The following is an 84,366-nucleotide window of genomic DNA, read 5'->3' as shown; positions in this document are numbered from 1 at the left end:
GAGTTGTTCGGCGACCACCGACGCCTTGATCGCGCGCTGGCCGGGCAGCGACGCGTGCGACAGGTCGCAGCAGCCTGCCCCGCCGGGTCCGGAGATCGGGCAGAGCGGGTCGACGCGTTCCGGGGAGGGATCGACGATCTCGAGCGCGTCCGCGCGGCAGAACGACCCGCCGCGGTCCTCGGTGACCCGGGCCCGCACCAGTTCGCCGGGCAGCCCGTGCCGGACGAATACCACCCGCCCCTCGTGCCTCGCCACGCAAAACCCACCGTGCCCGGGGTTGCCGAGCCGAACCGCAAGCGTCCGGCCGAACCAACTCTCGCTCACTGCTTCCCCTTCTCGTCCGGGGCGTCGAACCCGCGCCGGGTGCCGCCGGGCACGGTGGGCACGGTGTAGCGCTTGACCCGTTCCGACGAGGTCAGCTGCCACGGAACGGACGTCACCATCACCCCGGGCTGGAACAGCAACCGGCTCTTGAGCCGCAGCGCGCTCTGGTTGTGCAGGATCTGCTCCCACCAGTGCCCGACCACGTACTCGGGGATGAACACGGTGACGACGTCCCGCGGCGAGTCGCGGCGCACCCGCCGCACATAGTCGAGCACCGGCTTGGTGATCTCCCGGTAGGGCGACTCGATCACCTTGAGCGGCACCGTGATGTCGCTCTTCTCCCACTCCCGGACCAGGGCCCGGGTGTCGGGTTCGTCGACGTTCACGGTGACCGCCTCGAGGGTGTCGGGGCGGGTCGCGCGGGCGTAGGCCAGTGCCCGCATCGTCGGCATGTGCATCTTGGACACCAGAACGATCGAGTGGGTGCGGCTGGGCAGCACCCCGTCCCACTCCTGATCCTCCAGCTCCGCGGCGACGCTGTCGTAGTGCCGCCGGATGGACTTCATCAGCACGAAGATCGCGACCATCGCGACGATCGCGATCCAGGCGCCCGCAGCGAACTTGGTGATCAGGACGATCACCAGGACCGCACCCGTCATCGCGAGGCCGATCGAGTTGATCACCCTGGACCGCTGCATGTGTCGCCGCTGCTCGGGATCGGACTCGGTCCGCAGGTGCCGCGTCCAGTGCCGGATCATGCCGGTCTGGCTGAGCACGAACGAGACGAACACGCCGACGATGTACAGCTGGATCAGCTTGGTGACCTCGGCACCGAACACCACGACGAAGGCGATCGCAGCGCCGGAGAGGAACAGGATGCCGTTGCTGAACGCGAGCCGGTCGCCACGGGTGTGCAGCTGCCGCGGCAGATACCGGTCCTGGGCGAGAATCGACCCGAGGACCGGGAATCCGTTGAACGCGGTGTTGGCGGCGAGCACCAGGATCAGCGCGGTGACGATGGCGATGAAGAAGAATCCGATCGGGAAGCCGGAGAACACCGCCTCGGCGATCTGCGCGATCAGGGTCTTCTGGTGGTATCCCTCTGGGGCGCCGACCAGCTGGGTTGCCGGGTCGTGCGCGTACACGATGCCGATCTTCTGGGCGAGCACGATGATGCCCATCAACAGCACGATCGCGAACGTCCCGAGCAGCAGCAGGGTGGTGGCCGCGTTGCGGGACTTCGGCTTCCGGAACGCCGGGACACCGTTGCTGATCGCCTCCACACCGGTGAGCGCCGCGCACCCCGAGGAGAAGGCGCGGGCGATCAGGAAGGCGAACGCGATGCCGTACAGGTGCGAGTCCTCCGCGACCAGCTCGAAACCGGACGACTCGGCCTGGATCTCCTCGCCGAGCACGTAGGTGCGGAACAGCCCCCACCCGAGCATGCCGCACATGCCGACGATGAACGCATAGGTCGGGATCGCGAACGCGGTTCCGGACTCGCGAATACCGCGCAGGTTCACCGCGGTGAGCACAGCGATCGCGACGACCGCGAACAGCACCTTGTGCTCGGCGACGAACGGCACCGCCGAGCCGATGTTCGACGCCGCGGACGAGATGGACACCGCGACCGTGAGCACGTAGTCGACCATCAGCGCGCTGCCGACGGTCAGCCCGGCGTTCGGGCCGAGGTTGACGGTCGCGACCTCATAGTCGCCGCCACCCGACGGGTAGGCGTGCACGTTCTGCCGGTAGCTCGCGACGACCACCGCCATGACGGCGCAGACCGCGAGCCCGACCCACGGCGTGTACGCGTAGGCGGCGATCCCGGCGACGGACAGCACCAGGAAGATCTCCTCCGGCGCGTACGCGACCGAGGACATCGCGTCGGACGCGAAGACCGGCAGCGCGATCCGCTTGGGCAGCAGGGTGTGTCCCAGCTTGTCGCTTCGGAACGGCCTACCCACCAACAGCCGCTTCGCAGCGGTCGAGAGCTTTGACACCGCCAAAGCGTAAGCCGTCCGATTCGATCCGGCGGCATCCGCACCGATACGTCCGGTTTCGGCCCGGCAGCGGGCGGGCCGTGCGCACCACGGCGGGCCGACCGGTACCGTTCGGGTTCACGGGCAGCGAGCCGACCGACGGCCCGCGTACGGCCTCGGGGAGTCAGCGGAGGGTGAGCGGTGTACGTAGTCGTGATGGGGTGCGGCCGGGTCGGATCCGCCCTCGCGGCCGGGCTGAACCGGATCGGCCACGAGGTCGCGATCATCGACCGGGATCCGGAGTCGTTCCGGCGCCTCGACCCCGAGTTCACCGGACAGCGGGTGGTCGGCATGGGTTTCGACCGCGACGTCCTCGTCAAGGCGGGCATCGAACGGGCGGAGGCGTTCGCCGCGGTCTCCTCCGGCGACAATTCGAACATCATCTCCGCGCGGGTCGCGCGGGAGACGTTCGGGGTCGGCCGGGTGGTGGCGCGGATCTATGACGCGAAGCGCGCCGCCGTCTACGAGCGGCTCGGCATCCCGACCGTCGCGACGGTGCCGTGGACGACGGACCGGTTCCTGCACCAGTTGACGAAGGAGTCGCACACCACCAAGTGGCGCGATCCATCGGGGACCGTCGCGGTCGCCGAACTCGACCTGCACGAGGACTGGGTCGGGCACCGGGTCACCGAACTAGAGGAGTTCACCGGGTCGCGGGTCGCGTTCCTGATCCGGTTCGGCAGCGGGGTCCTTCCCGGCCCGAAGACCGTGATCCAGGCCGAGGACCAGGTGTACGTCGCCGCGGTGTCGGGCACGGTCGCCGAGGCCGTAGCGCTGGCCGCGACCGCGCCGCCTGCCGACAACTGACCGACCGCCAGCCCACCCGATCGGAAGTGAACCGATGAGAGTCGCAATTGCCGGAGCCGGAGCAGTCGGCCGGTCGATCGCCCGCGAGTTGGTCCGCAGCGACCACCACGTGATGCTGCTCGAACGCAAGCTCGAGCACGTCGAGCCCGAGGTCATCCCGGAGGCGCACTGGGTGCACGCGGACGCGTGCGAGCTCGGACTGCTCGAGACCGCGCAGCTGGAGACGTACGACGTGGTGATCGCGGCGACCGGCGACGACAAGGCGAATATCGTCGTCAGCCTGCTCGCGAAGACGGAGTTCGCGGTCAGTCGGGTGGTGGCCCGGGTCAACGATCCGCGCAACGAATGGTTGTTCGACGACTCGTGGGGAGTCGACGTTGCGGTGTCGACGCCGCGGATGCTGGCGTCGCTGGTCGAGGAGGCCGTCTCGGTCGGCGACCTGGTCCGGCTGATGACGTTCCGGCAGGGTCAGGCGAACCTGGTGGAGATCACGCTGCCCGCCGACACCCCGCTCGCGGGCAAGCCGGTGCGCCGGATGCTGTTGCCTCGGGATGCGGTGCTGGTCACCATCATCCGCGGCGGGCGGGTGATCGCGCCGCAGCCCGACGACCCGATCGAGGGCGGTGACGAGCTGGTGTTCGTCGCGTCGGTGGAGGTCGAGGACGAGCTGCGGGAGGCGGTGGGCCTGGACCACTGACCGGCGGACGCGGTGCGCGCGGCGGCCACCGCAGGGGAATGCACATCGGCACCGCCACAACGACGGCAATTGTCCGATTAATCCGGGCCGCGACCCGCCCAATAAATCACGAATTCATATCGCCGGAATTGAAATACATCACCATTCGACAACAATTCCGACGGGGCGCAGCGCGGGCTTTCTCATGGCCTCGCCTGGCGGTCGGCGGGCGGGGCGTCGGCGGGGTCCGCTCCCCCGCCGGCCAGACTCTCGGCGTCCCGTTCGTCGGCGTCCAACCCGGCCGCGTCCACCGCGCGATCCGCTCGGCGCACCGCCCAGACGGTCACCACCAGCACCAGCGCGGTCAACGGCCAGCCCATCCCGATCCGGGCCACCGCCAGCCAGCCGGTGTGATCGGTGTCGTACAACTGGGACTGCACCAGGTACCGCGCGCCGAAGACCACGGCCCAGGCCACGGTCGCGACGTCGTAGGCCCGCGTCGCCACCCGCGACCGTCGCCAACTGTTGCCGTGCCCGTTGAGGAATCCCCACACCACGCCCACCAGCGGCCAGCGCACCAGGATCGACACCAGGAAGACACCCGCGTACAGCAGCGAGGTGTAGATGCCGAAGAGGAAGTATCCCTTCGCGTCCCCGGTCCGGTGCGCGATGAACGCACAGATTCCGACACCGACGAAGCCGGAGATCGCCGGCTGCACGGTCCCCCGCACCACCAGTCGCCACACCAGGATCGCCGCGGCGACGCCGAGCGCGGCCCAGATGGCCGGGGTCAGCCCGAACAGGCCGTTCACGGGAACGAACACCAGGATCGGCAGGGTCGAGTAGATCAACCCGCTGATGCCGCCGAGCTGTTCGAGGATGGTGGGCTGCTGCCTGTCGGTCACCCCACGAGGGTGCCACATCGGCTCCCCTGCCTGCACCGCCCGGCGCCCGCCGTCGGCCCCGCGCGGACGGCCCTACGAATCGCCGAGGAGCTCGTAGTACGGGTTGTAGATGGTCTTCTGGCCGTTGCGCTCCCCGAGCCTGCCCCGGACCAGCAGCTTCTTCCCGGTCTCGATCCCGGGGATCCGGCGGCGGCCGATCCACACCAGGGTCACCGGATCGGTGCCGTCGAACAGTTCCGCCTGCACGGTGGCGCTGGTGGACTTCGAACAGGACTCCACGCTGCGCAGCCTGCCCTGCATCGTCACCTCCTCGCCGTGCCGACAGTCGCTGGCGCACTGGGCGCCCGATGCCTGCGAGGACTCCGCCATCTCCTCGGCGTCGAGTTCGTCGATGTCCTCGGTCAGGCGGCGGGTCAGTCGCCTGATGTATCCGTTGGCCGCGAGTGCCATTGCGCGCTCCTTCGAGCTTGCCAAGAACGTGGTGCGGGTGCGGGGCCGTCCCGGTCGGCGTTCGCCGCCCTCGGCCACGCGTCGGTGGTCTCCGTGTCCGCCACTGTAGACCCTGATCCGGGCGGGTCAACCAGACCGGTTGGGATCGGCGACCGGGCACCGTGCACTATCGACGCATGGCACCGCTGACACTGCCGCCCGTCGCCGTGGCACTCCCCGGGACCGGGTCCGACGCCGACTTTGCCGCCCGCGCGTTCACCGCCGCGTTGTCGCAGGCAGGGGTCCGGGTCATCGCGGTCGACCCCGACCCGCGCCGGGTGGTCGACAGCTACTGGGACGCGCTGAATGCCGCGGCGGCCCGGCACCACCGGATCCTGGCCGCAGGCATCTCGATCGGCGCCGCGGTCGCGCTGGACTGGGCGGCGCAGCACCCGGGCAGCGCGGCGGGGGTCCTCGCCGCGCTGCCCGCGTGGACCGGCGACCCCCGCGACGCCCCCGCCGCGGCGAGCGCCGCGTTCACCGCGCAGCGACTGCGCGCCGACGGGCTCGAGGCCGTCATCGAGGAGATGGTCGCCAGCTCCCCAGGCTGGCTCGGCATCGAACTCGCCCGCTCGTGGCGATCCCAGTGGCCGCACCTGCCGCGTGCCCTCGACGAGGCGGCCCGGTACGACGCGCTCACCGAGGACCGGCTCGCCGGGACACCCGTCCCCGTCGGCATCTGCGCGGCCGTCGACGACGCCGTGCATCCGATCGCCGTGGCACGGCAGTGGGTCGGGGTGCTCCCGCACGCCGCGCTCGAGACCGTCACCCTCGACGACGTCGGCGCCGACCCTGCCGCGCTCGGACGCGGTTGCCTGGCGGCACTCGCACGGCAGCCGAGTCAGCCGCAGACGGTGTAGACCACCGCCTGCCTCGACTCAGTTGCGCTCGATCTGCTGCATCGCGGAGCCGGAGCCGCCGGGACGCTGCTCCGGAGGGGTCCGATCCCGCTCCTGCTGCGCCAGGGCCGCCGCCGTTGCCGCCTGCTGTTGCGCGGCGAGCGCCTGCTGCTGGGCCTGCTCCTGCTGAGCCTGCGCCTGTTGCTGCGCCAGGACCTGCTGCTGCTGCGCGGCGACGAGCTGGTCGGCCAGTGCCTGCGGGAGGACCACCGGCAGCGGGGTCCGCACCGGATGGGGCTCGTCGCCCCGCCGCACCACCGTTTCGCGCAGCACCTCGCGGGCCACCCCGGCGAGCGGGGAGTCCGACCCGGCGGAGCCGGTCGGCCCGGCCGCGACACAGCGGATCATCCAGCGGTAGCCGTCGATGCCGATGAACCGCAGGTCCGCATTCGGGGTGATCGCGTGGATCTCCCGCCCCCACGGGCCGCCCTGCACGGTGACCTGCGCGTTGTCGGTCCGCAGCGACTCGGTGAGGTCGGCGGTCACCTCACGCCATTGCCCCGGCGACTTCGGCGCGGCGTACGCGGCGACCGTGATCCGGCCGTGCTGCGTCACCAGGTGCACCGCCTGCGGTGTGCCGTCGGGGGCCATCTCGACCTGGATCTGCCCGCCCTCCGGCACCGGCACCAGCACCGAACCGAGGTCGAGTCGCCCCTCGGCGGGGTCGCCGTCCAGGTCGAGGACGTCGTACGGTCCACGCTCCTCGGTCCCGAGGGCCGGGAACTCGTCGGTGATCTCGGTGGCGCTGACGTCGTCCACGTCCGCCCGGCCCCGCACGGACGGGTTGCCCTCGGCAGCCTCGACGTCCTTCTTCTTCCGCCCGAACATCATCGTGCCTCCTCCCTGACCGGTTCGGCAGCCGCGTGCAGCAGCGCGTGGCCACCGCTGGAACCGTGGCCGCCGGTGCCCCGGCTGGTGTCGTCGAGCGCGTCAACCTCCACGAACGTCACCAGTTCGACGCGCTGCACCAGCAGTTGCGCGATCCGGTCGCCGCGCCGGATGTCGATCGGGGTGTGGATGTCGTGATTGATCAGGCACACCTTGATCTCCCCGCGGTACCCGGCGTCCACGGTGCCGGGGGTATTCACCACGGACAGCCCGGACCTGGCCGCGAGGCCGGACCGCGGATGGATCAGCCCCACGGTCCCGATCGGCAGCGCGACGGCGATCCCGGTGCCCACCAGGGCACGCTCACCGGGTGCGAGGGTGACGTCGACGGACGAGCAGAGGTCGACGCCCGCGTCGCCGTCGTGCGCACGTCGCGGGAGTGGTAGCTCGGGATCGAGGCGTAGCAGCTCGATGGCAGGAAGATCGCTCACGTGCACCGAGACTACTCTGGATGCGTGCCTGCGAACCCCCAACCTGGGAACCCCCAACCGACGTCCGGCCCGACCCCGGCCACCGACCGCTCGAGCTACTCGGAGCGACTCTGGGTCCCACCGTGGTGGTGGGTCGCGGGGCTCGCGGTCGCCGGGCTGCTTGCCGCCGAGGTGAACATGGCCCAACCGGGCATCCCGGCGTGGCTGCCGTACGCGCTGCTGCTTCCGTTCCCGGTGTGGGGCCTGCTGTGGCTGAGCCGGATGCGGGTCGACGTCGTCGCGGGTGCGCACGGCGACGCGGGTGAGCTGCGGGTCGGGCGCGCGCACCTGCCGGTCGACGTGATCGCCCGGGTCGCCGTGGTGCCCCCGTCGGCGAAGTCGGCCGCGCTGGGCCGCCAGCTCGATCCCGCCGCGTTCGTGCAGAACCGGACCTGGATCAAGACCATGCTGCTGATCGTCCTCGACGATCCGGACGACCCGACCCCGTACTGGCTGGTCAGCACCCGCCGGCCGCACGAGCTGGCGGCGGCGCTTGGCTGGAACACCGGGGCCGCGTAGCACCCCCGCACCCGGACGACGAACGCCCGCGTCCCACCCCGAGTGCTCGGGTGGGACGCGGGCGTTGCTCGTTCGGGTGCGGGGTCAGCGCGCGGTCCGGGCTCGCGCGTCACCGCGGGCCGACCCCATCGGGCCGGGCCGAGAGCGGGACGTGCGGCCGTCGCGGTGCACCGTCAGGCGGCGCAGTCCATGCAGATCATCTCGCCGTTGGCCTCGCTGGCCAGTCGGCTCCTGTGATGCACCAAGAAACAGCTGGAGCAGGTGAACTCGTCCGCCTGCTTCGGCACCACACGAACCGACAGTTCCTCGCCGGACAGGTCGGCACCCGGCAGTTCGAAGGACTCCGCCGTATCCGACTCGTCGACGTCGACGACCGCGGACTGGGCCTCGTTTCGCCGCGCCTTCAACTCCTCCAGCGAGTCCTCCGACACCTCATCGGATTCCGAACGCCTCGGTGCGTCGTAGTCGGTTGCCATCTCGTCTTCCCCTCGTCCTCTCTCGTCATCTGTCCCCGTCCCCACGCCCGGTGGGCGTGCCACCTGTCGCAGCCTCGCTGCACAACGCATCAGGACGACGAAATGTGCCCGGAAGTTAGCAAGAGAAAATATGATTCGACTCACATTCTTCTCAAATCTGCACACTTCCGCGACCACCGTCCTGTCACGATCAGGCGGCCAGACAATAGCCGAACTCGGCGGAAATGTCGCGGTCCATTTCGCCGTGGCCCGAAAACCGTCCGGCACACGACACAAACACCTCGATCCGCCTGGGCATTCCGGACCGGGACGATGTCCGTCACACCGCAGCCCCGGCGGGCACCGACCGACCCGGCACGCACGCCGCGCCGCCTCCGGTGTCGCGACGCGACCCGACCCTTCACTACGCTGTGCGCACGCAGCAGCACCCGAACAGCGAGAGGTCAGGACGCAACGTGGTTTCACTGATCACCGAGGGCAGTTCCACCGGCCCGAACGGCAAGCCCTATCCGTACCGACGGGCCCTGCCGGTGATCGCGCTGATCGCGGTACTCGCGGTGCTCGGCGCGCTGTTGTGGTTCCGGATCCTCACCAAGCCGACCGAGCTGTCCGCCCCGGTGGTCTGCAACCCGCCGTCCGTGTCCGGCCCGGTCGACCCGGACGCGCCTGCACCGCAGCCGCTCGGCGACCAGGTCCCGGCGTCCACTCTCCTCGACGTCGAACCGGCCCCGCTGTCCGCCACCCGGGTCCGCGTGTTCAACGCGAACGGTGAGCGCGGTCAGGCCGCCGACGTCGCGTCCCAGCTGAGCGACTACGGCTTCGCCGCGGCCCCGGACATCCAGTCCGGCAACGACCCGGTGTACGTCGACCAGAACATGCAGTGCCAGGGCCAGATCCGGTTCGGGACGAGCGGCCTCGCCGCGGCCAGCTCGCTGTGGCTCGCGATGCCGTGCGCGGAACTGATCCAGGACGGCCGCACCGACGACATCGTCGACCTCGCCCTCGGCACCTACTTCCGCAACCTGCAGCCCAATACCGACGCCGAAGAGGTGCTCTCCGCACTCAAGACCACCGCCCCCGACGGTGCGGGCGCGGTGGACATCGACCTGCTCAAGGCCGCCCGCACCGTTCACTGCTGACCGCACGCCCCCGACACGGAGGGCGGGGCGCGCTCACACCGGAATCGGGTCGAGCGCCCCCACCTCCGCGAACAGCTCGTCGAGGGCACCGGCGACCCCCGGCGCGGCGGCCACCGTGATCGCGCCCTCGTCGCTGGTGGACTCCGCCGACGGCAGCCGAACGACCGCGCCTGCCTCCTCCGCGACCAGCGACCCGGCCGCCCAGTCCCATGGGCTGAGCCCGTGCTCGTAGTGGGCGTCGACCCGGCCGGCAGCGACCATGCACAGGTCCAGCGCGGCGGACCCGATGCGGCGGATGTCGCGCACCCGGGGCAGCAGCGCGGCGACCAGCTCGCCCTGCCGCCGCCTGCGCTGCGCCACGTACCCGAATCCGGTGGCCAACAACGACATCGACACCTCCGTCGCCTCGGTGCAGCGCAGCGTGTGCACCGCGCCGTGCGCCTCATGCAGCGTCGCACCCTGCCCGCGCGCGGCGGAGTAGACCGCGCCCGAGGCGACGTCCACGACCGCGCCTGCGACCGAGACCCCGTCGATCTGGGCCGCAACCGAGATCGCGAACGCCGGGATCCCGTACAGGAAGTTCACCGTTCCGTCGATGGGGTCGACGACCCACCGAACCCCGTCCGGGCCGCCGTCCCGGCCACCCTCCTCGCCCAGCACGGCGTCGCCGGGGCGGAGTTCGGCGAGTTGCGCCCGGATCAGGTCCTCGGTCTCGGTGTCCACCACCGTCACCGGGTCGGTGGGGGTGCTCTTCGCCGCAACGGCGTCGGCGCCGGGGACCGCGGCGTGGCCGACCGCCGCGAACACCTCGGGTCGCCGCGCGGCGACATGGGCTGCGGCGGCCACGGCGACCCGGACCGCGACGGCGCGCAGTGCCGCCGGGCCGTCGGGCGCCGCGCCCGCCCCGCTGTCGACGGGGCGGCGGGCGGCGGGGTGATCCTCGAAAAACGGCACACCCCATGGTGCCTCACCGGTTCCCGTCACGGCGCAACCACAGCCACTATCGTTGCCGCCATGACGGATGCGACGCAGCAGACGATCCGTGGCTTCGGCGTCGATGTCGGAGGCAGCGGCATCAAGGGCGGTGTGGTCGACCTGGACACCGGCGACCTGATCGGCGACCGGATCAAGATCCTCACCCCGCACCCCGCGACCCCGACGGCGGTCGCCGCGACGGTCGCGGAGATCGTCGCCCGCGCCGGGTGGACCGGACCGGTCGGGATCACGCTCCCCGCCGTCGTCACCAACGGCATCTGCCGCACCGCGGCGAACATCGACCACGCGTGGATCGGCACCGATGCCCGCGCCCTGTTCACCGCGGCCCTCGGCGGGGCGCCGGTCGCGGTCCTCAACGACGCCGACGCGGCGGGCATCGCCGAGGACCGCTACGGGGCGGGCCGGGACGTCGACGGCGTGGTCGTGCTGCTCACGTTCGGTACCGGGATCGGGTCCGCGATTCTCAACCACGGCGTGCTGCTGCCGAACACCGAGTTCGGACACATGGAGGTGGACGGGAAGGAGGCCGAGCACCGCGCGTCGTCCGCGGTCAAGGAGCTTCGGGACCTGTCGTACAAGGAGTGGGCGAAGGAGGTCTCCCGGGTCCTCGTCCGGTACGAAGCGCTGCTGTGGCCCGACCTGTTCATCGCGGGCGGCGGCATCAGCCGCAAGGGCGAGAAGTGGATCCCGCACCTGACCAACGACACCCCCGTCGTCGCGGCATCGCTGCTGAACACGGCGGGTATCGTCGGTGCGGCGCTGACCGCGGCAACCAGCATCGGGGCGTAACCCTCCCGGAGGATAGTTACAATGGTGAGGCCGACGTCCAAGCCGGCCGACATCAACTGACCTCTCCGCCGGAAATCCTCTGGCGTGACGCCGCACGACTCCGTCACGAAAGGGCGTACGTGGCCGCCACCGAAACCAGTCCGACCTCCGACTCCGCGACCGAAGCGGAGGTCACCGGTACCGCTCCCGCGAAGAAGGCGGCCGCGAAGAAGGCCCCCGCGAAGAAGGCCCCCGCCAAGAAGGCCCCCGCCAAGAAGGCCGCAGCAAAGAAGGCCCCCGCCAAGAAGGCCGCGGCGAAGAAGGCCGCCACCAAGAAGGCGGGCGACCCGAACGCGGCGGACGAGGGCCACGACGACGGCGACCTCGAGCTCGAGGGCCCCCAGGGCGAGCTGACCGAGGAGGTCGTCGAGGACATCACCGTCGAGGACGACGAGACCACCGAGGAGCCGTCCGAGAAGGACAAGGCGTCCGGCGACTTCGTGTGGGACGAGGAGGAGTCCGAGGCGCTCCGGCAGGCCCGCAAGGACGCCGAGCTGACCGCGTCCGCCGATTCGGTGCGCGCGTACCTCAAGCAGATCGGCAAGGTCGCCCTCCTCAACGCCGAGGAGGAGGTCGAGCTCGCCAAGCGCATCGAGGCCGGCCTGTACGCAACGCAGCTGATGGCCGAGCACGCCGAGAAGGGCGAGAAGCTCCCCGCCGCGCAGCGCCGCGACATGAACTGGATCTGCCGCGACGGCAACCGCGCCAAGAACCACCTGCTCGAGGCCAACCTGCGACTGGTCGTCTCGCTCGCGAAGCGGTACACGGGCCGCGGGATGGCGTTCCTCGACCTGATCCAGGAGGGCAACCTCGGTCTGATCCGCGCGGTCGAGAAGTTCGACTACACCAAGGGCTACAAGTTCTCCACGTACGCCACCTGGTGGATCCGGCAGGCGATCACCCGCGCGATGGCCGACCAGGCCCGCACCATCCGCATCCCCGTCCACATGGTCGAGGTCATCAACAAGCTGGGGCGGATCCAGCGCGAGCTGCTGCAGGACCTGGGCCGCGAGCCCACCCCGGAGGAGCTCGCGAAGGAAATGGACATCACGCCGGAGAAGGTGCTGGAGATCCAGCAGTACGCGCGTGAGCCCATCTCGCTGGACCAGACCATCGGCGACGAGGGCGACAGCCAGCTCGGCGACTTCATCGAGGACTCCGAGGCCGTCGTCGCGGTCGACGCGGTGTCGTTCACGCTGCTGCAGGATCAGCTGCAGTCGGTCCTGGACACGCTGTCCGAGCGTGAGGCGGGCGTCGTGCGACTGCGCTTCGGCCTGACCGACGGGCAGCCGAGGACGCTCGACGAGATCGGTCAGGTCTACGGCGTCACCCGTGAGCGGATCCGGCAGATCGAGTCGAAGACGATGTCGAAGCTGCGGCACCCGTCGCGCTCGCAGGTGCTGCGCGACTACCTCGACTAGATTTCGTCGGTGACGGCCGTCGGCTCCCCCGCCGACGGCCGTTCGCGCAGCCGGGGCACCAGCAGCCGCGCGACGGGTTCGACGACCCGCGCGGCGACCGGCCCCAGGATCGCCATCAGCAGCACGTACGCGGTCGCGAGGGCGGCGAGTTCGCCCTCGACGGCGCCCGCGGACACGGCGAGACCCGCGATCACGATCGAGAACTCACCGCGCGCGACGAGGGCGGCACCGGCCCGCGCCTGGCCCATCCGGGCCACCCCCTGCCTGCGGCTCGCCCAGATTCCGGTGAGCACCTTCGTCGCGGTGGTGACGACAGCGAGGACGACCGCCCAGCCGAGGACCGGCGGGACCGTGGACGGATCGGTGTTCAGCCCGAACACCACGAAGAACATCGCGGCGAACAGGTCCCGCAGCGGCTCCAGCACCTGCGCGGCGTTGCGCGCCGTCGACCCGGAGATCGCGATGCCGAGCAGGAACGCGCCGACCGCGGCGGACACCTGCAGCGCGGACGCGATCCCGGCCACCAGCAGCGCAGCCCCGAGCAGCTTGAGCAGGAAGACCTCGCGGTCCTTGGCATCCACGATCTTCGACACCACGTGGCCGTGCCGCAGCGCGACGAGCAGCACCACCGCGAGCACCAGCAGGGCGATCCCCATCGCCTTGACACCGCCGAGCAGCCCAACCCCGGCCAGGGTTGCGGTGAGGATCGGCAGGTAGACCGCCATCGTCAGGTCCTCGAACACCAGGATCGACAGCACCACCGGGGTTTCCCGATTGCCGAGCCTGCCGAGGTCGGTGAGGACCTTCGCCACGATCCCCGACGACGAGATGTAGGTGACGCCCGCCATCACCAGCGCGCCGATCGGACCCCAGCCGAGCAGCAGGGCGACGACGACACCCGGCGTGCAGTTCAGGACGAGGTCGACGACACCGGCCATCCACGACTTCCGCAGACCGGTGACGAGCTCCGACGCCGTGTACTCGAGGCCGAGCAGCAGCAACAGCAGCACCACCCCGATCTCGCTCGCCAGGTGCCCGAACTCCCCGATGTCGCCGAGGGAGATGAACCCGCCGTTGCCGAAACACAGCCCGCCGATCAGGTACAGCGGGACCGGGGACATCCCGATTCGGCCGGCCAGCCGCCCGAGGACGCCCAGCGCGAAGAAGACCGCACCCAGCTCGACCAGCGCGAGCGCGGTGTTATCCACGGATCATCCGTGGTGCAGGATCTTGGCCGCGGCGTCCAGTCCGTCGGTGGTGCCGACGGCGACGAGGAGGTCACCCTCGGTGAGGTTGAAGTCCGGGTTCGGCGACGGATACACCTGCCCTGCGCGCATCACCGCCACCACCGACACGCCGGTGCGGGTGCGCATCCCGGTCTCGCCGAGGGTGCGCCCGTCGAACGGCGATTCCTCGCTGATCGGCAGCTGCCGGGTCGTGATCCCGGGGAGGTCGCGGTGCTCCTCGGTCAGCTGCGACACGAGCTGCGGCGCCCCGAGCAGATTCGCCAGCACCGCGGCCTCGTCCTCGGTCAGCCGCACCGAGGCCTGGCAGGAGTCGGGGTCGTCCTTCTTCGAGACGATCAGGTCGGTGCCGCCGTCGCGCAGCGTCACCACACCGACGCGCCGACCCGTGGCGAGCTCGAAGTCCTTGCGGATCCCGATCCCGGGCAGCGGGGTCACTTCCACGTTCATGACTCAACGGTAGCGCCGCGGGCGCGGTCAGGTGCGCAGGTCGCGGTGTCCCGGTCGCGGCGTGCGGTCGGCAGCAGGAAACATCCCGTCCGGCCCGGGCAAGTAGGGCACGACCGCGGTAACGGCGGCGGCGGGCAGGGGGCCGTACAGGTGCGGAAACCGCATCGACGCCGGGTCGGTCGGCACGCCCGGCTCCCACCGCAGCTCGGCGCCGAGCCGGGCCGCGTCGAGGTACAGCAGCACGATGTCGTCGCGGCCGAGGAACAGACGGTTCGCGGGCAGCTGCACCTGTTCGGTGGTGGACAGGTGCACGAACCCGTCGGAGCCGACGCTGTCCGGGATGCGTCGCCCGCTGTCCCGGCATCGCGCCCAGTCGTCGGCGGTGCACATGTGCACGAGGGTCGGATCGGTCACGGAACGAACCGTATCCCCGAGGCGGTCCGTGACCTGTGTCACCGCCCGACCGGTGTCTGCTGTTAGTGAAACCACAAAGAAACACCGTCGGGAACATCGAACGAACGCCGAACGTCTGACAGAGTGATGCCACCGCGTCACCCGACGCGGCGGACCAGCCCCCAAGGTCCCGGGTCGCACCGGGAGCCAGTACGGAGGAGTCATGCCCGGAACCCTGACCAGCCCCCCGTTGACCGCAGCCGACCGGTGCGACCGGTGTGGTGCCGGAGCCCGCGTCCGCGCGGTGCTCGCCTCTGGTGGAGAGCTCCTCTTCTGCCAGCATCACGCCAACGAGCACGAGGATCGACTCCGCGCGATGAACGCCACCATCGTCACCGGCGCCATCGACGAAGCAGCGATCTAGGCCGTCAGAACCGGGCGGCCTGACCCTCACAGACCCCCATTCGACACCGAAGGGCCCGCATCCACCGGATGCGGGCCCTTCGGCGTGCGGTCACCACCACAGCGGGCGGTGCACGTCACCACCACCGCGGGCGGTGCAATTCACCACCACCGCGGGCGGTGCAATTCACCACCGCCGGAGGGTGGCGATGCGGTCGGTGAGTTGCTCGACGGTCGCAATGGCCGTCGGCGGCCCGCCGCACACGCGGCGCAGTTCGCCGTGGATCCAGCCGTGCGGTTTGCCGGTGCGGTGATGGGTCATCGCGACGAGGCTGTTGAGTTCCTTGCGCAGCTCCGCCAGCTTCGCCGCGGACCCCACCCGGTCGGTCACCGCGGGCGGCGGGACCGGGGCGGCCGGTTCGGCGGGCTTCTTGTCCAGCTGGCTGGCCTGCCGCTCGCGGAGCAGTGCCCGCATCTGCTCGGCGTCGAGCAGACCCGGGAGCCCCAGATAGTCGGCCTCCTCGTCGCTGCCCGCGAAGGTCGCGGTGCCGAACGAGGAGCCGTCGTAGATGACCTGGTCGAGTTCGGCATCGGCGCCGAGGGAGGTGAACGCCTTCTCCTCCTCCCCGAGCTCGTCCTTCTGCTTGTTCGCGTCGGTGATCAGGTCGTCGTCGAGGCCGTCCTTCTCGCGGTGCGGTTTGCCGAGGACGTGGTCGCGTTGCACCTCGAGCTGGCTGGCCAGGTCGAGCAGGACGGGCACCGACGGGACGAAGACGCTGGCCGTCTCCCCCTTCCGCCGGGAGCGCACGAACCGGCCGATGGCCTGCGCGAAGAACAGCGGGGTCGACGCGCTGGTCGCGTACACCCCGACCGCCAGCCGCGGCACGTCGACGCCCTCGGACACCATCCGCACCGCGACCATCCACGGTTCGGTATTGCCGCTGAACTCGGCGATCCGCTTCGAGGCGGTGGGGTCGTCGGAGAGGACGACGGTCGGCGCCTGCCCGGTGAGGGCCTCGAGGATCTTCGCGTATGCGCGGGCGACGGTCTGGTCGGTCGCGATCACCAGGCCGCCCGCGTCGGGCATGCCGCCGGACCGCAGCTGCTGCAGGCGCGTGTTCGCCGCGGTGAGGACCGCGGGAATCCAGTCACCTGCCGGGTCCAGCGCGGTTCGCCAGGCCCGGGCGGTCTGTTCGGCGGACAGCGGTTCCCCGAGCCGGGCGGCGAACTCCTCGCCCGCATTGTTGCGCCAGCGGGCCTCACCGGAGTAGGCGAGGAACACGACCGGGCGGACGACGCCGTCGGCGAGGGCGTCGGAGTAGCCGTACGCGTGGTCGGCCTTCGACCGCATCAGGCCCTCGCGGTCCGGCTCGTATTGGACGAACGGGATCGCGGAGTCGTCGCTGCGGAACGGGGTGCCGGTGAGGGCGAGCCGACGCGTTGCCGGCTCGTACGCCTCCCGGATCGCGTCGCCCCAGCTCTTCGCGTCGCCGCCGTGGTGGATCTCGTCGAGGATCACCAGGGTGCGCCGGTTCTCGGTCCGCACCCGGTGCTTCGTCGGATGCGACGCGACCTGCGCATAGGTGACGACGACGCCGTGATAGTCGGCGGAGGTCTGACCGGTCGAGTTGGAGAAGTTCGCGTCGAGCGCGATGCCCACGCGGGCCGCGGATTCCGCCCACTGGTGCTTGAGGTGTTCGGTTGGCGCGACGACGGTGATCTGGTCGACGGTACGGTCACCGAGCAATTCGGCGGCAACCCGGAGGGCGAACGTCGTCTTACCGGCGCCCGGTGTCGCGACCGCGAGGAAGTCCCGCGGCGTCGTCGCCAGGTACTTCGTCAGGGCGCGCCGCTGCCAGGCGCGGAGCGTCGAGGTGGGCGCGGGGGCCGGTGTTTCGGTGTCACCTGTGAGCACTGAATTACCCGAAAGCACTGTCGCGTCCGCTCCTTCTCGACTGCGGGTCGATCTCGACCGTGAGGACTGCCGGACGAGCCTAACCCCGACCGCCGACGTTCTCCGCATCCAATGGCGCACACCACCAAAGGTGTCGCGGCGCCGACAGCGACCGACCGGGAAGTGTCCGACACGACCACCACCGGTGCGGCCCGGGACCCGGTCGTCAGGGATGCTGGACACATCATGAGCGAACCGATCGGCGACCAGCACCCTGGTGGGGGTCCCGCGGCGCCGACCGACCTACCGACGCATCACGCGGACCCGAGGCCGGACCGGCATCCGCTGCGAAAGACCTGGCAGGTGATCTCCCGGACCGCGGTCAAGGCGTGGGGGGATTCGATCTTCGGGAAGGCCGCGACGGCCGCGTTCTGGCAGACCCTGTCGCTGCCGCCGCTGCTGCTGGGGCTGCTCGGCAGCATCGGCTACGTCGGCGGCTGGTTCGGCCCGGACATCCAGCGGATCATCGAGTCGAAGATCATCACGTTCAGCCACACCGCGTTCAGCGAGAACGTCGTCGACCAGTTGATCTCCCCCACCGTGTCGGATGTGCTCGGGCGCGGTCGGCCGGAGATCATCTCGGCCGGCTTCCTGCTGTCGCTGTGGGCCGGCTCGTCGGCGATCTCCACGTTCGTCGACTCGATCGTCGAGGCGCACGGGCAGAAGGATGCCCGGCACCCGGTGTGGCAGCGGATCTTCGCCCTGCTGCTCTACGTGATGTTCCTGGTGGTGGCGGTGTTCGTGCTGCCGCTGGTGGCGCTGGGCCCGACGTTGATCGGTCAGGTGCTGCCCGAATCCTGGTACGACGTCGGGTCCAGCCTGGTCGACAGCTTCTACTACCCGGCGGTGGGCCTGCTGCTGATCGCCGGGCTGACCACGCTGTACAAGGTGGCGTTGCCGAAGACGTTGCCGTGGCATCGGCTGCTCGGCGGGTCGCTGCTCGCGGGGGTGTTCTTCATGGCCGCGAGCGTGGTGCTGCGTCGCTACCTCACCTGGGTGACGGGCACCGGGTACACCTACGGTGCGCTCGCCGCCCCGATCGCCTTCCTGCTGTTCACGTTCTTCCTCGGGTTCGCGGTGGTGCTTGGCGCCCAGTTCAACGCGACGATCCAGGAGTTTTGGCCCGCGCGCGCGACCCGGATCGAGCAGGTGCGGGAGTGGCTGGCCGCGCAGGCAGCGGCCGACGCGGGTGGGCCGGTGACGAGCCTGACCCGCCGACTGACGACCACGCCGATCCGCGCCGTCGGGACCGCCCGCGGCAAGCACGAGGAACCGGATCCCGAGGACCACCCGGATGCCTGCCCGCTGCCCCGGGAGTGACCGGCGGCGGGAGCTCGGCTCAGGGCACGACCAGGATCCGTCCGCGCGCCGCCCCTGACTCGAGCGCGCGGTGCGCGGCGGCCGCGTCCTCAAGGCGGTAGGTGGCCCCGACCCGTCCCCGGAGGCGGCCCGGCAGTAGACCGTTGACGGTCCGTGCGGCCGCGGCGAGGTCGTCGACGGACGCGTTGCTGATCGCGAAGCCACACACGGCCGCGTCGGCGGTGTACAACGGCCCGACCGGCAGCACCGGTGCGGCATCGAGGCCTGCAGCGACCACGATCCGGCCACCATGCCGGAGTAGGGGAAGCCATGCGCCAAGGTCGTACTCGCCGCTGGTGTCCCACCACACGTCGACTCCGTCCGGGGCGGCGGCCCTGATCCGGTCCACCGCGCCCTCCGTGTGCTGATCGATCACCGTCTCCGCCCCGCAGGCCCGGCACCACTCGGCGTCGCCGACCGCCGCGGTGGCCAGCACTCGGGCGCCGACCGCGGCGGCCACCTGCACCGCCGCGCTGCCGACCGCGCCGCTGGCGTGCCCGACCAGGACCGTCTCCCCCGGCTGGACCCGCGCCGTGCGCAGCAGCCCCAGGTGCGCGGTGGCCCCGGCATGCAGCACGGGCGCCGCGGCCAGCGGGTCGACCCGGTCGGGAAGCCGGTACAGCCGGTCGGCCTGCACCGACACATACTCCGAGAACGTCCCCTGCCTGCCCCCGTAGCCGAGGCTGTTGCACCAGACCCGGTCCCCGACGCGGTGCTCGGTGACGCCCGCTCCCGCCTCGACGACGGTCCCGACCAGGTCGCGGCCGATGACGAACGGCAGCGGGATCGGGGTCCGGTAGGCACCGGACCTGACGAACAGGTCGACATGGTTGACCGCGGTGGCCGTCAGTCGGACCAGCACCTCGGTACCGCCTGGCCGTGGGACCGGCAGCTGCCCGACCTCGATCCGCTCGACTCCCCCGCGGTGCCGGATGAACGCCGCGCGCATCGTCCGCGGCGCACTGCCCCGGTGGTCGGCGCCGTCGGGCGTGGGATCGGCCGCGAGCGGGCCGAGCCCTGCTGCCTCCACGTAGCGTCGCCCGAACGAGGCGACGAGGTCGGATTCACGGGCACCGCCCCAGGTGTAGGCGGGCGACCGGATCGGGGCCGCGCGGCGCACGGTGATCAGGGCCGCCTCGTTGGCCGGGTACCCGGGTCCGTTCAGCGCGAGGAGCCAGTCGTGCAGCCACTCGTACACGGGATGGCCGGGTGCGACGATCGCGGCCTCGCCCGCGAATCGGTAGCCCCGGCGTTTGAATACGTCGACGGCGTTGACCTCGACCCGCGGATCCCGGCGCAGATTGGCCATCGTGTGCGGGGAGGCGATGTCCATGAACGCCAGGTGGTCGTCGTCGTACACCCGGACCGACCCCTTCGGGGACAGGTTCGGGGCGCCGTCCGGGGACACCGTCGCGACGAACGACAGCATCGCCGACTCGACGATTCCGCGCATGTCCGCATCGATGACGCCCACCGGTCGCCTCCCGCGCCCCGCTTCGGTGGCCCGCCGGGGTTTACTCCCCCGGCCGGAGCCCGTCGTAGATCTTCTTGCAGTCGGGGCACACCGGCGATCCCGGCTTCGCGGACTTCGTCACGGGGAACACCTCACCGCAGAGCGCGACGACATGGGTGCCCATGACGGCGCTCTCGGCGATCTTGTTCTTCTTGACGTAGTGGAAGTACTTGGGGACGTCGTCATCGGTGGACTCGTCGGTCGTGGTGTCGGGACGTTCCTTGGTCACAGTGCTCACCGGTCCATGATGACGCATTCGGCGAAGGTCGGCGAGGATGCACCCGAACCCCGGTGGTGCATCTCGGCCCGCGGAGTGGGACGCTGGAGCCATGCCTTCGAGTTCGGACAACCTCCCACCCGCCGAGGGCGACGAGAGTTCGCGCAATCCGATCCTGATCACCGACGCGGCGACGTCGTTCGACGAGCAGCAGCGGGCCCGGATCCGCAAGTACACGATCATGATGGGGATCCGGATCCCGGCGCTGGTGCTGGCGGCAATCGCGTACAGCGCGTGGGGCAACGGGTGGATCAGCCTGCTGATCATCGGCGCGTCGATCCCGCTGCCGTGGATCGCGGTCCTGATGGCGAACGATCGCCCGCCGCGGCGCGCCGACGAGCCGCGCCGGTTCGACCACCGGCCGACGCCGGGCCCGGCGATCGAGTCGGCACCCCACCGCACCATCGAGGGGTGAGAGTGACTGGGAGAATGGCCGCGTGAACCGCGACCTCCTCTCCCTGTGCGGCCCGCTGCGCGAGGCCCTGCACCGCACCGACTACACCGCCGACGCCCTGCTCGATGCACTGGGGGCGGACGCGCATGCCGCGCTCAGCCGGTACGAGCCGGTGCCGGTCCGCCGCGCCACCCGGGATGCGGGCGAGCTTGGCGTACTGACTCGACTGTTCCTGCTCGGCGATGACTGCGCCGCGGCCGAGGTCGCGGCGGTGCTCGCGCCCGTCGATCTCGACCATGCGGTCGCCGCGGGGCTGCTCGAACGGGACGGCGACCTGGTCCGGGCCGCGTTGGACCTGCGGCCGATGGACCTCGGCCACGGCAACCGCTGGGTGCTCGCCGACCTGGACGGGAGCATGCGGCCACGCACGACGGCGCCGGATCACGTGCTCGGGGTCGGGCACGCGTCACTGTCGCTGCTGCGCGGCACCCCGACGGCGGCGACGGGGTCGGTGCTCGACGTCGGCACCGGCTGCGGGATCCAGGCGCTGCACGCCGCCGAGTACGCCGGTTCGGTGACGGCGACCGACATCAATGTGCGGGCCCTCGACCTGGCGGCCGCGACGTTCGCGCTCAATGGGGTCCAGGCGGAGTTGCTGCCGGGATCATGGTTCGAGCCGGTCGCCGGCCGCGCCTTCGATCGGGTGGTGGCGAATCCGCCGTTCGTGGTGGGGCGGGCCAGGGTCGAGCACACCTACCGGGATTCGGGGTTGGACCTGGACGGGGCGAGCGAGCTGATGATCTCGCGGGCGAGCGAGCACCTGAACCCGGGCGGGACCGCGGCGATGCTCGCGTCGTGGGTGCACGTGGCAGGCCAGGACTGGCGGTCCCGGGTGGCGTCGTGGCTGCCCGCGCACGGCGTGGACGCCTGGATCGTGCAGCGCGACGTCGCCGACCCGGCGCTGTACGTCGGCACCTGGATGCGGGACGCCGGGCTGGACCCGCGGGATCCGGCGACGGCCGCGCAGGCCGAGTCGTGGCTGGCGCACTTCGCGGACAGCGACGTTGAGGGGATCGGATTCGGGTTCGTGTACCTGCGGCGGACCGACGCCCCGTCGGACGTGCTTGCGGAGGATCTGCGGCACGGCTACAGCGATCCGCTGGGCGACGAGGCGCTCGGCTATCTCGATCGGGTGGCGTGGCTGCGGGAGCGGGACGTGCTCGAGGAACGCTTCGCGGTGGCACCCGCGACGGCGCTGGAGCGGGTGTACCTGCCGGGCGAGGAGGGCTGGCGGCAGGTCGTGGCGCGGGTGCATCGAGGGGACGGCCCCGCGTGGCAGCACGAGGTGGACGACCTGGCCGCGGCGCTGCTCGGCGGAATGCGCGGGGACGGGTTGGCGTTGGGCGAACTGGTGGATCTGCTCGCCGCGGCACACGACGAGCCCGCGGAACCGCTGGCGGACGCCGCCGTCGCGCTGCTGCACGGCCTGGTGCGGCACGGTCTGGTGCTCCCCGCCTGACGCACCGTTCCCGGTCGCCGTTCTTCTCAGCTACTTCTCAGGCGCGAGGCGGGAAATACGCAGGTCAGCGCCGATGTGACCGGGACCGCTCGGGAACTTTGCCTGCCGGTGGGGCGTTGAACATCGTGAGAGACCACCGATGAGGAGGCAGGTCATGACGAGCCCCACCACCCGCCGAGCGCGCCCGACCCCCGAGGATCTGGACGCCCAGTCCCCGGCCGCGGACCTGGTCCGCGTCTACCTGAACGGGATCGGACGCACCGCGTTGCTGACCGCAGCGGACGAGGTCGAGCTGGCGAAGCGGATCGAGGCGGGACTGTACGCGGCGCACGTGCTCAACACGGGCAAGCGGCTGACGGCGGCGAAGAAGCGGGACCTGGCCAGCATCGTCCGGGACGGGGAGCGGGCCCGCAGCCATCTGCTTGAGGCGAACCTGCGGCTGGTCGTCTCGCTGGCGAAGCGGTACACCGGCCGCGGCATGCCGCTGCTCGACCTGATCCAGGAGGGCAACCTCGGCCTGATCCGCGCGATGGAGAAGTTCGACTACGCGAAGGGTTTCAAGTTCTCCACGTATGCGACGTGGTGGATCCGGCAGGCCATCACCCGCGGCATGGCGGACCAGTCCCGAACCATCCGGCTGCCCGTGCACCTGGTCGAGCAGGTGAACAAGCTGGCCCGGATCAAGCGGGAACTCCATCAGCAGCTCGGCAGGGAGGCCACCGACGACGAGCTGTCGGAGGAGTCGGGCATCCCGGTCGCGAAGATTGCCGATCTGCTCGACCACAGCCGGGATCCGGTCAGCCTGGACATGCCGGTCGGCACCGATGAGGAGGCCCCGCTCGGCGACTTCATCGAGGACTCGGAGGCGACGTCCGCGGAGAACGCGGTGATCGCGGGGCTGCTGCACAGCGACGTCCGCAGCGTGCTCGGCACCCTGGACGAGCGGGAACAGCAGGTGATCCGGCTCCGCTACGGCCTGGACGACGGGCAGCCGCGGACCCTGGATCAGATCGGCAAGATCTTCGGCCTTTCCCGGGAGCGGGTCCGGCAGATCGAACGCGAGGTGATGGGCAAGCTGCGTCAGGGTGAGCGCGCCGACCGCCTGCGGGCCTACGCCAGCTGACGCTCCCCCCCCCCCCCGACCCGCGCCGGCCGGTCCCGACCCCCTCCCCCCTCGGGTGTCACGGACCGGTCGGCGCGCCCATGACCGCCCCGCCCGCTCGGATCAGCGCAGCCTGCGGGGCCCCAGGTCGACCCTGGTGCTCGGTTCGGGACCGATCCGGACCCGGGAGTCGGTGATCTCGGCGCCGGTGGCGCTGGCCAGGACCGGTTCGCACACCAGCTCGCGGACCTCGGGGAGGTCGTCGCCGAGCGCGGAGATGCGCTGCAGCAGGTCCACCAGCGCCGCCCGATTGACTCCCGGCCCGCCCCGGTAGCCGGCCAGCAGCGGCGCCGCCTTCGGCGCGTCGATCAGTTCCCCCGCCTCCTCCTCGGTCAACGGCAGCACCCGGTAGGCCCGGTCGCCGAGCAGGTCGGAGATCACCCCGGCAAGGCCGAACGAGATCAGTGACCCGAACGACGGGTCGTCCTGCACCCCGATCGCGCAGCCGAACCCCTTTGTCGCCATCTTCTGCACGTACAGCAGCGGGTCGCCGGAGGCGGCGGCAAGGTCCCGGTAGGCGCGGCGCACCCCGTCCGGGGTGTCGAGGTCGAGCCGCACCCCACCGAGGTCGGGGCGGTGCCGCCACTGCTCGCGGGTCGCCTTCACCGCCACCGGGTAGCCGAGCTCGGCGGCCGCCGCGACGGCCTGGTCCTCGCTGGAGGCGGCGGCGAACTGCGCGATCGCGACGCCGTAGCAGGCGAGCAGTTCCGCGGCCTCGAAGTCGGTGAGCCAGCGGCCGTCGGGGCCGCTGCCCTCGACCCAGGTGTGCACGAGGTCGGCGGCGCGGGCGGCGTCGATGCCGTCGGGGCGCACCACCTGCGAGGTCGGCTTGTCCCGCCACTGCGCGTACCGCCACGCCCGGGCCAGCGCCAGCGCGGCCCGCTCGGGCCCCGGATAGGACGGGACGGATCCGCGCACCGGGTGCCCCGCGGGTCCGGGCACCGCGAGCACGTCCGGGATGCCTTCGACGGCGAGGAAGGTGGTGACGATCGGCTTGCCGCTGTCGCTGGCGGCGTCCCGCAGCGCCTTCGCGTACGGCTCCGGGTCCATCGCGACGGGCGGAACGAACACCGCGATCACCGAGTCCACCGCGGGATTCTCGATCGCGGCCCGCACCGCGCCCGCGAACTGGTCCGGGGTGGCCTGCGGCCCGAGGTCGACCGGGTCGGCCGCCTCGAGTCCCTCGGACCGGGCGGCGTCGACGGCGAGCAACCCGAGTGCCGACGAGTTGCCGACCACCGCCAGCCGCGGCCCCGAGGGCAGCGGCTGGTAGCCGAACAACACGGCGCAGTCGAAGAGTTGGGCGATCGATCCGACCTGGACCACGCCTGCCTGTGCGAACAGGTCGGAGACGATGGAGTCGTCGATCTCGACGGAGGTCGCCTTGAGCGCGGTCGGGACGGCGTGCCGCCCGGACTTGACCGCGACGACCGGCTTGTTGCGGGCCACCCGCCGCGCGATGCGGGAGAACTTGCGCGGGTTGCCGAACGACTCCAGGTACAGCAGCACCACCTCGGTGTCGGGGTCGCTGTCCCAGTACTGCAGCAGGTCGTTGCCGGAGACGTCGGCGCGGTTGCCCGCCGAGACGAATGTCGACAGCCCGAGTTTCCTGCGTGCGGCCTCGTCGAGGATCGCGATGCCGAGGGCGCCGGACTGGCAGAAGAAGCCGACCTTCCCGCCGTGCGGAAGGACCGGGGCCAGGGTCGCGTTCAACTGGACCGCGGTGTGGGTGTTCGCGACGCCGAGCGCGTTCGGGCCGACCAGGCGCATGCCGTGGGCGCGGGCCGCGTGCACGAGTCGGCGTTCGGAGTCGTAGCCGTCCGAACCGGTCTCGCTGAACCCGGAGGAGACGACGACCAGCGCCTTGACGCCCTTGGCGAGGCAGTCGTCGAGGACCGCGTCGATCGCCTCGGCGGGCACCGCGACGACCGCGAGGTCCACGTCGTCGGGGATGTCGCGGACCGAGGGATAGGCCCGGACCCCGCGCACCGACCGGTGTTCGGCGTTGACCGGGTACACCGGACCGGCGAAGCCGGCCTCGAGGAGGTTGCGGAGCACCGCATTGCCCACCTTGGCGTCGTCGGTGGACGCACCGATCACCGCAACCGACTGGGGGCTGAGCAGGTTGCGGACGCTGCGCGCCTCGGCGGCGCGTTCGCGGGCGTTGCGCACCGTCAGCAGCGCCTCGGTGGGGTCGATGGCGAACTCGAGGCGCAGCACCCCGCCCTCGAAGCTGCGGCTGACCTGGTACCCGGCCTCCCGGAACACGCTGACCATGTTGCGGTTCTCGGCGAGCACCTCGGCAACGAACATCGTCAGGTGGTTCTCGGCGGCCGCGCCAGCGAGGTGCTCGAGCAGGATCGGGCCGAGGCCGCGGCCCTGGTGTTCGTCGGCGACGACGAATGCGACCTCGGCGGAGAGTCCGTCGCCGACGTCGAGCAGGCGCTCGTACCGCCCGACCGCGATGATGTCGTCGCCGAGGATCGCGACGAACGCGACCCGGTTGTGGTGGTCGACGGTGGTGAAGCGCACGAGGTCGCGCTGGGACATCGTCGGGTAGGGCCCGAAGTAGCGCAGGTACCGGGTCCGTTCGGACAGCTTGGCGTGGAACGCGATGAGCCGGTCGGCGTCGGCGGGGGTGATCGGCCGCAGGTGCACGGCGCCGCCGTCGGTCGCGAGCACATCCGCGATCCAGTGCGCGGGGAACGCCGGGCGCTGGGTCCGGTCGGGAAGGGGCTGGTCAGTCACGAGGGTCCTCCGGGTCCAGGCCGAGCAGCGGGAAACTCGCCCTGCGGGTGGCGATGATCGCGGCGTCGACCCGGACCAGCGCCCGGTCGACGGTGTCGTTGCCGGTCTCGGGTGTCCCGCCCGGCCCGTCCCACGACAGGTGGCCCGCGTCGCCGCCGTCGCTCATCGTGGTCGGCACCTCGACGGACGGGGCAAGCGCGGCGACCCGGTCCCGCCACGGCCCCGGCACGGCGGTCGCCGGGTCGAGGTCGCGGCCGAGCGCGGTGGCGATCAGGTGGGTCCAGGCGCGGGGCACGACCCGCACCAGCCCGTAGCCGCCGCCGCCGACCGCGATCCAGCGTCCGTCCGCGTACCGGTCGGCCAGGTCGCGCATGGCGCGGAACGCGGCGCGCTGCCCGTCGACGGTGAGCGAGAGGTCCGCGAGCGGGTCCTCACGATGGTTGTCGACGCCGCACTGGCTGATCACGATCTGCGGCTGGAACGCGGCGACGACGCCGGGAACCACGGCGTGGAATGCCCTCAGCCACACCGCATCCACCGTCCCGGGCAGGACCGGAATGTTGACCGAGGTGCCCTCCCCCGCACCGGAGCCGACCTCGCTGGACCAGCCGGTGTTGGGCCACAGGGTGGCCGGGTGCTGGTGAATGGACACCGTCAGCACCCGCGGATCACCGAGAAACGCGTGCTGCACGCCGTCGCCGTGGTGGGCATCGACATCGAGGTACGCGATCCGGTCGAATCCGTTGTCCAGCAACCAGGAGATGGCGATCGCCGCGTCGTTGTACACGCAGAAGCCGGAGGCCCAGTCCGCCATCGCGTGGTGCATCCCGCCACCGATGCTCACCGCGCGCCGGGTTCGCCCGGCCGCGACCTCGCGGGCCGCGGCGAGGGTGCCGCCCGCGAGGATCGCGCTGGCCTCGTGCATGTGCGGGAAGATCGGGTTGTCCTCGCTGCCCAGCCCGTGCGGCGCTGCCTCCCCGTCGGCGCGGGCGTCGGCGAGCCCCTGCACCGGTCCCGCGCCCGCCGCCTTCACCGCCGCGATGTAACCGGGGGTGTGGATCCGCAGGAGGTCCGCGTCGGTCGCGGGGTGGGGTGCGACGATCTCGGCACCCTCGATCAGGCCAAGCCCGCGCGCGAGTGACATCGTCAGGTCCAGCCGCGTCGGGTTCATCGGATGGTCCGCGCTCCACCGATAGTCGAGATAGTCGGGGCTCCACACGACGACGCCGTCGGCACCGGTGCCCGTCAGGGGGGAAGGGGGCGAGTCGGCCATGCCGTCACGCTACTGTCGCCGGGCGGGAAGGCGCGAGCGGCGCACGGCGTTGTACGGCAGGTGCAGCGTGTGGTGTCAGTCGCAGCCGCGGCGCGTGAGGCACTGATTCGTCGGATCACCCCGGTAGAATTGCCGGGAACGAAGGGGCGTGAGCGTGAAGGATCTGGTCGACACAACGGAGATGTACCTCCGGACGATCTACGACCTTGAAGAGGAAGGCGTCGTGCCGTTGCGGGCACGCATCGCCGAGCGGCTTGAGCAGAGCGGGCCGACGGTCAGCCAGACGGTGGCGCGGATGGAGCGCGACGGGCTGCTGCTGGTTGCCGGCGACCGGCACCTGGAGCTGACCGAGAAGGGCCGTGATCTCGCGATCGCGGTGATGCGCAAGCATCGTCTCGCGGAACGGTTGCTGGTCGACGTGATCGGACTCGAGTGGGATCAGGTGCACGCCGAGGCGTGCCGCTGGGAGCACGTGATGAGCGAGGAGGTCGAGCGCAGGCTGGTGAAGGTGCTCAACAACCCGACCACGTCGCCGTACGGCAACCCGATCCCGGGTCTCGCTCAGCTCGGCCTCGACGCCGAGGTGGGTGCCGAGTCGTTGATCCGGTTGACCGAGGTTCCCACCGGGCAGCCCACCGCGGTGGTGGTCCGCAGGCTCGCCGAGCACGTGCAGTCGGACCCCGAGATCATCTCGCAGCTGCGCGATGCCGGTGTGGTGCCGAACGCCCGGGTGACGGTCGAGACCCATCCGGACTCGGTGACGATCACCGTTCCCGGACACGAGGGTGTCGACCTGCCCGCGGAGATGGCGCACGCCGTCCAGGTCAAGCAGGTCTGATCGCGTGCGACTTCTGGTCACCGGCGGTGCCGGTTACGTGGGCAGTGTGTGCGCAACGGTGTTGCTCGAACGCGGTCACGACGTGGTGGTGATCGACGACCTGTCGACCGGCAACGCGGATGCGGTGCCCGCTGGCGCGGTGTTCGTCGAGGGCGACGTCGCCGCGGTGGCGGGCCGGGTCCTCGGCGAGGGCCCGGGTTTCGACGGGGTCCTGCACTTCGCGGCGCAGTCGCTGGTCGGTGAGTCGGTGCTCGAGCCGGCGAAGTACTGGCAGGGCAACGTCGTGACCACCCTCGCGCTGCTGGAGGCGATGCGCACGTCCGGCACTCCGCGGCTGGTGTTCTCGTCGACGGCCGCCACGTACGGCGAACCCGATCGCACGCCCATCACCGAGGACGATCCGACGCGGCCGACCAACCCGTACGGGGCAACGAAGCTGGCGATCGACCATGCCATCACCTCGTACGCCGCCGCGTACGGTCTGGCGGCGACCAGCCTGCGCTACTTCAATGTCGCGGGCGCCTACCGCGGCGCTGGCGAGAACCGCGTCGTGGAAACGCATCTCATCCCGCTGGTGCTCCAGGTCGCGCTCGGGCAGCGAGACAAGATCTCGGTGTTCGGCACCGACTGGCCGACGCCGGACGGCACCGCGGTCCGGGACTACATCCACGTTCTCGACCTTGCCGAAGCGCACCTGCTGGCCCTCGACAACGCCGTCGCCGGAACGCATTCGGTCTACAACCTCGGTAGCGGTGCGGGTTTCAGTGTTCGCGAAGTGATTTCGGCATGCCGCCGGGTGACCGGGCTGCCGATCTCCGCGGAGGACGCGCCGCGACGCGCGGGCGACCCCGCGGTCCTCGTCGCGTCGAGCGAGAAGGCGATCGCCGACCTCGGCTGGCGGCCGAAGCACACCGATCTCGACGAGATCGTCTCGGACGCCTGGACGTACCTGCAGGATCTCGGGGACCGCTCGCACGCCGCCCAGCGCGGGTAGCCACCGAAGGCGGGCATTCGCCGACGCCGCTGCGGCACGGCATGCGATGCTCCACAGCATTCCCGTAGCCGGGCGTCGGCCCCGCCTACCCGCGTGCCAGCAAAGGACCGTGTCCGTGGCGAAATCCACTCGTGCGCTCGGGGGATCGACGGTGCGTGCACTGTTGATCCCCCTTGCGGCACTGCTTCTCCTCACCGCTCCCCCCGCCGCGGCGGCCCCCGGTTCCACCGCGCCGGACCTTGGCAGCGCGTCGGGATCGGTCGCGCCCGGCGATCTGGCGAGCGCGGACAACCCCGACTGGATGAGTCTGCTGCCCGACGACGTCGGGCTGTCCGAACTGTCCCTGCCCGGCACGCACGACACGATGGCGCACCGCGGGTCGATCTTCGCGCAGACGCAAGACGCCGACCTCCCGACCCAGTTGCGGGCGGGGGTCCGGGTCCTCGATGTCCGGACCCGGCACTTCCGGGACGCCTTCCCGATCCACCACGGCATCGAGTACCTCGACAGCACCTTCACCGACGTCGTCGTTCAGGTCACCGACTTCCTCCGCAGCCATCCGACCGAGGCGGTGGTCATGCGTCTCAAGGAGGAGTACACGGCCGCCGAGAACACCCGCACCTATGAGGACACCCTGCGGTGGTACATCGACGCCGACCCCGCAACCCGGGACCGGTTGCAGCAGCACCTGTGGCGGCCACCCGCGGGCGGGGGCGACTCCATCCCGACCCTCGGTGCGGCCCGCGGGAAGGTGGTGCTGCTCCAGAACTTCGCGGCGGCGGCGACGTACGGTCCGCGGTGGGGCGGTGACGCGATGGACATCCAGGACAGCTACGAGCTCACCGGCCTCGACGACCTCGACCGCAAGTGGGACCTGATCCGCACCCAGTTCGACCGGGCCGCGGCCGGTCCCGGCGAGACGTTCTTCGTGAATCACCTCAGCGCCACCGGCGTTCCCGCCGCGCTGGTGACGGGCACCGTGCCGGTGACCGTCGCGCGCGGGGTGCCCGGCGTGACCGGGATCCTCGACCGCACCGAGGACCACCTCGCCGAGCACCCGACCGGACGCACGGGCGTCGTGATGGCAGACTTCCCGACCGCCGACCTGGTCGACGCGCTGGTCGACCGCAACTTCCGCTGACCGCACCCGGTCACGCGCGCTCCCGTTCGACCGGGGGCAGGGCGACGCCGAGGTCCGCGGCGGCCCGGTGTCCGGTTCCGGCAAGGTCGGCGATCTTGCCGGGGCGGATGCCGGTGGCGAGCGCGTGATCGAGGAGCCCCGCCAGTCGATGGTCGGGGTTCGCGGCGAGCGCCGCGGCCAACGCGACCCCGGCCAGCGGGCCGTTGCCGCGGACGTAGCTGCTGAACCCGAGCAGTGCCGCTGGCTCGGCCCGTGCGGGTCCGGGCAGGGCCCGCGCCAACACGATCCAGGTCTGGTCGGCGGCATCGGCCTCCGCGGTGACCGCCAACCCCAGCAGCGAGTCGCGGACGGCGGGGCGCTCCAGCACGACCGAGAGCGCGACGATCTCGTCGTCGGTGAGATACCCGGTCGACGCGACGGTGGCGATCCGGGTGAGCGCGAACTCGAGCGCCGCCCGGTCGCGTCGCGGGACGGCCCGGGAGGCGGGGTGGCGGGCGACGGCGAGCAGTCGCGCCATCCGCAGCCGGTCCCGCCGGGGCAGCGGATGCAGGATCCGCGCCAGCTCGGCCCGCGACGCGAGGATCGGGCGCCCCCGCAGCACCTGCTCGGCGGCCACCGTCGACGCGGTCGGATCGGGCAGTCGCCCGCACCGCGGATCGCCGAGGATCCCCCACCACGGTCGCCCCGCCTCGATCGAGGGCGTCGCGTGCACCGCGGTCAGCATCACCCCGGCCGCGATGAGCGCGGCCGCCGCACCGTCGACGAGGCCGGCGACGGCCGGGCCGAGCGTCCCGGGTTCGCGGTCGTCGACGACGACGGCGACCGCCATGCTCGCGTCGGACCGCGCGCACACCCGTGCGATCAGTTCGAGTCCGGCGCGGTCACCGGCGGTGACGTCCCCGGCCGGAAGGTCCTGCCGCATCACGGTCTGCACCGCCGTCGGGGTACCGCCGAGGCTGATCACCACGATGGACCGGTGCGGCCGGAAGCCGAGCATCGCGGGGATCGCGGCGATCAGGTCGCCGGGTTCGCTGATCCGCAGCCGCGGTTCGTCGTCGGGTGCGGGATTCGGTTGCCTGCGTGTCATGCCTGCACGGTCCCCGACCGGGGCGACCACCACCGGGCCACGGACGTCGAATCCGCCTGCCCTGTGGACGAATTCCCGCGTCTTCCACAGCTGATGCCGCCGGGGTTTACTTTGCCGCCGCGGTGACCTTCTGGACGGTCTCGGTGAACAGCTGGTCCAGCGTCACCGAGTCGGGTGTGCCTGCGCCGAAGGACATGTGTGTCGCGGAGATGCGCACGTCGTCGACCTGGGCGAACAGCTTGAGCATCGACTGGGTGACGGTGCGGTCGGGGGTGCCGGAGGTAACCGTCTGCCGCAGCGCCAGCGTGTCGTCCGCGTTGAGCGGGGGCGCGGGCAGCACCGTGGTGGCGACCGTCGCCGTCGCGCCGCTCTTCGTCGTGGTCAGCTCCAGGCATTGGTCGATCTCGTTCGCCCGCACCGACAGCGGGGTGTCGACCCGGGTCAGTTCCACGGAGACGGTCGCCCGCGCGTCGTTGTCGGTGCCCACGATCAGGGCGGTGGCGTCCGGACCGAAGTTCTGCGGCGGGGGCTTGCACCCGGCCGGGTCAACCTTGGCGCCCGCCGGAATCCCGTCCAGGTCGGCGGCGGCCTGCTCCACCGCCTGCTCCGGCAGCACCAGGGCCTGGTAGGGCGCCGGGAAGTCGTCCGGGGCGGGCAGCATCGACGCCAGCGGCGCCTCGACCCGGTCCGCGGTGCCCGCCGCGGGAGTTGCCGCTCCCCCGACCGGTTCGGCGACACCCGAGACGTGCGAGGAGCATCCGGCGACCACCAGGGTGGCGGCGGCCGCTCCGGCCATCAGCATTCGGCGAGTCAACGACGGTCCTCTCGGGTTGCGGGCGGATGCGTCAACTCTGCCAGGTCGGGACCGCGGGGACGACCCGAGCGCGGCGCGGCGCGTCCCCGCACCGGCGACACGGGAATGATGTGTCCGCGCGTCACGTTGACTGATGCAATCGGGCGTGGGACCGGGGTGATCGCCCCGGCCGGCCGGTGAGGGACACTGGTCGGCAACGTAAACGCGAAGGGGTTTGACGATGGACGAGCAGTCGGGCATGTACGAGCTGGAGTTCCCGGCCCCGGTGGTGTCCGCGCACGACGGCAGCGGCCCGGTGCTGGTGCACGGCCTGGAGGGCTACTCCGACGCAGGTCATGCCGTGAAGCTCGCGACGACGCACCTGCGGGAGAGCCTGGAAACCGAACTGGTCGCGTCGTTCGCGGTGGACGAGCTGATCGACTACCGGTCCCGGCGACCCACGATGACGTTCACGGCGAATCACTTCACCGACTACGACGCCCCCGAGCTCAACCTGTACGCGGTCCGGGACACCGAGGGCACCCCGTTTCTGCTGCTGTCCGGGTTGGAACCGGACCTGAAGTGGAATCGGTTCACCACCGCCGTCCGGCTGCTCGCCGAGCAGCTCGGCGTCCGCCGCACGATCGGGCTCAACGCGATCCCGATGGCGGTGCCGCACACCCGGCCGATGGGAGTGACCGCGCACTCGGCGAACCCGGATCTGGTCGGCGAGAACGAGGGCTGGCCCGGCGATCTGCGCATCCCGGGCAGCGCGTCCTCGCTGTTGGAGCTGCGGATGTCCCAGCACGGGCACGAGTCGATGGGCTACTCCGTGCACGTGCCGCACTACCTGGCACAGGCCGACTACCCGGCGGCGGCGGAGACGCTGCTCGAACGCGTCGGCGAGGCGGGCGGGCTGGTGCTGCCGCTGGCCGCGCTCGGCGAGGCAGCGGCCCGCGTCCGGGAACAGGTCGACGCCCAGGTGAACGGGAACGAGGAGGTCGAGTCGGTGGTGCGGGCGCTCGAGCGCCAGTACGACAGCTATGTGACCGCGCAGGAACAGCAGTCGAGCCTGCTGGCGACGGAGAGTGAGCTGCCGAGTGGGGACGAGCTTGGCGCCGAGTTTGAGCGCTTCCTCGCCGAGCTCGACGCCGACGGTGACGCCCCCGACCAGGGCGGCGAGCCCGGCGAGCGCAACATGTGAATCCGTTTTACAGTTATCCGGCGCGCACAGGAGTTCATCTATACGATCGTCCAGATCATCGACTGGGTAGGTCGGCCAACGAAATACCGGCCGACGGACGACAGGAGCGAGACATGGGCGGAGACCGCACCCGCGCACTGCGCACGGTTCCGGACACCGAACCGCGGCTGTCGTTCCGGACCGTGCACGGGTATCGACGCGCGTTCCGGATCGCGGGCAGCGGACCTGCCCTGCTCCTCATTCACGGGATCGGCGACAACTCCGCGACGTGGAACGAGGTCATCCCGCACCTGGCGAAGAACTTCACGGTGATCGCGCCGGATCTGCTCGGGCACGGCCGCTCCGACAAGCCCCGTGCCGACTACTCCATCGCGGCATACGCGAACGGCATCCGGGACCTGCAGACCGTCCTCGGATTTGACCGAGCAACGGTGGTCGGGCATTCCCTCGGCGGCGGGGTGGCGCTGCAGTTCGCGTACCAATTCCCGCAGATGGTCGAGCGTCTGGTCGTCGTCGCCCCCGGCGGTGTCACCAAGGACGTCAACCCGGCGCTGCGGTTCGCGTCGCTGCCGATCGCGAACGAGGCGATGCGCCTGCTTCAGGTCCCCGGTGCGCTCACCCTGATCGGGGCGCTCGGGCAGATCGCCGACCAGCTCTACCGCGGCCCGTTCCGCAGCGTCGCCCTCTTCCACGACGCCCCCGACCTGGTGCGGGTGCTGCGTTCCCTGCCCGATCCCACCGCGAGGGACGCCTTCCTGCGGACCCTGCGCGCCGTCGTGGACTGGCGCGGGCAGGTGGTGACGATGCTGGACCGGTGCTACCTGACCGCGGACCTCCCGGTGCAGATCATCTGGGGTGACCGGGACGCCGTCATCCCCGTGAGCCACGCGCACCTCGCGCACGCCGCGCTGCCGCACTCGCGGTTGGAGATCTTCCCCGACAGCGGCCACTTCCCGTTCCACGACGACCCGATCCGCTTCCTGCAGGTGGTGGAGGACTTCGTCGCAACAACCCGTCCGCTGGAGTTCGACCGCGACCGATGGCGGCAGACGCTCCTCGACGGCGTCGGCGAATCGAGCATCGCCGGGTCCAGCGCGGCCAGGGAGGCGGTCCTCGACGCGATGGGGGCGGACGAGCGCAGCGCGACCTGACCGGTCCCTACGCGGAAGGGAGCGACCATGCTGTCCTGGATCGGACTCGCGCTCGCCTGGGTCGGAGCGCTGGGCATCCTCGGGATCGGCATCGCCTATCTCGCCAAGAACGCGGGCAACGCCGCCGGATTCGGCCTTCCCACCAGCCTCGCACCCGAGGCCCGCGGCTGGTGGCAGGTGAAGGGCATTCGGGACGCCACCACCGGAATCCTGGGGATCGTCTTCATTCTCGCCGCCCGCGACCAGCTTGCACTCCTACTCCTGGTGCTGGCCCTGATCCCGCTCGGGGACATGGTCATCGTGCTCGCCAACGGGGGAAACCGGAAGTCCGCGTACGGAATCCACGGGGCAACCGCGGTCGCGATGCTGGTTGCCGCCGGACTGCTCACCGTCTGACCCCTCAAGCGAGGAACGAGGCGAGCGTCGAGTACGCAGCCAGGGCCCCTCCGGCGACCGATAGCCTGTACCGGTGCTCCTTTCCGATCTGATCCCCGACTCCCCCGACGCCGACTCGCTCTTCGATGCCTTCGCGGGGTGGGCGTCCGGGCGCGGGCTGACGCTCTACCCGGCGCAGGAGGAGTCGCTGATCGAGATCGTGTCCGGCGCGAACGTCATCCTGTCCACCCCGACCGGGTCCGGGAAGTCGATGGTCGCGATCGGAGCGCACTTCGCGGCCCTCGCGGACGGCCGCCGCACCTTCTACACCGCGCCGATCAAGGCCCTGGTCAGTGAGAAGTTCTTCGCGTTGTGCGAGGTGTTCGGCGCCGAGAACGTCGGCATGATGACCGGCGACGCGTCGGTGAACTCGCAGGCACCGATCGTGTGCGCGACCGCGGAGATCGTCGCGAACCTGGCGTTGCGGCAGGGCGCCGACTCGGACATCGGCCAGGTGGTGATGGACGAGTTCCACTACTACTCGGAGCCGGACCGCGGCTGGGCATGGCAGGTTCCGCTGATCGAACTGCCGAACGCGCAGTTCCTGCTGATGTCCGCGACCCTCGGCGATGTTTCCTTCTTCCGTGACGACCTGACCCGCCGCACCGGGCGGCCGACGACCGTGGTCGGGGGCACGCAGCGGCCGGTGCCGCTGACGTTCTCGTACGCGAAGTCGCCGATCGGCGAGACCATCGAGGAACTCGTCACCACCCACCAAGCGCCGGTGTACGTGGTGCATTTCACCCAGGCCGCCGCGCTGGAACGCGCGCAGGCGTTGACGAGCGTCAACATGTGCTCGAAGGAGGAGAAGGCCGCGATCGCCGAGGCGATTGGCGCGTTCCGGTTCACCACCGGTTTCGGCAGGACGCTGTCGCGGCTGGTGCGGCACGGCATCGGCGTCCATCACGCGGGCATGCTGCCGAAGTACCGGCGCCTGGTCGAACGGCTCGCGCAGGACGGACTGCTCAAGGTCATCTGCGGCACCGACACCCTCGGCGTGGGCATCAACGTCCCGATCCGCACCGTGCTGATGACCGGACTCACGAAGTACGACGGCACCCGCACCCGACACCTGCGGGCCCGCGAGTTCCACCAGATCGCCGGGCGCGCAGGCCGGGCCGGGTTCGACACGATGGGCACCGTGGTGGTGCAGGCACCCGAGCACGAGATCGAGAACCACCGCCTGGTCCTCAAGGCGGGCGACGATCCGAAGAAGCTCAAGAAGATTCAGCGCAAGAAGCCGCCGGAGGGGTTTGTGTCGTGGGGTGAACCGACGTTCGAGCGGCTCGTCGCGGCTGCCCCCGAACAGCTCGTCTCCCGGTTCCGGGTGTCGAATTCGATGCTGCTCAACGTGATCGCCCGGCCCGGCAACTGCTTCACCGCGATGCGGCATCTGCTCGAGGACAGTCACGAGGCGCGGCCGAAGCAGTTGGGGCACATTCGGCGGGCCATCGCCCTGTACCGGGGGCTGCTGCAGGCCGGGATCGTCGAGCAGCTCGACACGCCGGACGAGAACGGCTCGTGGGCCCGCCTGACCGTCGACCTGCAGCGGGACTTCGCCCTGAACCAGCCGCTGTCCCCGTTCGCGCTGGCCGCGATCGACCTGCTCGACTCCGGCGCGGTCACCTATGCGTTGGACGTGGTGTCGGTGATCGAATCGACGCTCGACGATCCGCGGCAGATCCTGATGGCGCAGCAGCATTCCGCCCGCGGCGAGGCCGTGCAGCAGATGAAGGCCGACGGCATCGAGTACGAGGAGCGGATGGAGCTCCTCGAGGACGTCACCTGGCCGAAGCCGCTCGAGGAACTGCTCTACCCCGCCTTCGAGACCTACCGCGGCGGGCATCCGTGGGTGTCGGAGTTCGCGCTGTCCCCGAAGTCAGTGGTGCGGGACATGATCGAGAAGGCGATGACGTTCGCGGACCTGGTCGGCCACTACGGGCTGGCCCGGTCCGAGGGGCTGGTGCTCCGGTACCTCGCCGACGCCTACCGCGCGCTGCGGCAGACGGTGCCGGAGTCGGCGCGCACCGAGGAGTTCGACGACCTCGTCGAGTGGCTCGGCGAGCTGATCCGGCAGGTGGACTCGTCGCTGCTCGACGAGTGGGAGCAGCTGACGAACCCGGGCGTCGAATCCGACGACCAGCAGGTCGCGTTCGGCGCCGACATCCCGCGCCCGGTCACGGCGAATGTCCGCGCGTTCACCGTGATGGTCCGCAACGCGATGTTCAAACGGATCGAACTGGCGTCGCGCCGCCGGTGGGAGGTGTTGGCGGAGTTGGGTGACGGGCTCGACGCCGACGACTGGGCCGACCTGATGGAGCTGTACTTCGACGAGTACGCCGAGATCGGCACCGGCCCCGACGCCCGCGGCCCGCAGCTGTTCACCGTCACCCGCGAGGCGGACCTGTGGCGGGTGCGTCAGACCATCGCCGACCCGAACGGCGACCACGGCTGGGCGCTGCTCGCCGAGGTGAACCTCGCCGAGTCCGACGCCGCAGGCGAGGTGGTGTTCGACGAGTTCGAGGTGGTCGAGGGGTAGCAGGCGAGCGGCGCGACCGCGTCAGTTCGGCCCGTAACTGTCCTGCCTGGGCCCGTAGCTGTCCTGCTTCGGGCCGTAGTCGCTGCGGTCCGGTCCGTAGCTGTCCTGCTTCGGGCCGTAGTCGCTGCGATCGGGTCCGATCTGATTGGTGGTCGGCGCGGGCGGCGGAACCTCGGTGGTCTCCGGGACCGGCTCCGGGGCTGGCGCCTCCGGGACCGCGGCGACGGCGGGCTGCGGTGGCTCCCACTGCTCCGCGGTCGGTTCCGGTTCGGCCTGTTGCGTCGGCGCCGCCGCCGGTTCCGGGGTCGGACCGATCCCGGCCAGGCCCCCGGCGATCACCAGATCCGCGACGAAGTCGGCGGGGGTTCCGGTGCCCTGCACGACGGCGGAGTCGCCTGCCTCGAGATCGGTGACGGCGTCGCCGCGCAGCGTCACCACGCGGGTGCCCGGCGTGGTCCGGACGTTGACCCGGGTGCCGTCGGCGGTCCGCAGCACGAACGACGTCCCGCTGACGGTGTCGAGCGTGCCGGACGACGCGAGGAACTGCCCCGGACCTGGCACCGGCGCGGGAGTCGTCGTCGGAGCGGCCGCCGCGGCGGCGGGCGCGGGCGCGGATCCCGACCCGCCGGACCCGACGAGGTAGCCGGCGAACGCACCGACGACCAGCGCGGCCACCGAGGCGCCAGCGAGCACCGCCGCGCGCCGCCGTGACCCGCTGCCCGGTTCCGGCGCCGCGGTCGCCGACGCAGCCGGGGCCGGGGCAGCCGGGATCGGGGCAGCCTGCGCCTGGGTGGTCGGCAGGTCACTCGTCGGCACGTAGTTGGTCGGCACGTCGCTCGTCGGCGCGTAGCTGGTCGGCACGTCGCTCGTCGGCACATGGCTCGTCGGCATCTGGCTCGTCGGCACCGGCTGCGCGGCATCCACGCGCGGAATCACCTCGGTTGGATCCGAACTCATGTCATGCGGGTTCGACACGGGTGGAGCTCCTCATCACTGGTGACGGTCTCACTTCGGACGTGACCGGGTGCTCCCGGGCACGGACGGCTACATCGGCCCCCTGCCGGGGCGTGTTACTCGCCGAAAGGTCAGTCCTGCGGGTGCAGGATCGGCTTCGCGCGCCGCTGCTGACGGTTCGACGCCTCCCGCTGCGCCGCCTGCTGCTCGCGAATCCGCTTGTCCTCCTTGCGGACCTCGACGAGGTTGGCGCGCTCGGCGACCAGCCAGTCCGGCTGGTCGGCCAGCAGCGCGTCGATCTGCTCGGTGGTCAACGCCTCGGCGACGCCGCCGCGCGTGAGTCCGGCGATCGTGACACCGAGCTTCGCGGCGACGACATTCTTCGGGTGCGGGCCGTCGGCACGCAGGTCCTGCAGCCACTGCGGCGGGTTCGCCCGCAGGTCTGCGAGCTCCTCGCGGGAGACGACGCCGTCACGGAACTCGGCGGGGGTCGCCTCGAGGTACACGTCCAGCTTCTTCGCGGCTGTCGCCGGCTTCATCGTCTGGGGTGTCTTCTGCGCACTCATGGGTCAAGGGTATCGACCGGTAATCTGGCGGAATGACCGAGCCCGCCCCCTCCGCCCCGTTCCGGCTCGCGTACGTGCCCGGCGTCACCCCCGCCAAGTGGGTGCGGATCTGGGGCGAACGCATGCCGGACGTCCGCCTCGAACTGGTCGCGGCGACCGAGTCCGCCGCCCCGACGCTGCTCCGGGACGGTGGCGCGGACGCGGCCCTGGTGCGGTTGCCGATCGACAGCGGCGAGCTCAGCGTGATCGCGCTGTACGAGGAGACACCGGTCGTGGTGGTGCCGAAGGACCACGTGGTCACCGCCGCCGACGCGGTGTCGACCGCGGACCTGACCGATGAGATCGTGCTGCATCCGCTCGACGACATGCTCGAGTGGGCGGTGCGGCCGGGGACGGCGGCCGGGCACCGTCCCGACACCATCGCCGATGCGGTCGAACTGGTCGCGGCCGGTGTCGGCGTGCTGGTGGTGCCGCAGTCCCTGGCGCGGCTGCACCATCGCAAGGATCTGACGTACCGGACGGTCACCGACGCGCCGGTCTCCCCCGTCGCGCTGGCCTGGCCCGCCGCCCGGACGACGGACCTGGTCGAGGAGTTCGTCGGCATCGTCCGCGGCCGCAGCGTCAACAGCTCGCGTGGCCGCGGCGCACCCGAGCCGGCACCGAAGCGCACCGCGTCGCAGAAGTCCGCGGCCAAGCAGGCCGCCCGGGTCGCGGCGGGCAAAGTCCCGCCGCAGAAGCCGAAGCCGAAGCAGAAGCCGAAGCGCGGCAGGCGCTGACGCGCCCGTGAGTCCTTCTGGCCCACACCGGGACCGAAAAGACTCACGGGCGCCGCAGGCGCCTACACGGACAGGATCATCGCGATGCCCTGGCCGCCGCCGCCGCAGAGGGCCGCGGCGCCGACACCGCCCCCGGCGGCCTTGAGCGAATGCGCCAGCGACAGCGCGATCCGGGCACCGGACATGCCGACCGGGTGCCCGACCGCGATCGCGCCGCCGTGGATGTTCACCTTGTCGGCGTCGACACCGAGCTGACGGATCGACGCGATCGACACACCGGCGAACGCCTCGTTGATCTCCAGCAGGTCGAGGTCCGCGACCGTGGTCTCGCCGTCCCGCTTGAGCGCGGCCTCGATCGCGTTCGCCGGCTGGTGCAGCAGCGAGGTGTCCGGTCCTGCGACCAGTGCGTGCGCCCGGATCTCGGCGAGCCATTCGATGCCGCGGGCCTCGGCGACGTCCTTGCGCATGACCACGACGGCGGCGGCGCCGTCGGACAGCTGCGACGACGCGCCCGCGGTGATGGTGCCGTCCTTCGCGAACGCCGGGCGCAGCTTGCCGAGGGACTCGACGGTGGTCGCCTCGCGGATGCCCTCGTCGGCGGACACGGTGACGGTGCCCTTGCGGGAGGCGATCTCCACCGGCGCAATCTCGGCGGCGAACGCGCCGGAGGCGGTGGCCTCGGCGGCGAGGCGGTGTGAGCGGGCCGCGAACTCGTCCTGCTCGGCGCGGGTGATGTTCTCCGACGCCTGGTAGCTCTCGGTGGAGGCGCCCATCGAGACCCCGTCGAACGCGCACACGAGCGCGTCGCGGTCGAGGGCGTCCTCAAAGCCGGTGGAACCGTACTTCAGGCCCTGACGGGCGCCGCGCACCAGGTAGGGGGCGTTGGTCATCGATTCCATGCCGCCGGCGACGACGACGTCCGCGGCGCCGGTCGCGATCAGCCGGTCGGCCTGCATGATGGCCTCAAGCCCGGACAGGCACAGGTTGTTCACGGTGGTGGCGGGCACGGTCATCGGCAGGCCCGCGGCGACCGCCGCCTGCCGCGCCGGGTTGGGGCCGACACCGGCCTGCACGACGGTGCCCATGACCACGGCGTCGACGCCGTCGGTTCCGACGCCCGCACGCTCGATCGCGGCGGCGATCGCTCGGCCGCCGAGGTCCGCCGCCGTCAGCGACGCCAACGCGCCGGACAGCTTGCCGATCGGGGTCCGCGCCCCCGCAACGATGACACTGGTGCTCACGCCTGTTCTCTCCTTCGTCGCTCCCTCGAAGCCGTCGCCGACCCGAGCGCCGCACGTCACGCGCGTGCTTCGTCCATCCTTCCATCCGCGTCGCACCCGCGGGCGCCTGCCACCGCCCGTCGATCACGGTCCGCGGCGGGGGCGCCGTCAGAAGCGGATCCCGGCGGGCGCGATCGAGGTGATCAGGTCCGCGAGCCGCTCGTATGCCTCGACCCGACTGCTCGACGCCCGGAACACCAGGCCGACGGTGCGGCCGGGGGCGGGGGCGGCGAATCGCGCGGTCGCGAGGCCGCCGCGGGCGGCCTCGACCGCCACCGCCGACGCGGGCACCAGGGTGACACCGAGACCGCCCGCCACGCACTGCACGACGGTGGTCAGCGAGGTGGCGCGGGTGTCCCCCGCGATCGGGTGGGCGTCCACCGAGCGGCACAGGTCGAGGGTCTGATCGCGCAGGCAGTGGCCCTCGTCGAGCAGCAGCAGGGGCAACTCGTCGAGCGCCCCCGGTGCCAGGTCGGCGCGCCCGGCCAGCTCGTGCCCCGGCGGCACCACCAACACGAATTCCTCGGTGTACAGCGGCATCTCGGCCATCCCGGACGCCTCCGACGGTAGTGCGAGGACGGCGACGTCGAGGTCACCGGAGCGGAGGGCGTCGAGAAGGCGGGCGGTCTGGTCCTCGACCACCTGCGGGGTGACCGCGGGCAGTTCGGCACGCAGCGCGGGCAGCAGGGCGGGCAGCACGTAGGGGGCGATCGTCGGAATCAGCCCGATCCGCAACGGTCCGGACAACGCGTGACCGACCCCGGCTGCCGTCGCGACGAATCCGTCGGCGGCGTCCAGGATCTGCTTGGCCTGCGCGAGCAGGGTCTCCCCCGCGGGGGTGACCAGGACCCGGCGGGTGCTGCGTTCGATGAGCTGCACACCGAGACCGTTCTCGAGCGCCGCCAGCGCCTGCGAGAGTGTGGGCTGACTCACACCGAGTCGGGTTGCGGCGGTGCCGAAGTGGCGACATTCGGCGACCGCGACGAAGGCACGCAGCTGCGACAGTGTCGGTTGATAAGTCTGATCGGGCACGCCTATCAGTGTAGTGACTTCTATCGCCTTTACCTTTTGAAGGGTTTCGGGCAGACTGGAGTCACCCCAGAAAGACGCGCTCGATCGCGGACGAAATCCAGCACAGGAGGACAGAACACACATGGCTCTGCTGACCATCGGCGACCAGTTCCCGGCGTACAACCTCAAGGCCGTCATCGGCGGCGACCTGTCCAAGGTCGACGCGCAGCAGCCCGACGACTACTTCACCCAGATCACGAGCGACGACTACGCGGGCAAGTGGCGGATCGTCTTCTTCTGGCCGAAGGACTTCACCTTCGTCTGCCCCACCGAGATCGCCGCCTTCGGCAAGCTCAACGAGGAGTTCGCGGACCGCGACGCGCAGGTGCTCGGCGCCTCCGTCGACAACGAGTTCGTGCACTTCCAGTGGCGCGCACAGCACGAGGACCTCAAGACCCTCCCCTTCCCGATGCTCTCGGATCTCAAGCGTGAGCTGGCCGAGGCCACCGGCGTCCTGAACGCCGACGGCGTCGCGGACCGCGCCACCTTCATCATCGACCCGAACAACGAGATCCAGTTTGTGTCCGTGACCGCCGGGTCCGTCGGCCGCAACGTCGACGAGGTCCTGCGCGTCCTCGACGCCCTGCAGTCCGACGAGCTGTGCGCCTGCAACTGGAAGAAGGGCGACCCGACCATCGACGCCGGCGCCCTGATGACCGAGGGCGTCTGACCATGAGCATCGAGAACCTGAAGAACTCCCTCCCCGAGTACGCCAAGGATCTCAAGCTCAACCTGGGCTCGCTCGCACGCTCGACCGAGCTCACCGAGCAGCAGCTGTGGGGCACGTTCCTCGCGGCGGCCGCGGCAACCAAGTCGGCGACCGTGTTGCGTGAGGTCGCCGAGGAGGCCGCCGACGTGCTGTCGGCGGAGGCGTACAACGCCGCGCTCGGTGCCGCGTCGATCATGGGCATGAACAACGTCGCCTACCGGGCCAAGGGCTACCTGGGCGACGACTACGCCCAGGTGCGGATGGGTCTGCGGATGAACATCATCGGCAACCCCGGTGTCGACAAGGTCGACTTCGAGCTGTGGAGCCTCGCGGTCTCCACGATCAACGGTTGCGAGCACTGCACCGTTGCGCACGACGCCGTCGTGCGCAAGGAGGGGCTGACCAAGGAGCAGGTCTTCGAGGCCGTCAAGGTCGCCGCGACCCTCCAGGGTGTCGCGCAGGCCGTCGCGGTCTCCGAGTCCCTGGCCGGGACGACCGCCTAGTCTCCCCCGCACCACGAAAGGTGCCCTTCGCGTGGACCGTTACGCGAAGGGCACCTTTCGTCGTCCCATCCGGCGGTATCGTTTGACAATGAGCATTCAGGTAGATGTGGTCCGGGTGTTCACCGATCCCGATGGGCGCCACGGGAATCCGCTCGGTATCGTCGACGCGGCCGCGGTACCGCCACCGGACAGACAGCGGGTGGCCGCCGACCTCGGGTTCAGCGAGACGATCTTCGTCGATCTGCCCGACCCGACAGCCACCTCCGCGACCGCCCAGATCTTCACCCCGGCAGCCGAAATCCCCTTCGCGGGTCACCCGACCGTAGGGCTGTCGTGGTGGCTGCGCGAACGCGGACTCCCGGTGGACACCCTCGAGGTGCGGGCCGGGCCGGTCGCCACCCGCACCGCCGACGGGTACACGTGGGTGCGGGCGAAGCCCGACTGGGCACCGGAGTTCACCCTGCACTGCCAGCCGGACAGCGCCGCCGTCCACGCCGTCGCCGCATCGAGCTTCGGCGACGGCCACCACTACGTCTGGGCGTGGGCGGGCGAGGGCGCGATCCACGCGCGCATGTTCGCCCCCGCGCTCGGCGTTCCCGAGGACGAGGCCACCGGCGCCGCCGCGGTCCGCATCACCGAGCACCTGCGGAGGGGCCTGCACATCACGCAGGGGCGGGGGTCGAAGATCGTCACCCGGCGCAGCCCGGACGGCTGGATCGAGGTCGGCGGCCGGGTGCAGCGCGACCGCCCGGTGACCGTGTGAACGGTCGCCGGGCGGTCGATGCTCGGTGGGCGGTCGCGCCGCCCCGCCGGATCAGGACAGCGTGAGGGTCTGCCCCGGGAAGATCAGGTCGAGGTTCTGCACCTGCTCGGCGAAGACCGACAGGTCGACCCCGTGCTCGGCGGCGATCTGCGAGAGGGTGTCACCGACCTGGACGACGTAGGTCGACGCCCCGAGCGTCTGCACCGGCGCGGACTCGGCGATCTGCGCCGCGACCTGCTGAACCGGGCTCGGGGCGGGCGTCTCCTGGACCGGGGCCTCCTGGACGGGCTCGGCGACGTCCGAGACACCCGTGGTCAGGTACTGGCCGCACACCGGCCAGGCGCCGACGCCCTGCCCGGCGAGCACGTTCTCCGCGACGCGGATCTGCTCGGCCTTGCTGGCGTTGTTGGCACTGCCCGCGCCGCCGTAGGCGTTCCAGGTGCTCTGCGAGAACTGCAGGCCGCCGTAGTAGCCGTTGCCGGTGTCGATCGACCAGTTGCCGCCGCTCTCGCACTGCGCGACGCCGTCCCAGTTGTGGGTGGCTGCCGAGGCGGTGCCCGCGCTCAGCGCCATCGGAACGGCGGCGAGGGCGGCGGTGGCGGCGACGGCGCCGAGGGCGCGCTTGGGGGTGAAGCGAGTCATTCGGGTGAATCCTCTCCTTGCCGCCGGGGTCCGGACTCGCGCGCCGTCATCGGCGCCCCGCGAGTGTGTGTCCGGCCCGCTCCTGTCCCGGGGAAGTTGGTGGCGTCCGACCCGCGGGACAGGATCTGGCGGTAGCGGGTCGGCGGTAGCCCGGTTGATTCGAGCTGAGATGACCGTAGGCGACGATCACAAGAAGGTCACGGCCCGCGTGTTGCCGCCACATCTGACACAATTGCTGCTATAGAACGCGTTCCCCGCAGGGCATCGTGCAGATTTCAACCAGAACCAACCGGTCGGTCCACCCGCGGAGTGTGGCGACCGACACGCACAGAAAGTGACCCGCGTCACTCAAAATGTCCGATTCGCGACCCGGGTCAGGGCGTGCGCGCCGCCCCCGCGGCCAGATCCGCCGCGCTGAGGGACACCGCGATCTCGTCGCCCAGCCGCACCCCGTCGGCGAGGGGCAGCCGATCCCCGCTCCAGAACTTCCCGGGGTCGTACCAGTTGGTCCGCCGCCGATCGGTGAGCAGACCCATCGACTCGTAGGTCTGCGCGACGACCTCCGCGCAGTACGCGCTCTCGATCCCGGCCGCCGCTCGCTGACCGGCACGGCGGGTCGGCCTGCGGAGCGCAGGCAGGCGGCCCCCGACCCACCGGGACGCCAGCCGCGCCGTCGACGGGAAGGACGCCCCGTTCAGTCGGGCGATCGTCCGCAGGAGCTCGTTCTCCTGCTCCCGCGTCACCGGGGTCTCCAGCTGACGCAGCCACCCCCGCTGCCCGTACCGCGCGCCCCACACCTGCACCGCGGCGCGCAGGTCGTGCAGTTGCACCCCACGCTGGTACCGGCCCGTCCACATGTCCTGCAGCGAATGCCCCAACTCGGCGTGCCACATCAGTGGCGGCAGGTCATCGAGGACGACGGACATCCCGACATGATTGACCGGGCTGTTTGTCAGCGTCTGGATGGCGCGGTCCGCGCCGGCGCGGCCCCGAAAGATCCAGATGTCCCCGGTGCGGGTGGCGTCGACCGCCACGTCGAGGCTGACCTGCGATTCGTGCATCCGCCGACTCATCCCCCTAGGTTAGAGCGATGAACCCGCGCCACCTGTGGAAGCTCATCGGCCTCGCCGGTGTGGTCGGCGTCGCGGCGACCGGCGCCCTCACCGTCCGCGCCGAACGCAAGCGCCGCGCCTACACCCCCGACGAGGTGCGGGCCCGGCTACACACCCGGTTCGCGCAGGCCGCCGGGGACGCCGACCGGCGCCCGAAGGTTGAGCTCGCCCCCGTCAAATCCACTCTCCGCCAACGCCTGAGGCGCCTGCGGCGCCTGCGGCGCCTGTGAGTACTTCTGGCCCCCAGACGGACCAGAAGTACTCACAGGCGGCGGAGCCGCCTACCTCAGGGCGGAGCGGACGCCGGCCGCCATTTCCGCGACCTGCTCGTCGGTCATCACGAACGACGGGGAGAACTGCATGGCACCGACCCCGGCGGCGCGCCCGGAGATGCCGTGCTCGCGGAGCGTCTTCACGAACGGCAACGCCTCCGCCGGGTCCGCGAGCTGAACTGCGGCGACGGCACCGAGCCCGCTGCGCACCTCCTGCACCCGCGGATGGTCGGCGAGCGGCGCGAGGTGCTCGTGCAGCGAGACCTCCAGCCGCTTCGACTCGGCGAGCAGGTTCTCCCGCTCGATGATCTCCAGGTTCGCCAGCGCCGCGGCGGCCGCCCCCGCGTGCCCGCCGTAGGTGTAGCCGTGCCGCCACCACACCCCGCCCGCGAAGAACGGCTCGGCGACGCGGGGCGCAACGAAGACCGCCCCCATCGGCACGTACCCGGACGTCAAGCCCTTCGCGGTGGTGATCAGGTCCGGCTGCAGGTCGAACCGGGTGGACGCAAACCAGGATCCGCCGATCCGGCCGAAGCCGGTGACCACCTCGTCGACGACGAACAGAATGTCGTGGTCGCGGCAGATCTCCCGCACCTCGGCGAGGTAGCCGTCCGGCGGCAGATAGATGCCGCCCGCACCGATGATCGGCTCACAGAAGAAGGCCGCGATCGTGTCCTCGCCCTCCCGCTCGATCAGCTCAAGCAGACTCTTCGCGTCGTCCCAGCCGACGGTGCGGGCGTCGGGCATCAGCTCGCCGTAGTTCTCGCGGTTGACCGGGATGCCGGCCAGCGCGGTCCCCGCGACGTGCATGCCGTGGTAGGCCTTCTGCCTGCCGACGACGATCCGCTTGCCGGGCCTGCCCAGCTCGTGCCAGTAGCGGCGGGCGAGCTTCGCCGCGGTGTCCACCGAATCGGATCCGCCCGAGGTGAAGAAGACCTTGCTGCCGGGCACCGGGGCGATCTCGGCGAGCTTGTCCGCAAGGGCGATCGTCGTCTCCGGCGCGAAGTCGCCGAAGTTCGAAAAGTGCGCCACCGTCGACAACTGTGCCGCGACCGCGTCCGCAATCTCGGTGCGCCCGTGTCCGACGTTGGTGAACCACAGGCCCGCCGTCGCATCGAGGTACCGGTTGCCCTCGGCGTCCCAGATGTACGCGCCCTCACCACGACTGACCACGAAGGCCCCGTCCCGGTGCACCGCCCCCATGTCCGCGAACCCATGCCACAGCGAACCGCTCGTACTCATTGCTCGACCTTCCTGTCGACTCCCGCGTCGGATGCCGGGACCGTTCGATCACCGTATCGCCAGCGGGCGCCGAGCCGCCCGGCGACGTTGACGGCAAGGCTGATGAGCAGGAACGCCACCACCAGGACGACCAGTCCGATCGCCATCTGCAGCGGGCCCTGCTGGCGCGGGTCGATGAACGGGTACGGATACCAGGCCACGATCGGGCCGCGGATCAGCGTGTACACCCCGTAGAGGACCGGGAACCACACCCACGTCATCGCCGTCGCGTCGCTGATCCGCCTGCGCGCCGGAAACACCACCCAGTCGAGGAGGATCACCAGGGGCATGACCCGGTGCACGACGTCGTTCGTCCACTGCCCCTGGCCACCGACGTCGACGTTCGCCAGCAGCACCGCGTACACGATGCCGGTGATGACCATGTAGACGGTGACGGCGCCGCGGAATGACTGCCAGCGTTCGCCCTGCGGGTCGATCACCGCGCCGACCGCAAGGACGACCACGGCCAACACGTTGCTCAGGACGGTGAAGTAGCTGAAGTAGCTGACCAGGTCGAAATCGGGTTCGCCCGCCTCGTGGATCGGCAGCCACGCGAGGGCCACCGCGCCGAGCACGGCGAGGGCGACGCGCAGGACTCGGACCGCGGGAGGCGTGTGGGGGCAGGCAGGCCGCGGCGTCGAGCTGGCCGTGCCGTGACTTGCGGTCGTCATGCCGACTCCGTGGTTTCGTTGCTCCCGATCTCGTCCGAGGTCGACCGAGGCACGTCGTCACCGGTGCGCCAGCGCCCGGCCAGGCGCCCGGACACGTTGACCGCCAACGCCATCAGCACGAACGCCAGCAGCAACACCACCAGCCCCACCGCCATCTGCAGGTAGCCCTGCGCGCGCGGGTCGATGAATGGGTACGGGTACCAGTCCACGAACGGACCCCGGACCAGGGTGTACACGCCGTAGACCAGGGGGAACCACAGCCAGGTCAGTGCCTGCCTGTCGGAGATCCGCCCTCGCGGTGGGTTGAGCACCCAGTCCAACAGCAACACCAGCGGAAGGTACCGGTGCATCGTGTCGTTGATCCACTTGTCGTTCAAGGTGACGTCGATGTTCGACAGCAGTACCGCGTAGATGATTCCGGTGATGACCATGTACAGGGTCGCGGCGCCGCGGAAGAGCTGCCACCGTGTCGACTGCGGGTCGACCAGGCCGCCGACGAGCAGGGCGATCACCCCGAGCACGTTGCTCAGCACGGTGAAGTAGCTGAAGTAGTTCGCCACCGAGAACGCGGCATCACCCACGTTGCGGAGCGGAATCCAGGCCAGCGCGACAACGCCGAGAACTGCGAACGCGAGCCGCAGGACGCGGACGTAGGGACGCGTGTGGGGGTAGGCCGACTGCGCGGCGACGTCGCTCACCGGCAGATCGTCGCACGCCGGGCGGGCGCGGCGGGGTGCGACGCGCATGCGCCGGACCGATCCGGCGGCGCGGCCTTCGATAGGCTGTGCGCAGCATGTCCACCACACCACCCGCCGCGCAGCCAGGCCTCGACCGGCGCGAGATCACGCGACTCCTCCCCGACCTCACCCTCCGCGACGAGCACCGGTTGCGGCGCAAACTCGACCGTGCCCGCAGCCCGGAGGCCCTCGCAGCGCTCGGCCGGGAGGTCGGCCAGGCGCAGGCCCGGATCGCGACCCGCCGGTCCCGGGTGCCCGCGACGACCTACCCGGAGGCGCTGCCGGTCAGTGCCCGCCGCGACGACATCGCCGCCGCGATCCAGGCCCACCAGGTGGTGATCGTCGCCGGTGAGACCGGCTCCGGCAAGACCACCCAGATCCCGAAGATCTGCCTCGACCTCGGCCGCGGCATCCGCGGCCTGATCGGCCACACCCAGCCGCGCAGGCTCGCCGCCCGCACCGTCGCCGAACGGATCGCCGAGGAGCTCGAGTCCGACCTCGGCGACGCCGTCGGCTACACCGTGCGGTTCACCGATCAGGTCTCCGACGGCACGCTGATCAAGCTGATGACCGACGGCATCCTGCTCGCCGAGATCCAACGCGACCGGCTGCTGCGCCGCTACGACACGCTGATCATCGATGAGGCGCACGAACGCAGCCTCAACATCGACTTCATCCTCGGCTACCTCAAGCAGCTGCTCCCCCGCAGGCCCGACCTGAAGATCATCATCACCTCCGCGACGATCGACCCCGAACGGTTCGCCGAGCACTTCGCGGTCGACGGGGTGCCCGCCCCGATCGTCGAGGTCTCGGGCCGCACGTTCCCCGTCGAGATGCGGTACCGCCCGTTGACCGTCCACGTTGGCGAGCAGACCATCGATCGGGACCCGGTGGACGCGGTCGGCGAGGCCGTCGAGGAACTGCTGGCCGAGGGCGACGGCGACATCCTGGTGTTCCTGTCCGGCGAGCGGGAGATCCGGGACACCGCGGACGCGTTGCGGGACCGCAGGATCCGCGGCCTCGACATCCTGCCGCTGTACGCGCGACTGTCCGCGGCCGAGCAGCATCGGGTCTTCGAACGGCACACCGGCCGGCGGGTGGTGTTGTCCACCAACGTCGCCGAGACCTCGCTGACCGTCCCCGGCATCCGGTACGTCATCGACCCCGGCACCGCCCGCATCTCCAGGTATTCGGTCCGCACCAAGGTGCAGCGGCTGCCGATCGAGGAGATTTCGCAGGCCTCCGCACGACAGCGCGCGGGACGGTGCGGCCGCGTCGCCGACGGCATCTGCATCCGGCTGTACTCGGAGGAGGACTTCGACGCGCGGCCGGAGTTCACCGAGCCGGAGATCCTGCGCACCAACCTGGCGTCGGTGGTGTTGCAGATGACGGCGCTCGGACTCGGCGACATCGAGGCGTTCCCGTTCGTCGAGAAGCCCGACCCGCGGGCGGTGCGCGACGGCATCGCGCTGCTCGAGGAGCTCGGCGCGCTGGTTCCGGCCCGCAAGGACGCCGCAGCCGAGCTCACCCCGATTGGTCGGGAACTCGCGCAGATCCCGGTCGACCCGCGGATGGCACGGATGCTCGCGCAGGCCAACCACACCGGCTGCCTCCGCGAGATGCTCGTGATCGTCTCCGCGCTGTCCATTCAGGACATCCGGGAACGTCCCGCCGAACACCAGCAGGCCGCCGACGAGAAGCACGCCCGGTTCGCCGTCACCGGTTCCGACTTCCTCGCATACACCACGCTCTGGGAATACCTCCGTACCCAACGGAAGGAACTGTCGTCGAGCCAGTTCCGGAAGATGTGCAAGAACGAGTACCTGCACTGGCTGCGCATCCGAGAATGGCAGGACCTGCACGGGCAGCTGTCGCAGATCACCCGTTCGCTCGGCTGGTCGGTCGCCGACACCGAGTCGTCCCCGGATGCGGTGCACCAGGCGCTGCTCGCCGGGCTGCTCTCCCACATCGGGTTGCGCGAGGGCGACAAGCGGGACTTCCTTGGCGCCAGGGGCGCCCGGTTCGCGATCTTCCCCGGCTCGTCGCTGTTCAAGAAGCCCCCGCGCTGGGTGATGGCCGCCGAACTCGTCGAGACGTCCCGGCTGTGGGGCCGGATGGCGGCGGGCATCGAGCCGGAGTGGGCCGAGAAGCTGGCCCCGCACCTGGTCAAGCGCACCTACTCGGAGCCGCACTGGTCCACCAAGCGGGCCTGTGCGATGGCGTACGAGCGGGTCACGCTGTACGGCATCCCGCTGGTCGCGAAGCGCGCGGTCACCTACTCGTCGATCGACCCCGAGGCGTCACGGGAGCTGTTCCTCCGGCACGCCCTGGTCCAGGGCGAGTGGCAGACCCAGCACACGTTCTTCCACGCCAACCGGGCATTGCTCGACGACGTCGAGGAGATGGAGACCCGGGCAAGGCGACGGGACATCCTCGTCGACGACGAGGCGCTGTACGAGTTCTACGACCAGCGTGTCGGCCAGGAAGCGGTGTCCGCCAGGCACTTCGACACCTGGTGGAAGAAGGCGCGGCGCTCCGACCCGGACATGCTGACCTTCACGGCAGCGCACGTCGTCAACCCGGAGGCGACCGCCGTGCTCGGCGGCGACTACCCGAACACCTGGCGGCAGGGCGACATCTCCTTCCCGCTGACCTATCAGTTCGAGCCGGGAACCGAGGACGACGGTGTCACGGCCCGCATCCCGGTGGCCCTGCTCGCGCAGGTGCGCGGCGTCGGCTTCGAATGGCTCGTCCCCGGAATGCGGGAGGAGTTGGTCACCGCCCTGATCAAGACGCTACCGAAGACGTTGCGCCGCACCGTTGTTCCCGCCCCCGACTATGCGCGGGCCGCGTTGTCGGCGGTCAAGCCGCGGACCGAGCCGCTGCCGGTCGCGATCGCGCGGGAGCTGACCCGGATGGCGGGCACCCCGATCGCCCCGACCGACTTCGACCTGACCGCGGTCCCCGATCACCTGCGGATGACGTTCGCCGCGGTCGACCCCGCTGGCGCGGTGCTCGGCCGCAGCAAGAGTCTTGACGACCTGCGCGCCGGGCAGGCACCGCGGGTCGCGGCGGCGGTGTCGAAGGCCGCGTCCACCACCGAGCGGGCGGCCGCGGCGGTGTGGACGTCGGAGACCCTCGGCACCGTGCCCGCCACGGTCACCCGGAATCTCGGCGGGCAGAAGGTCGTCGGCTATCCGGCGCTGGTCCCCGAGCCCGGCGGTGTCGCGGTGCGCGTCCTTGCCACGCCGGCCGAGCAGCGGCGCGCGATGCGCGAGGGCACCCGGACGCTGCTGCTTGCCGCGGTTCCGACACCGACAAAGGCCGCGATCGGCGGCCTCGGAACCCGGGATCGGTTGGCGCTGAGCCAGAATCCGCACGGCGGCGTGGACGCGCTCGTCGAGGATGCACGCACCTGCGCCGTCGACGCCCTGATCGATCGACACGGCGGCCCACCGCGCACCCCCGACGGCTTCGACGCCCTCGCCGCGGCGGTGCGGGCCGAACTGCCCCGCGAGGTGGCGGTGCTGGTGCGCCTCGTCGTCCCGGCCCTGGCGCGCGCCCAGCAGCTGCGGGTGCTGCTCGACGGCGCCAGCGGCGACGCCGCCGATGATGTCCGCGAGCAGCTCGACTCCCTGGTGTATCCGGGTTTCGTCGCCGACACCGGCGCGGCCCGTCTCCGCGAGCTGCCCCGCTACCTGGACGCGGCGATCCAGCGACTGGAGGCGTTGCCTGCGTCGGCGGTCCGCGACCGCCAGAACCTCGCCGTGGTGGACGGCGTGTTCGACGCGTACGGCACACTGCTGGCGCGCCTGGATCCGCGGCGACACCACGACCCCGACGTCGACGCGATCCGCTGGATGATCGAGGAGCTACGGGTCGGGCTGTTCGCGCAGTCGCTCGGCACCCCGTACCCGGTGTCGGACAAGCGAATCCGCAAGGCCATCGCGGCGATCGCCCGGTAACACCCCGGCCAGCTGCCGCGACACCCCGTGGGGCGGGGGACGAACCCCATCCGGTCCACCAAGTACGAGGAGACACCGTGGAAGACGACGGACGGATCTGGCGCGCGGCGTTCAACTACGGCCCCGGCCGCCGGGAAAGAGCCTTCCTCCAGGGAAGTTCGGAATCCCGGCCGCAGGCGATCGTCGACGCCCTGACCGCGATCAGGGACTTCGTCGCCGCTCACTCCGGCCCGGTCGACGACCGCGCCACCATCCACGTGGTGCAGTACCGGGCAGACACCGAACTGGGAAGGGTGCTCGGCGCCACCGACCCCGATCTTCCGGTGGAGGAGCTCGTCGCCCGGACCGAGGCGGCCATCGCCGCCTACGCCAGGGAGCAGGACGAGATGATGCGGCGCACCGAGGAATCCGCAGCGCTCCTCGGCGACGCCCCGACGCTGAGCCCAACGCCGCCCGGGTCCGTTCGCGCACAGTGGGATCGCGTCTCCTCGTGGCTCGACCGCAACCTGCCCGCCGCCACCCCCGCGGGTCTCACCGCCACGCCGGAGGCCGTCGCGGCGGCGGTGACCCGGACCGGCGTCGCGTGGCCCGACGAGTTGATCGACTTCGTCACCGCGGCGCGACAGGACCACCCGCACCGACTGTTTCCCTCGCATGCTGTCCTCTCCCTCGACCAGATGCTCGACGACCACGCGATGATGGTGGACATCTGGTCCGAGATCGATGCCGACGAGGACGGATCCGAACCCGGCGACGGGCAGGTGGTGTCGGAGCAGGCGGGGACACCGGCCTTCACGTTCATTCGCGAGTACGTCCCGTTCGCCGGGCTCGACGGGTACTACCTCGTCGTCGACACCCGGCCCGGACCGATGCACGGTTGCGTGCTCGAGTTCTCCCGCGACGGCGCCGACGAGGTGGGCCCGCGATGGAAGTCGGTGAGCGCCATGCTGACCGATCTCGCCGACAGCCTCGAGAGTGGCGGCGTGTTCGACCGGCTGTGGTACCCGCGGATCACGGACGGCGACCTGGTCTGGGAGCTGCGCGACTGAGGGGACCGGAGCCTACGCCGGAGCGTCGCTGTCCGCCTCCGCCGCTGCCTCCTCGCGATGCACCCGGAGGTCCTTGATCTCCCGCTCGAAATCCTCTGCGGAGGAGAAGGACCGGTACACCGAGGCGAACCGGAGGTAGGCCACCTCGTCCAGGTCCCGCAGCGGGCCGAGGATCGCGAGCCCGATTTCGTTGCTCGGGATCTCGGCTGACCCGCTGGCCCGGACGGTCTCCTCGACCTTCTGCGCCAGCTGGTACAGCGCGTCGTCCGCGACATCGCGACCCTGACAGGCGCGACGGACACCGCGGACGACCTTCTCGCGGCTGAACGGCTCCGTCACGCCGCTGCGCTTGACGACCGACATGACCGCGGTCTCGACGGTGGTGAAGCGGCGGCCGCATTCGGGGCAGGATCGACGACGGCGAATCGCCTGACCCTCGTCCGCCTCCCGCGAATCGACGACGCGCGAATCGGGATGCCGGCAGAACGGGCAATGCATGGCGAATCCTTCGTCTGGACCGTGCCTGCGGACGCACGAACCGCGAAACCCGAGGTCGTCATGCATCCCGAGCGGTCCGAGCTCGTGCGATCCACTGGATGTGGTGGAACCAACAAGGATCGACAATACCGTCGGCTCGGCCATGACCGTTCACTTCCCCCGCGTCAGCCCGCGGACACCGGCACGATCAGCGCCTGCCCCGGATGCACTCCGGTGCCGTCGAGTGCATTCAATTCCACGATCCGTTCCACCGCCCGCTCGACCGGCACCCCCGGAGCCGACCGTTCGGCGACCTCCCCGAGCGACTCCCCAGCCCGCACCTGCACCACACCGGTCCGGTCCGGCACCGCGTCACCGGACTGCCACTGTGCGAGCGCACCGAACGCGACGATCGCGAGGGCGGTGGCCAGGGCGACGACCACGACGGTGCCCCACCCGGTGTCGCCGCCGAGCCGGGTGTGCGCCGCCCGCGAGACGCCGGTGCCGGCCGGGCCGTACGACAGCGGGCGGCCGCCGGGCCGGCGGGATGTCCCGTACCGGCGTGCGGCGCGGCGCGGCGCCCTCGGCGGACGGGCGGGGCGCACGGTCAACGCTGGGCCGCCCGCGGTTCGAATCCCCGCTGCCCTGCTCCCGGCTGCCCTGTTCCCGCCGACCCCGAGTCGGTTACCCGCCCCCTCGCCGTCCGCACCGCCGTCGACATCCATCGCCACGCTCATGAGAACCACCGCTTTCTACCTGGTCGTACAGGGTATTCGGACTAGTTCGCACGCTCCTCGCGATCGGCCGGGTTCGTCGTCCGCCGGAAGCGGACTGTCGGGGAGCCCGCCAATTCGAGCCCGCCAATTCGAGGGAGCCCGCCGATTCGATCACCCGTTCGAGGGAACGCATGTTCGATTTCTACCACGCATCGCCAGCAATGTCTCGCATTGATGCGAGAAATGTCGAACAAACGTTTGATGCCCACGGCTTTTGGGTCTAGATTCGTGTCAGAAGCCACAACACACCCAGGCGTCCCACCCGACCCGCCTGCCGCATCACCCGCACCGAGACCCACACCGCTCCCACTCCAAGGAGGCCCTCCATGAAGGACGACAGCTCCCGCGCAGGTACGGCGGCCGCCCCCGGCCTGCCCGACCTGACGGCGGGGCTCACCGACCGGCAGCGTCGCGTACTGGAGGTGATCCGCGCGTCCGTCAGCGAACGCGGGTATCCCCCCAGCATCCGGGAGATCGGTGACGCGGTCGGGTTGACATCGACGTCCTCGGTGGCCCACCAGCTGCGCACCCTCGAACGGAAGGGATTCCTGCGCCGCGATCCGAACCGCCCCCGCGCCGTGGACGTTCGGGGCCTCAACGAGCCGGTACCGGCCACCGACCCACAGGCCGGGTTCGAGCAGGCCGCGGCCGGCGACGCGACCGACGCTGGGGCACCGAAGCCGGCCCTGGTGCCGGTGCTCGGCCGGATCGCCGCGGGCGGCCCCATTCTCGCGGAGGAGGCCGTCGAGGATGTCTTCCCGCTGCCCCGCGAGCTGGTCGGTCAGGGCTCGCTGTTCCTGCTCAAGGTCGTCGGTGAGTCGATGATCGATGCCGCGATCTGCGACGGCGACTGGGTGGTCGTGCGGCAGCAGTCGGTCGCGGACAACGGCGACATCGTTGCCGCGATGATCGACGGGGAGGCCACGGTGAAGACCTTCAAGCGGACCAGGGGCGAGGTGTGGCTGATGCCGCACAACGAGCACTTCGAGCCGATTCCGGGCAACGACGCGCAGATCCTCGGCAAGGTCGTCACGGTGATGCGCAAGGTCTAGCGGACGGACATGCCGACGGGGCCGTGACGTTCAGTCGTCACGGCCCCGTCGGCACCCCTCGGCCGGGTAGACCCGGGCAGCGCAATCCCTAGAGGTTCAGTCCCCTGCCGATGATCTCCTTCATGATCTCGGTGGTGCCACCGTAAATCCGCTGCACCCGAGAATCCAGGTACGCCTTCGCGATCGGGTACTCGCGCATGTAGCCGTAGCCGCCGTGCAACTGCAGGCACCGGTCGACGAGCTCGACCTGCTTCTCGGTGGTCCACCACTTGGCCATCGCGGCCTCCTGGACGGTCAGCTTGCCCTCGTTGAGCAGCTCGATGGACCGGTCGACGAACACCCTCGCGATCTGGGTTTCGGTGGCGAGTTCGGCAAGCACGAACCGGCTGTTCTGGAAGCTGCCGATCGACTTGCCGAACGCCTTGCGGTCCCGGCAGTACTGGATCGTCGACTCCAGGACCGACTCCATGGCCGCGACCGCGACCACCGCGATCGACAGCCGTTCCTGCGGAAGGTTCTTCATCAGGTAGATGAAGCCCATCCCCTCCTCACCGAGCAGGTTCGTCGCCGGGACCCGCACGTCGGTGAAGCTCAGCTCGGCGGTGTCCTGCGCCTTGAGACCGATCTTGTCGAGGTTGCGTCCCCGCTCGAAGCCCGCCATGCCGCGCTCGACGACGAGAAGCGAGAAGCCCTGCGCACCCTTGTCGGGGTCGGTCTGCGCAACGACGATGACGAGGTCCGCGTTGATGCCGTTGGTGATGAACGTCTTGGAGCCGTTGAGGATCCAGTGGTCCCCGTCGCGAACCGCGCGGGTCTTGATGCCCTGCAAATCCGACCCGGTGCCCGGCTCGGTCATCGCGATCGCGGTGATGATCTCGCCGGAACAGAATCCGGGCAGCCAGCGCTGCTTCTGCTCCTCGGTGGCGAGGTCGATCAGGTACGGCGCAACGACGTCGTTGTGCAGCATGAAGCCGGGGCCACCGAACCCACCGCGGGTGGTCTCCTCGGTGACGATCGTGTTGTAGCGGAAGTCCTTGACTCCCCCGCCGCCGTACTCCTCGGGCACCGCCATGCCGAGGAAGCCCTGCGCGCCCGCCTTCTTCCAGACCTCGCGGTCGACGATGTTGTCCTCCTCCCACTGGTCGTGGAAGGGAGCGACCTCCTGGTCGAGGAACTTCCGGTAGGACTCACGGAAGAGTTCGTGCTCGGGCTCGAAGAGAGTGCGTTCCATTCGCCCAGGCTAGGCCCGGCCGACGGCCCGGTCGATGACCCGAACGAGCACAAACTGTGACCGGCGCGACACCGTCACGCCGGTCGGAGGCTCAGCTGCCGGCGCCCGACTCGGGGGTGCGGCCGTCGAACAGGTCCCGCACGAACGGGACCGTGTCCACCAGCGAGGCGGCCATGGTTCCGCTGTGGTCGGTCGGGTAGGTCCTGAAGGTCACCGGCTCCCCGTTGCGGGCGAGCGTCCCGCCGAGCAGCAGCGTCGACGGCATGATGATGTCCGTGTCCTTGAGGCCCTGACCGATGAAGAACGGCTTGTCGTAACCGGTTTCGGGAATGCCCATGTAGTCGGTCAGCACACCGTGCACGTTCGGGATCGACGACAGCGGCTTCGCGAACACCGTGCCGAGGACCAGGCCGGCCACCTCGTCCTTGAGGTCGCCATAGCAGAGGGTCTCGGCCTTCCCCAACAGGCCGAGACCCGTCTCGTTCAGCAGGCCGGGGACGCCGAGTTCCGGATGCGCGGCATTCAGGCCCGCGAGAATGTACAGGGCGTAGACGGTCAGACCGGCGGGCAGCGCGACCGGCGGGAAGCCCGGACCGGCCTGCGCAACAATGTTTTCGATGTATGCCGGGACCCCGGTGCCGACCGCGCCGCGGTAGTCGAGGGTCGGGCCGCCCAGCTCGGTGGCGTAGCGCGCCGTGGTGATGGCGGCGCCGCCCCCCTGCGACTGGCCGATCGCCACCCAGGCGTTCGACAGGTCGGGTTCGACGCTGCGCCCGGCCTTCACCATGTCCACCACGCTGTGCGCCTCGGCCCGGCCGTCCAGGTACGGCATCACCCCGGGCGTGCCGAGTCCGGCGTAGTCGCTCGCGACGATGGCGTAGCCCTGATCGAGCCAGGTACCGAGGTACGCGAAGTCGCGGTCGCGGGCGCCGGGCCCGACCACCGACGGCGCACAGTCGTCACCGAGACCGACGGTGCCGTGCGCCCACGACAGCACCGGCCAGCCGCCGTCCGGGGGCGTCCCCTCCGGCACGAACACGGTGCCGGTGCTCAGCGCAGGCTGCCCGTTCGCGAGGCTGGTCCAGTAGGTGAGGCGTTCCGCCCGCGCCGTGCCCGGGTACCAGAGATCCTGCGGCAGTGGCTCGCTCGCGACGACGGTGCCCGCGGCCGGGGTGGCGGCCGTCGCCGTGGCTCCGACGGCGAGGACGCCAGCGGCAAGGGCGGCGCCGAGCCCAACGGCAGCGAGTCGAGTAGTCAAGCGATGTGCGCTCACGTGTGTGTTCCTTCGCGTCGGCGGCCCTTCCGGCGCGCGAGGGTCGCGCGGCCACGCACCGGACGCACGGTCGCGTCGCGCTCCTGAGCCGACACGGACACTAGACACGGCCGTGCGGCTCGGTCAACGGCACTCCCACCCGCGGCCGCACCGTGCCGGGCGGTGCCCGGTCCGACCGTCACCCCGCCGCCCAGGCCAGCAGCTCGCCCACCGGCCACGTGTTGACCACCCGGTCGGCGGGCACCCCGCACGCCTGCGCCCGTTCACATCCGTAGCCCTGAAAGTCGAGCTGACCGGGCGCGTGGGCGTCGGTGTCGATCGCAAACACGCAGCCCCGGTCGAGTGCGGTCCGGATCAGCCGCGACGGCGGGTCACGGCGTTCGGGTCTGCTGTTGATTTCGACCGCGGTCCCGAACCGGCGGCACGCCTCGAACACCACCTCGGCATTGAACGTGGACTCGCGGCGGGTGCCGCGGCCACCCTCGACCAGCCGGCCGGTGCAGTGCCCGAGCACGTCGACCAGGGGATTCGCGACCGCGCGCACCATCCTCCGCGTCATCGCGTCGTGGTCCATCGCCAGCTTCGAGTGCACGCTCGCGACCACCACGTCGAGCTCGGCGAGCAGCTCGGGATCCTGATCGAGGCTGCCGTCGTCGAGGATGTCGACCTCGATGCCGGTCAGGACCCGGAACGGTGCCAGGTCCGCGTTGAGTTCGGCGACCACATCGAGCTGCCTGCGCAACCGATCCGCGCTCAACCCGTTCGCCACCGTCAGCCGCGGCGAATGGTCGGTCAGCGCGCAGTACTCGTGCCCGATCAGCGCGGCACGGCGCATCATCTCGGCGATCGGGCTGCCGCCGTCGGACCAGTCCGAGTGCGTGTGCAGGTCCCCACGCAGCGCGGCGAGCAGTTCGCCTCCCCCCTCCCCGATCCGTCCGGCCGCCGCCTTGACCTCGATCAGGTAGTCGGGGACCCGCCCGGACCAGGCCTGGCCGATCACGGTCGCCGTCTTCGGCCCGATCCCGGTCAGCGCCGTCCACGTCTCGGTGCGGCCGAGCCGGTCCCGCTGCTCCGGGGTCAACGCGTCCACGACGTCCGCCGCGCGCCGATACGCGCGGACCCGATGCGTCTCGGCCCGCCCGCGCTCGAGCCAGAAGGCGATCTCCCGCAATGCCTCGACCGGGTCCATGCCCTCCATCGTGGGCCATCGACCGCCGTTCCTCCACCGAGAACGAGCCGAGCGAACGGCACATTCGGTCGATCTGGTCGAGTGAACGCTTCCGTTCAGTCGATCAGATCGAGCAGATGGTCCGTTCGGTCAGCGCCGGCGCGACCGGAACCGTACGACCGCGGCGCCGGCCGCGGCGATGACCACCGCGCCCACCCCGACCAGCGCGGCCGCGACCGCAGCCGATCCGGTACGTCCGGCGAGCGGTTCGTCGACGGGGGTGGGATCCGGCAGCGGGACCAGCGCGGCGGCGCCCCGCAGGACCTGAATCGGGGGCATCGGGCCGTCCGCGGCCTCCGACCCGCTCACCAGGTCGCCGTCCGGGGTGAACGCGATGGCCTCGCCCTGCGGCTGATGCGGCATCGGCACCCGGACCGGTGTCGCACCGGTCAACGCCGCGACGACATCACCGTCCGCCGCCGGATACAGGTAGAGGTCGGTGTACGTGCGGACCGCCACCACCCGGCCGTCACCGCTGACCGCGCCCCCGGTCACCAGGACCGACGACGCGACGGGCAGCGGGCCGCCCGGGGTGTCGGTGGGCGCGACGGTGAGCTGGCCGACACGACGAAGCGGTGTCGGTCCGGCCGGGAGCTCGTCGAGGGGAAGGTCGGTGGTGTAGATCCCCGACGGCGCGAGCACCTCCTTCGTCACGATCACCGGGCGGCCGTCCCGCCCGACGAGGAAGGCCTCGGCGTCGTGCGCACCGTCCGGGTAGCCGAGCAGGTGGGTCGAGCCGGACCCGGTGCCGGGATCCAGGACGGTCAGCGCCACCGACGACCGGACCCGGGCGTTGTCGCCGGTGTCCGACAGCCACAGCCGACCGTCGACCAGCGCCAGGTCCTCGACATCGGTGGGGGTCGCGGGCACCGGCAGCGCCCCGGTCACCGCACAGTCGGGGCCGAGAACCCAGAGCGTCCGGTCGGTGCCGCTGTCCCCGATCGCGAACATCCGGTCACCGTCCGACGCCAGACCGGACAGCTCGGCGAGCCCGGGATCCGTTGGCGTGCACAGGGTCTCCAGCGGCGCATCGACCACGGCCGCACCGCTCGAGGGTGCGGCCGATGGGCCGCCCTGCGCGAGAGCGGGGACGGCCGACACCCCGGCCATCCCGCACACCGCGGCGGCGACCACGGCCAGTCGGGTCCGCACGGCAGCGCTCATTCCTGGCATGGTCGGGCTGCTCCTCGGCGTCAGACGGCGCTGCGCCGGAACCCGTCCAGGGCGGAGGCCAGCGCCTGCGGCACCTTCGCCCGGACCAGGGTGCCCTCCGCTTCGTGCGCCGACTCGAGAATCCGCCCGTCCGCATGAATCCGGGCCACCAGGTCGCCGCGGGTGTACGGCAGCAGGACCTCGACCTCCACCTCGGGTGGGCTGACCATCTCGGCGAGGGTGGCCCGCAGATCCGCGATGCCCTCGCCGGTCCGTGCCGAGACGAACCTCGCGCCCGTCAGCAGACCCCGAAGTTGGGTGAGGGTGATCGGGTCCGCGGCGTCGATCTTGTTGACCACCAGGAGTTCCGGCGGGGCCGGGGCGTCCGATTCGCGCAGGACGTCGGTGATCACCTCCCGCACCGCCTTGATCTGGTCGGTGGGCAGCGGGTCGGAGCCGTCGACGACATGCAGCAGCAGATCCGCGTCGGCGACCTCCTCGAGCGTGGACCGGAAGGCCTCGACCAGCTGGGTGGGCAGGTGCCGCACGAACCCGACGGTGTCGGTGAGCACGTACTGGCGGCCGTCGGCGAATTCGGCCTTCCTGGTGGTCGGGTCCAGGGTCGCGAACAGCGCGTCCTGCACCAGAACCCCGGCGCCGGTGAGCGCATTGAGGAGGCTGGACTTGCCCGCGTTGGTGTAGCCGACGATCGCGACCGACGGGACGTCGCTGCGCAGCCGCCGGGTGCGTTTGGTGTCGCGGGCCGCCTTCATCCCCTTGATCTCGCGGCGCAGCTTCGCCATCCGTTCCCGGATCCGGCGGCGGTCGGTCTCGATCTTCGTCTCACCGGGACCTCGCAGACCGACACCGCCGTTGCTGCCTGCCCGGCCGCCCGCCTGCCGTGACATCGATTCACCCCAGCCGCGCAGGCGCGGGAGCATGTACTCCATCTGCGCCAGCGCGACCTGCGCCTTGCCTTCGCTGGAGGTGGCGTGTTGGGCAAAGATGTCCAGGATCAGCGCGGTGCGGTCGATCACCTTGACCTTGACGACCTTCTCCAGCGCCGTCAGCTGGGCGGGGGTCAGCTCGCCGTCGCAGATCACCGTGTCCGCGCCGGTCGCGAGGACCACCTCCCGCAGTTCCTCGGCCTTGCCGGAACCGATGTAGGTGGCGGCGTCCGGCTTGTCGCGGCGCTGCACGAGGCCCTCAAGGACCTCCGAGCCCGCGGTCTCGGCGAGCGCGGCCAGTTCGGTCATGCTGGCGTCGGCCTGGTCGGCGGTGCCGGAGGTCCACACCCCGACCAGCACGACCCGCTCGAGCCGGAGCTGCCGGTACTCGACCTCGGTGATGTCGGTCAGTTCGGTGGACAGGCCCGTGACGCGGCGCAGGGCGCTGCGTTCGTCGAGCTGCATCTCGCCGACCGACGGGTCGTGGTGGCCGTTGATCGGGTGATCGCGGTGGTCGGTGCGGGGGGTCATGTCGTCTGAGTTCGTCATACACCCCAATCGTCCCACGCCCGACGACCGCGACGCATCCGGATTACAGCGACGACCACCAGGTCTCGTCGATGCTGCCGGATGCCACCAGGACGGACGGCCCGCGCAGGGTCGCCTTGCCCGCGTCGATGTCGACGACGACCTCCCCGCCGGGGACCCGGACCCGCACCTCCCCGTCGGATCGGCCGGCGGCCCGCAGCGCGGCCATCGCCGCGGCGACGGTGCCGGTGCCGCAGGACCGGGTCTCCCCCACCCCGCGTTCGTGCACGCGCATGTCGACGGCGCCGTCGGCGAGCGGGGTGAGGATCTCGACATTCACCCCGTCGGCAAAGAACGCGGCATCGAACTGCGGCGGCGCGGTCAGGTCGAGCGCGGCAAGCGACTCCGCGGTCAGGTCCTTCACCACGCACGCCAGGTGCGGGTTGCCGACGTCGATGCCGAGCCCGGTGAACTCGGTGCCGTCGACGGTCGCCGTCGAGGGTCCCAGTTCCCGGACCAGACCCATGTCGACGGTCACCTGGGCGGTCGCCCCCGCGAGGCGGTGCACCACCACCGGGCGTGCCCCGGCCCGGGATCCGACGACGAACTCGTCGGCAAGTTCGAGGCCCGACGCCCGCAGGAAATGCGCGAAGACCCGGACCCCGTTGCCGCACATCTCGGCGATCGATCCGTCCGCGTTCCGGTAATCCATGAACCAGTCGTCGACCCCGACGCCCTTCGGCAGGGCGTCGAGCACGCCCGCCTCCTTGAGCACCCCGGCGCGCGCGACGCGCAGCACCCCGTCGGCGCCGAGTCCCCGGCGCCGGTCGCACAGCGCCGACACCCGGGCCGGGCCAAGGTCGATCGTCGCCTCCAGGTCGGGCAGCAGCACGAAATCGTTCTCGGTGCCGTGCCCCTTGCTGAACTGCATGGCGGTGGTCGGGGCGACCGCGGTCATCGATGCGGCGGCGCCGAACAGGCTCATCCGGGCGGCCAGGTGGTCGGCGATGTTCATCGGATGCCCTCCCGGTCGTGACGGGCCGCACCGCGACCGCTCGCGGCAGCGGTTCGCTGCCGCGTGATCTCGTACAGACACACCGCGCCGGCCGACGGCGCGCCAAGCGAACTCGCGGCACCGCCGATCGGGATGCTGGCGGTGACGTCGCAGGCGCCGCGCCAGGCCGCGCTCATGCCACGGGTCTCGTTGCCGATCACCAGGATCGTTCCACCTCTCAGGTCGTGGTCGGCGATCGTGACACCGCCGTGCTCGTCGGTGCCCACGATCTGCAACTCCATCTTCTGGCGGTCACGGAACGCGACCACCTCGTCAGGATCTGCGGCGGTGTACACCGGCATCGCGAACAGCGAACCGGTGGACGCGCGCACACTCTGCGGATCGAACGGGTCCGCGGCGTGCCCGGTGACCACCACCGCGTCCGCCCCGAACGCGTCGGCGCTGCGGATCAGGGTACCCAGGTTGCCCGGTGACGACGGCCGGTCGAACACCACGATCAGCGGGGCCCGCTCGGACCGGGTCACGGTCAGCGTCGACACCGGGCGGGTCCGGGTCTTCCCGACCGCGATCAGCTCCGGCGCCGACTCGGCCCGCTCCCCCAACTCGGCGAGCAGCTCCCCCGCGACCCCGACCGAGTCCCCGGCCCATCCGGCGAGGACGCCCCTGGCCCATTCCGACAGCGGCGGCCCGTCCACCCGGTACAGCAGCGTCTCGATCGGCCAGTCGTTGTCGAGGGCGAGGGTCAGCGGACGGACGCCCTGGATCAGGAATCGGCCCGCCTTCGTCCGCTTCGCGCGGGTGGTCAGGTACGACTGCCACTGTTGGAAGCTGGCGTTGCGCACCGTCACCTTGCGCATCCCGGTCGCGTCGCGGGCTCCGCTGCGCGGCGGTCCCCCCGCCGCCCGGGGGGTGGTCTTCTTCGTCACTGCATCTCCGTCTGCTTCTCGACAATCGTCAGGGCCGCATCGATCAGGTCGGGTCGGGCCGCGTCGAGCCACTGCACCCGGCGATCCCGTCGGAACCAGGACCGCTGCCTGCGCACGTACCGCCGGGTTCCGATCAGGGTCCGCTCGCGGGCCTCGTCGAGGTCGTACTCGCCGTCCACCGCGGCGAGCACCTGCGCGTACCCGATCGCGCGGCGCGCGGTGACCCCGACCCGGAGCCCTCCCGCCACCAACTCCGCCACCTCGTCCACGAGACCGGACGCGAACATCGCCCTGGTCCGCTGGTCGATCCGCTCGTCCAGTTCGGCGGTGTCGCGGTCGACGCCGAGGACGACCGTCCCCCACCGCGGCTCACCGATCGTCGGCGCGGACGCCGCGAACGGCCGCCCGGTCAGTTCGACCACCTCCAGCGCGCGGACCATGCGGCGGCCGTCGGTCGGCAGGATCGTGGCGGCGGCAGCCGGGTCGACGCGGGTCAGCTCCGCGTGCACACCGGCGACCCCCTGCTCCGCGAGCACCGCCTCCCACCGGGCCCGCACCCGCGGATCCGTCGCCGGGAACTCCCAGTCGTCGAGCAGCGACTGCACATACATCATCGACCCGCCGACGATCACCGGCACGGCCCCCCGCGCGGCGATCGCCTCCACGTCGGCCCGCGCGGCCAGCTGGTATCGGGCCACCGTCGCGGTCTCGGTGACGTCGAGGACGTCGAGCTGATGGTGCGGGATGCCCCGCCGCTCCGCGACCGGCAGCTTCGCGGTGCCAATGTCCATCCCGCGGTACTGCTGCATCGCGTCGATGTTCACGATCTCGCCGCCGAGCCGCTCGGCCAGCGCGAGCCCGAGGTCGGACTTGCCGGTCGCGGTCGGGCCGAGCACCGCGATCGGGCGCACGCTTCCCGTCACGGCAGCCACATCCCCACGTGATAGCCGACCCCGTAGGGGGCGCCCTGGTAGTCGGTGCGGCACCGGGCGGGTGGGCCACCGAACAGCGCGGCCAGCGCCTGCCACGCCGGGCGGCCCGCGATCCCGAGGCCGGTGCAGATGACCGGGTCCAGTGCGGCGAGATGGTCGACGTCGCCGGAGCGGAGCGCGCGGTCGAGGTCGGCCTGCGCTGCGGGGGCACGGTCGTCGAAGGAGCCGGGCGCCTTCGCGGTCAACGTTGCCGCACCGTCGGCGACCACCAGCACGCCCCGCGGCCGGGGATCCGCGTCCAGCCGGGCCCGCAACCGGCGGCCAAAGTCGACGCAGGACGCCGGTGGGGTGTCCGCGCTGAGGACGACCGTGTCGAACTCCGCGTCGGGTGCCGCCCTGCCGCGCAGCCATCCCGCCGTCAGCGTCGCGAGGGGCAGGGTCGGGTCCGCGACGCCATGCTCGCCTGCCGCCCCCGACGCCACCCGCACGTCAGCGCCGTAGCCGCGAAAGGTTCCCCGCACCCCCGCCGCGACCTCGGTGTCCGTGTCCCCGACCCCGATCACCGTCCACACCGCCGCCAGTCTCCCCAGCTCGCCAGCGACGGCGATGCTCGCGGCCCGGAGGTCGGCGGTCTCCGCGGCCGCCGCGCCCGCCAGTTCGGGAAGCAGCAGGGGCGGCGAGGAAACCAGTGCGGCGGCGGTGAACACACCGCCCAAGGTAGTCGCCCCGTGTCGACGGTCCGCGACCAGATCGACCCCGCACCGCCGCACAATCCCGACTCTCGCGGTCCGAACTGTTTCAATGGTCGTAGACACCTCGTTCCGGGTTGAATGGAACCAGCGCGCACCGACGAGCGGATCGGCGTGCGACGAGCGAGGCAGCGGCAGCCGTGACGCGCGGCAGAGATGAGGAGTCATGACCGACACCAGCGCACCCAAGCCCGGCGCCCCGAAGCCGGGCACGCCCAAGCCGGGCGCCCCGAAGCCGGGCACGCCCAAGCCCGGTGCGGCCAAACCCGGTCCCGCGAACATCGCTGCCCACGCCGCCGTGCACGCCCCGGCCGCAACACCCCCGAGCGACCCGAGCCGATTCGGGCGGGTCGACGAGGACGGCACCGCGTGGGTCACCACCGCCGACGGCGAACGCCAGATCGGGTCCTGGCAGGCAGGCGACGCCGCCGAGGGGCTGGCCCACTTCGGCCGCCGGTACGACGACCTGGCCACCGAGGTCGGACTGCTCGAGGCCCGCCTGACCTCCGGCACCGGCGACGCCCGCCGCACCCGGACCGCCGCCGTCGCCCTGGCGGAGACCCTGCCGACCGCCGCCGTCATCGGGGACATCGACGCCCTCGCGACCCGCCTCGACGCCGTCATCGCCGGATCGCAGGAGGCCGCCGAGGCGGAGAAGGCCGAACGCGATCGCGATCGCGAGGAGCACACCCACCGGAAGGAGGAGTTGGCCGCCGAGGCGGAACGCATCGGCGCCGAGTCCACCCAGTGGAAGGCCGCGGGCGACCGACTCCGCGAGATCCTCGACGAGTGGAAGTCGATCCGCGGTGTCGACCGCAAACTCGACGATGCCCTGTGGAAGCGGTACTCGAAGGCACGGGAGGCGTTCAACCGGCGCCGCGGGGCCCACTTCGCCGAACTCGACCGCGAACGCGCCGCCGCCAAGACCCGCAAGGAGGAACTCTGCCAGCGCGCCGAGGACCTGCAGGAGTCGACCGACTGGGGCCCGACGGCGGCCGCCTTCCGTGACCTGCTCGCCGAATGGAAGGCATCCGGACGCGCCCCGCGGGAGGCCGACGACGCGTTGTGGAAGCGGTTCAAGGCCGCGCAGGACGTGTTCTTCGGCAATCGCAACGCCGCCGCGTCCGAGCGGGACACCGAGTTCGAAGGCAACGCGGCCGCGAAGGAGGACCTGCTCAAGGGCGTGCACATCGATCCGAGTAAGGGCCTCGACGCCGCCCGCTCCGCGCTCCGGGACCTGCAGGAGAAGTGGGACGAGATCGGCAAGGTCCCCCGCGAGAAGATGCACGACCTCGAAGGTCGACTGCACGCCATCGAGAAGACGGTCCGCGACGCCGCCGACTCCCAGTGGCGGCGCACCGACCCCGAGGCGATGGCCCGCGCCGCCCAGTTCCGGGAGCGGGTCGCCCAGTTCGAGGAGCAGGCAGCGAAGGCGACGGCCGCAGGCAAGGCCAAGGACGCGGAGAAGGCCCTCGCCCAGGCCAAGCAGTGGCGCGAATGGGCCGACGCCGCCGAGGGCGCCGTCAGCGACCGATAGACGGCACCGCCGTCAGCGACCGATAGACGGCACCGCCGTCAGCGACCGATAGACGGCGCCTGCCAATAGGTCACGCGTCCGGCCGACGACTCCCCGTCGTCGGCCGGACCGAATGACTGACGCGCGCCGCGCCGTGTCGGGTCGCCGCTCCCGCTCGGGGTCAGCGATCGCCCCACAGCAGTTGGTCGCCGCGCTCCGCGGTCTGCCGCCTGCGCTCCTCCTCTGCGGCCAGCTGGATCGCGGTGCGCTGCCACACCACGTGCACCCAGTGGAACGTCAGCACCATGATCAGGATCCAGCCGAGGATCAGCCCGATCCCGGGACCGGCGCCGGGTGAGTTCGCGTCCAGGGTCTGCCTGGACCAGATCGCCAACATCCCGAACACGCTCGCGACGGCAGATCCGGCGACCGCGACCCAGGCCAGCGCCCAGCGGCGGGTGGCCAGTGCGAGCATCGCGAACACCACGCCGAACACCAGCGTCAACCACACGAAGACCCGCGACGGCAGCGCAATGTCCTCGGCGAGGGCCACCTCGTTCCCCGCGAGGACGTCCCATCCCTTCGCGGCACCGGTGTGCGGGAGCGCGAACGTACCCGCGAGCAGCAGGACGCCGACGGCGACGACCAGGGCCCGCATGCCGGGGTCGATCTCGCGGGCCACCTTCCTCTCGGCGGCGTCGATGTCCTTCCGGAACTGTTCGCTGGGGTCGGCGGGCTGGTTGTCGCTCATGCTCCACATCCGGTCACGGTCGGCAGCGGTGCGGGCGCACCGATCTGCGGGAGCCCCAATCCGATACCGATCGGCGGGGTCTTGGGGGTGATGCCACGTTCGTGCGAGTCGCCGGCACGGGTGCGCCGATGGGTGAGGACGGCGTCGTCGGCGACCAGGTGATGGGGTGCGGCCCCGGTGACGGCGACCGTGACGACGTCACCGGGACGGATTCCGCCGTCGAGGTTGCCGTCCGGCCGGAAGTGCACCAGCCTGCCGTCGCGGGCGCGGCCGCTCATCCGCTGTGTCTCGGCGTTCTTGCGGCCCTCGCCTGCAGCCACGAGCAGCTCGACCTCGGTGCCGACCAGTTTGCGGTTCTCCTCGAGCGTGATCTGCTCCTGCAGTGCGATCAACCGGTCGTAGCGTTCCTGCACGACCGCCTTCGGCAGCTGCCCGTCCATCTCGGCGGCCGGGGTGCCGGGCCGCTTCGAGTACTGGAACGTGAATGCGCTGGTGAACCGCGCCTGCCGGACGACGTCGAGGGTGGCCTGGAAGTCCTCCTCCGTCTCACCGGGGAACCCGACGATGATGTCGGTGGTGATCGCGGCGTGCGGCATCGCGGCCCGCACCTTCTCGATGATGCCGAGGAACTTGGCGGCGCGGTACGAGCGGCGCATCGCCTTGAGGACGCGATCCGACCCGGACTGCAGCGGCATGTGCAGCTGCGGGCACACGTTCGGGGTCGCCGCCATCGCCTCGATCACGTCGTCGGTGAACTCGGCCGGGTGCGGGGAGGTGAACCGGACCCGCTCGAGACCGTCGATCTCGCCGCAGGCGCGCAGCAGCTTCGCGAACGCGCCCCGATCCCGGGGGATCTCCAGGTCGGCGAAGGAGACGCCGTACGCATTGACGTTCTGGCCGAGCAGGGTGACCTCGAGGACGCCCTCGTTCACCAGCGCCTGCACCTCGGCGAGAATGTCGCCGGGGCGGCGGTCCACCTCCTTGCCGCGCAGCGCGGGCACGATGCAGAAGGTGCAGGTGTTGTTGCAGCCGACGGAGATCGACACCCAGCCGGAGTAGGCGGAGTCCCGCTTGGCGGGCAGCGTGGACGGGAACGCCTCGAGCGAGTCGATGATCTCGACCTGCGCCTCGTCGTTGTGGCGGGCGCGTTCCAGCAGCACCGGCAGCGACCCGATATTGTGGGTGCCGAACACCACATCCACCCAGGGCGCCTTCTTGACCACGGTGTCGCGGTCCTTCTGCGCGAGGCAGCCGCCGACCGCGATCTGCATGCCCGGGTGCGCGTCCTTCGTCGGGCGCAGGTGGCCGAGGGTGCCGTACAGCTTGTTGTCGGCGTTCTCGCGGACCGCGCACGTGTTGAACACGAGCAGGTCGGGGTCCGAGCCGGGCGCGGCCTTGGTGTACCCGGCGTCCTCGAGCAGACCGGACAGCCGCTCCGAGTCGTGCACGTTCATCTGGCAGCCGAAGGTGCGGACCTCATAGCTGCGCGATGCGGGGGTGTCTTGGTCGATCGTGTCCACCAGTCCAGGGTACGGGCCCGCGCGGGCCGCACCGAACGGCACCGTCAGGCCGACCCGGCTCCGCCCTGCCGCATCGTCGGCGCCGCCGCAACGCCGGTGCGGACGGCCTCCGCGGCCAGGCTCGGGGCGTGCGTCATTCGCCGGTGCATGGCCACCGCGATCCGCTCGCCCTGCTGCTTCGCCCGGTCCGCGATCGGCCCGGTGAACGCCTCGTCGACGGACTCGTGCCACAACTGGAGCCAACGGTCGAAGTGCTCGGCCCCGAACGGGTGCCGGTCATGCGCGTTCTGATGGATCCGGAACAGGCTGCCCCGGTAGGTGCCCGCCGCGAACAGCAGCGTCTCCCAGAAATCGCACATCACCGGCAGATGCGACTCAAGCCCCTGCTCCCGCACCTCGGTGAATGGTTCCGCGAGCAACTCGTCGACGAGGGCACGGCCGTAGAATCGGCGCAGCAGGGTGCCGATGTCGGCTCGGTCAGCGATGTCCGCGCGCACGGCACTCCCCCTTCACGATGCTGGCCGCCGTCACCGTGCCCGCTCGTCAGAACGGATTCCACCAGCGGATGAACATTATGTACAGATTCGTGGGGAAGGAGAACTCCCAGTCCGATCCCATGTACGGCAGGTTCGGCAGATTTCCCTGTATCGGTGCCCCCTCACGCGCGACTGCGCTCGACCTCTGACGCCGACGTCCGGTACCGGACACCGGCGTGGGACTCGGCGCGCATCCGGTCGGACATGTGCGGGTAGTGCAACTCGAACGCGGGCCGCTCCGAGCGGATCCGGGGCAGCTCGGTGAAGTTGTGCCGCGGCGGCGGGCAGGTCGTCGCCCATTCGAGGGAGTTGCCGTAGCCCCACGGGTCGTCGACCGTGACGACCTCGCCATAGCGGTAGCTCTTGAACACGTTCCACAGGAAGGGCAGCGTCGAGGCGCCGAGCACGAACGCGCCGAGCGTCGAGATCGTGTTCAGTGTCGTGAAGCCGTCCGACGGCAGGTAGTCCGCGTAGCGACGCGGCATGCCCTCATTGCCGAGCCAGTGCTGCACCAGAAAGGTGGCGTGGAAGCCGAGGAAGGTCAGCCAGAAGTGCCACTTGCCGAGGCGCTCGTCGAGCATCCGGCCGGTCATCTTCGGGAACCAGAAGTAGATGCCCGCGTAGGTGGCGAACACGATGGTGCCGAACAGCACGTAGTGGAAGTGCGCGACCACGAAGTACGAGTCGGTGACGTGGAAGTCGAGCGGCGGGCTGGCGAGCAGGACCCCGGACAGGCCGCCGAACAGGAACGTGACGATGAAGCCGACGGAGAACAGCATCGGCGATTCGAACGTCAACTGCCCCTTCCACATGGTGCCGATCCAGTTGAAGAACTTCACGCCGGTCGGGATCGCGATCAGGAACGTCATGAACGAGAAGAACGGCAGCAGCACCGCGCCGGTGGCATACATGTGGTGCGCCCACACCGCCATCGACAGTGCCGCGATCGACATCGTCGCGAACACCATCCCGGTGTACCCGAACAGCGGTTTGCGGCTGAACACCGGGATCACCTCGGTGATGATCCCAAAGAACGGCAGCGCAACGATGTACACCTCGGGATGCCCGAAGAACCAGAACAGGTGCTGCCACAGCAGGTTCCCGCCATTAGCCGGATCGAACAGGTGGGCACCGAGATGCCGGTCCACGAACACCCCGAGCAACGCCGCGGTCAGGATCGGGAACGCGAGCAACACCAGGATCATCGTGATGAGGATGTTCCAGGTGAAGATCGGCAACCGGAACATCGTCATGCCGGGGGCGCGCAGGCAGACCACGGTGGTGATCATGTTGACGCCGCCGAGAATGGTGCCAACACCCGCGACCGCGAGACCCATGATCCACAGGTCCGCGCCGACACCGGGCGAGTGCACCGCGTCGGTCAGCGGGCTGTATGCGGTCCAGCCGAAGTCCGCGGCGCCGCCGGGAGTCACGAAGCCGGCCATCACGACCAACGCGCCGAACAGGTACAGCCAGTAACTCAGCGCGTTCAGTCGCGGGAACGCGACGTCGGGGGCGCCGATCTGCAGCGGCAGGATGTAGTTCGCGAAACCGAACACGATCGGCGTCGCATACAGCAGCAGCATCACCGTGCCGTGCATCGTGAACAGCTGGTTGAACTGCTCGTTCGACAGGAACTGCATGCCGGGCAAGGCCAACTCGGTGCGCATCAGCAGCGCCATCAGGCCGCCGGCGAGGAAGAAGGCGAACGACGTCACCAGGTACATGACGCCGAGCATCTTCGGGTCGGTGGTGGTGATCATCCGGTAGACATAGGACCCCTTGGGCCCCAGGCGGGCCGGGAACGGCCGGGACGCCGCGACACCCGGCGTCGGGGACACCGCGGTCATCGCCGCCGCCCCGCCCGGCGGAGTCGATCGGAACTCGGGTACGCGTACGTCATGAAGCCCCCTCGGCAGGCCGTGGTCGTACCGATCCAGTAAACACCCGTCCGGCGATCCCCACCCGGCTTCGGGGCCGGATTTCGCGCAGCCGCACCAATCCGTTGCCTTGGTAAAGGTTCCGTTACGTCGACGGGCCGACGTCACGCAAACACCCGGATTCCGCCTGCCCAGCACCTAGGGTCGACGACTATGACGAACGCGGGTGAATCGGGCGCGGGCGCACCCACCGCCACCGCACGGGCCATGATCTCGATGTCCGGGGTGCAGAAGCACTTCGGTGATCTGCACGTGCTGCGCGATATCGACCTCGAGGTCCCCACCGGGCAGGTGGTGATCGTGGTCGGGCCGTCCGGCTCCGGGAAGTCGACCCTGTGCCGCACGATCAACCGCCTCGAACCCGTCGACGAGGGGGTCATCGCCGTCGACGGTCGCGAACTGCCCGAGGAGGGCAAGGCGCTTGCCGCGCTGCGCGCCGACGTCGGGATGGTCTTCCAGTCGTTCAACCTGTTCGCGCACAAGACGATCCTCGAGAACGTCATGCTCGCCCCGGTCAAGGTCCGGAAGATGAGCAAGTCCGATGCGCGGGCCAGGGCCGTCGAACTGCTCGACCGGGTCGGCATCGGCAACCAGGCCGACAAGTACCCGGCCCAGCTGTCGGGTGGCCAACAGCAACGGGTGGCGATCGCCAGGGCCCTGGCGATGAACCCGAAGGTGATGCTGTTCGACGAACCGACCTCGGCGTTGGATCCCGAGATGGTCAGCGAGGTCCTCGACGTGATGACCAGCCTCGCGAAGGAGGGCATGACGATGCTCGTCGTCACCCACGAGATGGGCTTCGCCCGCAAGGCGGGCGACCGGGTGCTGTTCATGGCGGACGGCCAGATCGTGGAGGACACCGACCCGGACACGTTCTTCACCGCACCGTCATCGGCCCGCGCCAAGGACTTCCTCGGCAAGATCCTCGGTCACTGACAGCACGGACCGAGCACCCGACCGCACTTCCCGTTGCCCGACCCGAAGGAGAGGAACACATGAGGATCACCCGTGCGCTGCGAGTCGGGGTCGGCGTGCTCGCCGTCGCCGCCGTCGCGACCGCCTGCGGCGGCGACGAGCAGAGGAGCGCCGTGCAGAGCGCCGAGTCCGGCACGCTCACGGTCGGCATCAAGTTCGACCAGCCCGGCCTCGGCCTGCGCAACCCGGACGGCACGTTCAGCGGCTTCGACGTCGACGTCGCCACCTATGTTGCCGGCAAGCTCGGTGTGCAGCCGTCCGGGATCACGTTCAAGGAGTCCCCGTCCGCGCAGCGGGAGACGCTGATCCAGAACGGCGAGGTCGACTACGTGGTCGCGACCTACTCGATCACCGACGCCCGCAAGGAGAAGGTCGACTTCGCCGGGCCCTACCTGACCACCGGGCAGTCCCTGCTGGTGCGCGCCGACAACACCGACATCACCGGGCCCGACTCGCTCAACGGCGGCAAGAAGCTGTGCTCGGTCACCGGCTCCACCCCGGCGCAGAACGTCAAGGACACCTACGCCAACGAGGTGCAGTTGCAGGAGTTCGACACGTACTCGGCGTGCGTGGAGGCCCTGCGCAACGGCGCCGTCGACGCGGTGACCACCGACGCGATCATTCTCGCCGGCTACGCCGCCCAGTACCCGGGCCAGCTGAAGGTGGTCGGTGACACCTTCACCACCGAGAACTACGGCATCGGCCTTGCCAAGGGCGACGACGAGACCCGCGCCAGGATCAACGACGCGATCGAGGCGATGATCGCGGACGGATCGTGGCAGGCGGCGCTGGAAAAGAACGTCGGCCCGTCCGGATACCCGATCCCCGCGCCCCCGACCGTCGACCGCTACTAGGAGGCGCTCCGCGCCCGTGCGTGAGTTTCACCCCGATGGGGGTAAAAATCACGCACGGTGCGCGGGGACGGAGAAGGAACGTCCGTGAACCTGCTCACCAAGTACGGGGATCAGCTGATCTCCGCGTTCTGGACGACGATCGAATTGACCGTGCTCGCCGCGATCGGCGCCCTCGTCATCGGCACCGTGCTGGCCGCGATGCGGGTGTCGCCGGTGCCGGTGGCGCGGTGGCTCGGGGCCGCGTACGTGACCGTGTTCCGGAACACCCCGCTGACGCTGATCGTCATCTTCTGCTCGTTCGGCCTCTATCAGACGATGGGTGTTCGACTCTCGCCGGAGAACTCACCGACCTTCCTGGTGGACAACAACTTCCGGCTCGCGGTGCTCGGCCTGAGCGTCTACACCGCCGCCTTCGTGTGCGAGTCGCTGCGCGCCGGCATCAACACCGTCCACGTCGGGCAGGCCGAGGCGGGCCGCTCCCTCGGTCTCACGTTCGGGCAGAACCTGCGGCTGATCGTGCTGCCGCAGGCGTTCCGGGCGGTGATCGCACCGCTCGGCAGCGTGCTGATCGCCCTGACCAAGAACACCACGATCGCCTCGGTGATCGGCGTCGCGGAGGCCTCGCTGCTGATGAAGACGATGATCGAGAACGAGGCCGCGATCTTCGTCGTCGGCGGCATCTTCGCGCTCGGCTTTGTGATCCTGACGCTGCCGATGGGTCTGCTGTTCGGGTATCTCGGCAAGCGGTTGGAGGTGGCCCGATGAGCACCGGGGCAACGGTCCTCTACGACGCGCCGGGTCCCCGGGCCCGCAGGCTCCACCGCCTCGGGTCGGTCGTTGCCGCCGCGGTGCTCGTCGCCGTCGGATACCTCGTGTACCGCGCCCTCGACGGGAAGGGGCAGTTGACGGCGGAGAAGTGGGAGCCGTTCCTCGAGTCCTCGTCGTGGACGACGTACCTCGTCCCCGGCATCCGCGGCACCCTGATCGCGGCGGCGGTGTCGATCGTGCTGGCGCTGCTGCTCGGCGTCCTGCTCGGCGTCGGGCGACTGTCGGAACATCGGGCGGTCCGCGTGGTCTCCGGGGTGATCGTGGAAGTGTTCCGGGCAATCCCGGTGCTGATCCTGATGATCTTCGCGTACCAGGTGTTCGCCGACTACCAGGTGTTCAAGTCGACCTACCTGGCGCTGGCCGCGGTCATCACCGGCCTGACCCTCTACAACGGGTCGGTGATCGCGGAGATCGTGCGCGCGGGCATCGCCTCGCTCCCGAAGGGGCAGTCGGAGGCCGCGCGGGCGCTGGGCATGCGCAAGAGCCTGATCATGCGGAGCATCCTGCTGCCGCAGGCGATCGCGGCGATGCTGCCCGCGATCATCTCGCAGATGGTGGTTGCGCTGAAGGATTCCGCGCTCGGCTACCTCATCGGGTACGTCGAGGTGGTCCGGTCCGGCCAGCAGCTCGGCGCGTTCTACGGCAACTACCTGCCCGCACTGCTGGTGGTCGCGGCGATCATGATCGTGCTGAACTCGGCGCTGTCCGCACTGGCGACGTACGTCGAGAGGCGGTTGCGCAGCGGACGGAAGGGGCGCCCGGCGGCCACGCCTGCGGTACCGCCCGCCGCGCCGGGCATGGACCTGACCGCAAAGGTGTGATGACCGGGGAAGGTGCGGCGCGGCCGGTCCCGCCGCGGTGGTGGCGGGCGACCGTCGCCGCGGTGTCGGTGCTCGTCGCGACGGCCTGCGCGGTGATCCTGTGGGCGTTCGTGCCGCCGGTCGTCTACTTCCCGTTCGTGGCGCTGGCCGGGTGGGCGTTGATGATCCTGGGTGCGGTCTGGCTGGCGCTCACCCTGGTCCGGTTCTGACCCGGCGGACGGGGACGGCCCGCCGGGCCCGCGCGGCGTGGACCGTCACCCGGCGTCGAGACCCTCGTCATCCGAACCGGCCCGCGCGAGTTCGGTCTTCACCACGTCGAAGCACATGCCCTGCGGATAGCCGCGGCGGGCGAGCATCGACACCAGCCGCCGGACGAGTCGGTCGCGGTCGCTGCTGCGACCGCCCGGTCCGTCGACCTCGAAGTCGAGGGATGCGGTGCGCAGCTTGCGCCGCACCAGTTCGGTGGCCCGTTTACGTTCGTCGTCGACGTCGATGCGGTCGAGCGCGGTCGCCGCGATGTCCGGCGCGACCCCCTTGGTGCGCAACTCCATCGCCAGCGCCCGCTTGCCCTTGCCGGAATAGGTGTGCCGGGAGTGCACCCACTGCGCCGCGAACGCGGCGTCGTCGACGAGACCCACCTCGGTGAGCCGGTCGAGCACCCCGACGATCACGTCGGGGTGGTAGCCCTTGTCGGTGAGCTTGGTGGCCAGTTCCGTGCGGCTGCGCGCGCGGTCGGTCAGGAGGCGCAGGCACAGGTCCTTCGCCTGCGCCTCCTGCTCGGCAGGACTGCGGGAGCCCACGTCGGCGGCGGCGCGTCTCGCCGCGCCGGCACCGGATCGTCGCGACTCATCGGCCCGGCGACGGGACGCCCGCGGGCGGTCGTCCTGTTCCATGGGCGGTGTCCTAGAAGTCGGCGGGTGCGTCGCCCGCGTCCTCGGCGGTCACGTCGGCGCCGATGCCCAGCTTCTCCTTGATCTTCTTCTCGATCTCGTCGCGGATGTCGGTGTTCTCCAGCAGGAACTTGCGGGCGTTTTCCTTGCCCTGCCCCAGCTGGTCACCCTCGTAGGTGAACCACGACCCCGACTTGCGGATGAAGCCGTGCTCGACACCCATGTCGATCAGCGAGCCCTCCTTGGAGATGCCCTGGCCGTAGAGGATGTCGAACTCGGCCTGCTTGAACGGCGGCGAGACCTTGTTCTTGACGACCTTGACGCGGGTGCGGTTGCCGACCGCGTCGCCGCCGTCCTTGAGGGTCTCGATACGGCGCACGTCCAGTCGCACCGACGAGTAGAACTTGAGCGCCTTGCCGCCGGTGGTGGTCTCCGGCGAACCGAACATCACACCGATCTTCTCGCGCAGCTGGTTGATGAAGATGGCGGTGGTGCCCGAGTTGTTCAGGGCACCCGTCATCTTCCGCAGCGCCTGGCTCATCAGTCGGGCCTGCAGACCGACGTGACTGTCGCCCATCTCGCCCTCGATCTCGGCGCGGGGCACCAGCGCGGCCACCGAGTCGACGACGATGATGTCGAGGGCGCCGGAGCGGATCAGCATGTCCGCGATCTCCAGCGCCTGCTCACCGGTGTCCGGCTGCGAGACCAGCAGGGCGTCGGTGTCGACGCCGAGCTTGCGGGCGTACTCGGGGTCGAGCGCGTGCTCGGCGTCGATGAACGCCGCGACACCGCCTGCGGCCTGCGCGTTCGCCACCGCGTGCAGCGCGACGGTCGTCTTACCCGAGGACTCCGGGCCGTAGATCTCGACGACGCGCCCGCGCGGCAGGCCGCCGATCCCGAGCGCGACGTCGAGGGCGATGGACCCGGTGGGGATCACCGAGATGGGCTGGCGCGCCTCCTCACCGAGACGCATCACCGAGCCCTTGCCGAAGTTCTTGTCGATCTGCGCCAGTGCGAGCTCGAGCGCCTTGTCGCGATCGTGTGCCTGTGGTGCCATCGGTTCTCCTTAGTCAGGAACTCGTGTGTCGTCAGGAGCTCGCGTGTCGAGCGGCCCGATTTCCGGGCGGCCCGATGTTCGAGCGGGGTCTCACTGTGTTGTGGTCACCGTAGACGGGGACACCGACAAACTCTGCCGACGCGACCTGACGAGCACACCCCCAGCATAGGGGAACACCTGTTCGAGTCAATGGCCCGGGATGGGCGTGTCGGCGCCAACGCCGCAACTACCAGCGGCTTCGTGGCACCTCGAACTCGACGCAGAGCGCACGCCACACCTCACGCGGTTCCCGACCGGCCTCGATGGCCTGCGCGGCGGTCCTGCCACCCAGGCTGAGCAGCACGTGGTCCACCAGCAGGGATTCGCCGTAGAGTCGGCCGAACTCGCCGTGTACCAGTTCATTGAACTCGGTCAGTCGCACGGACCAACGGTAACGCGTGCCGCCGTCCGGCCATCAGGCCCGCCCGCCCGCCGCGCGATCATGGCAGGGTCGATCCAGCGGCGGCGGCCGCCCGGCACACCGCGACCGGGTCGGCAACCTCGCCCGCGGTCGCCGCGGCCGCGGCCGCCGCCGCCGCGAACGACGGGTCGTCCAGCATCCTCAGCACCGCCCCGCGCAGGGCATCGCCCGACAGCGGCCGCACCACCAGGGCGCTGCCCTGCCTGGCCGCACGGTTCGCCAGCTCCCACTGGTCCCCGCCGCCGGGAACGGTCACCGCGGGCACCCCGGCGAGGAGCGTCTTGGCGAGCATGCCGTGACCGCCGCCGCAGACCACCACCGACGCGTCGGCCAGCAGCGCGTCCTGACGCCCCAGCCCAGCGCTGGCCCAGGACGGCAGGTCCGCAGGAGGGGTGTCGAGCATGGAGGCGACCACCCGCACCCCGGTGCCGTCGAGCGCCGCCAGCGCGGTCTCGAGCATGCCCTCGGCTCCGGTGTGCGCGGTCGACGGCGCGATCATCACCAACGGCCCGTCGCCGGGCGGCGGGGCGAGGAGGTCCGCGGTCGGCTCCCACAGCAGCGGCCCGACCACCTGCGCGTTGTCTGGCCAGTCCGGCCGGGGCACCTCCAGGGCGGGCAGGGTCGCGATCAGCCGCGCGACCGGCCCCGGATCCTCGGCGGGCAGACCGACGCCGACCCTCGCCTCGGAGCGCTGCCGCAGACCCTGCTTGATCGACCGGCCGGTCGCCGCCCGCATCAGCCGGTCGCGGGCCCGACCACGCAGCCCCTCCCCCGGCGCCAGGCCACTGCCGATCGGCGGCAGGCCCGTCGACGGCGCGTACAGCGGATGCGGTGACAACTCCACCCACGGCACGTCGAGCCGTTCGGCGGCCATCCCGCCGCCCGCGGTGAGGATGTCGGAGACCACCAGTTCGGGCAGCATCGCGCTCAGCTCGGGCAGGATCTCGGTGGAGATGTACGCCGCCCGGGTATGGATCCGCGCCCCCGCGTCGAGGTCGTCGTCCTCCGGCCGCGGCGCGAGACCCTTGAGCCTGCGCGCCGAGATCCCCGCCGCGCGCGCGGTGTCCAGCCAGCGATCACCGGTGAACAGCACCGGATCATCGCCCGCGGCAATCAGTTTCAGGCACAGGGCGATGGCGGGGATGGCATGACCGGGATCGGGTCCGGCGACGACGGCGACGCGCATCCGACCAGGGTGCCATAGGCCCCGCTCAGCCCATGACGAGTGGGCCGACTGTGGCAGGCGATTCGGCGGCGGCACCCGCCTCGTCGTCGCCGACGCTAGATCTCCATGCCCGCGTCGGCGCCCATCTGCATGGTGGTGTTCGCCCCGTCGAGGCTCTCGCGGATGATGTCGGCGTGCCCGGCGTGCTGGGCCGTCTCCCGCAGGATGTGCATGAGGATTTTCAGCCCACTCCACCATTGACGCTGCGGCGCCCACGGCGCGGTCGGCAGCGGGACCGGCTCGGTGAGGTCGAGGTCGCGGACCGCGGCCTCGGTCTCACGGGCCACCACGACATAGTCCGCGAGCAGCGCCTCAAGGGTCTCGTCCGACCCGACCGTCCACGACTGCATCGCGGAGTCCATGTCGAACTCGGCGGCCTCGTCCCGCTCGACCAGGGTCCGAATCCAGCCGCGCTCGGTGCCGGTGACGTGCTTGAGCAGGGCGATCAGCGTCAACTCGCTGGCCGTTGACCGGGTGCGGGCCCCCGCGTCGTCGAGGCCCCGGAAGGTGATCAGGAAGGTGCTGCGCTGCTCGGCGAGCAGGTCGAGGATGTCGGTCGTGGCAGTGCTCTGCGGATCGGTGGTCATGGTGTGCGTCGCTCCCGAACGTCGGTACAGCCGTGTCGAACCGGACGCCCCACCGTACGACCTCGCACCGACAATGTTCAGCCGAGCGCGGCCACCGCCGCGTTCCGTGCGCGGTCCCGGTCGGCGGGGACCAGACCGATCCGGGTTCGGCGGTCAAGGAGGTCGTCGACGTCCAGCGCCCCTTCGCTGCGGACCGCGAACACCAACTCGGCGTGGCTGACGTCGATCCCGTCGGCCACCCGATCGAGGGGCCCGGCCGCGGCGACGCTGCCCGCCTCGGCTCCGTACCGGTCGATCAGCGACGCGGGCAACCCGGTCGGTGCCGCACCCGCACCGACCACCGGCAGATTCCTCGTGACACACGCCCCGGCCGCGAGGCCCCCGGCCAGGATCGCGGCATCGACCGCGTCCTGCGCCATCTTCCGATAGGTGGTCAGCTTCCCGCCGACGACACTGATCACCCCGGCGCCCGAGGTGAGGACCGCGTGGTTGCGGGACAGGTCCGCGGTCGCACCGTCCCCGGTGTCGAGCAGGGGCCGCAGGCCCGCGTAGCTGGCGAGCACGTCGCTGCGGGTCAGGTCGCCCCCCAGCGCAGTGTTGACGGTGGTCAACAGGAAGTCGATCTCGGGCTCGGTGGCCACCGGGACGTCGGGGATCTCCCCCGATGCCGCCTCGTCGGTCAGCCCGAGGTAGACCCGACCCAGCTGCGCGGGCAACGCGAACACGAAGCGGTTCGTCTCGCCGGGAATGGGGACGGTGAGCGCCGCCGTCGGGTTCCCGAGTCGCTCCGCGGAGAGCACCAGGTGGGTGCCGCGGCTGGGTTTGAGCGCGATGTCGGGGTCGACCTGCCCGGCCCACACCCCGGCGGCATTGACGACCGCGCGGGCCCGCACCGTGAGCTCCTCCCCGGTCAGCTCGTCCCGGAGCCGCGCACGATCACCGGTGACGTCGTACGCCCCGACCCGGGTAAGGATCTTCGCGCCGTGCCCGGCCGCCGTGCGGGCGATCGCGACGACCAGTCGCGCGTCGTCGACGAGCTGGCCGTCGTACGCGAGCAGGCCGCCGCGCAGGCCGTCCCGGCGCACCGCTGGCGCGAGGGCGATCGCCGCGGCCGACCCGACGCGCCGGGAGCGCGGCAGCACCGACGCGGGGGTGCCGGCGGTCGCCCGCAGCGCATCGCCGGCGAGGAATCCGGCCCGCACCAGCGCCTTCTCGAATCGCCCGACGGACGGCAGCAGCGGCACCAGCTGCGGCAGCGCCCGGATCAGGTGCGGCGCAGTCCGGGTCATCAGGATGCCGCGTTCGACGGCGCTCTCCCTGGCGATGCCAACGTTCCCGCTCGCGAGGTACCGGAGTCCGCCGTGCGCGAGCTTCGAACTCCATCGACTGGTCCCGAAGGCCAGGTCACGGCGTTCGACGAGGACGGTCCGCAGTCCGCGGGACGCGGCGTCCAGCGCGACCCCGACCCCGGTGATCCCGCCGCCGATCACCAGCAGGTCGATCGGATCCCCGTCACCGAGCTCGGACAGTTCCCGCGCTCGGCGGTCGGCATTGAGGGCGGTCGGGGCGTTGAGGTGCACGGTGAACTCCTGATCCGGGATGTCAGACGGACGGTGCGGTCAGATAGGCGTCGACGGCGACGGTCAGCTCCCCGATCAGCGCGTCGGGCGGGAGCAGGTCGGCGACCATTCCGGCGGACTGGACCGCCGACTGCGTCATCAACAGCAGCATCGTCGCGAGGGCGACGGGGTCGCCTGCCCGGACCGAGCCGTCCGCCTGGCCGGCAACGAGCGCGGGGACGAGATGGTCGATGATCGCGCGCTGGCTGGTGCCGAGCCGCTCGACAATGTAGGTGATGAGCAGTTCGGGGTCGGATCGGAGGATCTTCACAAACAGGGGGTGATGCCGCACCGCGTCCGCCATCTGCGCGACCGCGGCAACGAGTTGGGCGCGCATCGGGCCAGCACCGGACGGTGCCGGGACCGCGAGCCCGATCTCGCGGGTGAGCAGATCCCCCACCACTGCGCGGGTGTCGGGCCAGCGCCGGTAGACGGTCGGCCTGCTCACGCCGGCCCGCCGGGCGATCTCCGCGAGCGTGGTGCGCCGCAGGCCGAACTCGAGGACGCAGGTCCGGGCCGCGTCGAGGATCTGGTCGTCGACGCACCGGGCCGCCGCGGTGTCACTGCTCACGCGTTCACATTTCCCCGGTCGAGATCAGCGTTACGAATAGACATTGTGTGTAACACTGTAACGCATGATCGACTTCACAGCACCCGAGCACCCGGCGACCGAGGCCCCCGTCATGGAGTGGGACGCCTGGGGAGTCGGCGAGTTCCGCAAGCAACTCTCCCCGCAGGTCCTGTCCCTGCTCGGGGCGGCGCTCGGGGTCGACGCGGCGCAGGCCGCCGCCCCCGCCGAGTCCGACGTCGTGCTGCGGCCCAGCTCCCTCACCGACGCGCACCGCCGCGCGCTCAAGGACCTGCTCGGATCCGACAACGTCCGCGCCGACTCCGCGATCCGGCTCCGCCACGCGGGCGGAAAGTCCACACCCGACCTGTTGCGCCGCAAGGACACCGCGGCGCAGGACGCCCCGGACGCGGTGGTCCTGCCCGCCTCCCACGAGAACGTCCTCGCCCTCCTGCAGTGGTGTGCCAGGAACACGGTCGCGGTGGTCCCGTTCGGCGGCGGCACCAGCGTCGTCGGCGGACTCGACCCGGTCCGCGGCGGCTTCGACACGGTGATCGCGGTGGATCTGCGGCGCCTGAACGCGCTCGTCGACCTCGATCCGGTGTCCGGGATCGCGACCCTGCAGGCGGGTGTGACCGGACCGCAGGCGGAGGAACTGCTCGGGGTGCACGGCTTTTCGCTCGGCCACTTCCCGCAGAGCTTCCAGTTCGCGACGATCGGCGGATTCGCCGCGACCCGCTCGTCCGGGCAGGCGTCCGCGGGCTACGGCCGGTTCGACGACATGGTGCAGCACCTGCGGGTTGCGACCCCGGCAGGCACCCTCAGCCTCGGCCGCGGCCCGGCGTCGGCCGCGGGACCGGACCTGCGCGAGCTGCTCGTCGGCTCGGAGGGCACCTTCGGCGTCATCACGGAGGTCACCGTCCGGGTGCACCCGGTGCCCGCGACCACCGCCTACCGCGCCTGGTCGTTCCCCGACTTCGAGACCGGCGCGCACGCACTGCGGACGGTGGTCCAGACCGGCGCCGCACCGACGGTGATGCGCCTGTCGGATGAGGCGGAGACCGGCATCAACCTGGCGCTGGCCGGGGACATCGGTGGCGAGAGCCCCACGTCGGGATGCCTGGCCATCACCACGTTCGAGGGCACCGAGGCGCACGTGCGGGCCCGCTCCGAGGAGGCGGGCGCCCTGCTCGCCGCCGCAGGCGGAACCGACCTCGGCGACGGGCCCGCCCGATCCTGGGAGCACGGCCGCTTCTCCGCCCCCTACCAGCGCGATGCACTGCTGAACGCGGGCGCGGTCGTCGAGACCCTGGAGACGGCGACCACCTGGTCCAACCTGGCGACCCTCCGCGACGCCGTCACCACCGCCCTCACCGAATCCCTCACCGCGCAGGGCACCGCGCCCCTCGTGATGTGCCACATCTCGCACACCTACCCGACCGGCGCGTCGCTGTACTTCACGGTCGTGTGCGCGCAGGCCGCGGATCCGCTGATCCAGTGGTCCGCGGCCAAGCGCGCCGCGGGCGATGCCATCGTCGCGGCGGGCGGAACGATCACCCACCATCACGCCGTCGGCCGGGATCACCGCCCGTGGATGGCGGACGAGGTCGGCGAGCTCGGTGCGAGCGTCCTGCAGGCGGTCAAGGACGCGCTCGACCCCGTCGGCATCCTCAACCCCGGCAAGCTGATCCCATGAGATCGGTGACGGTGCTGACGAACCCGCACGCCGGCGGCGGACACCCGCACGAGGTGGCCGCGGCCGCGACGGCGCGCCTGCGCGAGCGGGGCATCGACATCACCGCGATCGAGGGCGGCTCCCCTGCCGAGGCCCTG

The 84,366-nt window shown here is 70.8% G+C and carries 84 protein-coding genes (1 of these 84 running past the window's edge); 35 read left to right on the top strand and 49 right to left on the bottom strand.

Annotated features, from left to right (window positions below; translation table 11 throughout):
- On the bottom strand, nt 1-324 hold a 324-nt coding region (locus ACFWPA_RS10620), incomplete at its 3' end, for a TRAM domain-containing protein (RefSeq protein WP_378570107.1).
- Entirely contained in the window at nt 321-2,327 is a 2,007-nt protein-coding gene (locus ACFWPA_RS10615) for an APC family permease (RefSeq protein WP_378508731.1), read from the bottom strand. The genes ACFWPA_RS10620 and ACFWPA_RS10615, both read right to left, overlap by 4 nt.
- A gap of 180 nt (nt 2,328-2,507) precedes the next feature.
- Between ACFWPA_RS10615 and ACFWPA_RS10610 the strand changes: the two genes are divergently transcribed.
- Nucleotides 2,508-3,173: a potassium channel family protein gene (locus ACFWPA_RS10610; protein WP_378508732.1), complete on the top strand. Its 666-nt coding sequence runs from the start codon at nt 2,508-2,510 to the stop codon at nt 3,171-3,173.
- Between the two features lie 34 nt (nt 3,174-3,207).
- Nucleotides 3,208-3,870 (top strand): potassium channel family protein, encoded by a 663-nt coding sequence (locus tag ACFWPA_RS10605; RefSeq protein WP_378508733.1) that lies wholly within the window; start codon nt 3,208-3,210, stop codon nt 3,868-3,870.
- Nucleotides 3,871-4,052: 182 nt separating this feature from the next.
- On the opposite strand, the gene ACFWPA_RS10600 is transcribed toward ACFWPA_RS10605, so the two are convergent.
- Both ACFWPA_RS10600 and ACFWPA_RS10595 read right to left on the bottom strand, forming a co-directional pair.
- Nucleotides 4,053-4,754, bottom strand: a complete 702-nt coding sequence (locus tag ACFWPA_RS10600) for a DUF3159 domain-containing protein (RefSeq protein ID WP_378570106.1) — start codon at nt 4,752-4,754, stop codon at nt 4,053-4,055.
- A 72-nt stretch (nt 4,755-4,826) separates the two neighbouring features.
- Entirely contained in the window at nt 4,827-5,204 is a 378-nt protein-coding gene (locus tag ACFWPA_RS10595) for an OB-fold nucleic acid binding domain-containing protein (protein WP_378508735.1), read from the bottom strand.
- Between the two features lie 176 nt (nt 5,205-5,380).
- Between ACFWPA_RS10595 and ACFWPA_RS10590 the strand changes: the two genes are divergently transcribed.
- On the top strand, nt 5,381-6,103 hold the full coding sequence (locus ACFWPA_RS10590; RefSeq protein WP_378508736.1) for an alpha/beta fold hydrolase: 723 nt from the start codon (nt 5,381-5,383) through the stop codon (nt 6,101-6,103).
- An 18-nt stretch (nt 6,104-6,121) separates the two neighbouring features.
- Here ACFWPA_RS10590 and ACFWPA_RS10585 read toward each other — a convergent pair whose 3' ends face one another.
- Both ACFWPA_RS10585 and dut read right to left on the bottom strand, forming a co-directional pair.
- On the bottom strand, nt 6,122-6,970 hold the full coding sequence (locus tag ACFWPA_RS10585) for a DUF3710 domain-containing protein (protein WP_378508850.1): 849 nt from the start codon (nt 6,968-6,970) through the stop codon (nt 6,122-6,124).
- Nucleotides 6,970-7,467: a dUTP diphosphatase gene (gene dut, locus ACFWPA_RS10580; protein WP_378508737.1), complete on the bottom strand. Its 498-nt coding sequence runs from the start codon at nt 7,465-7,467 to the stop codon at nt 6,970-6,972. The genes ACFWPA_RS10585 and dut overlap by 1 nt, the downstream gene beginning before the upstream one ends.
- 18 nt (nt 7,468-7,485) lie before the next feature.
- Between dut and ACFWPA_RS10575 the strand changes: the two genes are divergently transcribed.
- Nucleotides 7,486-8,019 carry a DUF3093 domain-containing protein gene (locus ACFWPA_RS10575; RefSeq protein ID WP_378508738.1) on the top strand — a complete coding sequence of 178 codons (534 nt, stop codon included), beginning with the start codon at nt 7,486-7,488 and terminating at the stop codon, nt 8,017-8,019.
- A 173-nt stretch (nt 8,020-8,192) separates the two neighbouring features.
- Here ACFWPA_RS10575 and ACFWPA_RS10570 read toward each other — a convergent pair whose 3' ends face one another.
- On the bottom strand, nt 8,193-8,495 hold the full coding sequence (locus ACFWPA_RS10570) for a DUF4193 domain-containing protein (RefSeq protein ID WP_378508739.1): 303 nt from the start codon (nt 8,493-8,495) through the stop codon (nt 8,193-8,195).
- A 455-nt stretch (nt 8,496-8,950) separates the two neighbouring features.
- Between ACFWPA_RS10570 and cei the strand changes: the two genes are divergently transcribed.
- Nucleotides 8,951-9,634 (top strand): envelope integrity protein Cei, encoded by a 684-nt coding sequence (gene cei / locus ACFWPA_RS10565; RefSeq protein ID WP_378508740.1) that lies wholly within the window; start codon nt 8,951-8,953, stop codon nt 9,632-9,634.
- Nucleotides 9,635-9,667: 33 nt separating this feature from the next.
- Here the strand turns inward: cei and ACFWPA_RS10560 are convergent, their stop codons facing one another.
- Nucleotides 9,668-10,588 carry an inositol monophosphatase family protein gene (locus ACFWPA_RS10560; protein WP_378508851.1) on the bottom strand — a complete coding sequence of 307 codons (921 nt, stop codon included), beginning with the start codon at nt 10,586-10,588 and terminating at the stop codon, nt 9,668-9,670.
- 60 nt (nt 10,589-10,648) lie between these two features.
- Between ACFWPA_RS10560 and ppgK the strand changes: the two genes are divergently transcribed.
- Nucleotides 10,649-11,419 carry a polyphosphate--glucose phosphotransferase gene (ppgK, locus tag ACFWPA_RS10555; RefSeq protein ID WP_378508741.1) on the top strand — a complete coding sequence of 257 codons (771 nt, stop codon included), beginning with the start codon at nt 10,649-10,651 and terminating at the stop codon, nt 11,417-11,419.
- Between the two features lie 119 nt (nt 11,420-11,538).
- Nucleotides 11,539-12,879: an RNA polymerase sigma factor gene (locus ACFWPA_RS10550; protein WP_378508742.1), complete on the top strand. Its 1,341-nt coding sequence runs from the start codon at nt 11,539-11,541 to the stop codon at nt 12,877-12,879.
- Here ACFWPA_RS10550 and ACFWPA_RS10545 read toward each other — a convergent pair.
- Genes ACFWPA_RS10545 through ACFWPA_RS10535 form a run of 3 tightly spaced genes read right to left on the bottom strand, consistent with a single transcriptional unit; the run spans nt 12,876 to nt 14,963 of the window.
- Nucleotides 12,876-14,087, bottom strand: a complete 1,212-nt coding sequence (locus ACFWPA_RS10545) for a cation:proton antiporter (protein ID WP_378508743.1) — start codon at nt 14,085-14,087, stop codon at nt 12,876-12,878. The genes ACFWPA_RS10550 and ACFWPA_RS10545 overlap by 4 nt on opposite strands.
- Before the next feature lie 3 nt (nt 14,088-14,090).
- The gene (locus ACFWPA_RS10540) at nt 14,091-14,573 is read right to left on the bottom strand and encodes a cation:proton antiporter regulatory subunit (protein ID WP_378508744.1); all 483 of its coding nucleotides are present in this window, start codon (nt 14,571-14,573) and stop codon (nt 14,091-14,093) included.
- Nucleotides 14,574-14,600: 27 nt separating this feature from the next.
- Nucleotides 14,601-14,963 carry a DUF952 domain-containing protein gene (locus tag ACFWPA_RS10535; protein ID WP_378508852.1) on the bottom strand — a complete coding sequence of 121 codons (363 nt, stop codon included), beginning with the start codon at nt 14,961-14,963 and terminating at the stop codon, nt 14,601-14,603.
- 226 nt (nt 14,964-15,189) lie between these two features.
- On the opposite strand from ACFWPA_RS10535, the gene ACFWPA_RS10530 reads away from it, so the two are divergent.
- Nucleotides 15,190-15,390, top strand: a complete 201-nt coding sequence (locus tag ACFWPA_RS10530) for a hypothetical protein (protein WP_378508745.1) — start codon at nt 15,190-15,192, stop codon at nt 15,388-15,390.
- 165 nt (nt 15,391-15,555) lie between these two features.
- On the opposite strand, the gene ACFWPA_RS10525 is transcribed toward ACFWPA_RS10530, so the two are convergent.
- Nucleotides 15,556-17,391, bottom strand: coding sequence for a DEAD/DEAH box helicase (locus ACFWPA_RS10525; protein WP_378508746.1), 1,836 nt, complete (start codon nt 17,389-17,391; stop codon nt 15,556-15,558).
- 234 nt (nt 17,392-17,625) lie between these two features.
- On the opposite strand from ACFWPA_RS10525, the gene ACFWPA_RS10520 reads away from it, so the two are divergent.
- Entirely contained in the window at nt 17,626-18,642 is a 1,017-nt protein-coding gene (locus tag ACFWPA_RS10520) for a YihY/virulence factor BrkB family protein (protein WP_378508853.1), read from the top strand.
- 19 nt (nt 18,643-18,661) lie between these two features.
- Here ACFWPA_RS10520 and ACFWPA_RS10515 read toward each other — a convergent pair whose 3' ends face one another.
- The gene (locus tag ACFWPA_RS10515; RefSeq protein WP_378508747.1) at nt 18,662-20,155 is read right to left on the bottom strand and encodes an alcohol dehydrogenase catalytic domain-containing protein; all 1,494 of its coding nucleotides are present in this window, start codon (nt 20,153-20,155) and stop codon (nt 18,662-18,664) included.
- Between the two features lie 40 nt (nt 20,156-20,195).
- On the bottom strand, nt 20,196-20,432 hold the full coding sequence (locus tag ACFWPA_RS10510) for a DUF3039 domain-containing protein (RefSeq protein WP_378508748.1): 237 nt from the start codon (nt 20,430-20,432) through the stop codon (nt 20,196-20,198).
- Nucleotides 20,433-20,523: 91 nt separating this feature from the next.
- Here ACFWPA_RS10510 and ACFWPA_RS10505 point away from each other — a divergent pair, with 91 nt between their 5' ends.
- The 3 genes from ACFWPA_RS10505 to ACFWPA_RS10495 all read left to right on the top strand — a co-directional run bounded on the left by ACFWPA_RS10505 (nt 20,524) and on the right by ACFWPA_RS10495 (nt 23,507).
- Nucleotides 20,524-20,886 carry a DUF3099 domain-containing protein gene (locus ACFWPA_RS10505; RefSeq protein ID WP_378508749.1) on the top strand — a complete coding sequence of 121 codons (363 nt, stop codon included), beginning with the start codon at nt 20,524-20,526 and terminating at the stop codon, nt 20,884-20,886.
- 22 nt (nt 20,887-20,908) lie between these two features.
- A complete protein-coding gene (locus ACFWPA_RS10500; protein WP_378508750.1) occupies nt 20,909-22,384 on the top strand; it encodes a methyltransferase in 1,476 nt (491 codons plus the stop codon).
- A 154-nt stretch (nt 22,385-22,538) separates the two neighbouring features.
- Nucleotides 22,539-23,507, top strand: a complete 969-nt coding sequence (locus tag ACFWPA_RS10495) for a sigma-70 family RNA polymerase sigma factor (protein ID WP_378508751.1) — start codon at nt 22,539-22,541, stop codon at nt 23,505-23,507.
- A gap of 102 nt (nt 23,508-23,609) precedes the next feature.
- Here the strand turns inward: ACFWPA_RS10495 and ACFWPA_RS10490 are convergent, their stop codons facing one another.
- Both ACFWPA_RS10490 and ACFWPA_RS10485 read right to left on the bottom strand, forming a co-directional pair.
- On the bottom strand, nt 23,610-26,294 hold the full coding sequence (locus ACFWPA_RS10490; RefSeq protein ID WP_378508752.1) for a GNAT family N-acetyltransferase: 2,685 nt from the start codon (nt 26,292-26,294) through the stop codon (nt 23,610-23,612).
- A complete protein-coding gene (locus ACFWPA_RS10485; protein ID WP_378508753.1) occupies nt 26,287-27,567 on the bottom strand; it encodes an acetoin utilization protein AcuC in 1,281 nt (426 codons plus the stop codon). The genes ACFWPA_RS10490 and ACFWPA_RS10485 overlap by 8 nt, the downstream gene beginning before the upstream one ends.
- 154 nt (nt 27,568-27,721) lie before the next feature.
- On the opposite strand from ACFWPA_RS10485, the gene ACFWPA_RS10480 reads away from it, so the two are divergent.
- From ACFWPA_RS10480 to ACFWPA_RS10470, 3 genes are all read left to right on the top strand, one after another.
- Entirely contained in the window at nt 27,722-28,405 is a 684-nt protein-coding gene (locus tag ACFWPA_RS10480; protein WP_378508854.1) for an iron dependent repressor, metal binding and dimerization domain protein, read from the top strand.
- Nucleotides 28,406-28,409: 4 nt separating this feature from the next.
- Nucleotides 28,410-29,399 carry a UDP-glucose 4-epimerase GalE gene (gene galE / locus ACFWPA_RS10475; RefSeq protein WP_378508754.1) on the top strand — a complete coding sequence of 330 codons (990 nt, stop codon included), beginning with the start codon at nt 28,410-28,412 and terminating at the stop codon, nt 29,397-29,399.
- 115 nt (nt 29,400-29,514) lie between these two features.
- A complete protein-coding gene (locus ACFWPA_RS10470) occupies nt 29,515-30,540 on the top strand; it encodes a phosphatidylinositol-specific phospholipase C (RefSeq protein ID WP_378508755.1) in 1,026 nt (341 codons plus the stop codon).
- A 10-nt stretch (nt 30,541-30,550) separates the two neighbouring features.
- Here ACFWPA_RS10470 and ACFWPA_RS10465 read toward each other — a convergent pair whose 3' ends face one another.
- Both ACFWPA_RS10465 and ACFWPA_RS10460 read right to left on the bottom strand, forming a co-directional pair.
- Complete coding sequence (locus ACFWPA_RS10465) at nt 30,551-31,627, bottom strand: DUF4192 domain-containing protein (RefSeq protein WP_378508756.1); 1,077 nt, start codon at nt 31,625-31,627, stop codon at nt 30,551-30,553.
- Between the two features lie 106 nt (nt 31,628-31,733).
- Entirely contained in the window at nt 31,734-32,429 is a 696-nt protein-coding gene (locus ACFWPA_RS10460; RefSeq protein ID WP_378508855.1) for a sensor domain-containing protein, read from the bottom strand.
- A 232-nt stretch (nt 32,430-32,661) separates the two neighbouring features.
- Here ACFWPA_RS10460 and ACFWPA_RS10455 point away from each other — a divergent pair, with 232 nt between their 5' ends.
- The 4 genes from ACFWPA_RS10455 (at nt 32,662) to ACFWPA_RS10440 (ending at nt 37,749) form a co-directional block, all read left to right on the top strand.
- On the top strand, nt 32,662-33,624 hold the full coding sequence (locus ACFWPA_RS10455) for a PAC2 family protein (RefSeq protein ID WP_378508757.1): 963 nt from the start codon (nt 32,662-32,664) through the stop codon (nt 33,622-33,624).
- 113 nt (nt 33,625-33,737) lie between these two features.
- A complete protein-coding gene (locus ACFWPA_RS10450) occupies nt 33,738-34,775 on the top strand; it encodes an alpha/beta fold hydrolase (RefSeq protein ID WP_378508758.1) in 1,038 nt (345 codons plus the stop codon).
- A gap of 27 nt (nt 34,776-34,802) precedes the next feature.
- Nucleotides 34,803-35,171, top strand: coding sequence for a DUF4267 domain-containing protein (locus ACFWPA_RS10445; RefSeq protein ID WP_378508759.1), 369 nt, complete (start codon nt 34,803-34,805; stop codon nt 35,169-35,171).
- A 73-nt stretch (nt 35,172-35,244) separates the two neighbouring features.
- A complete protein-coding gene (locus tag ACFWPA_RS10440; RefSeq protein ID WP_378508760.1) occupies nt 35,245-37,749 on the top strand; it encodes a DEAD/DEAH box helicase in 2,505 nt (834 codons plus the stop codon).
- Between the two features lie 21 nt (nt 37,750-37,770).
- Here the strand turns inward: ACFWPA_RS10440 and ACFWPA_RS10435 are convergent, their stop codons facing one another.
- On the bottom strand, nt 37,771-38,706 hold the full coding sequence (locus tag ACFWPA_RS10435; protein ID WP_378508761.1) for a hypothetical protein: 936 nt from the start codon (nt 38,704-38,706) through the stop codon (nt 37,771-37,773).
- Between the two features lie 128 nt (nt 38,707-38,834).
- Nucleotides 38,835-39,269: a DUF5997 family protein gene (locus ACFWPA_RS10430; RefSeq protein WP_378508762.1), complete on the bottom strand. Its 435-nt coding sequence runs from the start codon at nt 39,267-39,269 to the stop codon at nt 38,835-38,837.
- A 32-nt stretch (nt 39,270-39,301) separates the two neighbouring features.
- Here ACFWPA_RS10430 and ACFWPA_RS10425 point away from each other — a divergent pair, with 32 nt between their 5' ends.
- Nucleotides 39,302-40,045, top strand: a complete 744-nt coding sequence (locus tag ACFWPA_RS10425) for a LysR substrate-binding domain-containing protein (RefSeq protein WP_378508763.1) — start codon at nt 39,302-39,304, stop codon at nt 40,043-40,045.
- 62 nt (nt 40,046-40,107) lie between these two features.
- On the opposite strand, the gene ACFWPA_RS10420 is transcribed toward ACFWPA_RS10425, so the two are convergent.
- Entirely contained in the window at nt 40,108-41,286 is a 1,179-nt protein-coding gene (locus tag ACFWPA_RS10420; protein ID WP_378508764.1) for an acetyl-CoA C-acyltransferase, read from the bottom strand.
- Between the two features lie 147 nt (nt 41,287-41,433).
- Nucleotides 41,434-42,357: a LysR substrate-binding domain-containing protein gene (locus ACFWPA_RS10415; protein ID WP_378508765.1), complete on the bottom strand. Its 924-nt coding sequence runs from the start codon at nt 42,355-42,357 to the stop codon at nt 41,434-41,436.
- Nucleotides 42,358-42,478: 121 nt separating this feature from the next.
- Here ACFWPA_RS10415 and ACFWPA_RS10410 point away from each other — a divergent pair, with 121 nt between their 5' ends.
- The 3 genes from ACFWPA_RS10410 (at nt 42,479) to ACFWPA_RS10400 (ending at nt 44,371) form a co-directional block, all read left to right on the top strand.
- Entirely contained in the window at nt 42,479-43,066 is a 588-nt protein-coding gene (locus tag ACFWPA_RS10410) for a peroxiredoxin (protein ID WP_378508766.1), read from the top strand.
- 2 nt (nt 43,067-43,068) lie between these two features.
- Complete coding sequence (locus ACFWPA_RS10405; protein ID WP_378508767.1) at nt 43,069-43,608, top strand: carboxymuconolactone decarboxylase family protein; 540 nt, start codon at nt 43,069-43,071, stop codon at nt 43,606-43,608.
- An 88-nt stretch (nt 43,609-43,696) separates the two neighbouring features.
- The gene (locus ACFWPA_RS10400) at nt 43,697-44,371 is read left to right on the top strand and encodes a PhzF family phenazine biosynthesis protein (protein WP_378508768.1); all 675 of its coding nucleotides are present in this window, start codon (nt 43,697-43,699) and stop codon (nt 44,369-44,371) included.
- A gap of 51 nt (nt 44,372-44,422) precedes the next feature.
- Here the strand turns inward: ACFWPA_RS10400 and ACFWPA_RS10395 are convergent, their stop codons facing one another.
- Nucleotides 44,423-45,013: a transglycosylase family protein gene (locus tag ACFWPA_RS10395; protein WP_378508769.1), complete on the bottom strand. Its 591-nt coding sequence runs from the start codon at nt 45,011-45,013 to the stop codon at nt 44,423-44,425.
- Nucleotides 45,014-45,387: 374 nt separating this feature from the next.
- The gene (locus ACFWPA_RS10390) at nt 45,388-46,086 is read right to left on the bottom strand and encodes a hypothetical protein (protein WP_378508770.1); all 699 of its coding nucleotides are present in this window, start codon (nt 46,084-46,086) and stop codon (nt 45,388-45,390) included.
- Between the two features lie 17 nt (nt 46,087-46,103).
- On the opposite strand from ACFWPA_RS10390, the gene ACFWPA_RS10385 reads away from it, so the two are divergent.
- The gene (locus ACFWPA_RS10385; protein ID WP_378508771.1) at nt 46,104-46,355 is read left to right on the top strand and encodes a hypothetical protein; all 252 of its coding nucleotides are present in this window, start codon (nt 46,104-46,106) and stop codon (nt 46,353-46,355) included.
- Between the two features lie 51 nt (nt 46,356-46,406).
- Here the strand turns inward: ACFWPA_RS10385 and ACFWPA_RS10380 are convergent, their stop codons facing one another.
- The 3 genes from ACFWPA_RS10380 to ACFWPA_RS10370 are packed head-to-tail and all read right to left on the bottom strand — an operon-like array spanning nt 46,407 to nt 49,047.
- Nucleotides 46,407-47,639, bottom strand: a complete 1,233-nt coding sequence (locus ACFWPA_RS10380) for an aspartate aminotransferase family protein (protein WP_378570105.1) — start codon at nt 47,637-47,639, stop codon at nt 46,407-46,409.
- Nucleotides 47,636-48,349, bottom strand: coding sequence for a Pr6Pr family membrane protein (locus tag ACFWPA_RS10375; RefSeq protein WP_378508773.1), 714 nt, complete (start codon nt 48,347-48,349; stop codon nt 47,636-47,638). Before ACFWPA_RS10375 ends, ACFWPA_RS10380 begins: the two co-directional genes overlap by 4 nt.
- Nucleotides 48,346-49,047, bottom strand: a complete 702-nt coding sequence (locus tag ACFWPA_RS10370; RefSeq protein ID WP_378508774.1) for a Pr6Pr family membrane protein — start codon at nt 49,045-49,047, stop codon at nt 48,346-48,348. The genes ACFWPA_RS10375 and ACFWPA_RS10370 overlap by 4 nt, the downstream gene beginning before the upstream one ends.
- A 95-nt stretch (nt 49,048-49,142) precedes the next feature.
- Here ACFWPA_RS10370 and hrpA point away from each other — a divergent pair, with 95 nt between their 5' ends.
- Complete coding sequence (gene hrpA / locus ACFWPA_RS10365) at nt 49,143-53,051, top strand: ATP-dependent RNA helicase HrpA (protein WP_378570104.1); 3,909 nt, start codon at nt 49,143-49,145, stop codon at nt 53,049-53,051.
- A 77-nt stretch (nt 53,052-53,128) separates the two neighbouring features.
- Nucleotides 53,129-54,100, top strand: a complete 972-nt coding sequence (locus ACFWPA_RS10360) for an SMI1/KNR4 family protein (protein WP_378570103.1) — start codon at nt 53,129-53,131, stop codon at nt 54,098-54,100.
- A gap of 12 nt (nt 54,101-54,112) precedes the next feature.
- Here ACFWPA_RS10360 and nrdR read toward each other — a convergent pair whose 3' ends face one another.
- Nucleotides 54,113-54,598 carry a transcriptional regulator NrdR gene (gene nrdR, locus ACFWPA_RS10355; RefSeq protein WP_378508777.1) on the bottom strand — a complete coding sequence of 162 codons (486 nt, stop codon included), beginning with the start codon at nt 54,596-54,598 and terminating at the stop codon, nt 54,113-54,115.
- Nucleotides 54,599-54,762: 164 nt separating this feature from the next.
- Nucleotides 54,763-55,314 carry a LysM peptidoglycan-binding domain-containing protein gene (locus ACFWPA_RS10350; protein WP_378570102.1) on the bottom strand — a complete coding sequence of 184 codons (552 nt, stop codon included), beginning with the start codon at nt 55,312-55,314 and terminating at the stop codon, nt 54,763-54,765.
- Nucleotides 55,315-55,679: 365 nt separating this feature from the next.
- Between ACFWPA_RS10350 and lexA the strand changes: the two genes are divergently transcribed.
- Nucleotides 55,680-56,405, top strand: a complete 726-nt coding sequence (gene lexA, locus ACFWPA_RS10345; protein WP_378508779.1) for a transcriptional repressor LexA — start codon at nt 55,680-55,682, stop codon at nt 56,403-56,405.
- A gap of 88 nt (nt 56,406-56,493) precedes the next feature.
- On the opposite strand, the gene ACFWPA_RS10340 is transcribed toward lexA, so the two are convergent.
- The 9 genes from ACFWPA_RS10340 to ACFWPA_RS10300 form a co-directional block, all read right to left on the bottom strand.
- Complete coding sequence (locus ACFWPA_RS10340) at nt 56,494-57,636, bottom strand: acyl-CoA dehydrogenase family protein (protein WP_378508780.1); 1,143 nt, start codon at nt 57,634-57,636, stop codon at nt 56,494-56,496.
- Nucleotides 57,637-57,727: 91 nt separating this feature from the next.
- On the bottom strand, nt 57,728-58,909 hold the full coding sequence (locus ACFWPA_RS10335; RefSeq protein ID WP_378508781.1) for a lipase family protein: 1,182 nt from the start codon (nt 58,907-58,909) through the stop codon (nt 57,728-57,730).
- 178 nt (nt 58,910-59,087) lie between these two features.
- Nucleotides 59,088-60,098 (bottom strand): PHP domain-containing protein, encoded by a 1,011-nt coding sequence (locus tag ACFWPA_RS10330; RefSeq protein WP_378508782.1) that lies wholly within the window; start codon nt 60,096-60,098, stop codon nt 59,088-59,090.
- Nucleotides 60,099-60,227: 129 nt separating this feature from the next.
- Nucleotides 60,228-61,301: a hypothetical protein gene (locus ACFWPA_RS10325; RefSeq protein WP_378508783.1), complete on the bottom strand. Its 1,074-nt coding sequence runs from the start codon at nt 61,299-61,301 to the stop codon at nt 60,228-60,230.
- A 29-nt stretch (nt 61,302-61,330) separates the two neighbouring features.
- On the bottom strand, nt 61,331-62,767 hold the full coding sequence (hflX, locus tag ACFWPA_RS10320) for a GTPase HflX (RefSeq protein WP_378508856.1): 1,437 nt from the start codon (nt 62,765-62,767) through the stop codon (nt 61,331-61,333).
- 61 nt (nt 62,768-62,828) lie between these two features.
- On the bottom strand, nt 62,829-63,695 hold the full coding sequence (gene dapF / locus ACFWPA_RS10315) for a diaminopimelate epimerase (protein WP_378508857.1): 867 nt from the start codon (nt 63,693-63,695) through the stop codon (nt 62,829-62,831).
- A gap of 80 nt (nt 63,696-63,775) precedes the next feature.
- On the bottom strand, nt 63,776-64,636 hold the full coding sequence (locus tag ACFWPA_RS10310) for a TrmH family RNA methyltransferase (protein ID WP_378508858.1): 861 nt from the start codon (nt 64,634-64,636) through the stop codon (nt 63,776-63,778).
- Between the two features lie 65 nt (nt 64,637-64,701).
- The gene (miaA, locus tag ACFWPA_RS10305; protein WP_378508784.1) at nt 64,702-65,637 is read right to left on the bottom strand and encodes a tRNA (adenosine(37)-N6)-dimethylallyltransferase MiaA; all 936 of its coding nucleotides are present in this window, start codon (nt 65,635-65,637) and stop codon (nt 64,702-64,704) included.
- Nucleotides 65,625-66,344, bottom strand: coding sequence for a hypothetical protein (locus tag ACFWPA_RS10300; protein WP_378508785.1), 720 nt, complete (start codon nt 66,342-66,344; stop codon nt 65,625-65,627). The genes miaA and ACFWPA_RS10300 overlap by 13 nt, the downstream gene beginning before the upstream one ends.
- A 208-nt stretch (nt 66,345-66,552) precedes the next feature.
- Between ACFWPA_RS10300 and ACFWPA_RS10295 the strand changes: the two genes are divergently transcribed.
- Nucleotides 66,553-67,923 carry a DUF349 domain-containing protein gene (locus tag ACFWPA_RS10295; protein ID WP_378570101.1) on the top strand — a complete coding sequence of 457 codons (1,371 nt, stop codon included), beginning with the start codon at nt 66,553-66,555 and terminating at the stop codon, nt 67,921-67,923.
- A gap of 160 nt (nt 67,924-68,083) precedes the next feature.
- On the opposite strand, the gene ACFWPA_RS10290 is transcribed toward ACFWPA_RS10295, so the two are convergent.
- The 4 genes from ACFWPA_RS10290 to ctaD form a co-directional block, all read right to left on the bottom strand.
- Complete coding sequence (locus tag ACFWPA_RS10290; protein ID WP_378508787.1) at nt 68,084-68,653, bottom strand: hypothetical protein; 570 nt, start codon at nt 68,651-68,653, stop codon at nt 68,084-68,086.
- Nucleotides 68,650-70,173: a tRNA (N6-isopentenyl adenosine(37)-C2)-methylthiotransferase MiaB gene (gene miaB, locus ACFWPA_RS10285; protein WP_378508788.1), complete on the bottom strand. Its 1,524-nt coding sequence runs from the start codon at nt 70,171-70,173 to the stop codon at nt 68,650-68,652. The genes ACFWPA_RS10290 and miaB overlap by 4 nt, the downstream gene beginning before the upstream one ends.
- Before the next feature lie 44 nt (nt 70,174-70,217).
- Entirely contained in the window at nt 70,218-70,670 is a 453-nt protein-coding gene (locus ACFWPA_RS10280; RefSeq protein ID WP_378508789.1) for a group III truncated hemoglobin, read from the bottom strand.
- Between the two features lie 161 nt (nt 70,671-70,831).
- Nucleotides 70,832-72,559 carry a cytochrome c oxidase subunit I gene (gene ctaD, locus ACFWPA_RS10275; RefSeq protein WP_378570100.1) on the bottom strand — a complete coding sequence of 576 codons (1,728 nt, stop codon included), beginning with the start codon at nt 72,557-72,559 and terminating at the stop codon, nt 70,832-70,834.
- A 297-nt stretch (nt 72,560-72,856) separates the two neighbouring features.
- Here ctaD and gluA point away from each other — a divergent pair, with 297 nt between their 5' ends.
- The 5 genes from gluA to ACFWPA_RS10250 all read left to right on the top strand — a co-directional run bounded on the left by gluA (nt 72,857) and on the right by ACFWPA_RS10250 (nt 76,336).
- Nucleotides 72,857-73,585, top strand: coding sequence for a glutamate ABC transporter ATP-binding protein GluA (gluA, locus tag ACFWPA_RS10270; RefSeq protein ID WP_378508859.1), 729 nt, complete (start codon nt 72,857-72,859; stop codon nt 73,583-73,585).
- A 59-nt stretch (nt 73,586-73,644) separates the two neighbouring features.
- A complete protein-coding gene (locus ACFWPA_RS10265) occupies nt 73,645-74,478 on the top strand; it encodes a glutamate ABC transporter substrate-binding protein (RefSeq protein ID WP_378508791.1) in 834 nt (277 codons plus the stop codon).
- 84 nt (nt 74,479-74,562) lie between these two features.
- Nucleotides 74,563-75,243 carry an amino acid ABC transporter permease gene (locus ACFWPA_RS10260; RefSeq protein WP_378508792.1) on the top strand — a complete coding sequence of 227 codons (681 nt, stop codon included), beginning with the start codon at nt 74,563-74,565 and terminating at the stop codon, nt 75,241-75,243.
- The gene (locus ACFWPA_RS10255) at nt 75,240-76,127 is read left to right on the top strand and encodes an amino acid ABC transporter permease (protein WP_378508793.1); all 888 of its coding nucleotides are present in this window, start codon (nt 75,240-75,242) and stop codon (nt 76,125-76,127) included. The genes ACFWPA_RS10260 and ACFWPA_RS10255 overlap by 4 nt, the downstream gene beginning before the upstream one ends.
- Nucleotides 76,127-76,336: a hypothetical protein gene (locus ACFWPA_RS10250; RefSeq protein ID WP_378508794.1), complete on the top strand. Its 210-nt coding sequence runs from the start codon at nt 76,127-76,129 to the stop codon at nt 76,334-76,336. Before ACFWPA_RS10255 ends, ACFWPA_RS10250 begins: the two co-directional genes overlap by 1 nt.
- A gap of 45 nt (nt 76,337-76,381) precedes the next feature.
- On the opposite strand, the gene recX is transcribed toward ACFWPA_RS10250, so the two are convergent.
- From recX to ACFWPA_RS10215, 7 genes are all read right to left on the bottom strand, one after another.
- A complete protein-coding gene (gene recX, locus ACFWPA_RS10245) occupies nt 76,382-77,020 on the bottom strand; it encodes a recombination regulator RecX (RefSeq protein ID WP_378508795.1) in 639 nt (212 codons plus the stop codon).
- Between the two features lie 10 nt (nt 77,021-77,030).
- Nucleotides 77,031-78,074, bottom strand: a complete 1,044-nt coding sequence (gene recA, locus ACFWPA_RS10240; protein WP_378508796.1) for a recombinase RecA — start codon at nt 78,072-78,074, stop codon at nt 77,031-77,033.
- A gap of 226 nt (nt 78,075-78,300) precedes the next feature.
- Nucleotides 78,301-78,495, bottom strand: a complete 195-nt coding sequence (locus ACFWPA_RS10235; RefSeq protein ID WP_378508797.1) for a DUF3046 domain-containing protein — start codon at nt 78,493-78,495, stop codon at nt 78,301-78,303.
- Nucleotides 78,496-78,553: 58 nt separating this feature from the next.
- Nucleotides 78,554-79,720, bottom strand: a complete 1,167-nt coding sequence (locus ACFWPA_RS10230; RefSeq protein ID WP_378508798.1) for a glycosyltransferase — start codon at nt 79,718-79,720, stop codon at nt 78,554-78,556.
- Between the two features lie 95 nt (nt 79,721-79,815).
- The gene (locus ACFWPA_RS10225) at nt 79,816-80,346 is read right to left on the bottom strand and encodes a DinB family protein (RefSeq protein ID WP_378508799.1); all 531 of its coding nucleotides are present in this window, start codon (nt 80,344-80,346) and stop codon (nt 79,816-79,818) included.
- A 77-nt stretch (nt 80,347-80,423) separates the two neighbouring features.
- Nucleotides 80,424-81,926, bottom strand: a complete 1,503-nt coding sequence (locus ACFWPA_RS10220; RefSeq protein ID WP_378508800.1) for a glycerol-3-phosphate dehydrogenase/oxidase — start codon at nt 81,924-81,926, stop codon at nt 80,424-80,426.
- A 22-nt stretch (nt 81,927-81,948) separates the two neighbouring features.
- Nucleotides 81,949-82,536: a TetR/AcrR family transcriptional regulator gene (locus ACFWPA_RS10215; protein WP_378508801.1), complete on the bottom strand. Its 588-nt coding sequence runs from the start codon at nt 82,534-82,536 to the stop codon at nt 81,949-81,951.
- Nucleotides 82,537-82,600: 64 nt separating this feature from the next.
- Between ACFWPA_RS10215 and ACFWPA_RS10210 the strand changes: the two genes are divergently transcribed.
- Both ACFWPA_RS10210 and ACFWPA_RS10205 read left to right on the top strand, forming a co-directional pair.
- On the top strand, nt 82,601-84,229 hold the full coding sequence (locus tag ACFWPA_RS10210) for an FAD-binding oxidoreductase (protein WP_378508802.1): 1,629 nt from the start codon (nt 82,601-82,603) through the stop codon (nt 84,227-84,229).
- Nucleotides 84,226-84,366, top strand: the start of a protein-coding gene (locus tag ACFWPA_RS10205) for a diacylglycerol kinase (RefSeq protein ID WP_378508803.1). It continues 756 nt past the right edge of the window; only the first 141 of its 897 coding nucleotides appear in the window; its start codon is at nt 84,226-84,228; its stop codon lies off the right edge, out of view. Before ACFWPA_RS10210 ends, ACFWPA_RS10205 begins: the two co-directional genes overlap by 4 nt.

Origin of the sequence: Rhodococcus sp. NPDC058505 (assembly GCF_042720095.1) — a bacterium.
Lineage (GTDB): Bacteria > Actinomycetota > Actinomycetes > Mycobacteriales > Mycobacteriaceae > Rhodococcus_G.
Note: the sequence above shows the minus strand (reverse complement) of the source record. Positions and strands in the feature narration are given on the sequence as shown.

Coding starts and splice junctions, on each gene's coding strand:
- ACFWPA_RS10605 (WP_378508733.1), top strand. CDS start 3,208: ATGAGAGTCGCAATTGCCGGAGCCGGAGCAGTCGGCCGGTCGATCGCC.
- ACFWPA_RS10595 (WP_378508735.1), bottom strand. CDS start 5,204: ATGGCACTCGCGGCCAACGGATACATCAGGCGACTGACCCGCCGCCTG.
- ACFWPA_RS10590 (WP_378508736.1), top strand. CDS start 5,381: ATGGCACCGCTGACACTGCCGCCCGTCGCCGTGGCACTCCCCGGGACC.
- ACFWPA_RS10585 (WP_378508850.1), bottom strand. CDS start 6,970: ATGTTCGGGCGGAAGAAGAAGGACGTCGAGGCTGCCGAGGGCAACCCG.
- ACFWPA_RS10570 (WP_378508739.1), bottom strand. CDS start 8,495: ATGGCAACCGACTACGACGCACCGAGGCGTTCGGAATCCGATGAGGTG.
- ppgK (WP_378508741.1), top strand. CDS start 10,649: ATGACGGATGCGACGCAGCAGACGATCCGTGGCTTCGGCGTCGATGTC.
- ACFWPA_RS10540 (WP_378508744.1), bottom strand. CDS start 14,573: ATGAACGTGGAAGTGACCCCGCTGCCCGGGATCGGGATCCGCAAGGAC.
- ACFWPA_RS10535 (WP_378508852.1), bottom strand. CDS start 14,963: ATGTGCACCGCCGACGACTGGGCGCGATGCCGGGACAGCGGGCGACGC.
- ACFWPA_RS10530 (WP_378508745.1), top strand. CDS start 15,190: ATGCCCGGAACCCTGACCAGCCCCCCGTTGACCGCAGCCGACCGGTGC.
- ACFWPA_RS10525 (WP_378508746.1), bottom strand. CDS start 17,391: ATGCGGAGAACGTCGGCGGTCGGGGTTAGGCTCGTCCGGCAGTCCTCA.
- ACFWPA_RS10505 (WP_378508749.1), top strand. CDS start 20,524: ATGCCTTCGAGTTCGGACAACCTCCCACCCGCCGAGGGCGACGAGAGT.
- ACFWPA_RS10495 (WP_378508751.1), top strand. CDS start 22,539: ATGACGAGCCCCACCACCCGCCGAGCGCGCCCGACCCCCGAGGATCTG.
- ACFWPA_RS10485 (WP_378508753.1), bottom strand. CDS start 27,567: ATGGCCGACTCGCCCCCTTCCCCCCTGACGGGCACCGGTGCCGACGGC.
- ACFWPA_RS10465 (WP_378508756.1), bottom strand. CDS start 31,627: ATGACACGCAGGCAACCGAATCCCGCACCCGACGACGAACCGCGGCTG.
- ACFWPA_RS10460 (WP_378508855.1), bottom strand. CDS start 32,429: ATGCTGATGGCCGGAGCGGCCGCCGCCACCCTGGTGGTCGCCGGATGC.
- ACFWPA_RS10455 (WP_378508757.1), top strand. CDS start 32,662: ATGGACGAGCAGTCGGGCATGTACGAGCTGGAGTTCCCGGCCCCGGTG.
- ACFWPA_RS10450 (WP_378508758.1), top strand. CDS start 33,738: ATGGGCGGAGACCGCACCCGCGCACTGCGCACGGTTCCGGACACCGAA.
- ACFWPA_RS10445 (WP_378508759.1), top strand. CDS start 34,803: ATGCTGTCCTGGATCGGACTCGCGCTCGCCTGGGTCGGAGCGCTGGGC.
- ACFWPA_RS10435 (WP_378508761.1), bottom strand. CDS start 38,706: ATGAGTTCGGATCCAACCGAGGTGATTCCGCGCGTGGATGCCGCGCAG.
- ACFWPA_RS10430 (WP_378508762.1), bottom strand. CDS start 39,269: ATGAGTGCGCAGAAGACACCCCAGACGATGAAGCCGGCGACAGCCGCG.
- ACFWPA_RS10425 (WP_378508763.1), top strand. CDS start 39,302: ATGACCGAGCCCGCCCCCTCCGCCCCGTTCCGGCTCGCGTACGTGCCC.
- ACFWPA_RS10410 (WP_378508766.1), top strand. CDS start 42,479: ATGGCTCTGCTGACCATCGGCGACCAGTTCCCGGCGTACAACCTCAAG.
- ACFWPA_RS10405 (WP_378508767.1), top strand. CDS start 43,069: ATGAGCATCGAGAACCTGAAGAACTCCCTCCCCGAGTACGCCAAGGAT.
- ACFWPA_RS10400 (WP_378508768.1), top strand. CDS start 43,697: ATGAGCATTCAGGTAGATGTGGTCCGGGTGTTCACCGATCCCGATGGG.
- ACFWPA_RS10395 (WP_378508769.1), bottom strand. CDS start 45,013: ATGACTCGCTTCACCCCCAAGCGCGCCCTCGGCGCCGTCGCCGCCACC.
- ACFWPA_RS10390 (WP_378508770.1), bottom strand. CDS start 46,086: ATGAGTCGGCGGATGCACGAATCGCAGGTCAGCCTCGACGTGGCGGTC.
- ACFWPA_RS10385 (WP_378508771.1), top strand. CDS start 46,104: ATGAACCCGCGCCACCTGTGGAAGCTCATCGGCCTCGCCGGTGTGGTC.
- ACFWPA_RS10380 (WP_378570105.1), bottom strand. CDS start 47,639: ATGAGTACGAGCGGTTCGCTGTGGCATGGGTTCGCGGACATGGGGGCG.
- ACFWPA_RS10375 (WP_378508773.1), bottom strand. CDS start 48,349: ATGACGACCGCAAGTCACGGCACGGCCAGCTCGACGCCGCGGCCTGCC.
- hrpA (WP_378570104.1), top strand. CDS start 49,143: ATGTCCACCACACCACCCGCCGCGCAGCCAGGCCTCGACCGGCGCGAG.
- nrdR (WP_378508777.1), bottom strand. CDS start 54,598: ATGCATTGCCCGTTCTGCCGGCATCCCGATTCGCGCGTCGTCGATTCG.
- ACFWPA_RS10350 (WP_378570102.1), bottom strand. CDS start 55,314: ATGAGCGTGGCGATGGATGTCGACGGCGGTGCGGACGGCGAGGGGGCG.
- lexA (WP_378508779.1), top strand. CDS start 55,680: ATGAAGGACGACAGCTCCCGCGCAGGTACGGCGGCCGCCCCCGGCCTG.
- ACFWPA_RS10340 (WP_378508780.1), bottom strand. CDS start 57,636: ATGGAACGCACTCTCTTCGAGCCCGAGCACGAACTCTTCCGTGAGTCC.
- ACFWPA_RS10330 (WP_378508782.1), bottom strand. CDS start 60,098: ATGGACCCGGTCGAGGCATTGCGGGAGATCGCCTTCTGGCTCGAGCGC.
- ACFWPA_RS10325 (WP_378508783.1), bottom strand. CDS start 61,301: ATGAGCGCTGCCGTGCGGACCCGACTGGCCGTGGTCGCCGCCGCGGTG.
- hflX (WP_378508856.1), bottom strand. CDS start 62,767: ATGACCCCCCGCACCGACCACCGCGATCACCCGATCAACGGCCACCAC.
- dapF (WP_378508857.1), bottom strand. CDS start 63,695: ATGCAGTTCAGCAAGGGGCACGGCACCGAGAACGATTTCGTGCTGCTG.
- ACFWPA_RS10310 (WP_378508858.1), bottom strand. CDS start 64,636: ATGCGCAAGGTGACGGTGCGCAACGCCAGCTTCCAACAGTGGCAGTCG.
- ACFWPA_RS10295 (WP_378570101.1), top strand. CDS start 66,553: ATGACCGACACCAGCGCACCCAAGCCCGGCGCCCCGAAGCCGGGCACG.
- ACFWPA_RS10290 (WP_378508787.1), bottom strand. CDS start 68,653: ATGAGCGACAACCAGCCCGCCGACCCCAGCGAACAGTTCCGGAAGGAC.
- ctaD (WP_378570100.1), bottom strand. CDS start 72,559: ATGACCGCGGTGTCCCCGACGCCGGGTGTCGCGGCGTCCCGGCCGTTC.
- gluA (WP_378508859.1), top strand. CDS start 72,857: ATGATCTCGATGTCCGGGGTGCAGAAGCACTTCGGTGATCTGCACGTG.
- ACFWPA_RS10265 (WP_378508791.1), top strand. CDS start 73,645: ATGAGGATCACCCGTGCGCTGCGAGTCGGGGTCGGCGTGCTCGCCGTC.
- ACFWPA_RS10255 (WP_378508793.1), top strand. CDS start 75,240: ATGAGCACCGGGGCAACGGTCCTCTACGACGCGCCGGGTCCCCGGGCC.
- ACFWPA_RS10250 (WP_378508794.1), top strand. CDS start 76,127: ATGACCGGGGAAGGTGCGGCGCGGCCGGTCCCGCCGCGGTGGTGGCGG.
- recX (WP_378508795.1), bottom strand. CDS start 77,020: ATGGAACAGGACGACCGCCCGCGGGCGTCCCGTCGCCGGGCCGATGAG.
- recA (WP_378508796.1), bottom strand. CDS start 78,074: ATGGCACCACAGGCACACGATCGCGACAAGGCGCTCGAGCTCGCACTG.
- ACFWPA_RS10230 (WP_378508798.1), bottom strand. CDS start 79,720: ATGCGCGTCGCCGTCGTCGCCGGACCCGATCCCGGTCATGCCATCCCC.
- ACFWPA_RS10225 (WP_378508799.1), bottom strand. CDS start 80,346: ATGACCACCGATCCGCAGAGCACTGCCACGACCGACATCCTCGACCTG.
- ACFWPA_RS10210 (WP_378508802.1), top strand. CDS start 82,601: ATGATCGACTTCACAGCACCCGAGCACCCGGCGACCGAGGCCCCCGTC.